At 70.8% G+C, this 112369-nt stretch carries 108 protein-coding genes, 1 pseudogene and 1 riboswitch (1 of these 110 cut by a window edge); of the genes and pseudogenes, 82 read left to right on the top strand and 27 right to left on the bottom strand.

From position 1 onward, the window contains the following. The 28 genes and pseudogenes from rplB to truA form a co-directional block, all read left to right on the top strand. Positions 1–402, top strand: the 3' portion of a protein-coding gene (gene rplB, locus ABZ893_RS24910; protein WP_116511060.1) for a 50S ribosomal protein L2. Its footprint begins 435 nt before the window's first position; 402 of the gene's 837 nt are visible here — the last part of the coding sequence; its start codon lies off the left edge, out of view; it ends in the stop codon at positions 400–402. 12 nt (positions 403–414) lie between these two features. Beyond that, complete coding sequence (gene rpsS / locus ABZ893_RS24905; protein WP_015035577.1) at positions 415–696, top strand: 30S ribosomal protein S19; 282 nt, start codon at positions 415–417, stop codon at positions 694–696. A 43-nt stretch (positions 697–739) separates the two neighbouring features. Then, positions 740–1087, top strand: a complete 348-nt coding sequence (gene rplV, locus ABZ893_RS24900) for a 50S ribosomal protein L22 (protein WP_004571827.1) — start codon at positions 740–742, stop codon at positions 1085–1087. Then, a complete protein-coding gene (rpsC, locus tag ABZ893_RS24895; protein WP_361407437.1) occupies positions 1087–1923 on the top strand; it encodes a 30S ribosomal protein S3 in 837 nt (278 codons plus the stop codon). Before rplV ends, rpsC begins: the two co-directional genes overlap by 1 nt. 5 nt (positions 1924–1928) lie before the next feature. Continuing rightward, positions 1929–2348 carry a 50S ribosomal protein L16 gene (gene rplP, locus ABZ893_RS24890; protein WP_127832084.1) on the top strand — a complete coding sequence of 140 codons (420 nt, stop codon included), beginning with the start codon at positions 1929–1931 and terminating at the stop codon, positions 2346–2348. After that, on the top strand, positions 2348–2572 hold the full coding sequence (gene rpmC / locus ABZ893_RS24885) for a 50S ribosomal protein L29 (RefSeq protein WP_059079052.1): 225 nt from the start codon (positions 2348–2350) through the stop codon (positions 2570–2572). The genes rplP and rpmC overlap by 1 nt, the downstream gene beginning before the upstream one ends. Then, a complete protein-coding gene (gene rpsQ, locus ABZ893_RS24880; protein ID WP_100594880.1) occupies positions 2572–2856 on the top strand; it encodes a 30S ribosomal protein S17 in 285 nt (94 codons plus the stop codon). Before rpmC ends, rpsQ begins: the two co-directional genes overlap by 1 nt. A 109-nt stretch (positions 2857–2965) precedes the next feature. Then, entirely contained in the window at positions 2966–3334 is a 369-nt protein-coding gene (gene rplN, locus ABZ893_RS24875) for a 50S ribosomal protein L14 (protein WP_003974257.1), read from the top strand. Between the two features lie 2 nt (positions 3335–3336). Then, entirely contained in the window at positions 3337–3660 is a 324-nt protein-coding gene (gene rplX / locus ABZ893_RS24870) for a 50S ribosomal protein L24 (protein WP_127832083.1), read from the top strand. Next, positions 3660–4217: a 50S ribosomal protein L5 gene (gene rplE, locus ABZ893_RS24865; protein WP_361407434.1), complete on the top strand. Its 558-nt coding sequence runs from the start codon at positions 3660–3662 to the stop codon at positions 4215–4217. Before rplX ends, rplE begins: the two co-directional genes overlap by 1 nt. Positions 4218–4222: 5 nt before the next feature. After that, positions 4223–4408, top strand: coding sequence for a type Z 30S ribosomal protein S14 (locus ABZ893_RS24860; protein ID WP_003948630.1), 186 nt, complete (start codon positions 4223–4225; stop codon positions 4406–4408). 209 nt (positions 4409–4617) lie between these two features. Then, positions 4618–5016: a 30S ribosomal protein S8 gene (gene rpsH, locus ABZ893_RS24855; protein ID WP_158989430.1), complete on the top strand. Its 399-nt coding sequence runs from the start codon at positions 4618–4620 to the stop codon at positions 5014–5016. Positions 5017–5037: 21 nt separating this feature from the next. Next, positions 5038–5577, top strand: coding sequence for a 50S ribosomal protein L6 (rplF, locus tag ABZ893_RS24850; RefSeq protein WP_361407432.1), 540 nt, complete (start codon positions 5038–5040; stop codon positions 5575–5577). 3 nt (positions 5578–5580) lie between these two features. Next, a complete protein-coding gene (gene rplR, locus ABZ893_RS24845; RefSeq protein WP_361407430.1) occupies positions 5581–5964 on the top strand; it encodes a 50S ribosomal protein L18 in 384 nt (127 codons plus the stop codon). Positions 5965–6028: 64 nt separating this feature from the next. Beyond that, a complete protein-coding gene (rpsE, locus tag ABZ893_RS24840; protein WP_005313527.1) occupies positions 6029–6634 on the top strand; it encodes a 30S ribosomal protein S5 in 606 nt (201 codons plus the stop codon). Beyond that, positions 6634–6816 (top strand): 50S ribosomal protein L30, encoded by a 183-nt coding sequence (gene rpmD, locus ABZ893_RS24835; RefSeq protein WP_041985698.1) that lies wholly within the window; start codon positions 6634–6636, stop codon positions 6814–6816. Before rpsE ends, rpmD begins: the two co-directional genes overlap by 1 nt. A gap of 2 nt (positions 6817–6818) precedes the next feature. Continuing rightward, the gene (gene rplO, locus ABZ893_RS24830) at positions 6819–7274 is read left to right on the top strand and encodes a 50S ribosomal protein L15 (protein WP_361407428.1); all 456 of its coding nucleotides are present in this window, start codon (positions 6819–6821) and stop codon (positions 7272–7274) included. Positions 7275–7561: 287 nt separating this feature from the next. After that, positions 7562–8875 (top strand): preprotein translocase subunit SecY, encoded by a 1314-nt coding sequence (secY, locus tag ABZ893_RS24825; protein ID WP_361407427.1) that lies wholly within the window; start codon positions 7562–7564, stop codon positions 8873–8875. After that, on the top strand, positions 8875–9528 hold the full coding sequence (locus ABZ893_RS24820) for an adenylate kinase (protein WP_361407425.1): 654 nt from the start codon (positions 8875–8877) through the stop codon (positions 9526–9528). Before secY ends, ABZ893_RS24820 begins: the two co-directional genes overlap by 1 nt. A 99-nt stretch (positions 9529–9627) precedes the next feature. After that, positions 9628–10470 carry a type I methionyl aminopeptidase gene (gene map / locus ABZ893_RS24815; protein ID WP_361407423.1) on the top strand — a complete coding sequence of 281 codons (843 nt, stop codon included), beginning with the start codon at positions 9628–9630 and terminating at the stop codon, positions 10468–10470. Positions 10471–10614: 144 nt separating this feature from the next. Further along, positions 10615–10749, top strand: a pseudogene (locus ABZ893_RS24810) (type I methionyl aminopeptidase); the annotation flags it as partial. 139 nt (positions 10750–10888) lie between these two features. Continuing rightward, positions 10889–11110 (top strand): translation initiation factor IF-1, encoded by a 222-nt coding sequence (gene infA, locus ABZ893_RS24805; RefSeq protein ID WP_003948620.1) that lies wholly within the window; start codon positions 10889–10891, stop codon positions 11108–11110. Between the two features lie 57 nt (positions 11111–11167). Further along, complete coding sequence (gene rpmJ, locus ABZ893_RS24800; protein ID WP_003974245.1) at positions 11168–11281, top strand: 50S ribosomal protein L36; 114 nt, start codon at positions 11168–11170, stop codon at positions 11279–11281. A 191-nt stretch (positions 11282–11472) separates the two neighbouring features. Next, a complete protein-coding gene (gene rpsM / locus ABZ893_RS24795; RefSeq protein ID WP_361407421.1) occupies positions 11473–11853 on the top strand; it encodes a 30S ribosomal protein S13 in 381 nt (126 codons plus the stop codon). Positions 11854–11918: 65 nt separating this feature from the next. Beyond that, positions 11919–12323, top strand: a complete 405-nt coding sequence (gene rpsK, locus ABZ893_RS24790) for a 30S ribosomal protein S11 (RefSeq protein ID WP_003948617.1) — start codon at positions 11919–11921, stop codon at positions 12321–12323. 150 nt (positions 12324–12473) lie between these two features. After that, positions 12474–13496 (top strand): DNA-directed RNA polymerase subunit alpha, encoded by a 1023-nt coding sequence (locus ABZ893_RS24785; protein ID WP_003966937.1) that lies wholly within the window; start codon positions 12474–12476, stop codon positions 13494–13496. A 196-nt stretch (positions 13497–13692) separates the two neighbouring features. Then, complete coding sequence (gene rplQ / locus ABZ893_RS24780; protein ID WP_127832072.1) at positions 13693–14157, top strand: 50S ribosomal protein L17; 465 nt, start codon at positions 13693–13695, stop codon at positions 14155–14157. A 110-nt stretch (positions 14158–14267) separates the two neighbouring features. Continuing rightward, complete coding sequence (gene truA, locus ABZ893_RS24775; protein ID WP_361407419.1) at positions 14268–15137, top strand: tRNA pseudouridine(38-40) synthase TruA; 870 nt, start codon at positions 14268–14270, stop codon at positions 15135–15137. 4 nt (positions 15138–15141) lie between these two features. Here truA and ABZ893_RS24770 read toward each other — a convergent pair whose 3' ends face one another. After that, positions 15142–15999 (bottom strand): hypothetical protein, encoded by an 858-nt coding sequence (locus ABZ893_RS24770; protein WP_361407417.1) that lies wholly within the window; start codon positions 15997–15999, stop codon positions 15142–15144. A 272-nt stretch (positions 16000–16271) separates the two neighbouring features. Between ABZ893_RS24770 and rplM the strand changes: the two genes are divergently transcribed. From rplM to glmM, 3 genes are all read left to right on the top strand, one after another. Beyond that, complete coding sequence (gene rplM / locus ABZ893_RS24765; protein WP_361407415.1) at positions 16272–16715, top strand: 50S ribosomal protein L13; 444 nt, start codon at positions 16272–16274, stop codon at positions 16713–16715. Between the two features lie 44 nt (positions 16716–16759). After that, positions 16760–17281, top strand: a complete 522-nt coding sequence (gene rpsI, locus ABZ893_RS24760) for a 30S ribosomal protein S9 (RefSeq protein WP_100594864.1) — start codon at positions 16760–16762, stop codon at positions 17279–17281. Between the two features lie 169 nt (positions 17282–17450). Next, positions 17451–18809 carry a phosphoglucosamine mutase gene (glmM, locus tag ABZ893_RS24755; RefSeq protein ID WP_361407413.1) on the top strand — a complete coding sequence of 453 codons (1359 nt, stop codon included), beginning with the start codon at positions 17451–17453 and terminating at the stop codon, positions 18807–18809. Here glmM and ABZ893_RS24750 read toward each other — a convergent pair. Then, entirely contained in the window at positions 18806–19756 is a 951-nt protein-coding gene (locus ABZ893_RS24750; protein WP_361407411.1) for a DUF389 domain-containing protein, read from the bottom strand. The two genes, glmM and ABZ893_RS24750, sit on opposite strands and share 4 nt — an antisense overlap. Positions 19757–19773: 17 nt before the next feature. Further along, a complete protein-coding gene (gene coaA, locus ABZ893_RS24745; protein ID WP_361407791.1) occupies positions 19774–20763 on the bottom strand; it encodes a type I pantothenate kinase in 990 nt (329 codons plus the stop codon). A 242-nt stretch (positions 20764–21005) separates the two neighbouring features. On the opposite strand from coaA, the gene ABZ893_RS24740 reads away from it, so the two are divergent. From ABZ893_RS24740 to ABZ893_RS24705, 8 genes are all read left to right on the top strand, one after another. Beyond that, positions 21006–21239, top strand: coding sequence for a hypothetical protein (locus tag ABZ893_RS24740; protein ID WP_361407409.1), 234 nt, complete (start codon positions 21006–21008; stop codon positions 21237–21239). Between the two features lie 151 nt (positions 21240–21390). Further along, a complete protein-coding gene (gene glmS / locus ABZ893_RS24735; protein WP_361407408.1) occupies positions 21391–23238 on the top strand; it encodes a glutamine--fructose-6-phosphate transaminase (isomerizing) in 1848 nt (615 codons plus the stop codon). Positions 23239–23250: 12 nt separating this feature from the next. After that, positions 23251–23619: a holo-ACP synthase gene (locus tag ABZ893_RS24730; RefSeq protein WP_361407406.1), complete on the top strand. Its 369-nt coding sequence runs from the start codon at positions 23251–23253 to the stop codon at positions 23617–23619. A 12-nt stretch (positions 23620–23631) separates the two neighbouring features. Then, a complete protein-coding gene (locus ABZ893_RS24725) occupies positions 23632–25125 on the top strand; it encodes an NAD(P)H-hydrate dehydratase (RefSeq protein ID WP_361407404.1) in 1494 nt (497 codons plus the stop codon). Between the two features lie 110 nt (positions 25126–25235). Next, positions 25236–26399: an alanine racemase gene (gene alr, locus ABZ893_RS24720; RefSeq protein ID WP_361407402.1), complete on the top strand. Its 1164-nt coding sequence runs from the start codon at positions 25236–25238 to the stop codon at positions 26397–26399. Next, complete coding sequence (locus ABZ893_RS24715) at positions 26392–27609, top strand: alpha/beta hydrolase (RefSeq protein WP_361407400.1); 1218 nt, start codon at positions 26392–26394, stop codon at positions 27607–27609. Before alr ends, ABZ893_RS24715 begins: the two co-directional genes overlap by 8 nt. Further along, on the top strand, positions 27581–28120 hold the full coding sequence (gene tsaE, locus ABZ893_RS24710; RefSeq protein WP_361407399.1) for a tRNA (adenosine(37)-N6)-threonylcarbamoyltransferase complex ATPase subunit type 1 TsaE: 540 nt from the start codon (positions 27581–27583) through the stop codon (positions 28118–28120). Before ABZ893_RS24715 ends, tsaE begins: the two co-directional genes overlap by 29 nt. Before the next feature lie 197 nt (positions 28121–28317). Further along, complete coding sequence (locus tag ABZ893_RS24705; RefSeq protein ID WP_361407397.1) at positions 28318–28530, top strand: hypothetical protein; 213 nt, start codon at positions 28318–28320, stop codon at positions 28528–28530. Positions 28531–28604: 74 nt separating this feature from the next. Here the strand turns inward: ABZ893_RS24705 and ABZ893_RS24700 are convergent, their stop codons facing one another. After that, positions 28605–29159 (bottom strand): hypothetical protein, encoded by a 555-nt coding sequence (locus ABZ893_RS24700; RefSeq protein WP_361407395.1) that lies wholly within the window; start codon positions 29157–29159, stop codon positions 28605–28607. Between the two features lie 134 nt (positions 29160–29293). Between ABZ893_RS24700 and tsaB the strand changes: the two genes are divergently transcribed. Genes tsaB through ABZ893_RS24680 form a run of 4 tightly spaced genes read left to right on the top strand, consistent with a single transcriptional unit; the run spans position 29294 to position 31812 of the window. Next, on the top strand, positions 29294–29947 hold the full coding sequence (tsaB, locus tag ABZ893_RS24695; protein ID WP_361407393.1) for a tRNA (adenosine(37)-N6)-threonylcarbamoyltransferase complex dimerization subunit type 1 TsaB: 654 nt from the start codon (positions 29294–29296) through the stop codon (positions 29945–29947). A gap of 20 nt (positions 29948–29967) precedes the next feature. Then, on the top strand, positions 29968–30471 hold the full coding sequence (rimI, locus tag ABZ893_RS24690; RefSeq protein ID WP_361407789.1) for a ribosomal protein S18-alanine N-acetyltransferase: 504 nt from the start codon (positions 29968–29970) through the stop codon (positions 30469–30471). Further along, complete coding sequence (tsaD, locus tag ABZ893_RS24685; RefSeq protein WP_361407391.1) at positions 30464–31561, top strand: tRNA (adenosine(37)-N6)-threonylcarbamoyltransferase complex transferase subunit TsaD; 1098 nt, start codon at positions 30464–30466, stop codon at positions 31559–31561. The genes rimI and tsaD overlap by 8 nt, the downstream gene beginning before the upstream one ends. Beyond that, positions 31558–31812 carry a hypothetical protein gene (locus ABZ893_RS24680; RefSeq protein ID WP_361407389.1) on the top strand — a complete coding sequence of 85 codons (255 nt, stop codon included), beginning with the start codon at positions 31558–31560 and terminating at the stop codon, positions 31810–31812. Before tsaD ends, ABZ893_RS24680 begins: the two co-directional genes overlap by 4 nt. Positions 31813–31818: 6 nt before the next feature. Here ABZ893_RS24680 and ABZ893_RS24675 read toward each other — a convergent pair whose 3' ends face one another. Next, on the bottom strand, positions 31819–33024 hold the full coding sequence (locus ABZ893_RS24675; protein ID WP_361407388.1) for a methyltransferase domain-containing protein: 1206 nt from the start codon (positions 33022–33024) through the stop codon (positions 31819–31821). Between the two features lie 82 nt (positions 33025–33106). Here ABZ893_RS24675 and ABZ893_RS24670 point away from each other — a divergent pair, with 82 nt between their 5' ends. The 4 genes from ABZ893_RS24670 (at position 33107) to groL (ending at position 37531) form a co-directional block, all read left to right on the top strand. After that, positions 33107–34144, top strand: a complete 1038-nt coding sequence (locus tag ABZ893_RS24670) for a polysaccharide deacetylase family protein (protein ID WP_361407386.1) — start codon at positions 33107–33109, stop codon at positions 34142–34144. Next, the gene (locus ABZ893_RS24665; RefSeq protein WP_361407384.1) at positions 34141–35229 is read left to right on the top strand and encodes a polysaccharide deacetylase family protein; all 1089 of its coding nucleotides are present in this window, start codon (positions 34141–34143) and stop codon (positions 35227–35229) included. Before ABZ893_RS24670 ends, ABZ893_RS24665 begins: the two co-directional genes overlap by 4 nt. Positions 35230–35486: 257 nt before the next feature. Continuing rightward, the gene (gene groES, locus ABZ893_RS24660; RefSeq protein ID WP_017239619.1) at positions 35487–35795 is read left to right on the top strand and encodes a co-chaperone GroES; all 309 of its coding nucleotides are present in this window, start codon (positions 35487–35489) and stop codon (positions 35793–35795) included. 110 nt (positions 35796–35905) lie between these two features. Beyond that, positions 35906–37531 carry a chaperonin GroEL gene (groL, locus tag ABZ893_RS24655; RefSeq protein ID WP_361407382.1) on the top strand — a complete coding sequence of 542 codons (1626 nt, stop codon included), beginning with the start codon at positions 35906–35908 and terminating at the stop codon, positions 37529–37531. Positions 37532–37870: 339 nt separating this feature from the next. Here the strand turns inward: groL and ABZ893_RS24650 are convergent, their stop codons facing one another. The 3 genes from ABZ893_RS24650 to ABZ893_RS24640 all read right to left on the bottom strand — a co-directional run bounded on the left by ABZ893_RS24650 (position 37871) and on the right by ABZ893_RS24640 (position 40580). Continuing rightward, complete coding sequence (locus ABZ893_RS24650; protein WP_361407380.1) at positions 37871–38578, bottom strand: ester cyclase; 708 nt, start codon at positions 38576–38578, stop codon at positions 37871–37873. Between the two features lie 132 nt (positions 38579–38710). Then, entirely contained in the window at positions 38711–39484 is a 774-nt protein-coding gene (locus tag ABZ893_RS24645) for an SDR family oxidoreductase (protein WP_361407378.1), read from the bottom strand. Positions 39485–39812: 328 nt separating this feature from the next. Continuing rightward, positions 39813–40580, bottom strand: a complete 768-nt coding sequence (locus ABZ893_RS24640; RefSeq protein WP_361407376.1) for an MOSC domain-containing protein — start codon at positions 40578–40580, stop codon at positions 39813–39815. 80 nt (positions 40581–40660) lie between these two features. Here ABZ893_RS24640 and ABZ893_RS24635 point away from each other — a divergent pair, with 80 nt between their 5' ends. Continuing rightward, positions 40661–41557 (top strand): LysR family transcriptional regulator, encoded by an 897-nt coding sequence (locus ABZ893_RS24635; protein WP_361407374.1) that lies wholly within the window; start codon positions 40661–40663, stop codon positions 41555–41557. Between the two features lie 133 nt (positions 41558–41690). Here the strand turns inward: ABZ893_RS24635 and ABZ893_RS24630 are convergent, their stop codons facing one another. Next, positions 41691–42029, bottom strand: coding sequence for a WhiB family transcriptional regulator (locus ABZ893_RS24630; protein WP_361407372.1), 339 nt, complete (start codon positions 42027–42029; stop codon positions 41691–41693). A gap of 382 nt (positions 42030–42411) precedes the next feature. On the opposite strand from ABZ893_RS24630, the gene ABZ893_RS24625 reads away from it, so the two are divergent. From ABZ893_RS24625 to ABZ893_RS24610, 4 genes are all read left to right on the top strand, one after another. Further along, on the top strand, positions 42412–43023 hold the full coding sequence (locus ABZ893_RS24625) for a response regulator transcription factor (RefSeq protein ID WP_003948568.1): 612 nt from the start codon (positions 42412–42414) through the stop codon (positions 43021–43023). Positions 43024–43275: 252 nt separating this feature from the next. Further along, complete coding sequence (locus ABZ893_RS24620; RefSeq protein ID WP_361407370.1) at positions 43276–43860, top strand: sigma-70 family RNA polymerase sigma factor; 585 nt, start codon at positions 43276–43278, stop codon at positions 43858–43860. Between the two features lie 160 nt (positions 43861–44020). Continuing rightward, positions 44021–45526 carry an IMP dehydrogenase gene (gene guaB / locus ABZ893_RS24615; RefSeq protein ID WP_361407368.1) on the top strand — a complete coding sequence of 502 codons (1506 nt, stop codon included), beginning with the start codon at positions 44021–44023 and terminating at the stop codon, positions 45524–45526. A gap of 104 nt (positions 45527–45630) precedes the next feature. Continuing rightward, complete coding sequence (locus tag ABZ893_RS24610; protein WP_361407366.1) at positions 45631–46755, top strand: GuaB3 family IMP dehydrogenase-related protein; 1125 nt, start codon at positions 45631–45633, stop codon at positions 46753–46755. Positions 46756–46819: 64 nt separating this feature from the next. Here the strand turns inward: ABZ893_RS24610 and ABZ893_RS24605 are convergent, their stop codons facing one another. After that, complete coding sequence (locus ABZ893_RS24605; RefSeq protein ID WP_361407364.1) at positions 46820–48073, bottom strand: nucleotide sugar dehydrogenase; 1254 nt, start codon at positions 48071–48073, stop codon at positions 46820–46822. A 294-nt stretch (positions 48074–48367) separates the two neighbouring features. On the opposite strand from ABZ893_RS24605, the gene ABZ893_RS24600 reads away from it, so the two are divergent. After that, positions 48368–50074, top strand: a complete 1707-nt coding sequence (locus tag ABZ893_RS24600) for a glycerol-3-phosphate dehydrogenase/oxidase (protein WP_361407362.1) — start codon at positions 48368–48370, stop codon at positions 50072–50074. Positions 50075–50283: 209 nt separating this feature from the next. Here ABZ893_RS24600 and ABZ893_RS24595 read toward each other — a convergent pair whose 3' ends face one another. Further along, positions 50284–51357, bottom strand: a complete 1074-nt coding sequence (locus tag ABZ893_RS24595) for a serine hydrolase domain-containing protein (protein ID WP_361407360.1) — start codon at positions 51355–51357, stop codon at positions 50284–50286. 114 nt (positions 51358–51471) lie between these two features. Here ABZ893_RS24595 and ABZ893_RS24590 point away from each other — a divergent pair, with 114 nt between their 5' ends. From ABZ893_RS24590 to ABZ893_RS24560, 7 genes are all read left to right on the top strand, one after another. After that, entirely contained in the window at positions 51472–53481 is a 2010-nt protein-coding gene (locus ABZ893_RS24590; protein WP_361407358.1) for a protein kinase, read from the top strand. A 133-nt stretch (positions 53482–53614) separates the two neighbouring features. Beyond that, positions 53615–56047, top strand: a complete 2433-nt coding sequence (locus tag ABZ893_RS24585; RefSeq protein WP_361407356.1) for a protein kinase — start codon at positions 53615–53617, stop codon at positions 56045–56047. Positions 56048–56296: 249 nt separating this feature from the next. Beyond that, on the top strand, positions 56297–57928 hold the full coding sequence (locus ABZ893_RS24580; protein WP_361407787.1) for a serine/threonine-protein kinase: 1632 nt from the start codon (positions 56297–56299) through the stop codon (positions 57926–57928). 214 nt (positions 57929–58142) lie between these two features. Next, positions 58143–59627: a serine/threonine-protein kinase gene (locus ABZ893_RS24575; protein ID WP_361407785.1), complete on the top strand. Its 1485-nt coding sequence runs from the start codon at positions 58143–58145 to the stop codon at positions 59625–59627. Between the two features lie 72 nt (positions 59628–59699). Further along, entirely contained in the window at positions 59700–61415 is a 1716-nt protein-coding gene (locus ABZ893_RS24570; protein ID WP_361407354.1) for a serine/threonine-protein kinase, read from the top strand. Between the two features lie 146 nt (positions 61416–61561). Next, the gene (locus ABZ893_RS24565) at positions 61562–63208 is read left to right on the top strand and encodes a succinic semialdehyde dehydrogenase (RefSeq protein WP_361407352.1); all 1647 of its coding nucleotides are present in this window, start codon (positions 61562–61564) and stop codon (positions 63206–63208) included. Between the two features lie 91 nt (positions 63209–63299). After that, entirely contained in the window at positions 63300–65096 is a 1797-nt protein-coding gene (locus ABZ893_RS24560; protein ID WP_361407350.1) for a GMC family oxidoreductase, read from the top strand. 73 nt (positions 65097–65169) lie between these two features. On the opposite strand, the gene ABZ893_RS24555 is transcribed toward ABZ893_RS24560, so the two are convergent. After that, complete coding sequence (locus ABZ893_RS24555) at positions 65170–66231, bottom strand: LAETG motif-containing sortase-dependent surface protein (RefSeq protein WP_361407348.1); 1062 nt, start codon at positions 66229–66231, stop codon at positions 65170–65172. Between the two features lie 298 nt (positions 66232–66529). Here ABZ893_RS24555 and ABZ893_RS24550 point away from each other — a divergent pair, with 298 nt between their 5' ends. Beyond that, entirely contained in the window at positions 66530–67249 is a 720-nt protein-coding gene (locus tag ABZ893_RS24550) for a hypothetical protein (RefSeq protein ID WP_361407346.1), read from the top strand. A gap of 467 nt (positions 67250–67716) precedes the next feature. On the opposite strand, the gene ABZ893_RS24545 is transcribed toward ABZ893_RS24550, so the two are convergent. Beyond that, a complete protein-coding gene (locus ABZ893_RS24545) occupies positions 67717–68043 on the bottom strand; it encodes a chorismate mutase (RefSeq protein WP_361407344.1) in 327 nt (108 codons plus the stop codon). Between the two features lie 368 nt (positions 68044–68411). On the opposite strand from ABZ893_RS24545, the gene guaA reads away from it, so the two are divergent. After that, a complete protein-coding gene (guaA, locus tag ABZ893_RS24540; protein ID WP_361407342.1) occupies positions 68412–70004 on the top strand; it encodes a glutamine-hydrolyzing GMP synthase in 1593 nt (530 codons plus the stop codon). 82 nt (positions 70005–70086) lie between these two features. Here the strand turns inward: guaA and ABZ893_RS24535 are convergent, their stop codons facing one another. After that, positions 70087–70566, bottom strand: coding sequence for a pyridoxamine 5'-phosphate oxidase family protein (locus tag ABZ893_RS24535; RefSeq protein ID WP_361407340.1), 480 nt, complete (start codon positions 70564–70566; stop codon positions 70087–70089). Positions 70567–70692: 126 nt separating this feature from the next. Between ABZ893_RS24535 and ABZ893_RS24530 the strand changes: the two genes are divergently transcribed. From ABZ893_RS24530 to ABZ893_RS24520, 3 genes are all read left to right on the top strand, one after another. Beyond that, positions 70693–71484, top strand: a complete 792-nt coding sequence (locus tag ABZ893_RS24530; protein WP_361407338.1) for a class II aldolase/adducin family protein — start codon at positions 70693–70695, stop codon at positions 71482–71484. Positions 71485–71908: 424 nt separating this feature from the next. After that, complete coding sequence (locus tag ABZ893_RS24525) at positions 71909–73174, top strand: hypothetical protein (protein WP_361407337.1); 1266 nt, start codon at positions 71909–71911, stop codon at positions 73172–73174. A 102-nt stretch (positions 73175–73276) separates the two neighbouring features. After that, positions 73277–73804, top strand: coding sequence for a DoxX family protein (locus tag ABZ893_RS24520; RefSeq protein ID WP_361407783.1), 528 nt, complete (start codon positions 73277–73279; stop codon positions 73802–73804). Positions 73805–73962: 158 nt separating this feature from the next. Here the strand turns inward: ABZ893_RS24520 and ABZ893_RS24515 are convergent, their stop codons facing one another. Continuing rightward, entirely contained in the window at positions 73963–74172 is a 210-nt protein-coding gene (locus tag ABZ893_RS24515; protein ID WP_361407335.1) for a hypothetical protein, read from the bottom strand. Beyond that, a complete protein-coding gene (locus tag ABZ893_RS24510; RefSeq protein WP_361407333.1) occupies positions 74159–75652 on the bottom strand; it encodes a PspC domain-containing protein in 1494 nt (497 codons plus the stop codon). The genes ABZ893_RS24515 and ABZ893_RS24510 overlap by 14 nt, the downstream gene beginning before the upstream one ends. A 264-nt stretch (positions 75653–75916) precedes the next feature. Here ABZ893_RS24510 and ABZ893_RS24505 point away from each other — a divergent pair, with 264 nt between their 5' ends. Together ABZ893_RS24505 and ABZ893_RS24500 are read left to right on the top strand one after the other, a co-directional pair. After that, positions 75917–77206: a PspC domain-containing protein gene (locus ABZ893_RS24505; protein WP_361407331.1), complete on the top strand. Its 1290-nt coding sequence runs from the start codon at positions 75917–75919 to the stop codon at positions 77204–77206. Continuing rightward, positions 77203–77925: a response regulator transcription factor gene (locus ABZ893_RS24500; protein WP_361407329.1), complete on the top strand. Its 723-nt coding sequence runs from the start codon at positions 77203–77205 to the stop codon at positions 77923–77925. The genes ABZ893_RS24505 and ABZ893_RS24500 overlap by 4 nt, the downstream gene beginning before the upstream one ends. A gap of 37 nt (positions 77926–77962) precedes the next feature. Here ABZ893_RS24500 and ABZ893_RS24495 read toward each other — a convergent pair whose 3' ends face one another. Both ABZ893_RS24495 and ABZ893_RS24490 read right to left on the bottom strand, forming a co-directional pair. After that, positions 77963–78601 (bottom strand): hypothetical protein, encoded by a 639-nt coding sequence (locus tag ABZ893_RS24495; protein ID WP_361407327.1) that lies wholly within the window; start codon positions 78599–78601, stop codon positions 77963–77965. Positions 78602–78634: 33 nt separating this feature from the next. Further along, the gene (locus ABZ893_RS24490) at positions 78635–79711 is read right to left on the bottom strand and encodes an NlpC/P60 family protein (RefSeq protein WP_361407325.1); all 1077 of its coding nucleotides are present in this window, start codon (positions 79709–79711) and stop codon (positions 78635–78637) included. A 364-nt stretch (positions 79712–80075) separates the two neighbouring features. On the opposite strand from ABZ893_RS24490, the gene ABZ893_RS24485 reads away from it, so the two are divergent. Continuing rightward, the gene (locus ABZ893_RS24485) at positions 80076–80429 is read left to right on the top strand and encodes a hypothetical protein (RefSeq protein WP_361407323.1); all 354 of its coding nucleotides are present in this window, start codon (positions 80076–80078) and stop codon (positions 80427–80429) included. On the opposite strand, the gene ABZ893_RS24480 is transcribed toward ABZ893_RS24485, so the two are convergent. Both ABZ893_RS24480 and ABZ893_RS24475 read right to left on the bottom strand, forming a co-directional pair. Then, the gene (locus ABZ893_RS24480) at positions 80407–81354 is read right to left on the bottom strand and encodes a tellurite resistance/C4-dicarboxylate transporter family protein (protein WP_361407321.1); all 948 of its coding nucleotides are present in this window, start codon (positions 81352–81354) and stop codon (positions 80407–80409) included. The genes ABZ893_RS24485 and ABZ893_RS24480 overlap by 23 nt on opposite strands. Before the next feature lie 27 nt (positions 81355–81381). Further along, complete coding sequence (locus ABZ893_RS24475; RefSeq protein WP_361407319.1) at positions 81382–82590, bottom strand: NlpC/P60 family protein; 1209 nt, start codon at positions 82588–82590, stop codon at positions 81382–81384. Positions 82591–82598: 8 nt separating this feature from the next. Beyond that, a riboswitch (cyclic di-AMP (ydaO/yuaA leader) is annotated at positions 82599–82762 on the bottom strand. Positions 82763–83015: 253 nt separating this feature from the next. Between ABZ893_RS24475 and pcrA the strand changes: the two genes are divergently transcribed. Further along, positions 83016–85556, top strand: coding sequence for a DNA helicase PcrA (pcrA, locus tag ABZ893_RS24470; RefSeq protein ID WP_361407318.1), 2541 nt, complete (start codon positions 83016–83018; stop codon positions 85554–85556). A 99-nt stretch (positions 85557–85655) separates the two neighbouring features. Here pcrA and ABZ893_RS24465 read toward each other — a convergent pair whose 3' ends face one another. Continuing rightward, the gene (locus ABZ893_RS24465; RefSeq protein ID WP_361407316.1) at positions 85656–87554 is read right to left on the bottom strand and encodes a M23 family metallopeptidase; all 1899 of its coding nucleotides are present in this window, start codon (positions 87552–87554) and stop codon (positions 85656–85658) included. Positions 87555–87764: 210 nt separating this feature from the next. Then, positions 87765–88811 carry an alpha/beta fold hydrolase gene (locus tag ABZ893_RS24460; RefSeq protein WP_361407314.1) on the bottom strand — a complete coding sequence of 349 codons (1047 nt, stop codon included), beginning with the start codon at positions 88809–88811 and terminating at the stop codon, positions 87765–87767. 436 nt (positions 88812–89247) lie between these two features. On the opposite strand from ABZ893_RS24460, the gene ABZ893_RS24455 reads away from it, so the two are divergent. Beyond that, positions 89248–89664 carry a cobalamin B12-binding domain-containing protein gene (locus ABZ893_RS24455; protein WP_361407781.1) on the top strand — a complete coding sequence of 139 codons (417 nt, stop codon included), beginning with the start codon at positions 89248–89250 and terminating at the stop codon, positions 89662–89664. A 126-nt stretch (positions 89665–89790) separates the two neighbouring features. On the opposite strand, the gene ABZ893_RS24450 is transcribed toward ABZ893_RS24455, so the two are convergent. Together ABZ893_RS24450 and ABZ893_RS24445 are read right to left on the bottom strand one after the other, a co-directional pair. After that, a complete protein-coding gene (locus ABZ893_RS24450; protein WP_361407779.1) occupies positions 89791–91362 on the bottom strand; it encodes a DUF5691 domain-containing protein in 1572 nt (523 codons plus the stop codon). A gap of 509 nt (positions 91363–91871) precedes the next feature. After that, entirely contained in the window at positions 91872–93257 is a 1386-nt protein-coding gene (locus ABZ893_RS24445; protein ID WP_361407312.1) for an SWIM zinc finger family protein, read from the bottom strand. A 180-nt stretch (positions 93258–93437) separates the two neighbouring features. Here ABZ893_RS24445 and ABZ893_RS24440 point away from each other — a divergent pair, with 180 nt between their 5' ends. The 7 genes from ABZ893_RS24440 (at position 93438) to sucD (ending at position 103645) form a co-directional block, all read left to right on the top strand. Beyond that, positions 93438–94580, top strand: coding sequence for an AAA family ATPase (locus ABZ893_RS24440; RefSeq protein ID WP_361407310.1), 1143 nt, complete (start codon positions 93438–93440; stop codon positions 94578–94580). Then, positions 94577–96907, top strand: a complete 2331-nt coding sequence (locus ABZ893_RS24435; RefSeq protein WP_361407308.1) for a DUF5682 family protein — start codon at positions 94577–94579, stop codon at positions 96905–96907. The genes ABZ893_RS24440 and ABZ893_RS24435 overlap by 4 nt, the downstream gene beginning before the upstream one ends. After that, positions 96907–98109 carry a VWA domain-containing protein gene (locus ABZ893_RS24430; RefSeq protein WP_361407306.1) on the top strand — a complete coding sequence of 401 codons (1203 nt, stop codon included), beginning with the start codon at positions 96907–96909 and terminating at the stop codon, positions 98107–98109. The genes ABZ893_RS24435 and ABZ893_RS24430 overlap by 1 nt, the downstream gene beginning before the upstream one ends. A gap of 155 nt (positions 98110–98264) precedes the next feature. Further along, the gene (locus tag ABZ893_RS24425; RefSeq protein ID WP_361407304.1) at positions 98265–99440 is read left to right on the top strand and encodes a hypothetical protein; all 1176 of its coding nucleotides are present in this window, start codon (positions 98265–98267) and stop codon (positions 99438–99440) included. A gap of 218 nt (positions 99441–99658) precedes the next feature. Further along, complete coding sequence (locus tag ABZ893_RS24420; RefSeq protein ID WP_361407303.1) at positions 99659–101197, top strand: hypothetical protein; 1539 nt, start codon at positions 99659–99661, stop codon at positions 101195–101197. Positions 101198–101560: 363 nt separating this feature from the next. After that, positions 101561–102739: an ADP-forming succinate--CoA ligase subunit beta gene (gene sucC / locus ABZ893_RS24415; RefSeq protein ID WP_361407301.1), complete on the top strand. Its 1179-nt coding sequence runs from the start codon at positions 101561–101563 to the stop codon at positions 102737–102739. Positions 102740–102760: 21 nt separating this feature from the next. Beyond that, complete coding sequence (gene sucD, locus ABZ893_RS24410) at positions 102761–103645, top strand: succinate--CoA ligase subunit alpha (protein ID WP_361407299.1); 885 nt, start codon at positions 102761–102763, stop codon at positions 103643–103645. A gap of 96 nt (positions 103646–103741) precedes the next feature. Here sucD and ABZ893_RS24405 read toward each other — a convergent pair whose 3' ends face one another. Next, a complete protein-coding gene (locus ABZ893_RS24405) occupies positions 103742–104893 on the bottom strand; it encodes a helix-turn-helix domain-containing protein (RefSeq protein WP_361407297.1) in 1152 nt (383 codons plus the stop codon). A gap of 113 nt (positions 104894–105006) precedes the next feature. On the opposite strand from ABZ893_RS24405, the gene ABZ893_RS24400 reads away from it, so the two are divergent. Then, positions 105007–106719: a DUF6350 family protein gene (locus ABZ893_RS24400; RefSeq protein ID WP_361407295.1), complete on the top strand. Its 1713-nt coding sequence runs from the start codon at positions 105007–105009 to the stop codon at positions 106717–106719. On the opposite strand, the gene ABZ893_RS24395 is transcribed toward ABZ893_RS24400, so the two are convergent. Continuing rightward, entirely contained in the window at positions 106716–107525 is an 810-nt protein-coding gene (locus tag ABZ893_RS24395) for a hypothetical protein (RefSeq protein WP_361407293.1), read from the bottom strand. The two genes, ABZ893_RS24400 and ABZ893_RS24395, sit on opposite strands and share 4 nt — an antisense overlap. 213 nt (positions 107526–107738) lie before the next feature. Between ABZ893_RS24395 and purN the strand changes: the two genes are divergently transcribed. Then, positions 107739–108404, top strand: coding sequence for a phosphoribosylglycinamide formyltransferase (gene purN, locus ABZ893_RS24390; RefSeq protein ID WP_361407291.1), 666 nt, complete (start codon positions 107739–107741; stop codon positions 108402–108404). Further along, positions 108401–109963 (top strand): bifunctional phosphoribosylaminoimidazolecarboxamide formyltransferase/IMP cyclohydrolase, encoded by a 1563-nt coding sequence (gene purH, locus ABZ893_RS24385; RefSeq protein WP_361407289.1) that lies wholly within the window; start codon positions 108401–108403, stop codon positions 109961–109963. Before purN ends, purH begins: the two co-directional genes overlap by 4 nt. Before the next feature lie 97 nt (positions 109964–110060). On the opposite strand, the gene ABZ893_RS24380 is transcribed toward purH, so the two are convergent. Beyond that, entirely contained in the window at positions 110061–110687 is a 627-nt protein-coding gene (locus ABZ893_RS24380) for a hypothetical protein (RefSeq protein ID WP_361407287.1), read from the bottom strand. Positions 110688–110923: 236 nt separating this feature from the next. On the opposite strand from ABZ893_RS24380, the gene ABZ893_RS24375 reads away from it, so the two are divergent. Both ABZ893_RS24375 and ABZ893_RS24370 read left to right on the top strand, forming a co-directional pair. Further along, complete coding sequence (locus ABZ893_RS24375; protein WP_361407286.1) at positions 110924–111787, top strand: bifunctional methylenetetrahydrofolate dehydrogenase/methenyltetrahydrofolate cyclohydrolase; 864 nt, start codon at positions 110924–110926, stop codon at positions 111785–111787. Between the two features lie 37 nt (positions 111788–111824). Then, complete coding sequence (locus ABZ893_RS24370; RefSeq protein ID WP_361407777.1) at positions 111825–112244, top strand: DUF3017 domain-containing protein; 420 nt, start codon at positions 111825–111827, stop codon at positions 112242–112244. The last annotated feature ends 125 nt before the right edge of the window (positions 112245–112369 follow it).

The raw sequence follows: 112369 nt of genomic DNA, 5'->3' as shown, positions 1-112369 counted from the left end.
GAGCTCCGTCCCGGTGGCGGCGCCAAGTTCGCCCGCTCCGCAGGTGCCTCCGTGCAGCTGCTGGCGAAGGAGGGCCAGATGGCCCACCTGCGTATGCCGTCCGGCGAGATCCGCCTGGTCGACGTTCGCTGCCGCGCCACCATCGGCGAGGTCGGCAACGCCGAGCAGTCGAACATCAACTGGGGCAAGGCCGGCCGCAAGCGCTGGCTCGGCGTTCGTCCGACCGTCCGCGGTGTGGCGATGAACCCGGTTGACCACCCGCACGGTGGTGGTGAGGGCAAGACCTCCGGTGGTCGCCACCCGGTCTCCCCGTGGGGTCAGAAGGAGGGTCGTACTCGTTCGCCGAAGAAGGCTTCGAACAAGTACATCGTCCGCCGCCGCAAGACGAACAAGAAGCGCTAGGAGCGGGTTTAGATGCCGCGCAGTCTCAAGAAGGGACCCTTCGTTGACGGCCACCTCGTAAAGAAGGTGGACGCTCAGAACGAAGCCGGTACCAAGAACGTCATCAAGACCTGGTCCCGTCGCTCGATGATCATCCCGGCCATGCTGGGCCACACGATCGCGGTGCACAACGGCAAGACCCACATCCCGGTGTTCGTCACCGAGTCGATGGTCGGCCACAAGCTCGGCGAGTTCTCGCCGACGCGCACCTTCCGGGGTCACGTCAAGGACGACCGGAAGTCGAAGCGCCGCTAAAGGCGGGGTGGAATCGACTATGACGAACACTGAAGGGACAACCATGGAAGCCAGGGCCCAGGCGCGGTACATCCGCGTCACGCCCATGAAGGCCCGCCGCGTGGTGGACCTCATCCGTGGCATGGATGCCACGGAGGCTCAGGCGGTCCTGCGTTTCGCCCCGCAGGCCGCGAGCGTGCCGGTTGGCAAGGTGCTGGACAGCGCCATCGCCAACGCTGCACACAACTACGACCACACCGACGCCTCTTCGCTGGTCATCAGCGAGGCGTACGTGGATGAGGGCCCGACCCTGAAGCGGTTCCGTCCGCGTGCTCAGGGCCGTGCCTACCGGATCCGTAAGCGGACCAGCCACATCACCGTGGTCGTCAGCAGCAAGGAAGGAACCCGGTAATGGGCCAGAAGGTAAACCCGCACGGGTTCCGGCTCGGTATCACCACGGACTTCAAGTCCCGTTGGTACGCCGACAAGCTGTACAAGGACTACGTCAAGGAAGACGTGTCCATCCGTCGCATGATGACCTCCGGCATGGAGCGCGCCGGCATCTCGAAGGTTGAGATCGAGCGCACCCGTGACCGCGTGCGTGTGGACATCCACACCGCTCGTCCGGGCATCGTCATCGGCCGCCGTGGCGCCGAGGCCGACCGCATCCGCGGTGACCTCGAGAAGCTCACGGGCAAGCAGGTCCAGCTGAACATCCTCGAGGTCAAGAACCCCGAGACCGACGCTCAGCTGGTTGCTCAGGCCGTTGCCGAGCAGCTGTCCTCCCGCGTCTCCTTCCGTCGCGCCATGCGTAAGAGCATGCAGACGGCCATGAAGGCCGGCGCCAAGGGCATCAAGATCCAGTGTGGTGGCCGTCTCGGCGGCGCCGAGATGTCCCGCTCGGAGTTCTACCGCGAGGGCCGTGTGCCCCTGCACACGCTCCGCGCGAACGTCGACTACGGCTTCTTCGAGGCCAAGACGACCTTCGGCCGTATCGGTGTGAAGGTCTGGATCTACAAGGGCGACGTCAAGAACATCGCCGAGGTCCGCGCCGAGAACGCCGCGGCCCGTGCGGGTAACCGCCCGGCCCGTGGTGGCAACGACCGTCCCGCCGGCCGTGGTGGCCGTGGTGGCGAGCGTGGCGGCCGCGGCCGCAAGCCGCAGCAGTCCGCGCCGGCAGCCGAGGCCCCCAAGGCCGACGCTCCCGCCGCCGCTGCTCCGGCTGAGAGCACCGGAACGGAGGCCTGACCGAAATGCTGATCCCCCGTAGGGTCAAGCACCGCAAGCAGCACCACCCCAAGCGCCGCGGTCAGGCCAAGGGTGGTACGACGGTTGCGTTCGGCGAGTACGGCATTCAGGCCCTCACGCCGGCGTACGTGACCAACCGCCAGATCGAGGCGGCTCGTATCGCGATGACCCGCCACATCAAGCGTGGCGGCAAGGTCTGGATCAACATCTACCCGGACCGTCCGCTCACGAAGAAGCCCGCCGAGACCCGCATGGGTTCCGGTAAGGGTTCCCCCGAGTGGTGGATCGCGAACGTTCACCCGGGACGGGTGATGTTCGAGCTGTCCTACCCGAACGAGAAGATTGCGCGTGAGGCGCTTACCCGCGCTGCTCACAAGCTTCCGATGAAGTGCCGGATTGTTCGGCGCGAGGCAGGTGAGTCGTGATGTCGGCCGGTACCAAGGCGTCCGAGCTGCGCGAACTGGGCAACGAGGAGCTCCTCAACAAGCTCCGCGAGGCCAAGGAAGAGCTGTTCAACCTCCGCTTCCAGGCGGCGACCGGTCAGCTCGAGAACCACGGTCGGCTCAAGGCCGTCCGCAAGGACATCGCGCGGATCTACACCCTCATGCGTGAGCGCGAGCTGGGCATCGAGACGGTGGAGAACGCCTGATGAGCGAGAGCAACGTGACTGAAGAGACTGCCGCCCGCGGCTTCCGCAAGACCCGTGAGGGTCTGGTCGTCAGCGACAAGATGGACAAGACCGTCGTCGTCGCCGTCGAGGACCGCGTCAAGCACGCCCTGTACGGCAAGGTCATCCGCCGTACGAACAAGCTCAAGGCGCACGACGAGCAGAACGCTGCCGGCGTCGGCGACCGCGTCCTCATCATGGAGACGCGTCCGCTGTCGGCGACCAAGCGCTGGCGCATCGTCGAGATCCTCGAGAAGGCCAAGTAATTACCTGAAGGGTTTCCTTCAGGTTCAGTTCCGCCAGGCTCGGCAGGGGCCGGACTCCCGTAAGGGATAAGGCCCCTGTCGGGAACCGGCAGACAAACAGGAGATAGACGTGATCCAGCAGGAGTCGCGACTTCGCGTCGCCGACAACACGGGTGCGAAGGAAATTCTCACCATCCGTGTTCTCGGTGGCTCGGGTCGCCGCTACGCGGGCATCGGTGACGTCATCGTCGCCACCGTCAAGGACGCGATCCCCGGTGGCAACGTGAAGAAGGGTGACGTCGTCAAGGCGGTCATCGTTCGCACCGTCAAGGAGCGCCGCCGTCCGGACGGCTCGTACATCCGCTTCGACGAGAACGCCGCCGTCATTCTGAAGAACGACGGCGACCCTCGTGGCACCCGTATCTTCGGCCCGGTGGGCCGTGAGCTGCGCGAGAAGAAGTTCATGAAGATCATCTCGCTCGCGCCGGAGGTGCTGTAAGCATGAAGATCAAGAAGGGCGACCTGGTACAGGTCATCACCGGTAAGGACAAGGGCAAGCAGGGCAAGGTCATCGCGGCCTTCCCCCGCGAGGACCGCGTCCTGGTCGAGGGTGTCAACCGGGTCAAGAAGCACACCAAGGCCGGCCCCACCGCCAGCGGTTCGCAGGCCGGTGGCATCGTCACGACCGAGGCCCCTGTCCACGTGAGCAACGTTCAGCTCGTCGTGGAGAAGGACGGCAACAAGGTCGTCACGCGTGTCGGTTACCGCTTCGACGACGAGGGCAACAAGATCCGCGTTGCCAAGCGGACGGGTGAGGACATCTGATGGCTACCACCACGAACCCGCGTCTCAAGACGAAGTACCGCGAGGAGATCGCGGGCAAGCTGCGTGAGGAGTTCTCCTACGAGAACGTCATGCAGATCCCCGGCCTCGTGAAGATCGTGGTCAACATGGGTGTCGGCGACGCCGCCCGTGACTCGAAGCTCATGGACGGTGCCGTCCGTGACCTCACCACGATCACCGGTCAGAAGCCGGCCATCACCAAGGCCCGCAAGTCCATCGCGCAGTTCAAGCTGCGTGAGGGCCAGCCGATCGGTGCCCACGTCACGCTCCGTGGCGACCGCATGTGGGAGTTCCTGGACCGCACCCTGTCGCTCGCGCTCCCGCGCATCCGCGACTTCCGTGGTCTGTCCCCCAAGCAGTTCGACGGCCGTGGCAACTACACCTTCGGTCTCACCGAGCAGGTCATGTTCCACGAGATCGACCAGGACAAGATCGACCGCGTCCGGGGTATGGACATCACCGTGGTCACCACGGCGACCAACGACGATGAGGGCCGCGCGCTCCTCCGTCACCTCGGCTTCCCCTTCAAGGAGGCGTAAGCGAGATGGCGAAGAAGGCTCTTATTGCCAAGGCTGCTCGTAAGCCGAAGTTCGGTGTGCGTGGCTACACCCGCTGCCAGCGCTGCGGCCGCCCGCACTCCGTGTACCGCAAGTTCGGCCTCTGCCGCGTGTGCCTTCGTGAGATGGCTCACCGTGGCGAGCTGCCGGGCGTGACCAAGAGCTCCTGGTAATCCCCTAGTTGGGATTGCCAAGAGACTCTCGGTAAGCACTGGGTCGGCGGAGGCCCTCCCCTACATGCCTTAGGCTTGTGGGGTTGGGCGTCCGCCGCCCGTACGACTTACTACGCCGTAGGTCCCCGCGCCGCACCCGTCCCGCCCCTGTGTGGGGAGAGGGATGGCGCATACAGGAAACCCCGGCGAGAGAGGCCGAAGGCCAATTCATGACCATGACTGATCCGATCGCGGACATGCTGACTCGTCTGCGTAACGCGAACTCGGCATACCACGACTCCGTGTCGATGCCGCACAGCAAGATCAAGTCTCACATCGCGGAGATCCTCCAGCAGGAGGGCTTCATCACGGGCTGGAAGGTCGAGGACGCCGAGGTCGGCAAGAACCTCGTTCTCGAGCTGAAGTTCGGCCCGAACCGTGAGCGCTCCATCGCGGGCATCAAGCGGATCTCCAAGCCCGGTCTCCGGGTTTACGCGAAGTCCACCAACCTGCCCAAGGTCCTCGGCGGCCTCGGCGTGGCGATCATCTCCACGTCGCACGGTCTTCTGACCGGCCAGCAGGCAGGCAAGAAGGGCGTAGGTGGGGAAGTCCTCGCCTACGTCTGGTAGTCGGGAACGGAGGAATAGCTAATGTCGCGTATTGGCAAGCTCCCCATCACGGTTCCCGCCGGCGTGGACGTCACCATCGACGGCCGCACGGTCACGGTCAAGGGCTCCAAGGGCACCCTGACCCACACCGTCGTGGCGCCGATCGAGATCGCTAAGGGCGAGGACGGCGTTCTCAACGTCACCCGTCCGAACGACGAGCGTCAGAACAAGGCCCTCCACGGCCTGTCCCGCACGCTGGTGGCGAACATGATCACCGGCGTGACCCAGGGTTACGTGAAGAAGCTCGAGATCAGCGGTGTCGGTTACCGCGTCCTGGCGAAGGGCTCCAACCTGGAGTTCTCGCTCGGCTACAGCCACCCGATCCTGATCGAGGCGCCCGAGGGCATCTCCTTCAAGGTCGAATCGGCGACCAAGTTCTCGGTCGAGGGCATCGACAAGCAGAAGGTCGGCGAGGTTGCGGCCAACATCCGCAAGCTGCGCAAGCCCGACCCGTACAAGGCCAAGGGCGTCAAGTACGAAGGCGAAGTCATCCGCCGCAAGGTCGGAAAGGCGGGTAAGTAAGCCATGGCATACGGTGTCAAGATTGCTAAGGGCGACGCTTACAAGCGTGCTGCCATCAAGCGCCGTCACATTCGTATCCGTAAGCACATCTCGGGTACGGCTGAGCGTCCGCGCCTGGTCGTGACGCGTTCGAACCGCCACATCGTGGCCCAGGTCATCGACGACGTTAAGGGTCACACCCTCGCGTCGGCGTCGACCCTGGACACCTCGATCCGTGGTGTCGAGGCCGACAAGTCCGCGCAGGCCGGCAAGGTCGGCGCCCTGGTCGCCGAGCGCGCCAAGGCCGCGGGCGTCGAGGCTGTCGTGTTCGACCGTGGTGGTAACCAGTACGCCGGGCGCATCGCCGCTCTGGCGGACGCCGCCCGCGAAGCCGGTCTGAAGTTCTAGGACCCCGTCGCGCAGCGACTTATGTGGCTGCGTAGCTAGCGGAAAACGAAGAGAGGTAATTCCAATGGCTGGACCCCAGCGCCGCGGCAGCGGTGCCGGTGGCGGCGAGCGGCGGGACCGGAAGGGTCGCGACGGTGGCGCTGCTGCCGCCGAGAAGACCGCGTACGTTGAGCGCGTTGTCGCGATCAACCGCGTCGCCAAGGTTGTGAAGGGTGGTCGTCGCTTCAGCTTCACCGCGCTGGTCGTGGTGGGCGATGGTGACGGCACGGTGGGTGTCGGTTACGGCAAGGCCAAGGAGGTGCCGGCCGCCATCGCCAAGGGTGTTGAGGAGGCCAAGAAGCACTTCTTCAAGGTCCCCCGTATCCAGGGCACCATCCCGCACCCGATCCAGGGCGAGAAGGCCGCGGGCGTCGTCCTGCTGAAGCCTGCTTCCCCCGGTACCGGTGTTATCGCCGGTGGCCCGGTGCGCGCCGTCCTGGAGTGCGCCGGCGTTCACGACATCCTGTCGAAGTCGCTCGGCTCCGACAACGCGATCAACATCGTGCACGCGACCGTGGCGGCCCTCAAGGGCCTGCAGCGTCCCGAGGAGATCGCGGCTCGCCGTGGTCTGCCCCTCGAGGACGTCGCCCCCGCGGCTCTGCTTCGTGCGCGTGCGGGAGCGGGTGCGTAATGGCTCGCCTCAAGATCACGCAGACGAAGTCGTACATCGGCAGCAAGCAGAACCACCGCGACACTCTGCGTTCGCTCGGGCTCAAGCGCCTGAACGACGTGGTCGTCAAGGAGGACCGCCCCGAGTTCCGCGGCATGGCTAACACCGTGCGGCACCTCGTGACGGTTGAGGAGGTCGACTGATCATGGCGGAGAACAACCCGCTCAAGATCCACAACCTCCGTCCCGCCCCGGGCGCCAAGACCGCCAAGACCCGTGTTGGTCGTGGTGAGGCGTCGAAGGGTAAGACGGCCGGTCGTGGCACCAAGGGCACCAAGGCCCGTTACCAGGTTCCGGAGCGCTTCGAGGGTGGCCAGATGCCCCTCCACATGCGTCTCCCGAAGCTCAAGGGCTTCAAGAACCCGTTCAAGACCGAGTTCCAGGTCGTGAACCTCGACAAGCTGGCGGCTCTGTACCCGGAAGGTGGCGAGGTCACCGTCGAGGGTCTCGTCGCCAAGGGCGCGGTTCGCAAGAACCAGCTCGTCAAGGTCCTGGGCCAGGGCGAGCTCTCCGTGGCGCTGCAGGTGACGGTCGACGCCGTCTCCGGCTCCGCCAAGGAGAAGATCACCGCCGCCGGCGGTACGGTCACCGAGCTCGTCTGACTCTTTCAGACGTCTTGATGACATGAGCGATTCCCGACCGGGGATGCCCCACAAAAGGGGCATCCCCGGTTGGTCGTTCCTAGGGGGGCCTGGTCGCCGGTATGGTGGCCAGCACTGTGCTGTATCGGTCGGTGCTCAGGCTCCGGTCACGGGGGAATTTCCTGACGACGATGAGTTGAGACGGAACTTCACCCGGCGCTCGACTGTTACGTATACGTATTCCTTCATTCATCGAACCTCAAGACCGTCACCTCTGACGCACGTGCGCGGGGGTCGCAGGAGGCACCGTGCTCACCGCGTTCGCCCGGGCGTTCAAGACGCCCGACCTGCGCAAGAAGCTGCTCTTCACGCTCGGCATCATCGTGATCTACCGAATCGGTACGCACGTACCGATTCCGGGTGTCAGTTACAAGAACGTCCAGACCTGCATGGACGCGGCCAGCAGCACGCAGGGGCTGTTCGGTCTCGTCAACATGTTCAGCGGTGGCGCGCTCCTGCAGATCACGATCTTCGCGCTCGGCATCATGCCGTACATCACCGCGAGCATCATTCTGCAGCTGCTGACCGTCGTGATCCCGAGGCTCGAGGCCCTGAAGAAGGAGGGTCAGGCGGGTACGGCGAAGATCACGCAGTACACCCGCTACCTGACCGTGGCGCTCGCCATCCTCCAGGGCACCGGCCTCGTCGCGACCGCGCGCAGCGGCGCCCTCTTCCAGGGGTGCCCCGTGGCGAACCAGATCGTCCCGGACCAGTCGATCTTCATCACCATCACGATGGTCATCACCATGACCGCCGGCACCGCCATCGTCATGTGGCTCGGTGAGCTCATCACCGACCGCGGCATCGGCAACGGCATGTCCATCCTGATGTTCATCTCGATCGCCGCCACGTTCCCCTCGGCCCTGTGGTCCATCAAGAAGACGGGCTCGCTGGCCGGCGGCTGGATCGAGTTCGGCACCGTGATCCTGGTGGGTCTCGTCATGGTCGCCCTGGTGGTCTTCGTGGAGCAGGCGCAGCGCCGGATCCCCGTCCAGTATGCGAAGCGCATGATCGGTCGTCGTTCTTACGGCGGTACGTCCACGTACATCCCGCTGAAGGTCAATCAGGCGGGTGTGATCCCTGTCATCTTCGCGTCGTCGCTGCTCTACATTCCGGCGCTCGTGGCGCAGTTCGCCGGTGGCAATTCCGGGTGGAAAACCTGGATCAACGACCACCTGACCAAGGGAAATCACCCCTATTACATCGTTTCGTACTTCCTCTTGATCGTTTTCTTCGCGTTCTTCTACGTGGCGATCTCGTTCAACCCCGAGGAAGTCGCGGACAACATGAAGAAGTATGGTGGGTTCATCCCGGGCATCCGGGCTGGCCGACCGACCGCTGAGTACCTCAGCTACGTGCTCAACCGGATCACCTGGCCGGGTTCGCTGTATCTGGGTCTGATCGCTCTCGTACCGACGATGGCGTTGGTTGGCTTCGGGGCAAGCCAGAACTTCCCGTTCGGTGGGACGAGCATCCTCATCATCGTGGGTGTCGGCCTCGAAACGGTGAAGCAGATCGAGAGCCAGCTTCAGCAGCGCAATTACGAAGGGTTCCTCCGCTGATGCGAATCGTCCTCGTCGGGCCGCCCGGTGCTGGCAAGGGAACGCAGGCCGCGTTCCTCGCCAAGAACCTGTCGATTCCGCACATCTCCACGGGCGACCTCTTCCGTGCCAACATCAGCAAGGGCACGGAGCTGGGCAAGAAGGCCAAGTCCTACATGGACGCCGGCCAGCTCGTCCCGGACGAGGTCACCATCGGGATGGCCAAGGACCGCATGGAGCAGCCGGACGCCGTGAACGGCTTCCTGCTCGACGGCTTCCCCCGGAACGTCTCGCAGGCCGAGGCGCTCGACGTCGCCCTCAAGGCCGACGACGTGAAGCTGGACGCGGTCCTGGACCTCGAGGTCCCCGAGGACGAGGTGGTCAAGCGCATCGCCGGCCGCCGCATCTGCCGCAAGGACTCGGCGCACGTCTTCCACGTGACGTACTCGCAGCCGAAGGTCGAGGGCGTCTGTGACGTCTGCGGCGGCGAGCTGTACCAGCGCGACGACGACACCGAGGACACGGTCCGCAAGCGCCTCGAGGTCTACCACACGCAGACCGAGCCGATCATCGACTACTACCGGGCCCAGGGCCTGGTCGTGACGATCTCGGCGCTCGGCAAGGTCGACGAGGTCACCGCGCGCTCCATGGAAGCCCTCAAGCGCGACAAGTAGTAGCTACGCAGCCACGGCCGCGGTGCCCGGACAGGGCGCCGCGGCCGTAGTGTTGTGTACGTAAACCGGTAGTACGGAAGACGGAGAGCGCAGGCCCCCATGGTGCAGATCAAGACCCCCGAGCAGATCGCCAAGATGCGTGAGGCGGGATTGGTCGTCGCCGCGATCCACGCCGCGACGCGTGAGGCCGCGGTGCCCGGTGCCACCACCCGGGATCTGGACCAGGTCGCCCGCAAGGTGATCGACGAGCACGGCGCCAAGTCGAACTTCCTCGGGTACGGGGGATTCCCCGCGACCATCTGCACCTCGGTCAACGAGGTCGTCGTCCACGGCATCCCGGACGACAAGACCGTCCTCAAGGACGGCGACATCATCTCCATCGACTGCGGCGCGATCATCGACGGCTGGCACGGCGACGCCGCGTACACCGCGTTCGTCGGCAGCGGTCACGCGCCGGAGCTCATCGAGCTGTCCCGGGTGACCGAGGAGTCGATGTGGGCCGGCATCGCCGCGATGAAGAACGGCAACAGGCTCGTCGACGTCTCCCGCGCCATCGAGACCTACATCCGCCGCCAGCCCAAGCCGGGCGGCGGCAAGTACGGCATCGTCGAGGACTACGGCGGCCACGGCATCGGCACCGAGATGCACATGGACCCGCACCTGCTGAACTACGTGGAGCGCCGCCGCGGCAAGGGCCCCAAGCTCGTCCCCGGTTTCTGCCTCGCGATCGAGCCGATGGTCTCCCTCGGCACCCCGCGCACCGAGGTCCTCGAGGACGACTGGACCGTCATCACCACGGACGGCACCTGGTCCTCGCACTGGGAGCACTCCGTCGCTCTTACGGAGGAAGGCCCGCTGGTGCTGACGGCGCCTGACGGTGGCAAGGCGAAGCTGGCGGAGCTGGGTGTCACTGCGGCTCCTGACCCCCTCGCGGGAGCCTGAGGCGAAGGGCGACCTCTTCGCCTGGCCTTGATGCGCCGGCGTCGACAGGTCACCCGGTCCGACGGACGGAGTCCGGCGCAGGCCCCCGAAGCTTGTGAGGCGCCCCGGCGCCGAGCCCGCGAGGAGGCCGTTGAGAATTGGCTCGGCACGTGGTCCTCCCACTGGGAGCACTCCGTCGCTCTTACGGAGGAAGGCCCGCTGGTGCTGACGGCGCCTGACGGTGGCAGGGCGAAGCTCGCTGAGCTGGGTGTCACGGCCGCGCCGGACCCCCTTGCGTAATGATCTTGCGGATGGGGCAGACTTCTCCGATTCGTCTTTCGCGGTGCCCTGACGTAGACTGACGCGTCGGCTCTCGTGCACACGCATGTCCTCATGTATGTGCAGAGTCGATCAAGGTAGTCGATTCGAAGGGCAAAGCGTGGCCAAGAAGCAAGGTGCCATCGAGATCGAAGGCACTGTCGTCGAGTCTCTCCCGAACGCCATGTTCAAGGTGGAGCTCCAGAACGGCCACCAGGTCCTGGCTCACATCAGCGGCAAGATGCGTATGCACTACATCCGCATCCTCCCTGACGACCGGGTCGTGGTGGAGCTGTCTCCGTACGACCTGACGCGTGGCCGGATCGTCTACCGGTACAAGTAGATCTTGCCCGCATCCCGCCTCGCGGGATGGTGGCACTGACCCGGAGAACCTCACCCAATGAAGGTCAAGCCGAGCGTCAAGAAGATCTGCGACAAGTGCAGGGTGATCCGCCGTCACGGCCGGGTCATGGTTATCTGCGACAACCCGCGCCACAAGCAGCGCCAGGGCTGACGCACGACTGCAGTTCGCAGATTTTCGCGCGACGCAAGTAGTAAGTGAATACGCAGGACCCGTCCCTCTTCAGAGCCATCGGTATATGGAGGGCGACACCCCCGGTCGGAGGCCGGGGACCCAGGATGTACCTCATACGGCCCCTGGGAACGGTCCTGCTGAAGACCTCCGAGTGACAACAGGAGCCTTGAATGGCACGCCTTGAAGGCGTTGACCTCCCGCGCGAAAAGCGCGTAGAGGTTGCCCTCACCTACGTGTTCGGCATTGGCCGCACGCTGTCCCAGCAGACGCTGGACGCCACCGGTGTGGACCGCAACATCCGCGTTCGCGATCTGTCCGAAGAGGACCTGATCAAGATCCGCGAGTACGTGGACCAGAACATCAAGACCGAGGGTGACCTCCGTCGCGAGATCCAGGCCGACATCCGCCGCAAGGTCGAGATCGGTTGCTACCAGGGTCTTCGCCACCGTCGTGGCCTGCCCGTCCGCGGTCAGCGCACCAGCACGAACGCTCGTACCCGCAAGGGCCCGCGTCGCGCCATCGCCGGTAAGAAGAAGCCGGGCAAGAAGTAGTCCTCGCTCAGCGGTCTATCGACAGCTGTCGCTGCAGGACCGACCACCTCCCGTAGGAGTAATAGATGCCCCCCAAGGGTCGTCAGGGCGCTGCCAAGAAGGTGCGCCGCAAGGAAAAGAAGAACGTCGCTCACGGGCACGCCCACATCAAGAGCACGTTCAACAACACGATCGTCTCGATCACCGACCCCACGGGCAACGTGATCTCCTGGGCCTCCGCCGGCCACGTCGGCTTCAAGGGCTCGCGCAAGTCGACTCCGTTCGCCGCGCAGATGGCCGCCGAGTCGGCCGCGCGTCGCGCCCAGGAGCACGGCATGCGCAAGGTCGACGTCTTCGTCAAGGGTCCGGGCTCCGGCCGCGAGACCGCGATCCGCTCCCTCCAGGCCACGGGCCTCGAGGTCGGTTCGATCCAGGACGTCACCCCCACGCCGCACAACGGCTGCCGTCCCCCCAAGCGCCGCCGCGTCTGACGCACGTCGCTTGACTTGAGGATTTCGGGCGGTACGGCTCTTACGGGCCGTATCGCCCGTACCCTTGTACTGCACAGCCGCCGCCGGGCCACCGCCCGGTGGCATCAGGGCATCAAATAGTGGGTGCCCCTGACTGAAGGATCGCCAAAAATGCTGATTGCTCAGCGTCCCTCGTTGACCGAAGAGGTCGTCGACGAGTTCCGCTCCCGGTTCGTGATCGAGCCGCTGGAGCCGGGCTTCGGTTACACCCTCGGCAACTCCCTGCGCCGGACGCTTCTCTCCTCGATTCCGGGTGCGGCGGTCACGTCCATCCGTATCGACGGTGTCCTGCACGAGTTCACCACCGTGCCGGGCGTCAAGGAAGACGTCACCGACCTGATCCTCAACATCAAGCAGCTGGTCGTCTCCTCGGAGCACGACGAGCCGGTCGTGATGTACCTGCGCAAGCAGGGCCCGGGTCTGGTCACCGCCGCCGACATCGCGCCCCCGGCCGGTGTCGAGGTGCACAACCCCGACCTCGTCCTCGCCACGCTCAACGGCAAGGGCAAGCTGGAGATGGAGCTGACCGTCGAGCGCGGTCGCGGCTACGTCTCCGCCGTTCAGAACAAGCAGGTCGGTCAGGAGATCGGGCGCATCCCGGTCGACTCGATCTACTCGCCGGTCCTGAAGGTCACGTACAAGGTCGAGGCCACGCGTGTCGAGCAGCGCACCGACTTCGACAAGCTGATCGTCGACGTCGAGACGAAGCAGGCCATGCGCCCGCGTGACGCCATGGCGTCCGCCGGTAAGACCCTGGTGGAGCTGTTCGGTCTCGCCCGCGAGCTGAACATCGACGCCGAGGGCATCGACATGGGTCCGTCCCCGACGGACGCTGCGCTCGCCGCCGATCTCGCCCTGCCGATCGAGGAGCTGGAGCTCACCGTTCGGTCGTACAACTGCCTCAAGCGTGAGGGCATCCACTCCGTGGGTGAGCTCGTCGCCCGCTCCGAGGCCGACCTGCTCGACATCCGCAACTTCGGTGCGAAGTCGATCGACGAGGTCAAGGCGAAGCTTGCCGGCATGGGCCTGGCCCTGAAGGACTCGCCTCCCGGGTTCGACCCGACCGCTGCCGCGGACGCCTTCGGCGCTGACGATGACGCGGACGCGGGCTTTGTCGAGACCGAGCAGTACTAAGAGCTACCGCTCTGCTGCTTGATCTTTGGCTGCGGGCCGGTTTCGGCTGGTCGCGCAGTTCCCCGCGCCCCTTACGGGGCGCGGACCTCCGGGGGCGTCCCTTACGGGGCTGCTCCCGGATCTCCGACAGACAGCCGTCTGCTCGGATACTGACCCTGGTACCTGATACGGCCGGGGCAGACACCTAGGAGAAACAATGCCGAAGCCTGCCAAGGGTGCCCGTCTGGGCGGCAGCGCCGCGCACGAGAAGCTGCTCCTCGCGAACCTCGCGAAGAGCCTCTTCGAGCACGGCAAGATCACGACGACCGAGGCCAAGGCCCGTCGTCTGCGTCCGTACGCGGAGCGTCTGGTCACCAAGGCGAAGAAGGGTGACCTTCACAACCGCCGTCAGGTGCTCACGGTCATCACGGACAAGAGCGTCGTCCACACGCTCTTCACCGAGATCGCCCCGCGCTACGAGAACCGTCCGGGTGGTTACACCCGTATCACCAAGATCGGTAACCGCCGTGGCGACAACGCGCCCATGGCTGTCATCGAGCTGGTCGAGGCCCTGACGGTCGCGCAGCAGGCCACCGGTGAGGCCGAGGCCGCCACCAAGCGTGCCGCCAAGGACGCCGAGGCTGCCGCTCCGGCCGCCGTCGAGGCGACCGAAGAGGCCTGAGGCTTCTGAGGCAGTTGCCTTGATGTGAGCGGGTCCGCCCTTAGGGGCGGGCCCGCTTTCGTGTGCGGCAGCCTTCGTGCGCGCCTGCTTTCGCTTGAGAGGATCTGTGTGTGAGTGACGAGGTAGAGCCCGGGTTCGTGCGGGTGCGGCTGGATGTGTCGTACGACGGCAAGGACTTCTCCGGGTGGGCGAAGCAGGCCAGTGGCCGGCGGACCGTGCAGGGCGAGATCGAGGACGCGCTGCGGACGGTGACCCGGTCGCAGCAGACGTACGAGCTGACCGTGGCCGGGCGGACCGATGCCGGGGTGCACGCGCGGGGGCAGGTCGCTCATGTCGATCTGCCGGAGGACGTGTGGGCCGAGCACCAGGACAAGCTGCTGCGCCGGCTCGCCGGGCGGCTGTCGCACGACGTACGGGTGTGGAAGGTGGCCGAGGCGCCCGCCGGGTTCAACGCGCGCTTCGCGGCCGTGTGGCGCCGGTACGTGTACCGGGTGACCGACAACCCCGGCGGCGTGGACCCTCTGCTGCGCAGTCATGTCCTGTGGCACGACTGGGAGTTGGACATGGACGCCATGAATCTGGCGGCCGAGAAGCTGATCGGGGAGCACGACTTCGCCGCGTACTGCAAGCGGCGTGAGGGTGCCACGACGATCCGTACGCTCCAGGAGCTGCGCTGGGAGCGGTCGCCGGACGGGATCCTCGAAGCGACCGTGCGGGCCGACGCGTTCTGCCACAACATGGTGCGCTCGCTCGTCGGCGCGATGCTGTTCGTGGGTGACGGGCACCGGCCGCCGGACTGGCCCGGGCAGGTGCTGGCCGCCGGTGTGCGCGACTCTGCGGTGCACGTGGTGCGCCCGCACGGGCTGACCCTTGAGGAAGTCGGTTACCCCGCCGATGAGTTGCTGGCCGCGCGCAGCAAGGAGGCCCGGAACAAGCGGACGCTGCCCGGGGCCCCGTTCGCGGACCCCGGGTGCTGCTGAGCCGCTACTGCGGTGCCTGGGCGGCGGCGGAGGCCTGCGCCTCGCCGCGCCGGGTGATCTGACGGAACGTGAACTCCGCGAGGTCGTCGCCGGTGGTGAAGACCCCGCGGTCCTTCGTGGTGACGTCGCGCTCGCCGCCGGTGAACCCGGCCGTCGTGAAGTACGCGTAGCGCCCGTACGAGTTGGAGGTCGAGCGGCAGACCGTCGTGCGGCAGAAGGCGGGGACGCCCGAGCCGGACAGGGAGTTCACGGTGCCCTTGCTGTACTGGTTCTTGGCCTTGGTGGCCTTGGCCTCCGTGTCGAAGACGGCGACGCCGACGGTGACCGCGACGCCGTCCTTGGCGTAGGTGACGCGGATCAGGCGGGTGCAGTCGTTGCTGGTCAGAACGTCGCCGAGCGCGCCGTGGGTGGCGCTCGCGCAGCTCTTGGTGTCGGCGGTGGCGCCCTTCTTGTAGACGCGGTCGCCGACGGTCAGCTTGGTGCCGGGGAAGAGGGTCTCGGGGCCGAGCGGCGCCTTGTCCTTCTTGGCGCTGGAGACGAAGTCCTTGGGGTCGAGCGGGGGCGGCGGCGTCGTCTCGGCGAACGAGGGATCCGCCGCGGCCGTGTCGCTCGGGATGTCCGCGGTCGTCGGCAGCTGGTCGGCGGGCTTGTTCGACGCCGAGTTCTTGCCGTTCGCGGAGACGATGGCGAACGCGACCGCCGAGCCGACCGCGAGCGTGGCCAGCGCGCCACCGCCGATCATCAGCCAGCGGCGGCGCCGGGCGCGTGCCTCGGACTCCTCGGCGAGTGCCGCCCAGTCCGGTCCCTGCGAGCCACCGTTTCCCCCGGGCCCCCACTGGGGTCCCCCCTGCCCAAAACTCATGGGGCGCATCTTAGAGGGCGGGCCGGAGCGGGCGCGGCGCCGGTGTCCGGAGCCGCGTTTTGACCCGTGCGGGGAGGCGCGGGTATCGTGCCTAGTCGTTATGTGTACTGGCTTGCTCGCTCTCGAGTGAGGGGCCGTGCACAGGTTCCCTGGAGCAGTTACCAGTGGGCGGCATACGGGCGCTGAACCCGGCACTGTCGTCCCCAGCTGCACGATCGCTTCAGTGATGCCACTTTCAGCACCCATCCACTGAAGAAGAAGAAGGCTGCTAAGTGCGTACGTACAGCCCTAAGCCCGGCGACATCACTCGCCAGTGGTACGTCATCGACGCCCGGGATGTCGTCCTGGGTCGTCTCGCGACCACTGCCGCGAACATCCTGCGGGGCAAGCACAAGCCGATCTACGCCCCCCACGTCGACGCTGGTGACTTCGTCATCATCATCAACGCGGACAAGGTGCACCTCTCCGGCAACAAGAAGACCCAGAAGCTGGCCTACCGCCACTCCGGGTACCCGGGCGGTCTGCGTTCCGTCCGTTACGACGACCTCCTGGCGAACAACCCGGAGAAGGCCGTCGAGAAGGCCATCAAGGGCATGATCCCCAAGAACTCCCTGGGCCGTCAGGTCATCTCGAAGCTCAAGGTGTACTCGGGCGACCAGCACCCGCACGCTGCCCAGCAGCCGGTGCCGTTCGAGATCACCCAGGTCGCGCAGTAGTTCCGGCCACACCCCCAAAGACAGAAAAGAATCTGAGGAGCATCGTGGCCGAGACCACCGTTGAGCAGCCGGTCGAAGAGACCGAGATTGTCGACGTCGAGCAGTACACCACCGAGTCCGAGGTCCCCGTCGAGGGCGAGTACACCTCGGAGTCGAACGCGGCGCGCTTCGGCGACCCGCAGCCGGCCGCCGGCCTGGGCCGCCGCAAGAACGCCATCGCGCGCGTTCGCATCGTGCCCGGCACCGGCAAGTGGAAGGTCAACGGGCGCACGCTCGAGGACTACTTCCCGAACAAGGTCCACCAGCAGGAAGTCAACGAGCCCTTCAAGGTGCTCGAGCTCGACAACCGCTACGACGTCATCGCCCGCATCTCGGGTGGCGGCGTCTCCGGTCAGGCCGGTGCGCTCCGTCTCGGTGTCGCCCGTGCGCTGAACGAGGCCGACGTCGACAACAACCGCGGCGCCCTCAAGAAGGCCGGTTACCTCAAGCGTGACGACCGTGCGGTCGAGCGCAAGAAGGCCGGTCTCAAGAAGGCCCGTAAGGCCCCGCAGTACAGCAAGCGCTAAATCGCTGCTGCTTGTTCGTTTCGTTCGCCCCGGCGGCACGCTGTGTGCCGCCGGGGCGTTCGTCTTTGGCGGCCCTGGGCGTATAACGGCACAAGGTGCGCAGAATTTTGCAGGCTCGGATGATTTCCGACGCTTCTCCTGAGGATTTTTGAAAGTTCGGAGGACACCAGTGGGACGACTGTTCGGTACGGACGGCGTACGAGGGGTCGCCAACGCGGATCTGACGGCCGAGCTCGCGCTCGGACTCTCCGTGGCGGCGGCGCATGTGCTCGGCGAGGCGGGGACCTTCGAGGGGCATCGTCCGGTGGCCGTGGTCGGCCGTGACCCGCGGGCGTCCGGCGAGTTCCTGGAGGCCGCGGTCGTCGCGGGCCTGGCGAGCGCGGGCGTCGACGTCCTGCGGGTCGGCGTGCTGCCCACCCCCGCGGTGGCGCATCTCACCGGCGCGCTGGGCGCCGACCTCGGCGTGATGCTCTCCGCCAGCCACAACGCGATGCCCGACAACGGCATCAAGTTCTTCGCGCGCGGCGGTCACAAGCTCGCCGACGAGCTGGAGGACCAGATCGAGCATGTCTACGAGCAGCACCGCACCGGTGCGCCGTGGGACCGCCCGACCGGCGCCGGCGTGGGCCGCGTGCACACGTACGACGCGGGGCTCGACCAGTACGTCGCCCACCTCATCAGCGTGCTGCCGAACCGGCTCGACGGGCTGCGGATCGTCCTGGACGAGGCGCACGGCGCCGCCGCCGCCGTGTCGCCCGAGGCGTTCCGGCAGGCGGGTGCGCAGATCGTCACGATCGGTGCCGAGCCGGACGGCCTGAACATCAACGACGGCTGCGGCTCCACCCACCTCGACCTCCTCAAGGCCGCCGTGGTCGAGCACGGCGCGGACCTCGGCATCGCCCACGACGGTGACGCCGACCGCTGCCTCGCCGTGGACCACACGGGTGCCGAGATCGACGGCGACCAGATCCTCGCGGTGCTGGCCCTGGCCATGCGTGAGCGGGGCGCGCTGCGCGAGGACACCGTCGTCGCGACCGTCATGTCGAACCTGGGCTTCAAGCTGGCCATGGAGCGCGAGGGCATCCACTTCGTGCAGACCTCCGTCGGCGACCGGTACGTCCTGGAGTCGATGAAGGAGCACGGCTACGCGCTGGGCGGCGAGCAGTCCGGGCACGTGATCATCCTCGACCACGCGACGACCGGCGACGGCACGCTCACCGGCCTGCTGCTCGCGGCCCGCCTCGCCGAGACCGGCCGCACCCTCCAGGATCTGGCCTCCGTGATGGAGCGCCTCCCGCAGGTCCTGGTGAACGTGCGTGACGTCGACAAGTCCCGCGTCAGCACCTCCGCCGAGCTGGCCGCCGCCGTCTCCGACGCCGAGCGCGAGCTGGGCGAGACGGGCCGCGTGCTGCTGCGCTCCTCCGGCACGGAGCCGCTGGTCCGCGTCATGGTCGAGGCCGCCGACATCGAGCAGGCCCGCTCGATCGCGGGCCGGCTGGCCGATGTCGTGAAGTCCGCGCTGGGCTAAGCCGGTTCGGCCACCGGAGTGGCACGCTTGCGCTGCTCGGCCCAGAACCATTTCTGGGCGAGCAGGGTGAGCGTGCCGGCCAGGACGATGCCTCCCATGTTGGCCAGGAGCTGTGCGACGGAGCCCCACATCTGGCTGTACTCCGCGTAGGCGAACGCCACCGCCGCGTTCGCCGCCGCCGGGACCGTCGTCACGGAGATCGCCACGCCGATCAGGGCGCCCGACTTGGCCGACGTCAGGGACAGCGTGCCGGCGACGCCCGCCAGGAACGCCACGACGAACGACATCCAGTCAGGCTTCCAGATGAACGCCGTGTTCGGCCGGGGCGCCTCCACCATCGAGCGCGTGAACAGGCCGAACACGTCCATCAGCCAGCTGAACCCGGCCGTCAGCGCCATCGCGACGGCGAAGCCCGCGAGCAGCGCCCACAGCGAGCGCAGGACCAGGCGCGGAGCGCGCTGCACCAGCGCCGTGGAGATCCCGGCGAGCGGCCCGAACTCGGGGCCGACAGCCATCGCGCCGACGATGAGGATCGCGTTGTCCAGCATCACACCGCAGGCCGCGAGCATCGTCGCGACGGCGAGGAACGCCACGTAGGTGACGGTGAGCGTCGACTCCTCGTGCGTCGCCTCGGTCAGCTGCTCCCACAGGACAGCGTCCGCGCCTTCGCCCGGCGCGTCCTCCTCCGCCTGGTCGGCCCGCGCGGACAGGGACAGGTCGATGTTCTCGACGGCGATCGACCCGGACGTGTCGATGCCGAGGTCGCGCAGACCCCCGATCAGCTCGTCGCCGGCCTCCCGGGCGACGTCGCACAGCACGACGTCGCCACTGGGGGTGCGGGCGGCGCCCGCCATCACCACGACGTGCGTGGTGCCGACCGTGTTCTCTATGAGGCTGACGACGGCGTCGGTCCGGTCGGCCGGTGTGATCAGGCGCAGGTGCAACATGCGCGAAGCGTAACTTCCTACAACTTGCGCAGGCTGAGCCGCTGCACCTTGTGATCGGGGCCCTTGCGCAGGACGAGCGTCGCGCGGCCGCGGGTGGGCGCCACGTTCTCGAGCAGGTTCGGCTTGTTGATGGTCCGCCAGGTCGTGCGCGCGTAGTCGAGCGCCTCCTCCTCGGAGACCTGGGTGTACTTGCGGAAGTACGACGACGGGTTCTGGAAGGCCGTCTGACGGAGTTTCCGGAACCGGCTGAGGTACCAGCTCTCGATGTCCTCGGCCCGCGCGTCGACGTACACGCTGAAGTCGAAGTAGTCGGCGAGGCCGACGCGGGTGCGGCCGTCCTTGCCGGGCATGGCGGGCTGGAGGACGTTGAGGCCCTCGACGATGAGGATGTCGGGGCGGCGGACCGTGAGCTTCTGGTCCGGCACGATGTCGTAGATCAGATGGGAGTAGACGGGGGCCGTCACCTCGTCCTTGCCGGCCTTGATGTCGGCGACGAAGCGGGTCAGGGCCCGGCGGTCGTACGACTCGGGGAAGCCCTTGCGGGACATCATGCCGCGCCGCTCCAGCTCCTTGGTCGGGAGCAGGAAGCCGTCCGTGGTGACCAGCTCCACGCGCGGGTGCTCGGGCCAGCGCGACAGGAGGGCCTGGAGGAGGCGGGCGACCGTCGACTTGCCCACGGCCACCGAGCCGGCGACCCCTATGACGAAGGGCGTGCCCGACTGGGACGCCTTCTCGCCGGTCTCGCCGAGGAAGGTGTTGAGGGCGCCGCGCAGGGTGTCGGTGGCGCCGACGTAGAGGTTGAGGAGGCGGGACAGCGGGAGGTAGATGTCCCGGACCTCGTCCAGGTCGATGACATCGCCGAGGCCGCGCAGTTTCTCCAGTTCATCGGCGGTGAGGGGGAGTGGCGTCTTGTTGCGGAGCGCACTCCACTCGGTGCGGGTGAGGTCGACGTAGGGAGTCGCCTCCGGCTTGTGCCGGTGGGCGCTCCGCGGTGCCGTCGGGGGCACGGAGACCGAAGAGATCACAGTCCATTGTTACGGCTGTGTGGACGGGGCGGGAGGTGGGGTGCGTCACCTTCGTGTCGAACAGGCGTCGCTTGCATGGTCATGTCGTGTGTTTTCGGTGGGTGAGGAGTGCCCGGTTCGTGCGCTTTCCTTGGTCACGGGTCTGGACCGGAGGGCGGAGAAGGGGCTACGTTCCGGGCATCCGGGGCCGACCGATCGAGGCCGCCGGATGGGAGGGAACCGTCATGGCCGTGCCCCATTTGCGTGACCTCGTCCGGCGCAGGACCGGTCCGGTCGACGACGACTTCGCCGGCCGGGTGCACAGCGAGCTCGCCCTCGATCTGCCCGACGAGGATCTGAGCGAGGACCTCGACGACTGCATCGACCTCTACCGGATGGGCAGCAAGCCGCGCTGCGAGGAAGTGGAGTACCTGGGGCTGCTGGAGGATGCGCGGGACCGGATCGTGCGGGGCGAGTGACCGTACGCCCATGGGGTGTCTGACCCGCGCGTGCCTCAGGGCTGCCCCTTGGAGTGCCTGACCCGCCCGTGCCTGAGGGGGCGCGCCTGGCTCACCTGGGCTTAGGGGTTGTTTGACGGGTCCCCGAGGGGTCGCCCCCTAGGCTGCCGACATGTGCGGAATCGTGGGATACGTCGGATCTCAGTCGGCGCTGGACATCGTGCTCGCCGGACTCAAGCGCCTCGAGTACCGGGGCTACGACTCGGCGGGCGTCGCGGTGCTCTCCGACGGCGGCCTCGCCTCGGCCAGGAAGGCCGGCAAGCTGGCCAACCTGGAGAAGGAGCTGGCCGAGCGCCCGCTGCCGTCCGGCGCCACCGGCATCGGCCACACGCGCTGGGCCACCCACGGCGGCCCCACCGACGCGAACGCGCATCCGCACCACGACAACGCCGGCCGTGTCGCCGTCGTCCACAACGGCATCATCGAGAACTTCGCCGAGCTGCGCGCCGAGCTGGCCGACCGCGGGCACACGCTGGCGTCCGAGACCGACACCGAGGTCGTCGCGCATCTGCTCGCCGAGGAGTTCTCGGGGTGCGCCGACCTCACGGAGGCCATGCGGCTCGTCTGCCGGCGCCTCGAAGGGGCGTTCACGCTGGTCGCCGTGCACTCCGACGAGCCGGACGTGGTCGTGGGAGCCCGGCGGAACTCGCCCCTGGTCGTCGGCGTGGGCGAGGGCGAGGCGTTCCTCGCCTCCGACGTCGCCGCCTTCATCGAGCACACGCGGTCCGCGATCGAGCTGGGCCAGGACCAGGTCGTCGAGCTGCGCCGGGACGGGGTGACCGTCACCGACTTCGACGGTCGGCCCGCCGACGTACGGACGTACCACGTCGACTGGGACGCGTCCGCCGCCGAGAAGGGCGGCTACGCCTCCTTCATGCTCAAGGAGATCGCCGAGCAGCCGAAGGCCGTCGCGGACACGCTGCTCGGGCGGATCGGCGTCGACGGGGCGCTGACCCTGGACGAACTCCGCATCCCCGCAGCCATGTTGAGGGCCGTGAACAAGGTGGTCATCGTGGCGTGCGGGACCGCGTTCCACGCCGGCCTGATCGCCAAGTACGCCATCGAGCACTGGACCCGTATCCCGTGCGAGGTGGAGCTCGCGAGCGAGTTCCGGTACCGGGACCCGATCCTGGGGACGCGGTCGCTCGTCATCGCCATCTCGCAGTCCGGCGAGACGATGGACACGCTGATGGCGCTGCGGCACGCCCGCGAGCAGGGCGCGACGGTGCTCGCCATCTGCAACACGAACGGCTCGACGATCCCGCGCGAGTCCGACGCCGTGCTCTACACGCACGCCGGTCCCGAGGTCGCGGTCGCGTCCACGAAGGCGTTCCTGACCCAGCTCGTGGCCTGCTATCTCGTGGCCCTGTACCTCGGGCAGGTGCGCGGCACGAAGTGGGGCGACGAGATCAGCTCGGTGATCCGGGACCTGGCCGACATCTCCGGCGAGGTCGAACGCGTCCTGGAGACCATGGAGCCCGTACGGGAGCTGGCCAGGTCGCTCTCCGACAAGCGGACGGTGCTGTTCCTGGGGCGGCACGTCGGCTATCCGGTCGCTCTGGAGGGCGCCCTGAAGCTGAAGGAGCTCGCCTACATGCACGCGGAGGGCTTCGCCGCCGGTGAACTCAAGCACGGGCCCATCGCGTTGGTCGAGGAGGACCTGCCCGTGGTCGTCGTCGTGCCCTCGCCCAGGGGGCGGTCCGTGCTCCACGACAAGATCGTGTCCAACATCCAGGAGATCCGGGCGCGCGGGGCACGCACCATCGTGATCGCCGAGGAGGGCGACGAGTCGGTCGTGCCCTACGCCGACCACCTTGTACGGATCCCCGCCACACCCACCCTGCTCCAGCCGCTCGTCGCGGCGGTCCCGCTCCAGGTGTTCGCCTGCGAACTCGCCACGGCCCGGGGGAACGAGGTGGATCAGCCGCGTAACCTGGCCAAATCCGTCACCGTGGAGTAAAGGGCTGGGGCTTTGATTATTGGTGTGGGGATCGACGTCGCCGAGATCGACCGGTTCGAGGCGGCCCTCGCGCGCACGCACGGGATGGCCGAACGGCTCTTCGTGGAGCGGGAGTTGACGCTGCCCAGCGGGGAGCAGCGCGGCATCGCCTCGCTCGCGGCCCGGTTCGCCGCCAAGGAGGCGCTGGCCAAGGCGCTCGGGGCGCCGCCCGGACTGCGCTGGACCGACGCCGAGGTGTGCGTCGAGGACAGCGGGCAGCCCCGGCTCGAAGTCTCCGGGACGGTCGCCGCGCGCGCCGAGGAGCTGGGCGTGCGGTCCTGGCACATCTCGCTCAGCCACGACGCCGGTGTCGCCTCGGCGGTCGTGATCGCCGAGGGGTAGATACTCGGCGTCATGCGTACCGCCTACAGCGTGGACACCGTACGGACCGCCGAGCGCGCCCTCATGGCGCGGCTGCCCGAAGGCGCCCTGATGAAGCGGGCCGCCGCCGGCCTCGCCACCGTCTGCGCCGAACTCCTCGGCAAGGTCTACGGGTCCCGGGTCGTCCTCGTCGTCGGTTCGGGGGACAACGGGGGTGACGCCCTGTACGCGGGAGCGCGGCTCGCGCGGCGCGGGGCGGGGGTCGTCGCCGTCCTGCTCGACCCGGAGCGCGCGCACGCTGCTGGGCTCGCCGCGTTGCTCGCCGCCGGGGGGCGTGTGGCCGGGGCGGGGGAGCGGGTGATGGACCGCGCGGACCTCGTGGTCGACGGGATCGTCGGGATCGGGGGGCGGGGCGGGCTCCGCGAGAGCGCGCTGCCGTTCGTGCGCGCGGCCTTGGAGTCCTCGGCCGTCGTCGTCTCCGTGGATCTGTCGAGTGGCGTCGACGCCGATACCGGGGAGGTCGCGGGGGAGGCGGTGCGGGCGGATGTGACGGTCACGTTCGGGGCGTACAAGCCGGGGTTGTTGATCGATCCTGCGCGGGAGTACGCGGGGGCTGTGCGGTTCGTGGACATCGGGCTGGATTTCGGAGGGGCTGCCGGGGGCGAACTCGGGGGTGAACCCGGAGACGGGTCCGGGGCTGAACTCGGCGGTGGCGCCAGCATGTTGGAGGCCCTTCAGCACGACGACGTGGCCCGGCTGCTGCCCGTGCCCACCGGTGAGAGCGACAAGTACCGGCGGGGTGTCGTGGGCATCGTCGCCGGGTCGGCCCGGTACCCCGGGGCAGCGGTGCTCGCCGTCGCCGGGGCGCTGCACGGAGGCGCAGGCGCCGTCCGTTACGTCGGGCCAGCCGCCGGCGCCGTCGTCTCCAGGTTCCCCGAGACGCTGGTCTCCGAGGGCGCGCCCGGCAAGGCGGGGCGGGTGCAGGCGTGGGTCGCCGGACCCGGCCTTGGCGATGACGCGTCACGTCTCGCGGACGTACTGGCCGCCGACGTACCCGTCCTGATCGACGCCGACGGTCTGCGGCTCGCCGACGCCGAGGCTGTGCGGGGGAGGGGCGCGCCGACGCTGCTCACCCCGCACGCGGGGGAGGCGGCCGCGCTGCTCGGTGTGCCGCGTGAGGAGGTGGAGGCGCAGCGGCTGGCCGCCGTACGGGAGTTGGCGGAGCGTTATCGCGCCACCGTGCTCCTTAAGGGATCCACCACATTGGTGGCCGGGCCCGGCGGCGGACCCGTACGGGTCAACCCCACCGGGACCGCCTGGCTGGCCACCGCAGGCAGTGGGGACGTGCTGTCCGGGCTCGCAGGGTCGCTGCTCGCGGCGGGGCTCGGCGCGCTCGACGCCGGGTCCGTGGCGGCGTATCTCCACGGGCTCGCCGCCCGGCGCGTGTCCCACGGAGCGCCCGTGGCGGCCCAGGACGTGGCCGGCGGGATCCCCGGCGCATGGGCGGACGTGCGGCGGGAGGCGTAAGGGCGAAGTGGGCCTCGGGGAGCGTCAGGGGGCCGGAAGTGGTGGCTGCGCGACGGGGCCGAGGACGGTCGCAAGGGCCTGTTAGGGGCCTCTGAGACACTGTGCCCACGATGACTGAGAGAGCACCTGCCAAGGCCCGCGCCCGAGCCGAGATCGACCTGGCCGCGCTGCGCGCCAACGTACGGACCCTGCGCGAACGCGCACCGGGCGCCGCGTTCATGGCCGTGGTCAAGGCCGACGCCTACGGCCACGGCATGATCCCCTGCGCGCGTGCCGCGGTGGAGGCAGGCGCCACGTGGATCGGCACGGCCACCCCTGAGGAGGCCCTCGCGGTGCGTGCCGCGGGCATCGGCGGGCGGGTCCTGTGCTGGCTCTGGACGCCGGGCGGCCCCTGGCGCGAGGCCATCGAGGCCGACCTCGACATGTCGGTGAGCGCCATGTGGGCGCTGGACGAGGTGGTCGCCGCCGCCCGGGAGGCCGGGCGCCCCGCCCGCATCCAGCTCAAGGCCGACACCGGGCTCGGCCGGGGCGGCAGCCTGGCGGACGACTGGCCCGAGCTGGTCCGCGCCGCCGTCGACGCCGAGCGCGAAGGCCTCGTCAAGGTCACCGGACTCTGGTCGCACTTCGCCTGCGCCGACGAGCCCGGCCACCCCTCCATCGCCGCCCAGCTCGACTCCTTCCGCGAGATGGTGGCCTTCGCCGAGATGTGCGGCGTCCGCCCCGAGGTCCGGCACATCGCCAACTCGCCCGGGACCCTGACGCTCCCCGAGACCCACTTCGACCTGGTACGCCCCGGGATCGCCATGTACGGGATCTCACCCAGCCCCGAACTCGGCACCCCCGAGGACTTCGGGCTGCGGCCCGTGATGACCCTTACGGCGTCGCTCGCCCTGGTGAAGCACGCGCCGGGCGGCCTCGGCGTGAGCTACGGGCATCACTACGTCACCCCGGGCGCCACCACCCTCGGCCTCGTCCCCGTCGGCTACGCGGACGGCATCCCCCGGCACGCCTCCGGGACCGGACCGGTGCTCATCGGCGGCAAGCGGCGGACCGTCGCCGGGCGGGTCGCCATGGACCAGTTCGTCGTCGACCTCGGCGGCGACGAGCCGGCGGCCGGCGACGAGGTCGTCCTGTTCGGGCCCGGTGACCGGGGCGAGCCGACGGCCGAGGACTGGGCCGTGGCCGCGGGCACCATCGCGTACGAGATCGTCACCCGGATCGGGGCGCGTGTTCCGCGCGTCCATGTGGACGACGGAGGAGCGGCACGTGAGTGACAGCAGCGCCGAGGCGACGTCGGCGGTCGCGAGCTGGCGGACGGCCGGACTCGCGGGCGCCGCGATAGGCGTCGTCGCGGCGGGCGCCGCCGCCGGTGTCGCCGTCGAGCGGCTCACCGTCGGCCGCGGAATGCGCCGCAAGGCGCGCCTCGCCCTCGACGCCTCCGGCCCCTACGGGTCCCTGCGCGGCACCCCCGGCAAGGCCTACGCCGACGACGGGACCGAGCTTTACTACGAGGTCGACGAGGTGGAAGGGGCGCAGGCCGGGGACGACGCGGCGGCTCCGCGCCGGCGCCGCCTCTTCGGTCGTAAGGAACCGGCGCCCGTCACCGTCGTCTTCAGCCACGGGTACTGCCTCAACCAGGACTCCTGGCACTTCCAGCGGGCCGCGCTGCGGGGCGTCGTGCGCTGCGTCTACTGGGACCAGCGCAGCCACGGGCGGTCAGGGCGGGGCGTCGAGCAGGCCGACGGCGGGCCCGCCGTCACCATCGACGAGCTGGGCCGCGACCTGAAGGCGGTCCTCGACGCCGCCGCGCCCGAGGGGCCGCTGGTCCTCGTCGGGCACTCCATGGGCGGCATGACCGCGATGGCGTTCGCCGACCTGTACCCCGAGGTGGTGGCGGAGCGCGTCGTCGGTGTCGCGCTCATCGGGACGTCGTCCGGGAAGCTCGGCGAGGTCAGCTACGGCCTCCCGGCGATCGGCGTGAACGCCGTGCGCCGGGTGCTGCCCGGCGTCCTCAAGGCCCTGGGCCAGCGGGCCGAGCTCGTGGAGAGGGGGCGGCGGGCCACCGCCGACCTGTTCGCCGGGGTCGTCAAGCGGTACTCGTTCGCCTCGCGTGACGTGGACCCGGCCGTCGCCCGCTTTGCCGAGCGCATGATCGAGGGCACGCCCATCGACGTCGTCGCCGAGTTCTATCCGGCGTTCCAGGAGATGGAGAAGTCCGACGCGCTCCAGCGGTTCGCGGACATGCCCGTCCTCGTCCTGGCCGGTGACCAGGATCTGGTGACGCCCAGCGAGCACAGCGAGGCCATCGCCGGGCTGCTGCCCGACGCCGAGCTGGTGCTCGTGCCGGACGCGGGGCATCTGGTGATGCTGGAGCACCCGGAGGCCGTCACCGACCGGCTCGCGGACCTGCTCGCCCGCACGGGGGCGGTGCCCGCAGGGGCTACCGTGGGAAGTTATGGAGACTCCGCACAGCCGGGCGGCTGACACCGCCGGCGCCCCGATCACCGCCGACGCCACCGTCTCGATCACCGTCGACTCGCCCGCCCGCATGGGGGAACTGGGCCGCCGCCTGGCCAAGCTGCTGCGCCCGGGCGACCTCGTGATGCTCACCGGCGAGCTGGGCGCGGGCAAGACCACGCTGACCCGCGGGCTCGGCGAGGGCATGGACGTACGCGGCGCCGTCACCTCTCCCACCTTCGTCATCGCCCGCGTGCACCCGCCGCTGGGTGACGGTCCGGCTCTCGTGCACGTGGACGCGTACCGGCTGGGCGGCGGGCTCGACGAGATGGAGGACCTGGACCTCGATGTGTCGCTGCCCGATTCCGTCGTGGTCGTCGAGTGGGGCGACGGCAAGGTCGAGGACCTGAGCGACGACCGGCTGCACGTCGTGATCCACCGGGCCACGGGCGACACGTCGGACGAGGTGCGGTCGGTGACGCTGCACGGCCTCGGCGCGCGCTGGGCGGGGGCGGGCCTGGAGAGCCTGGTGGCCTGAGCCGCGTTGCTGCCCGCTCTACGTCTGCCCGCCCTGTCCCCGTACGCCCGTCCGGCCTCGTCCTCGTACCTTCACCCGTACGTTCCGACACAGTGTCGGCAAAATGTTGCGCGGCGCGTCCTCGGCGTGGTCACATGGATACCAGTCCTGGTTAGGTCTACCTAACTTTGCTGCCCCCGGGAGCCCAGGAGGCGTCCATGCCGGCTTCAGAACGTGACGTGTCGCAGCAGTCCCGCGTGACCCCGGGGCAGGATGGCGTGCCGGGGGCCGGCGGTTCCGGGCTGTCGATGCGTGAGCTGCTCGCGTCCTGCGCGGCAGCGACGGCTGTATCTACTCCGCCCGCCGATGAGGCGGCGCCGGAGCGGGTCCGCGCGGCGGGTGGCGCGGGGGAGGAACTCGACGCCGCGTGATCGGGCGGACGGCGTGATCGGGCGGACGCCGCGTAAGTCAGGGAGATCCCCTCAGGTACCCCCTACGGGACCCCTTAAGGAACGACGACGACGCTCCGGCCGATCGTCGCGAAGTCCCACATCGCGGCGCCGTCCGCGCGCTTCTCTCGGATGCCGCCCGTCTTCTTCGTCGGGTCCGGCTGCGGCATCGAGCCGTCGACCGCCGAGCTGAAGCCGATCGCGATGCCCTCGACGCTCGCGAACCGCACCACGTGCTCGATCGGCACCCCGTCGCTGCCGGTGATCGAATTCGACCGCGAGGACACCATGTACTTGCCGGCCGGCGGGTCCACCGTGCTCGGCGCGACCTCGAACGTACGCGTCGGCTTGCCACTCCCCCCGACCAGCCACACCCGGTCGTCGCGCAGCGAGTAGACGACCCGCTCGCCGGTGCCGGACTGCGCGGGCAGCGCCGCCGGGTCGCGCTTCGGCTCGGGCTTGTGGGACGCGGCCGCCGAGGGCGACTTGCCGGCCTTCTTCGGGGCCAGACTGTCCGGCGCGTTCGCCGAGGCCTGGTAGGTGAGGAAGCCGACCACGGCCAGCGCCGCCGCGGTGAGCCCGGCCACGAATCCCGAGCTGCTCCGTGCCACCTGTGTGCCCACCTCTCGTGCCCGCAGGCATCGCCCGTAGGTATTGCCCGTACGTCTGTGTGGTGACGGTAGCAGCAGGTGTGCGCCTGACCGGTGCGGCCGTGGGCGGGGCGCCGGAGCCGTAGGCTGTTTGCGTGCTGTTGCTCGCGCTGGATACCGCCACCCCCGCCGTCACCGTCGCCCTGCACGACGGTTCGACCGTCGTCGCTGAGTCGAGCCAGGTCGACGCCCGCCGTCACGGGGAGCTGCTGCTGCCCGCCGTCGACCGGGTGCTCGCCGAGGCCGGCGTCAGACTCGACGCCGTCACCGGCATCGTCGTCGGTGTGGGCCCCGGCCCCTATACCGGCCTCCGCGTCGGCCTCATGACCGCCGACACCTTCGGCCTCGCCCTCGGCGTCCCTGTGCACGGCCTGTGCACGCTCGACGGCCTCGCCTACGCCGCCGAGGTGGACGGCCCCTTCGTCGTCGCCACCGACGCGCGGCGCAAGGAGGTCTACTGGGCCCGCTACGAGGACTCCCGCACCCGCGTCACCGAGCCCGCGGTCGACCGCCCGGCCGACATCGCCGAGCAGGTCGCGGGCCTGCCCGCGGTCGGCGCCGGCGCGCTGCTCTACCCGGACACGTTCCCCGACGCCCGCGCTCCCGAGCACGTGTCGGCGGGAGCGCTCGCCTCGCTCGCCGCGGCGAAGCTGGCCGCCGGCGAGGAGCTGGAGGCGCCGCGTCCGCTGTACCTGCGCCGCCCGGACGCGCAGGTGCCCAAGAACTACAAGGTGGTCACCCCCAAGTGAGCACGGCACTGCTGCGCGAGATGCGCTGGTGGGACATCGAGTCGGTGCACGAGCTGGAGAAGGACCTCTTCCCGGACGACGCCTGGTCCCGCGGCATGTTCTGGTCCGAGCTCGCGCACGCCCGCGGCGCCGGCTCGACCCGGCGCTACACCGTGGCCCACGACGGCGACCGCCTCGTCGGCTACGCGGGCCTCGCCTCCTCCGGCGACCTGGCCGACGTACAGACCATCGCCGTCGCCCGCGACCAGTGGGGCAGCGGGCTCGGCGCCCGGCTGCTCACCGACCTGCTCCGCCACGCCACCGCCTTCGAGTGCACCCAGGTCATGCTGGAGGTACGGGTCGACAACACGCGCGCGCAGAAGCTCTACGAGCGTTTCGGCTTCGAGCCCATCGGCTTCCGCCGCGGCTACTACCAGCCGGGCAACGTGGACGCCCTCGTGATGCGCCTGTCCGACCCGGACGCCCTGCGCCTGTCCGACCCCTCGACCACCGCCACACCCGTACAAGGAACCGAAAATGGCTGACGAACCGCTCGTCCTCGGCATCGAGACCTCCTGCGACGAGACCGGCGTCGGCATCGTCCGCGGCACCACGCTGCTCGCCGACGCGGTCGCCTCCAGCGTCGACGAGCACGCCCGCTTCGGCGGCGTCGTCCCCGAGGTCGCCTCGCGCGCGCACCTGGAAGCCATGGTGCCGACCATCCAGCGGGCCCTGAAGGACGCCGGGGTCGCCGCCTCCGACCTGGACGGGATCGCTGTCACGGCAGGTCCCGGCCTCGCGGGCGCGCTCCTCGTGGGCGTCTCGGCGGCCAAGGCGTACGCGTACGCGCTCGGCAAGCCGCTCTACGGCGTGAACCACCTCGCGTCGCACATCTGCGTGGACCAGCTGGAGCACGGGCCGCTGCCCGAGCCGACGATGGCGCTGCTCGTCTCCGGCGGGCACTCCTCCCTGCTGCTCTCCGCGGACATCACCTCCGACGTGCGCCCGCTCGGCGCGACCATCGACGACGCGGCGGGCGAGGCCTTCGACAAGATCGCCCGCGTCCTCAACCTCGGCTTCCCCGGCGGTCCCGTCATCGACCGCTACGCGAAGGAGGGCGACCCGTCCGCGATCGCGTTCCCGCGCGGCCTCACGGGCCCGCGCGACCCCGCGTACGACTTCTCCTTCTCCGGTCTGAAGACGTCCGTGGCCCGCTGGATCGAGGCGAAGCGCGCGGCCGGCGAGGACGTGCCGGTGCGTGACGTGTCGGCGTCGTTCCAGGAGGCGGTCGTCGACGTGCTGACCCGGAAGGCCGTGCGGGCCTGCAAGGACGAGGGCGTCGACCACCTCATGATCGGCGGCGGTGTGGCGGCCAACTCGCGGCTGCGGGCCCTTGCCCAGGAGCGCTGCGAGAAGGCCGGCATCCGGCTGCGCGTGCCGCGTCCGAAGCTGTGCACGGACAACGGCGCGATGGTCGCGGCCCTCGGCGCCGAGATGGTCGCCCGCAACCGGTCCGCGTCCGCGTGGGACCTGTCGGCCGACTCGTCCCTGCCGGTCACCGAGACGCACGTGCCGGGCCTCACGCACGACCACGACCACGTGCACGAGGTCGCGAAGGACAACCTGTACTCATGACGGTCGCCCTGATGTGGGAGGCCCGCGCGACGGAGGGCCGGGGCGAGGAACTCCTCGCCTGGGCCCGGTCCCAGTCCCTCCCCACCGCCCCCCTGCGCCGCGAACACTTCCGCGCTCCGCAGGACCGGGTCCTGGTCATCACGTGGTGGGACGCGGCGTACGACGCCGACCTTCCCGAACTGCCCGAGCCGGAGGGGGAGTTGGTGACTCGGGCGGTGCATCGGTGGCGGTTCGAGGCTGTGGCTGATTGAGGGGGCTTACGAGTCAGTGGGGTTGGCCGGGGCCGGGCCGCCGAGCAGCATCGTCGGGGCGCCCGCCACGCGGGTCAGGAACACCGTGAGGGACGCCGAGCCGTGGCGCTTCGGCAGTGCCTTGCGGCGCAGTTCCTCCGGGTCCACGGCGGATCCCCGCTTCTTCACCGTGAGGATGCCGACCTCGCGCTCCCTGAGCAGGGCCTTCAACTTCTTTACGTTGAAGGGGAGTTGGTCGGTGATCTCGTAGGCGGTGGCGTGCGGTGTCGCGCGCAGCGTGTCGGACGTGACGTACGCGATCGTCTCGTCGATCAGGCCGCCCTCGACCTCCTCGGCGACGTCGGCGACCAGGTGGGCGCGGATGACGGCGCCGTCGGGCTCGTACAAGTACCGCCCCACGGGCCGGACTTCGGGGTCGGGGAGGCCGCGGCCCGTCAGTGGGCGGGGGCCCGGCAGGAGTGTTGCCCGCATCCGGCCCGGCGCGGTGCCGAACCAGAGCACCGCCTCCTTCACGTCTCCCTCGTCCGAGATCCACTCGGCGTCGGCCGCGTCCGGGATCGCCTCGTGGGGGATGCCCGGCGCGATCTTCAGGGCCGCGTGCCGGGCCTTGAGCGCGGCCTCGATGGCCCAGGACAGGGGTGGCGAGTACGCCTCCGGGTCGAAGATGCGGCCACGCCCGCCGCGCCGCGCCGGGTCCACGAACACCGCGTCGTACGCCTCCGTTTCGACCTCCGTGACGTCGGCCTCGCGGACCTCGATCAGGTCGGCCAGGCCGAGCGCCTCGGCATTCGCCCGTGCGACGGCGCAGGTCAGCGGGTCGCGGTCGACGGCGAGTACGGAGATCCCGGCGCGGGCCAGCGCGATCGCGTCGCCGCCGATGCCGCAGCACAGATCGGCGACGGAGCGTACGCCGAGCGCCTTGAACTCCTGCGCGCGGTGGGTGGCGACGCTCGTGCGGGTCGCCTGTTCGACGCCGTTCGGCGTGAAGTACATGCGGCGCGCGTCCGCCTCGCCGAACTTCGCGGCGGCCCGCTGCCGGAGCCGGGCCTGCGCCACGGCGGCCGAGACGAGATCCGCCGGGTGGTCGCGGCGCAACCGGGTGGCGACGGCGAGTTCCTGGCCGGGGGTGATGTCCCGTACGGCGTCGAGGAGCGCCTGGCCCTCTTCGGAGAGCAGGGAGCTGAAGGAGGCGAGGTCGTTCACCGTTCCCATTGTGGGCCAGTCGGTTGACCGTGCGCGCCCGGCCGCGGTGTCGGGCCCTCGGCAGCGCTGTGAACTGGGAGGATCCGGCGCCATGGGACTTATGGGACTAAATGACAAAAAGGGTGTGAGGGGGAGGGTGGGGCGGGCGCGGGTGTGGGGGAGGGCGCGGGTGCGTGCGGGGCTGGCCGTGCTTGCGGCCTGTGCTGTGGCCTCGGGGTGCGCCTCGTCCGACGGCTCGGGGGGCTCTCGGGGCTCAAGCGATTCGGGCGGCTCCCACGCTTCAGGTGGCGGCGGTGGCTCCGCCGGCAGTCCCGCCGCCGGGCCCGCGGCAGTGCCCGGACAGCAGCCCCCTAAGGGGCCGCCCGCCCGTTCCCTGAACAGCTACGAGGGCAAGCTGCTCGCCGCGCAGGCCGCCCGGGCCGCCGCGGCCAAGAAATGGGGCCTCGACGCGCCCCCGCTCGCCGCTCCGCCCGCGCCTGCCGAGAAGCCCCTGATCAAGCCCCGTAAGGGTTTCGAGGTCCACGGCCAGGACGAACTCGACCTCCCGCCCGTCTTCACGACCGTCCCGACCAAGGACAAGGTCGTCTTCCTCACCATCGACGACGGCAGCAACAAGGATCCGGCGTTCCTCAGGATGATGAGCGACCTGAAGATCCCGTACACCGCGTTCCTCACCAACGAGTCGGTGGAGGACGACTACGGGTACTTCCGGAAGATGCAGGCCCGCGGCATCACCCTGAACAACCACACGCTGACCCACCCCTACCTGCCGGGCCTGTCCTACGAGGGGCAGAAGCGCGAGATCTGCGGAATGCAGGACATCATGGAGGAGCAGTTCGGCGAACGGCCCCTGCTCATGCGCCCGCCCTTCGGCAACTTCAACCAGGACACGCTGCGCGCCGCCAAGGCCTGCGGCATCGAGTACGCGCCGATCTGGAACGAGGAGGCCTTCGTCGACCACTTCGAATGGCGCGAGGAGGACAAGCAACTGCGCCCCGGCGACATCATCCTGACCCATTTCCGTGGCCCGGACGAATGGAAGGGCACGATGCCCGACATGGTCCGCCGGCTCATGAAGTACGTGACCAGTAAGGGATACGCCGTGGCCAAGCTGGAGGACTACCTGTGACATTGACGTCCGTACGGGCGCATCAGGCCCGTACGCGTTCCGGCCCCCGGCGGCTGCTCGCGACGGCGCTGGCCGCCGGGGTCCTGTCCTCCGCGTTGCTCACCGGGTGCGCCCAGTCCGTGAGCCCGATCGAACGGCTCGGCCGGAGGGCGGCGCAGGCCGCGCAGAAGGTACGGCACGGTCACGAGGCGCCGACGGTCCTGCCTGCCGGCGGCGTGGGGAGCGCGGGTGAGCGGGGGAGGGGGAAGTCGCCGGGGAGCCCGGGCGGGGGGTCGGCCTCGGCCACGGTGCTGAAGGCTCCGGCGCACCATTCGAAGTCACGCCGCCTGCTCCACCACCGTACGAACGGCTCCGCCCACGTGGGCGCGGGAGACCCCGCCCACACCGGCGCGCACGCCCCTGACACCGCACCCGTCGCGCCCCTTAAGGTCCCCGCCCGCGACGCCTACCGCCACTGGGGCCTCCGCGCGCCGCTCGCCGCGGCGCCCGAGCCCCCGGCGCACCCCGCGTCCCGCGCGGCCCGGAACGCGTACGCGCTCCCGCCCGTCGTGGACCACGTCCGCACCCGCGACCGGGTCGTCTTCCTGACCTTCGACGACGGTGCCGCCGGCGACCCGCGACTCGCCGGCCTGGTCCGCGATCTGCGGCTGCCCGTCACGGTGTTCCTCACGGACCGCGTCGCGGGCCCCGGCCGCGACCACGCCGGCGCGCTCCGCCGCCTCGGCGCCGGCGTGCAGAACCAGACCATCAACGGTCACTTCCTGCCCGCCCTCCCGTACGCCGAGCAGCACGCGGAGATCTGCGTCCAGCAGGACCGGCTCGCCGGACGCTTCGGCAGCAGCCCCCGCCTCCTGCGTCCGCCCTTCGGTAACTACGGCCAGGACACCCTGCGCGCGGCCGCGACCTGCGGGGTCGACGCCGTGGTCCTGTGGCGAGCCGAACGGAACGGTGACCGGCTGCGCCCCGGGGACATCGTCCTGGCCCAGGCCCCGGGCGGCGCGACGCTCGCCGACGCGACGGCGCGGATGGTGCGCCGTATCCAGGACGAGGGGTTCACGGTCGGGCGGCTGGAGGACTACGTGTGAGACGGCGGACCGGCCGCCGGGTGGGGCGAGCGGTGGGGCGGGGCGAGGAGCGGGTGGCGGGGCGGGGCGAGGACGCGCCGAGAGTGAATTGGCACTCCGCTTGACCGAGTGCTAATTGCAGTCATAGTCTCGGCCCTGGCACTCCCCACTGGAGAGTGCCAATAGCGACGGGCAGGTCCGGCACCCGCGACGACGGATCCACCTGGTCGCCACCTCAGACAGTTAACCCCGTGATCTCCGAAGGGGGAGGTCGGATCGTGACGACCACCAGCTCCAAGGTTGCCATCAAGCCGCTCGAGGACCGCATCGTGGTCCAGCCGCTCGACGCCGAGCAGACCACCGCCTCTGGCCTGGTCATCCCGGACACCGCGAAGGAGAAGCCCCAGGAGGGCGTCGTCCTCGCCGTCGGTCCGGGCCGCTTCGAGAACGGCGAGCGCCTGCCGCTCGACGTGAAGACCGGCGACATCGTGCTGTACAGCAAGTACGGCGGCACCGAGGTGAAGTACAACGGCGAGGAGTACCTCGTCCTCTCGGCTCGCGACGTGCTCGCGATCGTCGAGAAGTAATTCACCCATTGTTTTAGTTCTGCGCCCCTGGCTCCCCGTTACTCAGCTGCGAATCTTCACAGTGTGCCGGGTGTCGGGGGCGTAGTTCGTTCGAGAGGACAGACAGCTCCATGGCGAAGATCCTGAAGTTCGACGAGGACGCCCGTCGCGCCCTTGAGCGCGGCGTCAACAAGCTTGCCGACACGGTCAAGGTGACGATCGGCCCCAAGGGCCGCAACGTCGTCATCGACAAGAAGTTCGGCGCTCCCACCATCACCAACGACGGTGTCACCATCGCCCGTGAGGTCGAGGTCGACGACCCGTACGAGAACCTCGGCGCCCAGCTGGTGAAGGAGGTGGCGACCAAGACCAACGACATCGCGGGTGACGGCACCACCACCGCCACCGTGCTCGCCCAGGCCCTGGTCAAGGAAGGCCTGCGCAACGTCGCCGCCGGCGCCTCCCCGGCCGCCCTGAAGAAGGGCATCGACGCCGCGGTCAAGGCCGTGTCCGAGGAGCTCCTCGCGACCGCCCGCCCGATCGAGGACAAGTCCGACATCGCCGCCGTGGCCGCGCTCTCCGCGCAGGACCAGCAGGTCGGCGAGCTCATCGCCGAGGCGATGGACAAGGTCGGCAAGGACGGTGTCATCACCGTCGAGGAGTCCAACACCTTCGGTCTGGAGCTGGACTTCACCGAGGGCATGGCGTTCGACAAGGGCTACCTGTCTCCGTACTTCGTGACGGACCAGGAGCGCATGGAGGCCGTGCTCGAGGACCCCTACATCCTCATCAACCAGGGCAAGATCTCCTCCATCCAGGACATGCTGCCGCTGCTGGAGAAGGTCATCCAGGCCGGTGGCTCCAAGCCGCTCCTGATCATCGCCGAGGACGTCGAGGGCGAGGCCCTGTCGACCCTGGTCGTGAACAAGATCCGCGGCACGTTCAACGCCGTCGCCGTCAAGGCGCCCGGCTTCGGTGACCGCCGCAAGGCGATGCTCGGCGACATGGCCACCCTCACCGGTGCCACCGTCATCGCCGAAGAGGTCGGCCTCAAGCTGGACCAGGCCGGTCTGGACGTGCTCGGCAGCGCCCGTCGCGTGACCATCACCAAGGACGACACCACGATCGTCGACGGTGGCGGCAACTCCGACGAGGTCGCCGGCCGCGTCAACCAGATCAAGGCCGAGATCGAGAACACGGACTCCGACTGGGACCGCGAGAAGCTCCAGGAGCGCCTCGCGAAGCTCGCCGGCGGCGTGTGCGTGATCAAGGTCGGCGCCGCCACCGAGGTGGAGCTGAAGGAGAAGAAGCACCGTCTGGAGGACGCCATCTCCGCGACCCGCGCCGCGGTCGAGGAGGGCATCGTCTCCGGTGGTGGCTCCGCTCTGGTCCACGCCGTCAAGGTCCTCGAGGGCAACCTCGACAAGACCGGCGACGAGGCCACGGGTGTCTCGGTCGTCCGCCGCGCCGCCGTCGAGCCGCTGCGCTGGATCGCCGAGAACGCCGGCCTCGAGGGCTACGTCATCACCTCGAAGGTCGCCGAGCTCGACAAGGGCCAGGGCTTCAACGCCGCGACCGGCGAGTACGGCGACTTGGTCAAGGCCGGCGTCATCGACCCGGTCAAGGTCACCCGCTCCGCCCTGGAGAACGCCGCGTCCATCGCGTCCCTGCTCCTCACGACCGAGACCCTGGTCGTCGAGAAGCCGGCGGAGGACGAGCCCGAGGCCGCCGGCCACGGGCACGGCCACTCCCACTAGTGCCCCCCGGCGCACCGGACTCCGGTGCACCGACCCAGGCGCACTGACGCTGCACGTACGAAGCCCGGCCCCGCCCACCGCGAGGCCGGGCTTCGGCGTTCACCAGCCCGCTTCGCGAGCGGCGGTCAAGAACGGTGGCCGCGGGTGACGGTGCGCGCGGGCGCGGGCTAGGCCACCGTCACGCGCGCCGGCCAGCGCCAGCCGAACGTCACGCGCACCGGCCTGCGTCAGCCGAACGTCACACGCGCCGGCCTGCGTCAGCCGAACGTCACGCACGCGGGCCTGCGTCAGCCGAACGTCACACGCGCCGGCCAGCGTCAGCCGGAGGCCACTCGCACGTCACGTCTCCAGCTGATCGAGCGCCCCCAGCTGAGCCATCAGCCCGAGCCGGTCGTACTGCCACCAGCCCTCGACGATCTTCCCGTCGTCCTGGCAGCGGAAGATGGTCGACCCGGTCATGGAGACCTGCTTGCCGGTCGACGGCAGGCCCATGAAGTCGGCCTTCTGCGTGCCGTTCCACGTCCAGCGCGTGCAGACCCGGTCGCCCTCGCATATCTGGTCCTCGATGCTGAACGAGGAGTCGAACGCGGAGCGCCACATCTCTATCTGGCGCCGCATCGCGTCGAGCCCGAGGGCGTCCTGCTCATTGGCCGGATCATGGTCGTGATAGTGCTCGACCATCAGGTCGTTGAGCGCGGGCAGCTCACCGGGCGCCGCCATGGTCTGGAAGAGCGAGCGGATGTTCGTCGCGTACAGCTGCTCGTCCCGCACCACGTCCAGGTCCGTGAACGTCGGCATCTCGTCGCAGAGCGCCACCATCTCCTGGAAGACCCGGTCGGTCTCCGGGAGGTGCGAGTTCCGCATGGCCTCCTCGTACGACGGGAACTCCACTATCTCGATGAAGTGCGAGTCGTCGGACCGGTCCTTGCCGATGATGTTGTGCGTCGCGGTCCGCTTCCCCCTGGTCTGGACGACCCATGTGTCCATGAGCCGGTTCATCTCGTCGAATCGGCTGGTCCTGCAGTCGATGACCTGCACAAACGTCATGACGAATCCTCCGATCTCCCTGAATCCCCCTGGATCAGAACCGGACATGTCCCATTTTCCCACCGACTCGGTGACCCGGCCGGGTCACCGCGGCACCCCGGCGGCCCGGCCTCGTCGGAGCGGCGGCCGGCCTCAGCGCGGCCCGTACTTGCGCCCCGTCTTCGCCGTGACCCCGCCGAGCAGCCCCCGCGGCGCGAGCTTCACGACCCCCATCAGCGTCTTGTACCGAGGGTCCGGGATCGACAGCGACTTGCCGCGCGACAGATCGGCGAGCGCCGCCGCCACCAGCTTGTCGGCGTCGAGCCACATCCACTTGGGGATGTTGTCCGTGCCCATCTCCGCCCGCTGGTGGAACTCCGTACGGACGAAGCCCGGGCACAGCGCCATCAGCCGCACCCCGCTCCCGGCCAGGTCCTTCGCCGCGCCCTGCGTGAACTGCACGACCCACGCCTTCGAAGCCCCGTAGGTCCCGCGCGGGACGAAGGCCGCGACCGACGCCACGTTCACCACGCCGCCCCTGCCGCGCTCCCGCATCGGCACCACCGCGGCGGAGGTGAGTCGCAGGACCGCCTCGCAGTGCACCTTGAGCATGGTCAGCTCGTCGGCGATCGGGACTTCCAGGTACTGGCCCTTGTTGCCGAAGCCCGCGTTGTTGATCAGCAGGTCCACCGGCCGCTTCCGGTCGGAGAGCCGTGCCTCGACCGCGCCGATGCCCTCGTCGGTGGCGAGGTCCGCCGTGAGCACCTCGGCCTCGATGCCGTGCGCGTCGTGGAGCTCGGTGGCCTGTTCCCGGAGCCGCTTGGTGTCACGCGCCACCAGAACCAGGTCGTGCCCGTCCGCGGCGAGCCGGCGTGCGAACGCGGCACCAATTCCCGCGGTGGATCCCGTAATCAGAGCGGTAGTCATGGGGCAAGGCTAATGACCGTCGTGGGCATGACCGCCCCGGGGCGCCCCCGCGCGTTCTCCCTGGTCCGGGCGGGATATCTCCAACTCACCTCTTCTCATTGCGGGTTCGGACATCGGCGGCTCGACCGCCCATAGTGCGCGGAACGGGGACTCGGACCGGGGCGGGGAATCGGATACGGACCGGGATTTGGGTTGAGACTCGGGCAGGGGTCTGGGCTGAGACTCGGTCAGGGGCGGCAGCTGGAAGCGGGACATGCTTCGAGCTTGCCGCCCGCCGCACCCCGCGACCATCGGGGATGACCCCCAACCGCCCCTGCCTCAACCCCCGTTACAGCGTCCGGGTTTTCCCCGAGCCCGGATCACCGACCCCGCCTCCGGTCCCACTCCCGGACCCACCTCCGCTCCCGCCCCCGGACCCGTCTCCTGCCCCGTCCCCCAGCTGGTCCACATACTTCCGCGCAACCCTGACCGCCTCAGGGTCAAGCGCATCCGCCGCCGCAAGCAGCCGCGGCAGCAACTCCCGTTCGGTCGTCACGGCCCGGAACTGGAAGGCGACCGTCACCTCATGCTCGGGCTGGTGCACGATCTCGACCGTGTCGCCGCCCCTGATCTCACCCGGCTCGACCACCCGCAGATACGCACCCGGCGCCCCCTGTGCCGTGAAGCGCTTGACCCACCCCTTCTCACCGATGTGGCCCTGGAACGTGCGGCAGGGAATCCGGCCGGAGGCGACTTCGAGGACCAGGTCGGAGCCCACGCGCCAGCGCTCCCCGATCTTCGCGCCCGACACGTCCACACCCTCGGTCGTCAGGTTCTCGCCGAACGAGCCGTTGCGCAGAGCGCGGCCCAGGGTGCGCTCCCACACGTCCAGGTCCTCGCGCGCGAACGCGTAGACGGCCTGATGCTCGCCGCCGTGATGCCGCGTGTCGCACACGGCGTCCCCTTCGAGACCACCCGCGCCGAAGCCCCCGGGCCCGGGCGCCGCCACCCGAACGGCGCCCTCCACCGGACGCTTGTCGATACCGGTCACGCCCTCGGCCTGGTCGGTGTGCTCACTGGCCTCGGGGCGACCCACATTCACAGACAGAAGCTTCATGGCGGCACGCTAGGCGACGTGCGGCCAAAGCGTCGACGCAATATTTCCCGTTGCATCCAAGGCGCGCTTATGCTTGAGGAATGATCGAGGCCCGTCATCTCCGTGTCCTGCGCGCCGTGGCCGCCACCGGCTCCTTCTCGGCGGCCGCACGCGAACTCGGCTGCACCCAGCCCGCGGTGAGCCAGCAGATGAAGGCCCTCGAAACGTCGACGGGCACCCCCCTGCTCATCCGCACCGGCCGCGAGATGCGCCTCACCCAGGCCGGTGAGGCCCTGGTGCGGCACGCGGCGGGAATCCTCGCGGGCCTGACCGCGGCGGAGGAGGAGGTCGCCGCCATCGCGGGCCTGCGCGCAGGCCGCGTACGTCTGGTGTCCTTCCCCAGTGGCAGTTCCACGCTCGTCCCCACCGCCCTCGCCGCCCTGCGCGCCGCGCACCCCGGCACCCGCGTCTCCCTCGTGGAAGCGGAGCCGCCGCGTTCGGTCGAGATGCTGCGCGAAGGCGACTGCGACGTGGCCCTGGCCTTCCGCTACGAAGGCGCCCAGGCCGCGGAGGAATGGGACGACCTCGTCGTACGCCCCCTGCTCACCGACCGTCTCGTCGGTCTCGTCCCGGAGGGGCACCACCTCGCCGGGGCGGACGCGGTCCCCATCGCCGAGCTGGCCGACGACCCGTGGATCGCCGGCTGCCCGCGCTGCCGCCGGCAGCTGGTCGACGTCTGCGAGGGCGCGGGCTTCACCCCCCGTATCGACTTCGCGACCGACGACTACCCGGCGGTGATCGGTCTGGTCGGTGCCGGGCTCGGCGTGGCGGTCCTGCCCGAGCTCGCCATCGAGTCCGTACGCCCCAAGGGTGCACGGACCGTGACGGTGGAGCCTGCCGTGCAGCGCGAGATCGTCGCCCTCACGCTGCCCGACCTGGCACAGGTGCCGGCGGTGGCGGCCACACTCGACCACCTGGCGCGGGCCGCGGCCCGCTGAACGGACCCCTATAGGCCCGCGGGCACGCCTACGCGCGCCCCCTTTCTCTGAGGGAACTTCTTCGAGGAAACGTTCCTTCAGTTACCGTCTCGCTCACTCGCCACCAATTCGGTTGCTCCGGCTCGCCTGCTCGTCAGTTGCCGGCTGACGACGGTCCGCCTCCTGACGACGCCGGTGCGGCGCCGACGAGTCTGTTGCGCGCCCTTCCCATGAGCTCCTCGCGCTCGTCCTCGGTCAGCCCGCCCCACACGCCGTACGGCTCGCGTACCTGGAGCGCGTGAGCAGCGCACTCCGCGCGCACCGGGCACCTCATGCAGACCTCTTTGGCCGAGTTCTCACGGGCGCTGCGCGCCGCTCCCCGCTCGCCTTCCGGGTGGAAGAAGAGCGAGCTGTCGACCCCGCGGCAGGCCGCGAGGAGCTGCCAGTCCCACAGATCAGCGTTCGGTCCGGGAAGGCGGGAGAAATCTGCCATTGCGTTGTCCCCTTGTAGCCGTTGTGACGCGGATACGGTGCCCACGACCGTACATCTACTGTCTAAGGAGATGAAAATATGACCCATTGCGAATCTAGCCTCAGACACCACTGGAAGTGAAGAAAAAGGACCGAATGGGGCATGGCTTGTGGGGAAACCTTGCGAGTCGCTCGCGTCGTCGGCTCTGTATCCGCCCCCTCACGTAGAGTGCCGAAGCAGACCGTCGGACCCGTAACTCTTTCGGGTGACCGTCGTTGAGAGTGCGGAGGCGGTTGAAGGAAAAAGCGCTCGGGCATCTGTCCGAGAGCGTCGACCGCACAGGTGACGATTTCGTACCAGCCTGGAGGCCCAAGGTGACGCGCATCAGCTGCGGAGGACGGTCATGACATCCGTCCTCGTCTGCGACGACTCCCCGCTTGCCCGAGAAGCGCTCCGCCGTGCGGTCGCTACCGTCCCCGGCGTCGAGCGTGTGACGACCGCCGCCAATGGTGAGGAAGTCCTCCGCCGCTGGGGCGCCGACCGCTCGGACCTGATTCTGATGGACGTACGTATGCCCGGTCTGGGCGGCGTCGAGACAGTCCGTCGGCTTCTGTCCGCCGACCCCGGTGCGCGCATCATCATGCTCACCGTCGCCGAGGACCTGGACGGTGTGGCGCTCGCCGTCGCCGCCGGTGCCCGCGGCTATCTGCACAAGGACGCCTCGCGCGCCGAACTGCGTGCCACCGTCACGCAGGCGCTCGCGGACCCGACCTGGCGGCTCGCCCCGCGCAGACTGCGGTCGGCCGAGATGGGCGCGGCGCCGACACTCACCGCGCGTGAGATCCAGGTCCTCGAGGGCATGAGTCACGGCCGTTCCAACGCGGAGATCGGGCGCGAGCTCTTCCTCTCCGAGGACACGGTCAAGACGCACGCACGCCGCCTCTTCAAGAAGCTCGGCGCCTCGGACCGCGCGCACGCCGTGGCGCTCGGCTTCCGCTGGGGCCTGGTCCGCTAAGGCGCACGATGCGCCGCCGCGGGGCACAGCGATCCCCGTCCGCCGCAGGGCGGACGGGGCTGCGCAAGCCCGCCGGTCCTCGTTTCGCGCGGGATGCCGCATCCTTGAGGTGTGGAGTTCCTCAGGGACGAGTCGGCCGAGCGGAAGGGGAGGGCGCGCGAGATGACTTCCGGCGCACCTGCTCATAACGCTTCAGTGCACAACGACGGACGCGGTGCCACAGATCGGACGGCATCAAGGCACCATGGACCGATGCGCGACGACGAGGCAGCCGGCCCGGGGGCCATCGGTGCACTGGTCCACAGCGCCGTCGAGGGGGACGAGCAGGCCACGCACGACCTGCTCGCGCACGTCCATCCCCTGGCGATCCGCTACTGCCGCAGCCGTCTGACCCGGCTGCCGGGTGACGCGCGGCACTTCGTGGAGGATCTCGCGCAGGAAGTCTGCGTCGCGGTCCTCCTCGCGCTTCCTCGCTACAAGGACACCGGACGCCCCTTCGAGGCGTTCGTCTTCGCGATCGCCGCGCACAAGGTCGCCGATCTGCAGCGCGCCGCGATGCGGCATCCCGGTTCCACCGCCGTGCCCTCCGACGAGATGCCGGAGCGGCCCGACGACTCGCTCGGGCCGGAGGAGCGGGCCCTGCTCAGCAGCGATGCGGCGTGGGCGAAGAAGCTCCTCGCCAACCTCCCGGAGAACCAGCGCGAGCTGCTGCTGCTCAGGATCGCCGTCGGCCTCACCGCCGAGGAGACCGGACAGATGCTCGGCATGTCGCCGGGTGCCGTCCGCGTCGCCCAGCACCGCGCGCTCAGCCGGCTGCGGGCGCTCGCCGAGCAGTGAGTCTCGCCACGCGCGCGTGACGTGCGCGCCGCGTACGTGCGGGTGCCGCGGACGTGTGAACGTACAAATCTTCTAGGTGATCTTGATCGTGGAATGAGACACCTCCGAATCCCGTTAGCATGGACATCCGCACCGATCAAGGCCATTTGGGGAAGGTGTCATGACTGCAAACGTCGACGGAGTGCCCGAGAAATTCGCGACACTCGGGCTGACCTACGACGACGTGCTGCTGCTGCCGGGCGCATCGGAGGTGCTCCCCAACGCGGTCGACACCTCGTCCCGGATCTCCCGCAACGTGCGCGTGAACATTCCGCTGCTCTCCGCGGCGATGGACAAGGTCACCGAGTCCCGCATGGCGATCGCCATGGCCCGGCAGGGTGGCGTCGGTGTCCTGCACCGCAACCTGTCGATCGAGGACCAGGTCAACCAGGTCGACCTCGTGAAGCGCTCCGAGTCCGGCATGGTGACCGACCCGATCACCGTGCACCCGGATGCCACGCTCGCCGAGGCCGACGCGCTGTGCGCCAAGTTCCGCATCAGCGGCGTCCCGGTGACCGACCCCGCGGGCAAGCTCCTCGGCATCGTCACCAACCGCGACATGGCGTTCGAGAGTGACCGCAGCCGTCAGGTACGCGAGGTCATGACGCCGATGCCGCTCGTGACCGGCAAGGTCGGCATCTCCGGCGTCGACGCCATGGAGCTGCTGCGCCGCCACAAGATCGAGAAGCTTCCGCTGGTCGACGGCTCGGGCGTCCTCAAGGGCCTCATCACCGTCAAGGACTTCGTCAAGGCCGAGAAGTACCCGCTCGCCGCGAAGGACGCCGAGGGCCGTCTCCTCGTCGGTGCCGCGGTCGGCGCGAGCCCCGAGGCCTTGGAGCGCGCGCAGGGTCTGGCCGCGGCGGGCGTCGACTTCCTCATCGTCGACACCTCGCACGGGCACAACAGCAACGCCCTGAGCTGGATGTCGAAGATCAAGTCCAGCGTCGGCATCGACGTCATCGGCGGCAACGTCGCGACGCGTGACGGCGCGCAGGCCCTGATCGACGCCGGTGTCGACGGCGTCAAGGTCGGCGTCGGCCCCGGCTCCATCTGCACCACGCGCGTGGTCGCCGGTATCGGCGTCCCCCAGGTCACCGCGATCTACGAGGCGGCGCTCGCCGCCCGTGCGGCCGGCGTCCCGGTCATCGGTGACGGCGGTCTGCAGTACTCCGGCGACATCGGCAAGGCGCTCGCCGCCGGTGCCGACACGGTGATGCTGGGCAGCCTCCTCGCCGGCTGTGAGGAGTCCCCGGGCGAGCTGCAGTTCATCAACGGCAAGCAGTTCAAGTCGTACCGCGGCATGGGCTCGCTCGGCGCGATGCAGTCGCGTGGCCAGGGCCGGTCGTACTCCAAGGACCGTTACTTCCAGGCCGAGGTCGCGTCCGACGACAAGCTCGTGCCCGAGGGCATCGAGGGCCAGGTGCCCTACCGCGGCCCCCTGGCCAACGTGCTGCACCAGCTCGTCGGTGGTCTCCGCCAGACGATGGGCTATGTGGGTGCCGCCTCCATCGACGAGATGGAGACCAAGGGCCGCTTCGTCCGGATCACCGCCGCGGGCCTCAAGGAGAGCCACCCGCACGACATCCAGATGACCGTCGAAGCACCGAACTACAGCCGCAGCAAGTAGTCGCCGGCCACACAAGAGGCGGCTCCGGGGTTCCCGGGGCCGCCTGTGGCATGTATGTCGGGGATACTGGAAGGCGCTGAAACGCAGAGGGAAAGGCCACACACGTGACTGAGATCGAGATCGGGCGCGGCAAGCGCGGCCGCCGGGCGTACGCCTTCGACGACATCGCCGTCGTACCGAGCCGGCGTACGCGCGACCCGAAGGAGGTCTCGATCGCCTGGCAGATCGACGCCTACCGCTTTGAACTGCCGTTCCTGGCCGCCCCCATGGACTCGGTCGTCTCGCCGGCCACCGCCATCCGGATCGGCGAGATGGGCGGCCTCGGCGTCCTGAACCTCGAGGGCCTGTGGACCCGCTACGAGGACCCGCAGCCGCTGCTCGACGAGATCGCGGAGCTGGACTCGGAGACCGCCACGCGCCGCCTCCAGGAGATCTACGCGGCTCCCATCAAGGAGGAGCTGATCGGGCAGCGCATCAAGGAGGTGCGCGACTCCGGTGTCGTCACCGCCGCCGCGCTCTCCCCGCAGCGCACCGCCGAGTTCTCCAAGGCCGTCGTGGACGCCGGCGTCGACATCTTCGTGATCCGCGGCACCACGGTGTCCGCCGAGCACGTCTCCGGTGCCGCCGAGCCGCTGAACCTGAAGCAGTTCATCTACGAGCTGGACGTGCCGGTCATCGTGGGCGGCTGCGCCACGTACACCGCCGCGCTGCACCTGATGCGTACCGGTGCGGCCGGTGTGCTCGTCGGCTTCGGCGGCGGCGCCGCGCACACCACGCGCAACGTGCTGGGCATCCAGGTGCCGATGGCGACCGCCGTGGCCGATGTCGCGGCCGCCCGCCGTGACTACATGGACGAGTCCGGCGGCCGGTACGTGCACGTGATCGCCGACGGTGGCGTGGGCTGGTCGGGTGACCTGCCGAAGGCCATCGCCTGCGGCGCCGACGCCGTGATGATGGGCTCCCCGCTGGCGCGCGCCACGGACGCGCCCGGCCGTGGTCACCACTGGGGCATGGAGGCCGTCCACGAGGACGTGCCGCGCGGCAAGAAGGTCGACCTCGGCACCGTCGGTACGACGGAGGAGGTCCTGACCGGTCCGTCGCACACTCCGGACGGTTCGATGAACTTCTTCGGCGCCCTCAAGCGCGCGATGGCGACGACCGGCTACAGCGAGCTCAAGGAGTTCCAGCGGGTCGAGGTCACGGTGGCGGACTCGCAGCACCGCCGCTGACATAGTTCTACGTAGAGGGGGCCCGCACCGTTTTCGGTGCGGGCCCCCTCTACGTAGACGGTGGTCACAGGCGATGCGCCGCGCCTGTCGGGGTGGCGCCTCGGGTGTCGAGGAGGAGCTGGGCCTTCACGGACAGGCCCTGGAGGTCGTACGTGCGGTGCTGCTGGAGCAGGATCGTCAGGTCGGCGTCGGCCGCGGCCTCGTAGAGGGAGTCCGCGCGGGGGACGGGGTGGCCGAGGACGTTCCACGACCCGATGTGCGGGTCGTGGTAGCTGACGGCCGCGCCGAGCTGCATCAGGCGGGTGGCGATCTCCTCGGCGGGGGTGCCCTGGAGGTCGGCGACGTCGGGCTTGTACGTGATGCCGAGGAGCAGGACGCGGGCTCCGCGGGCCGACTTGCCGTGCTCGTTGAGGAGGGTCGCGGCGCGCTGGATGACGTACTGCGGCATGTGGTGGTTGACCTGCCGGGCCAGTTCGACCATGCGCAGGGGGCGGACGGCGAGGGGCGGGGCGGAGAGGTCCTGGGGGACGGCGTGGCCGCCGACGCCGGGGCCGGGGCGGAACGCCTGGAAGCCGAAGGGCTTGGTCTCCGCGCAGCGGATGACGTCCCACAGGTCGACGCCCAGGTCGTGGCAGAGGACGGCCATCTCGTTGACGAGGGCCATGTTGACGTGCCGGTAGTTGGTCTCCAGGAGCTGGACGGTTTCTGCCTCGCGCGGGCCACGCGCGCGTACGACCTTGTCGCAGAGGCGGCCGTAGAAGGTGGCGGCCGATTCGGTGCAGGCGGGGGTGAGGCCGCCGATCACCTTGGGGGTCGTGGCGTACGCGTGCGTGCGGCTGCCCGGGTCGAGCCGGGCGGGGGAGTAGGCGAGGTGGAAGTCGCGTCCGGCGCGCAGTCCGGAGCCGTCCTCCAGGAGGGGGCGCAGGACTCCTTCGGTGGTGCCGGGGGCCACCGGGGTCTCGATGATCACCGTGGTGTGGGGGCGCAGCCGGGCGGCGAGGGCGCGGGTGGCGTCGGTCAGCGGGGTGAGGTCGAGGGAGCGGTCCGCGCCGAGTGGTGCGGGGGCGCAGATGACAGCGGTGCGGACGCGGCCGAGCTCGACGGGGTCGCCGGTCGGCCGGAATCCCCCCGAGAGCATCCGGCGGATGTCGGCGGCGGTCAGGTTTCCCACGGCGCCGTCGCCGGGGAGCCGGCCCGCCGCGAGGTCGGTGGCGCGTGCGGGGTCGTAGCCGACGGTCGCGATGCCGGTGGCGACGGCGGCCTGGGCGAGGGGCAGGCCGAGGTGGCCGAGTCCGACGACGGCGAGATCTGCGGGCATGGCGGTGGGCCGTCCTTCCCAATAGCCGGAGCGGGAGGAGAGCGCAAGCCCTGTGGACAATGCGGACCAGCGCAATGTCAGGTTAGGAGTAAATATGACCGTTCTGCGGTATTGCGTGATCGGCAATCCGGGAGTGTTGTCCACAGGCCGGGGAGGTGTGGTGGCTGAAGTCGGGCACGGCGGTCAGGATGGGGGCATGGATGAGGAGAGTCGGGGCACACCGGACCGCTGACGCGGGTGGGCCGACCGGACCGACCAGGCCGACGCCGACTGGACCGACATTGGGAGGTAGCAGTGAGGACAGCGACACTGGGACCGGTGGAGCGTGCCGAGGCGCTCGCGGGGATGGCCGAGCGCGAGCTGGACATTCTGGTCGTGGGCGCGGGAGTGGTGGGGGCGGGGACCGCGCTCGACGCCGCGACCAGAGGTCTGTCCATCGGCCTGGTCGAGGCGCGCGACTGGGCCTCCGGCACGTCCAGCCGGTCCAGCAAGCTGATCCACGGCGGCCTCCGCTACCTCGAAATGCTCGACTTCGCGCTCGTGCGCGAGGCGTTGAAGGAGCGCGGGCTGCTCCTGTCGCGGCTCGCCCCGCACCTCGTGCGGCCGGTCCCGTTCCTGTACCCCCTCCAGCACAAGGGCTGGGAGCGGCTGTACGCGGGCTCGGGTGTCGCCCTGTACGACGCGATGTCCATGGCGCGCGGGCACGGGCGTGGCCTGCCCCTGCACCGCCACCTGAGCCGGCGTCACGCGCTGCGCGTCGCCCCCGCGCTGCGCAAGGACGCCCTCGTGGGCGCGCTGCAGTACTACGACGCGCAGATGGACGACGCGCGCTTTGTGGCGACGCTGGTGCGCACGGCTGCGATGTACGGGGCGAAGGTCGCCAACCGGGCGCGTGTGACGGGATTTCTGCGGGAGGGTGAGCGCGTCGTCGGCGCCCGTGTCGTGGACGTGGAGAGCGGCGGGGAGTACGAGATCCGGGCCCGCCAGGTCGTGAACGCGACGGGCGTGTGGACCGACGACACGCAGGCGATGGTCGGCGAGCGGGGGCAGTTCCACGTACGGGCGTCCAAGGGCATCCACCTCGTCGTGCCGAAGGACCGGATCCACTCGTCGACCGGGCTCATCCTGCGGACCGAGAAGAGCGTCCTGTTCGTGATCCCGTGGGGCCGGCACTGGATCGTGGGCACCACGGACACGGACTGGGACCTCGACAAGGCGCACCCCGCGGCCTCCAGCGCCGACATCGACTACCTGCTGGAACATGTGAACGCGGTGCTTGCCGTGCCGCTCACGCGTGACGACGTGGAGGGGGTCTACGCGGGCCTGCGGCCCCTGCTCGCCGGGGAGTCGGACGCCACGAGCAAGCTGTCGCGCGAGCACACGGTCGCGCACCCCGTGCCCGGGCTCGTGGTCGTCGCGGGCGGCAAGTACACGACGTACCGGGTGATGGCCAAGGACGCCGTGGACGAGGCGGTGCACGGGCTCGACCAGCGGGTCGCCGAGTGCGTGACCGAGGATGTGCCGCTGGTCGGGGCCGAGGGGTATCACGCGCTGTGGAACGCGCGGGCGCGGATCGCTGCGCGGACCGGGATCCATGTGGTGCGGGTGGAGCATCTGCTCAACCGGTACGGGTCGTTGGCGGAGGAAGTGCTTGATCTGGTGACGGCCGATTCGGGGCTCGGGGCGCCGCTTACCGGCGCGGACGACTATCTGCGGGCCGAGGTCGTGTACGCCGCTTCGCACGAGGGGGCGCGGCATCTCGACGACGTGCTGACGCGGCGGACCCGGATCTCGATCGAGACGTTCGACCGGGGGACGCGGTGTGCGCGGGAGGCGGCGGAGCTGATGGCGCCGGTGCTGGGGTGGGACCAGGATCAGATTGATCGGGAGGTCGAGCATTACGAGAAGAGGGTGGAGGCTGAGCGGGAGTCTCAGCTTCAGCCGGATGACCTCTCGGCCGATGCGGCTCGGTTGGGGGCGCCGGAAATCTTGCCCCGGTAAGTATGTGCAGGTGAGTGTGGGTGGGCCGGGGTTGCGTTCGGGGGCTGTGCCCCCGGGCCCCCCTCTCGCCTTAAGGGCTCGTCCTCAAGCGCCGGACGGGCTGAATTGTGGGCTCGGGCCAGATGTCGGGTGGGAGGCGGGGTGTCCTCAAGCGCCGGACGGGCTGGGAGGGGTGCTTGGCCCGGATGTCGGGTGGGAGGTGGGTGTCCTCAAGCGCCGGACCGGCTGGAATGCGCGCCCGGTCGGACGGGGTGGTCGCAGAACTCCGTTGTCAGGATGCGGCGTTCCAGTGTTGCCATGTGAGCGATCTTGTCCGTGTTCGTGTGGAACGTCAGGACGTGGGTGCCCGGCAGGGTTGCCGCTGTGCGGACGTAGCTGCCTGCTATGCGGCCGTCGTGGCCCCAGACCGTGGTGCCGCAGGGGAGTTTCGTGGGGTAGAGGCCCATGCCGTAGCGGCCCTGTGTCGCCTGGGTGTTGAGCATTGTGCGGAGTTGGGTTCGGGGGAGGAGGCGGCCTGCCAGGAGGGCCGTGTAGAAGCGGTTCAGGTCGGCCAGGGTGGAGACCAGTTCGCCCGCCGCGCCGGCCACGTGCGGGTCCAGGGTCGTCACGTCCCGGCCCGAGGCGTCGTACGCGCGGCCGTGCGGGGCCGGCAGCTTCGCGTCCGAGCCGGGGAAAGACGTGCCGGTCAGGGCGAGCGGTTCGATGATGCGGCGGCGCGCCTCGGTCGCGTAGGAGTGGCCCGTCACCTGACGGATGATCATGCCGAGTACGACGTAGTTGGTGTTGGAGTACTGCCAGTGGCCGGGGCGCTTCGACGGGCTCGTCTGGGCCACGCGTACCGCGGTCCTCGCGGTCAGCGGGATCGTGCCGTGGGTGCGGGCCGTGAAGTCCGGCAGGCCGCTCGTGTGGGTGAGGAGTGAGCGGAGGGAGACGGAGGGGCGGCGGAGCAGTCCGGGGAGGTGCTGGTTCACCGTGTCGGAGAGGTGGAGGCGGTGCTCGGCGGCGAGTTGGAGGACGACGGTCGCGATGAACGTCTTCGTGATGCTGCCCGCCCGGAAACGGTCGGCGCGGCGCACAGTGGGGCCCGTGCGCCGGAAGCGTGTCCGGGTGCCGTCGCGGGCCAGCAGTGCGGCGGCGGGGGCCTTGCCCTCGGTCACGAGCAACGGAAGAGTGGCGTTCGTGGAGAGGGCGGGCGAGGCCGTGAGCGACGCGGAAGTGCCCGGAAACATGCAGAACAATGCCGCTGCCAGGGGTATCGCCAACAGTGTCCGAAGTGCGGGCATCGTGTGTCCTCCATGTGTGCGGTCAATCATGCGGGACGGCCGACCCTGGGCGTGGAGCCGTCCTCGCGTGAGGGACAATGAAGGCTCTGTCGGGGCGGGTTGCAGAGGGGACGCATGTCGGACGCGGAGCAGACGGGCACGGCTCGTCAGGACAAGAGTGGCCGTCTTCTCGCCGGTCGTTACCGGCTGGGAGAGGTCCTCGGCCGCGGCGGCATGGGCACCGTGTGGCGGGCGAAGGACGAGACCCTCGGCCGGACGGTCGCCGTCAAGGAACTGCGGTTCCCGTCGAGCATCGACGACGAGGAGAAGCGGCGCCTGATCACGCGTACGTTGCGTGAGGCGAAGGCGATCGCGCGGATCCGGAACAACAGCGCCGTCACCGTCTACGACGTCGTCGACGAGGACGACCGGCCGTGGATCGTGATGGAGCTCGTCGAGGGCAAGTCCCTCGCGGAGCAGATCCGGGAGGACGGTCTCCTCGAACCGCGGCGCGCCGCCGAGGTCGGGCTCGCGATCCTCGACGTGCTGCGGGCCGCGCACCGTGAGGGCATCCTGCACCGCGACGTGAAGCCGTCGAACGTGCTGATCGCCGAGGACGGGCGCGTCGTCCTCACGGACTTCGGCATCGCCCAGGTCGAGGGCGACCCCTCGATCACGTCCACCGGAATGCTCGTGGGCGCGCCCTCGTACATCTCGCCGGAGCGCGCGCGTGGGCACAAGCCCGGCCCCGCCGCCGACCTCTGGTCCCTCGGCGGACTGCTGTACGCGTCCGTGGAGGGCGTGCCTCCGTACGACAAGGGGTCCGCCATCGCGACCCTGACGGCCGTCATGACCGAGCCCGTCGACCCGCCCAAGAACGCGGGTCCGCTGGAGGCGGTCATCTACGGGCTGCTCGCCAAGGACCCGGAGCAGCGGCTCGACGACGCGGGCGCGCGGGCGCTCCTCAACGACGTGCTGCACGCGCCCGAGCCGAAGAAGCCCGAGCCCGAGCCGGCCGAGGCGACCAAGGTCGTGCCGCTGCCGCCCGTTCCTCCGTCGGCGCCCAAGGGGCGTTTCGCCAAGGCGGGTTCGGCGGCTGTATCGGAATCGGACGGTGCTGACGCCCCGTCCGAAGGTACGGGCAAGAAGGGCGAGGAGGCCGCCGAGCGGCTGAAGGGCGCGCTGCGTTCCGTACGGAAGGCGGCTGCCGCGGCGACGGCGGCCAGCGCGAGTGGTGGGACCGGTGACGGTGCCGCGTCCGGCGACCAGGCCGACGGGAAGACCGTGGTCACCGGGGCCGGAGCGGCCGGCGTTCCGGCGCAGCCCGCAGGGCCTGCGCGTACGCCCGGGTCGCGGGCCTCGCTCACCGACGTGGTGCCGCGCCGCACCCAGGCGATCCTGGCAGTGATCGTCGCGCTCATCGTGATCGGCACCGTCCTCGGCGTCGCGCTCAGTGGCAAGGGCGACGGCGGCTCCTCCAAGGGCGGCGACAAGTCCACCTCCGCGGGAACAACCGGCGGAAGCGGCAGCAAGGACAAGGGCAAGGACACCGGCAAGGGGGCCGGCGGCGGCGCGTCCGAGGACGGCGGCAAGGGCGCCGACAAGGGCCAGAGCCCCAGCGCCAGTGCCAGCGCCGACAACAGCGACGACCCCGGCCAGGGCGCCTCCCCCGGCGGACCCGGTGGCAACGACGGCATACCCGGCGGCAACGGCGCCGACTCGACGTACAAGCACGACCAGGGTTTCTCCATAGGCCTCCCGAAGGGCTGGAAGTACAGCTCGACCGACAGCGCGGGGGCCCGCTTCACCGGCCCGGACGGGCAGAAGCTGCTCGTCGGCTGGACGACGACGCCCAAGTCGGACCCGGTCCAGGACTGGCGTAACCAGGAGGCGTGGTACATGCGCCGCGCCCAGTACAACCGGATACGCATAGCGGCCGTCGACTACCGAGGCTGGAACACCGCCGACTGGGAGTTCACCTACGTCGAGGGCGGCACCAAGTACCGCTCGGTGGACCGCGGATTCGTGGTGAACGACAGCCTCGGCTACGGCCTGATGTACACGGCGAAGGCGTCCGACTGGGGCAGTGCGCAGCGCAAGGACGCGTGGCAGACGTTCACCAAGACGTTCAAGCCCAAGTCCTGAGCCGGAGGTCGGTCCGGCACGTATCGTGAGTGCTTGCGGACCGTGCGCAGCCGCATGGCGACAGCGCACCGCGCACAACACGGCACAGAACGAACGGAATTGACCACCGGGCGGACGAACAGGGGGAGGCGTCGTGGACGACTACGCGGGGCGAGTGCTCGCCGACCGCTACCGCCTGCCGCTGCTGCCCGCCGGCGCGGACGATTTCGCTCAGACGCGCGCGTTCGACACGTACTCCGGCCAGGAAGTCCTGGTCCGGCAGGTGCCGTTACCCGAGGTCGTCGAGGCTGAGGTGCTCGACGCCGAGGGGCTGCCGGACGGGTTCGTGCCGCGTGAGTCGCGCGGCCGGTACGGGCGGGGAGACGCGGCGCGCAGGCCCGCCGACCCCGCGGTGCGCCGCGCCGTCGAGGCGGCCCAGGCCGCCGCGCAGATACCTGACCATCCCCGGCTCGACCAGGTCTTCGACGTGTTCGCCGAGGGCGGTTCGCTGTGGATCGTCAGCGAGGTCGTCCCCGCCCGGCCGCTCGCCGCACTGCTCGCCGAGCAGCCGCTGTCCCCGTACCGCGCGGCGGAGGTCGCCTCCGACGTCCTCACCGCCCTGCGCGCGCTGCACGCCCACGGCTGGGTCCACCGCAACATCACCGCCGACACGGTCCTCGTCTGCGACGACGGCCGGATCGTACTGACCGGACTCGCCGCCGGCGCGGCGGAGGAGGCGCTGTGCGGGTACGACCCGATTCCGGCGCCGTCGTCGTCTCCGGGCGCCACGTCGTCTCCGGGCGCCACGTCGTCTCCGGGCGCCACGTCGTCTACGGGCGCGGCGGAGGCCGGGGCCCGGACGCCGGCGCTCCCGCATCAGCAGTCACAGCCCTCGCAGCCTTCGCAGCCGCGCCCCTCACAGCCCTCCGCCTTCGCGCCCGCGCAGCCCCGGCCCGCCGCTCTCGACGCGGCCGGTGACCCGCGGGCCGCGCGCGCGGGGGCGATCGCCGCGTACCGGGCGGGCGCGCGGGCGGCGGCGCGGGGCGCGGTGGGCACGGACGGGAACCCGGCGGGACCGCCGGCTCAGCGCGGGCAGACGTCTGGTCCGGCTACCGGCACCGGCACCGGCACCGGCACCGGCGCGCCCGGCCGGATCGACGACCCCTACGGCGTACGCGGATCAGCCGAGGCGCCCTGGCACGGAGCGGTCCCACGCCCCGGCGCACTCCCCGCGCCCCGCGCACAGGAACCCAACCCCGCACCGACGAGCGGCAGTTGGGATGAAACGGCCCCCGCGCAGCAAGCGGCCCCGACCTTCGGCCCCGCCACCGCCCTCGCCGCCGACCGGGCCCGCCAGGCCCGCATGACCCTCGTCGGACCCGTCACCGAGCGCTGGGCGCCCGAGCAGGCGGGATCCGTCCACGAGAACTGGCAGCTGGCCGCCCCGATCGGCCCCGCCACCGACTTGTGGGCCCTCGGCGCGCTCCTCTTCCGCGCGGTCCAGGGGCACGCCCCCTACCCGGAGGAGAGCACGGCCGAGCTGGTGCAGATGGTGTGCGCCGAGCCGCCCGCGTTCGCCGAGGAGTGCGGGCCGCTGCGCCCGGTCGTCGAGTCGTTGCTGCGTCAGGACCCCACCGAACGCCTCGACTTCGAGGAGCTGAGGGGCTGGCTCAGGTCCCTGGTGCGGTCCGCGCCGGAACCCGAGGCCGGCACATACGTGGTGGCCTCGCCGCCCTTCGACGCCACCCGGCTGCCCGTCGTACGCCGCCGGGGCGAGCTCGTGCGCCGTCGCCGTAACCGCTCCACGGCCCCCGCCATGAGCGCGCCCGCGCGCCACAAAAGGGCCAGGGCGCAGCGCCGGCCGGAGCCCCGCAACAGACAGCCGCACTCGCTCGGCCGCACCCTGCTCGTCCTCGTACTGCTCGGCCTGGCCGCCGCGGTCGCGTACGCGGTGATGTTCATGCCGAAGGCCGAGCCGAGCGCGGGCACACCGGGCGACAGCGGGAAGACCCATGCGTCAGGGGGCGGCCGACCGGCGCCCGAGGGAGGCCGGTCCACGCCCGCGTCGGACGGCGCGAGCGCGTCCACTCCGCCCGCCACCGACCCGCAGACCGACTCCGCCCAGCCCGGCGTCGCGCAGGGCTTCACGCTGCGCAAGGACCCCGAAGGGTTCAGCGTCGCCGTGGCCAAGGGCTGGACCCGGCAGGGCAAGAACGGCCAGGGCCAGGTCCTTTACACACACGGCGACTTCGAGCTCCTCGTCGTCCCGGGCCGCGACACCACAGCCGCGTACGGGAGTGACCCGCTGGCCTACCAGCGGGAGAAGGAACGGGAGTTGCAGCCGTACCGGGACTCGACATGGGCGACGGGCGGCGGGTTCCGCCAGATCGAAGTGGGCGGACGGGTCATGGCCGAGGGGCAGTTCACCTGGACGGACGCGGCCGGCCGCGACCTGTTTGTACGCAACCTCGCGATGGTCGCGGGCGGGCGCTATCACGTGGTGCAGGTCCGTGGCCCCGAGGCCGAGCGTGACGAGGTGTCGCGGCTGTACGAGCAGGCGCAGGCGACGTACCGGGTGACGTCTTAGCACCAGGGCGCTCGAGCCGGACGCGCGGCTCTTAGCACCAGGGCGGGCGAGCCGGACTCACAGCCTCCGTAAGGCTGCTGACGGTCAGTCGGCCCGCTAACGGCACCCGTTCGAACCGGAGGTAACCGTTACAGTGCGGTCTCCGTGACCCCCCGCCGGTTCCCTGCGCCTGGGGCGCTCCCTAATCTGGCTCTGTCAAGGCCATGACCGGTCGTGGCAGTCAATGCGCTGCGGGGGAACGTGAATCAGATACAGGGCCTGCTCCTCGCGGGCCGCTATCGACTCGGTGACTCGATCGGGCGTGGCGGCATGGGCCGGGTGTGGCGCGCCCACGACGAGGTACTGCACCGGACCGTTGCCGTAAAGGAACTGACGGCGGCCCAGTACGTGCAGGAGGCCGACCGGGCCGTACTGCTGACGCGGACTCAGACCGAGGCGCGGGCCGCCGCGCGCATCAACCACCCGGCCGTCGTCACCGTCCACGACGTGCTGGAGCACGACGACCGGCCCTGGATCGTGATGGAGCTCGTCGAGGGCCCCTCGCTCGCGGACGCCCTCAAGGACCATGGCCGGATCCAGCCCCGCGAAGCCGCCCGAATAGGCCTGTGGACGCTCCGCGCGCTGCGCGCCGCCCACGCCGCCGGAGTGCTGCACCGTGACGTGAAGCCGGGCAACGTCCTGCTCGCCCGCGACGGGCGCGTGCTGCTCACCGACTTCGGGATCGCGCAGGTCGAGGGCGACTCGACGATCACGCGCACCGGCGAGATCGTCGGCTCGGTCGACTATCTGGCGCCCGAGCGGGTCAGCGGCGCGGCTCCCGGACCGGCGTCCGACCTGTGGGCGCTCGGCGCCACGCTGTACACGGCCGTCGAGGGGAAGTCCCCGTTCCGGCGCACGTCGCCGATCAGCACGATGCAGGCCGTCGTCGAGGAGGAGCCGGGCGACCTCACGTCCGCGGACGTCCTCGAGCCCGTGATTCAGGCGCTGCTGCGCAAGGATCCGGCCGCGCGTCCCTCCGCCGACGAGGCGGAGGCGATGCTCTGCGAGGCGGCGGAGGGCCGGCGTCCGCACGCGGCTCAGGCCTATGTGCCGACGCAGGTGCACGTCGCGACGGCGACGGTCCGGCCGGACCGGGCCACGGCGGTCGGAGTGCCTCAGCCGATGACGCCCGGGTCGATGACTCCCGCCGCGCCGTACGCCCCGGCCGCCCCCGCTGCCCGGCGCTCCCGTTGGCCGCGCGTCGTCGCCGTGTGCCTGGCGGCGGCTCTCGTCGGGGGTGCCGCGGCCTTCGCCGCGAACCACTATCTGAACGACGGGTCCCCGTCGAAGGGGAGCGCCGCCCCGGGCCCGAGCCCGGACCCGAGCCCGGACCCGACCCCGGGCTCGTCGAAGGGGTCCGGCCACACGAGCGCGAGTCCCAAGTCCGGGAACATTCCCGACGGCTGGGTCCGCCGGGACGACCCCGAGGGCTTCAGCCTCATGCTGCCGGCGGACTGGACGCGGCGGCAGGACGGCTCCCAGATCGACTACACCCCGGACGGCGGCAAGCACTTCGTCCGTATCGCCGTCGACAAGTCCCCCGACTGGCCCGACTCCTACCAGCACCAACTCGACCTGGAGCGGCAGGTGAGGACGAAGCTGCCCGGGTACGCGCGGGTCAGCCTGCAGGCAAATAATTTCCGGGACCGCGAGGGATCCCTCTGGGAGTTCACCTGGACCGCGGGCGACCAGGACTCGACTTCGGGCCCGCGCCGCGCGATCGAGCAGACCTACGTCGACAACGACGGCACGGAGTACGCGATCTACCTCTCCGTCCCGGCCGCCGACTGGACCGAGGCGCGGAGTCAGTTCGACGCGATCCTGCGGGGTTGGCAGCCTTAGGCCACGATCGGCGTCCCAGAGCGGCCCGAACCTGCCAATCGCCGCCTCACAGCTGCCCGACCGGCGCGTTTTGTTGATCCGTTTACCGTGTGGAGTGGGTCGGTGCGGGGCGCGGGTCTTGGGGCATGATGGGGCGTATGGGCAGCGAGGGGAGAGCAACGCCCGTGTGATCGCCGGGCGTTACCGTCTTGAGGCGCGGATCGGGCGGGGCGGGATGGGCGTCGTGTGGCGCGCGTCGGACCAGCTCCTCGGCCGTCACGTCGCGGTGAAAGAACTCGTGCTCGACGAGAGCCTCTCCGAGGGTGAGGCCCGGCGCCGCCGCGAGCGCACCCTGCGCGAGGCCCGCGCGATCGCCCAGCTCAGCCACCCGAACGTGATCGTGGTCCACGACGTCGTCGAGGACGGTGAACGCCCTTATATCGTCATGGAGTTGATCGAGGGCGGCTCCCTCGCCGACCGGCTCGCGCGCAGCGGCCCCGTCGGCGCCCCTGAGGCGGCCCGGATCGGGCTCGCGCTCCTCGGGGCGCTGCGCGTGGCGCACGCGGCCGGCGTACTGCACCGCGACCTGAAGCCCGCGAACGTACTCGTCGAGGCGACCGGTGAGCGCGTGGTCCTCACCGATTTCGGGATCGCGCAGGTGAACGGCGCGTCCACGCTCACGGAGACGGGCTCCTTCGTCGGGTCGCCCGAGTACACGGCGCCGGAGCGGATTTCGGGGGAGCGGGCCGGTCCCGCGTCCGACCTGTGGTCGCTCGGCGCGCTGCTGTGCGCCGCCGTGACCGGGGAGTCGCCGTTCCGGCGCGACTCGCTGGGCGGGATCCTGCACGCTGTCGTCTCCGCCGAGATCCGCCCGCCGTCCGCCGCCGAGCCCCTCCTCCCCGTCGTACGCGGCCTGCTCGAGCGGGACCCGGCGCGCAGGCTCGGCGTCGACGAGGCGGACCGACTGCTGCGCGCGTACGTGGCCACGGGGACGACGCCGTTCGACGTGGCAGCGCACACGGCCCGGCCGGCGCTCGCGCTTCCGCAGAACCGTTCGGCCAGGGCCGCTCTCGTGGCGGCGACACTCGTCGCGGCGATGGTCGGCGCGGGTATTTCGGCCGCCGCGCTCCTGATGAACGGAGGCGAGGGCGGCGGCCCGGCGCGCCCCACGGAGTCCGCGCCGGACGGGCCGGGTGGCACGGAGGCTTCGTCGGGCTCGGCCACGGCGCCCCGTCCCACGGTCACCGTCACCGAGCCCGGGCCGGGCGGCACGTCGCCCGCCGGTTTCCGCACCGCCGTCGACCCGGAGGGCTTCACGCTGGCCGTGCCGCACGGGTTCAGCCGCAAGCCCGAAGGCCCGCGCATCTTCTACACGTCGCCGGACGACACGTTCCGGATCGGCATCACGCAGGCGTCTCCCGACCCGGGCGGACCCGGCGCCGTACAGCGCCGCTCCGACGCGACGGGCCCCCGCGACAACCCGGGCTACCGCGACGCCTCGGTCACCGACACGACCCACGGCGGCCGGCCCGCCGCGCTCCGCCGGTTCACGTGGAACGGCTTCAGCACGGCCGAAGGCGCCCGGCACACGTACGAACTCTGCTGGGAGCAGGGCGGGCGGATGTACGACGTGTGGGTGTCGGCGCCGGTTGGGCGGCTCGCGGAGGCGAAGCGGTACTTCGACACTGCGGTCGGCACGTTTGTGCCGTCCGGGGCCTGATCAGGCATCGGGCCGGTCACAAGTCCGTGACCCGGGTGGATCGGAGGCGCCCGCCACGGTAGGCATGGGGGCATGAGTGACAACGGGGGAGCCTCTTACGGCCCGAACGATCCGACGAGCTTCGGACTGCAGCCGCCGCGGCCGCCGCACACGCCCCACCAGGGCAACCCGTACGCGCAGGACCCGGCTCCGCAGCAGCCCCCCGCCCCGTACGTCCAGCAGCACCAGCCCACGCAGGTCGTGCCCCCACAGGCGCCGCAGCCCGCCCAGCCCGACCCCGGCGCGGGCCGGCTCATCGGTGGGCGTTACCGCCTCCTCGGCAAGCTCGGGCACGGTGGCATGGGCACCGTGTGGCGGGCCAAGGACGAGACCGTCGACCGTGAGGTGGCCGTCAAGGAGCCGCGCGTCCCGGATCACCTGCCCGAGCGCGAGCGGGCCACCGTCTTCGAGCGGATGCGGCGCGAGGCGCGTGCCGCGGCCCGGCTCGACCACCCGGCCGTCGTCAACGTGCACGACGTCGCCGTCGAGGACGGCCAGCCGTGGATCGTCATGGAGTTCGTGCAGGGGCGCACGCTGGGCGCCGTACTTCAGGAGGGCACGCTCGGCGCGCGTGAGGCGGCTCGGATCGGCCTCGAAGTGCTCGGCGCGCTGGAGGCCGCGCACGCCGCCGGGGTCCTGCACCGTGACGTGAAGCCGGACAACGTGATGCTCGGCCGGCACGACCGAGTGGTCCTCACCGACTTCGGCATCGCCCAGATCGAGGGCGAGACCAACCTGACGGACACCGGCGGCTTCGTCGGCTCGCCCGAGTTCATCGCCCCCGAGCGCGTCCTCGGCCAGCGTCCGGGCCCCGCGTCCGACCTGTGGTCGCTCGGCGTCGTCCTGTACGCGGCCACGGAGGGCGTCTCGCCGTTCCGCCGCAACAACACGCCCGCGACGCTCCAGTCCGTGCTCAACGCGACCCCGGCGGCGCCGGCCGCCGCCCAGGGACCGCTCGCCGAGGCCATCAACGGCCTGCTCGCCAAGGACCCGGCGCACCGCCCGAACGCGGCGCGCGTCCGTGACCTCCTGGAGCGCGCGGCCAACCCGCCGCAGCAGCTGCCCACCCAGCCCGTCCAGCTCACAGCCCCCGGCGGCAACGGCGGCAACGGCGTCCGCGTCGGCCGCAAGACCTTGTTCGGCCTGGGCGCGGCGGTCGTCGCGGCGGCCGTGGTGGCGTACCTGGTGATCGCGGACCCGTTCGCGGGACCGCTGCCGGACGACTGGAAGAAGCACCCGGAGAAGATGGTGGCGGCCACGTTCTCGGCGCCGCCGCAGTACGTGCGGGCCCAGGTGGACAACACGTACGACAAGACCAAGCACTGGGTGTCGTGGCAGGACCCGAGCTACGCGGTCTCGATCACCCTGAACCTCGAGAAGAAGTCCGAGGACAAGGTGAACGGGATCGCGAGCTCCGCGTCCGCGCAGGCGTACAAGGACTCCGACGAGATCAACAAGGGCAGCACCATGATCGTCCCGGGCATGGCGGACAAGCCCGCGCCGCACAGCCGGACCGCCAAGACCACGTACCGCGACGGTGAGGCGGCCGAGAACACGATCACGTACACGAACGACTCGGCCTCCGACGCGCTCAAGCCGCGCGAGGCGAAGGTCTTCTACTACAAGTCGAAGAAGACGGGCGACATGTACCGGCTCTGGATCGACTATCCGGGCAAGGGCGACTTCGTCGAGCGGGGCCGTGAGGTCGCGAAGACGGCGATTGCGAATCTGGCCATCGACAATCTCTGAAATTGGCGGGTTTCGACGGTCAGGGCGGCGACAACGCCCTGATCAGGCCGTTTGTTGCCAGCGATCGCTGGCGTCGTGTGAGTGCTTGGTGAAAGCTCGTTACCCACGGGTACCCAAAACGTGGACGTGCGCATACGCTTCCCGCCATGACGGACTCGCAGGCCATCTCCCACGACCGTACGGACCAGGCCGATCAGTTTGGCCACACCGGTACGAACCCGGTCGCCCCCGCGCCGCAGGGCGCGCGCACCGCTGCCGACGTGGTGACACCCGAGCTGATCGCCCAGCTCACCAAGGGAGTGGTCGGCTCCGGCCGCACCGCCAACCACACGCCGCTCACCGGTGAGAAGCTCGCGGAGCTGCCCGAGTCCACGCCCGAGGACGTCGAGACGGCGTTCGAGCGGGCCCGCGCCGCGCAGGCCGTCTGGGCGAAGGTCCCCGTGAAGCGGCGCGCCGCCGTCCTGCTCCGCTTCCACGACCTGGTGCTCGCCCGTCAGGCCGAGGTCCTCGACCTGATCCAGCTGGAGACCGGCAAGGCGCGCCTGCACGCGCACGAGGAGATCCAGGCCGTCGCCGTCGCGGCCCGGCACTACGGCCGCAAGGCCCCCGCCTACCTGAAGCCGAAGCGCCACACGGGCGTCGTCCCGACCCTCACCAAGGTCACCGAACTGCGCCAGCCGCGCGGTGTCGTGGGCCAGATCGCGCCCTGGAACTACCCGTTCGAGCTGTCGGTCGGTGACGCGCTTCCGGCCTTCGTGTCCGGCAACGCCGTCGTCATGAAGCCCGACACGGAGACCTGCCTGACCGCCCTGTGGGCGCGCGACCTGCTCATCGAGGCGGGGCTTCCCGCCGAGGTCTTCCAGGTCGTCCTCGGTGAAGGCCCGGTCGTGGGGCCGGAGTTGGTCAAGCACGCCGACTACGTCTCGTTCACCGGCTCCACCCGCACGGGCCGCGAGGTCGCCCAGGGCGCCGCCGCGCGCCTCGTCGGCGTCTCCCTCGAACTCGGCGGCAAGAACGCCATGTTGGTCCTCCAGGACGCCGACATCGAGAAGGCGGCGGCCGGCGCCGTCCGCGCCTGCTTCTCGTCCGCGGGCCAGCTCTGCATCTCCATCGAGCGGCTCTACGTCCACGAGTCGGTCGCCGACGCGTTCGTCGAGCGGTTCGCCGCGCGTACGAAGGCAATGCGACTCGGTACGTCGCTCGCGTACGGCGCCGACATGGGCTCGCTGGTCGGCGAGCGGCAGCTCACGACGGTGACGCGGCATGTCGAGGAGGCCGTCGCCAAGGGCGCCACGCTCGTCGCCGGCGGCGTCGCGCGGCCGGACATCGGCCCGTACTTCTTCGAGCCGACGATCCTCGACGGCGTCGAGGCCCCGATGGCGGTGTGCAACGAGGAGACCTTCGGCCCGGTCGTCTCCATCTACCGCTTCAGCGACGAGGACGAGGTCATCGCGCTGGCCAACGGCACGCCGTACGGCCTGAACTCGTCGGTCTGGACGAAGGACGCCAAGCGCGGCCACCAGGTCGCGTCCCGGCTGCGCACCGGCACTGTGAACATCAACGAGGGCTACGCGCCCGCGTACGGCAGCGTCCAGTCGCCGATGGGCGGCATGAAGGACTCGGGCCTCGGCCGCCGCCACGGCTCCGAGGGCATCCTCAAGTACACCGAGGCACAGACCGTCGCGCACCAGCGCATCATGCCGCTGGCGCCGTCGTTCGGGATGGACGACGAGAAGTACGCGGCGTTCATGAGCCTCAGCCTCAAGGCGATGAAGGCCATCCGCCTGAAGTAGCCAGCCGCTCCTGAAGGCGCACTGCGTGCGCCTTCAGGAGCGCGGGAACTGCGCGACCAGCCACGACGAGAGCCGCACGAGGAGATCACGCATGGCGCAGGCCGAGAACGACGCCGCGTACGACTACGACGTTCTGGTCGTCGGATCCGGGTTCGGCGGATCCGTTTCCGCGCTGCGCCTGACCGAGAAGGGCTACAGCGTCGGCGTCCTGGAAGCGGGCCGCCGCTTCACGCGCGACACGCTGCCCAAGAACTCGTGGGACCTGAAGAACTACCTCTGGGCGCCCAAGCTCGGCATGTACGGCATCCAGCGCATCCACCTGCTGGGCAACGTGATGGTGCTCGCGGGCGCCGGCGTCGGCGGCGGTTCGCTGAACTACGCCAACACCCTCTACGTGCCCCCGAAGCCGTTCTTCGAGGACCCGCAGTGGAAGGACATCACCGACTGGCAGGCCGAGCTGAAGCCGTACTACGACCAGGCGCAGCGGATGCTGGGCGTGCGGCTCAACCCGACCATGACGCCCGCCGACGTCCACCTCAAGGCGGCCGCCGAGGACATGGGCATCGGCGACACCTTCCACATGGCGCCGGTCGGTGTGTTCTTCGGCGACGGTGACGACGCCGACGGCTCGGACGCGGTGAAGGCCGAGCCCGGACAGCAGGTGCCGGACCCCTACTTCGGGGGCGCGGGCCCGGCCCGCAAGGCGTGCACCGAGTGCGGCGAGTGCATGACGGGCTGCCGCCACGGCGCGAAGAACACCCTGAACGAGAACTACCTGTACCTCGCCGAGAAGGCGGGCGCGGTCGTCCACCCGATGACGACGGTCGTCTCCGTCACCGACGACTCGCAGGGCGGCTACGCGGTCGCGACCCTCCCGACGGACGACAAGAAGAAGGGCGCCGGCCGTACGTTCAAGGCGCGGCGCGTCATCATCGCGGCGGGCACGTACGGCACGCAGACCCTGCTGCACCGCATGAAGGCCGGCGGCCAGCTCCCGTACCTGTCGGCCCGCCTCGGTGAGCTGACGCGGACCAACTCCGAGGCCCTGGTGGGCGCCCAGACCACCGACCGCCGCTACAAGAAGCGCCACGGTCAGCCCAAGGTCGACTTCACCAAGGGCGTCGCCATCACGTCGTCGATCCACCCGGACGACAACACGCACATCGAGCCGGTCCGTTACGGCAAGGGCTCGAACGCGATGGGCGGCATGACGATCCTTCAGGTGCCGTACGCGCAGGGCTCGTCGCGCGTCGCGGGCTGGCTCGCCAACGTGGCCAAGCATCCGACGCTGCTGGCCCGTTCGCTGTCCAACCACCGCTGGTCCGAGCGCACCATCATCGGCCTGGTCATGCAGTCCCTGGACAACTCGCTGACGACGTACCTGAAGCCGGACGGCGTCGGCAAGGGCCTCCTCACGGCCAAGCAGGGCCACGGCGCGCCGAACCCGAAGCAGATCAAGGCCGCGGTGGACGCCGCGTCCACGATCGCCTCCGAGATCAACGGCTTCGCGGGCTCGAACGTCGGCGAACTCATGGGCACCCCGCTGACCGCGCACTTCCTCGGCGGCTGCCCGATCGGCGACTCCGCTCAGACGGGCGTCATCGACCCGTACCACCGCCTCTACGGGCACGCGGGCATCTCGGTCGTCGACGGCGCCGCCGTCACGGCGAACCTGGGCGTGAACCCGTCCCTGACGATCACCGCCCAGGCCGAGCGCGCGATGTCGTACTGGCCCAACAAGGGCGAGGAGGACCCGCGTCCGGCACAGGGCGCCGCGTACGCCCGGCTCTCCGCCGTCCCGCCGAAGAACCCGGCCGTCCCGGAAGAGGCGTTCGGCGCGCTGAAGCTCCCGTTCCTGGGAATGCCGGCGGTCCCGCCGAAGAAGTAGCCCTCTTACAGAAACGAGAAGGACCTGCGCCCCCCTCCGAGCGCAGGTCCTTCTGGCTTTTCCCTACCGGGTGTTACGCGGTGACGTCCGACTTGCGGCGGCGCACGGCGTACACGACACCGGCACCGGCGACGACGGCGACGCCGCTCACCAGGCCGATGGTCGGGACCATGGAGGACGAACCGGTCTCGGCGAGGCTGCCGGTCGGGTTCTGCGTGTTGTTGTGGTTCGGCTTCTCGGACGGCATCGGGACCTTGCCGCCTTCCTGCGGCTTGGTGCCGTCGGTGGGCGTGCCGGACTTCACGATCTGGATGACGTAGCTGGCGGTGCTGGCGCTGAAGCAGTCCAGCTCGTCGTCGTTGTAGAAGCCGCCGCCGATGGTCAGACCGGCGCCGATGGGGGCGTTGGCCTTCACGTTCAGGCGGAGCTGATAGTTGATGGACTGGCCGGCCTTGACGCCCGCGAGGTCGAGGAAGCCGGCGGAGTGGCCCTCACCGTCGTTGATGTCGACCCAGGTGCCGTCGACCTTGGCCTGGAGCTGGACCTGGCTGGCCTTGAACGCGTCGACCGCGTTCTCGTCGTTCGGGCCCACACCCGCGTAGAAGATGGCCTCGTCGAGGTCGGACTTCGTCGGGTTCTTCACGTTGAGCGTGAAGGGGTGCCAGCCGCTGCCGGCCGCGATCTTGCCGGGCAGCCCGTTGAGAGAGATGGCCAGCTTGGACTTGTAGTCCTTGTTGTCCTCCTCGCAGACGCCGGTGGGCTCGGTGGGCTCGTCGGAGGGGGTGGGGGAGGCGGAGGCGGAGGCGGAGGCCGAGGCCGAGGCCGAGGGCGAGGCGGGCGTGGAGTCGCCCGGCTTGGCCGTCTCGGTGTCCCCGGCGGCCGGGGTGGTCTCTTGCGCGGCGGGGGTGGTGGTCTCCTCCGCGGGGGTGGTGGTCTCGGTCTCCGACGGGGTCGATTCCTCGGCGGACGGCGAGCTGCTCTCGGTCTCGGTGGCCGGAGAGCTCGACTCGTCGGACGCCGCTGCGGGAGCGGCGGGCGCGTCCGTGTCCGCGAACGCGGCGGGCGCCGACAGAAGCGCGATCGGAGCTATGGCAGCCGTCGCGGCCGCGGCGGCCAGTGCACGGCGAAGCTTCATGAAGACCTCGGAAAGTCCGGCGTACTGCTGCGGCGCAGTACGAGCTGGGAGGCCTCCGCGTCGTGGGGTCGCGGGTGTGGCCGTTGGTTCCGCACATGTGACCGGCGGCCCGGGTAAAAGGTTGTCCCTCAACTCACAGAATTTTTATGTGAGCTGGTTCACCGGGGGTCCGTACAACCTTTGCGGTGATCTCTGATCGTTACGCCGGGCCCTGGCAGAGCGACATGACGGCGGGCTTGGATGTCGCCTCGGTACGGCCGACGCGTGGCGCCGTACCGCGGATGACGAAGGTGGGAATGTGAAGTCAGGTGTGAGGCGCGCCGTTTCGGCAGCGGCCGTGGTCGCGGCCCTCGGTGGGACGACGGGGTGCTGGGCGATCTCGGGCGGCGGCGACGCCGGGAAGCCGGCGAAGTCCGCGACGCCCGCCGCTTCGGCGAAGAGCGCGGCGCCGAAGGCTCTCACGGCCGCCGAGCTGGACAAGGCCGTCCTCGCGGCCGGTGACGTCAGGGGCTACAAGGTGGAGAAGCCGGCAAAGGCCGACCTGCCGCCCGCCCTGAGCGTCCCCGCGAACCCGGCCTCGTGCCAGCCGCTCGCCGACATGTTCATGTTCTCGACCCAGCCGGCGGCGAAGGCCCGCGTCGTCCGCACCCTCTTGGGGACGGACCAGTTCGACCCCAGGGTGACCTCGCTCGCGCTCCTCGCGCACGACGCCGCCGACGCGGCGAAGGTCATGCGGGACGTGCGTACGGCCTCGCAGAACTGCACCGCGTACGAGCACGCCGACTACAAGTACAGCGGCGTCAAGGCGCGGCCCGCGCCGGACGCGGGCGACGAGGCGGTGTCGTACGACGTGAGGGGTGTCATCGACGGCGACAGGATCCCGATGACGTTCACCGTGGTGCGCAGCGGCTCGACGGTCGTGGCCTTCTACACGATGAACATGCTCGACCCGAAGAAGACGGATGTGCCGGCGGCGATCGTCGACGCGCAGATCGCGAAGCTGGAGAAGACCGGCTGACGGCATCGGCTGTGAGCACGACCGAGGGCCCCGCGGACGACTCCGCGGGGCCCTCAGACTTCGGCACCGATGTCAGGGCGGCATCGGTGCCGGGAAGCGGCGCCGGGGGGTGCGCCGCTGACACGAAACTGGCGGCGATGCGCATGTGAAGCCCGGGACTTGAGGCTTTGTGGGGGGTGTGGGGGGTCTGTCGGGAGGCCGGCCGGCCCCGGGCGTCCCCGGGACCGGCCGTTCTCTTGGGTGACCGGGCTGCTGTCCCCTGCCGTCCGGTCACAAACGCTGAAGCGAGGTCCCACGACGTACGGCACGAAGCCCTACGTCTCATCGCTCCAACGGAGCCACGCGTGGATTGAGCGGGCCCGCCCCTGGCTGGCACGGACATCGGGACCAACGAAGGGCGCCGCGCACCGGTCACGCGCCGTACGGGTGAGAACGGATCCGAACGTGGGTGCGCCGCGTAAGGCCCCTCAGACGCGGCCGCGGCACAGCTCCAGGAGCGTCATGGCGAGGCCGGTGCCGGGCTTGCCGAGGGCGTCCCTGTAGTGGGCGAGAACCTCCAGCTCGCGGGCGAGGTTCACGCGGCGCCCGCCCGAGGTGATCCGCGCCTCCTGGATGACGGCCGAGACGGCCATCCGTTCCTGGATCAGGCCGATGATCCGGTCGTCGAGCGTGTCGATGCGCTCCCGGGCGCCGGTGATCACGTCGGCGGCCTCGGGGGTGCGGGCGCCGGTCTTGTCAGCCTGGGTGGCGGTGGCGGTGGCGGTGGCGGTGGCGGTGGCCGTGGTGGCGGTCATGTCGTCAGGGCTCCTGTTTCGGGTTTCGGGTGAGGTGCCCCGGATCGGCAAGGTCCGGAAAACGGCAGGCGCCCCGGGCCTTGTCGGCCCGGGGCGCCTGGGAAGTCGCTTGTCAGTAGCTCAAGCAGCACGACCATGGCAGCCGGTGGGCCGGTTGCCATAGGTAAAGACGAACGTCGTGAGCTTGCGCATACGCACAGTATGGACCCGGGCCCGTGCGGCCGGGCAACCGGGATTCGGATGGTGAGACGAAAAGCTCCACCGGCGCGCCGGTAGAATCGACAGATAGAACCCACTCTGGGCTCGAACCCGCCTCCGGGCCTCGAACCCAACTCTGGGACCCGCTCCTCCGCCGGAAGGCCGCCGTAGTGTCATCAGCGACAACCGCTGCCGCGCCCGACGTCTCCAACCCGGACGTAGTCCTCGTTGTCGACTTCGGCGCCCAGTACGCCCAGCTCATCGCCCGTCGCGTCCGTGAGGCGCGGGTCTACAGCGAGATCGTCCCGTCCACCATGCCGGTGGCCGAGATGCTGGCCAAGAACCCGAAGGCGATCATCCTCTCCGGCGGCCCGTCCTCCGTGTACGCGGAAGGCGCCCCCAGCCTGGACAAGGCCATCTTCGAAGCCGGCGTCCCCGTCTTCGGCATGTGCTACGGCTTCCAGCTCATGGCCATGGCGCTCGGCGGCACCGTCGACGACAACGGCGCGCGTGAGTACGGCCGCACCCCGCTCACCGTCTCCAAGGCGAGCTCCACCCTCTTCGAGGGCACCCCCACCGAGCAGTCGGTGTGGATGTCGCACGGCGACGCCTGCTCCGCCGCCCCCGAGGGCTTCACCGTCACCGCGTCCACGGACGTCGTCCCGGTCGCCGCCTTCGAGAACGACGAGAAGAAGCTGTACGGGGTCCAGTACCACCCCGAGGTCATGCACTCGACGCACGGCCAGCTGGTCCTCGAGCACTTCCTGTACCGCGGCGCCGGCATCGAGCCGAGCTGGACCACGGGCAACGTCATCGAGGAGCAGGTCGCCGCGATCCGCGCCCAGGTCGGCGACAAGCGCGCGATCTGCGGTCTGTCCGGCGGCGTCGACTCCGCCGTGGCCGCGGCCCTCGTCCAGAAGGCCATCGGCTCCCAGCTGACCTGCGTCTACGTCGACCACGGCCTGATGCGCAAGGGCGAGACCGAGCAGGTCGAGAAGGACTTCGTCGCCGCGACCGGCGCGAACCTCAAGGTCGTCGACGCCTCCGAGCGCTTCCTGAACGCGCTGGCCGGCGTCTCCGACCCGGAGACCAAGCGGAAGATCATCGGCCGCGAGTTCATCCGCGTCTTCGAGCAGGCCCAGCTGGAGATCCTCCAGGAGGACGGCCCCGAGGTCGCGTTCCTCGTGCAGGGCACCCTGTACCCGGACATCGTCGAGTCCGGCGGCGGCACCGGCACGGCGAACATCAAGTCGCACCACAACGTCGGCGGCCTGCCCGACGACATCGAGTTCGAACTCGTCGAGCCGCTGCGCCAGCTCTTCAAGGACGAGGTCCGCATGGTCGGCGCCGAGCTCGGCCTGCCTGACGAGATCGTCCAGCGCCAGCCGTTCCCGGGCCCCGGCCTCGGTATCCGCATCGTCGGCGAGGTCACCAAGGACCGCCTCGACCTGCTGCGCGAGGCCGACGCCATCGCCCGCGAGGAGCTGACGGCGGCCGGTCTCGACCGCGAGATCTGGCAGTGCCCGGTCGTCCTGCTCGCGGACGTCCGCTCGGTCGGCGTCCAGGGCGACGGCCGCACCTACGGCCACCCGATCGTGCTCCGTCCGGTCTCCTCCGAGGACGCCATGACGGCGGACTGGACCCGGATGCCGTACGAGGTCCTCGCGAAGATCTCGACCCGCATCACGAACGAGGTCGCGGACGTCAACCGCGTCGTGCTCGACGTGACGAGCAAGCCGCCGGGCACCATCGAGTGGGAGTAATTCCTCCCCGTGTCTGTGTGTGAAGGCGCCGCCCCTCTTGTACGAGGGCGGCGCCTTCGCCGTGTGCGCGTGCCTGGGTTCCTCAGGTCCGCCTGAGTGTGCGCAGCTCCTCGCCCGGCTTCCACACCTGGAGGACCAGGTACTTGTCGTCCTCGATGTACGTCCGCGTGACCTCCGTCAGCTCGGCGCGGAACAGGTGGAAGTCGTTCGGGTCCGGGACCTCGATCGTCTGCGTGTACGCGGTGATGGCCTCGGGGTCCTCGACGAGCAGCGCGCGGCCCGAGATCCGTACGTCCCCTCCGCCCATGCCGGTGCCGGCGCCCGGATTGGCCTGGACGGCGAAGCGCGGGTCCCGCTGCAGGTCACGGGCCTTGAGCGAGCCCGGCATCATGCCGAGCCAGAACTCGCCGTTCAGAAACCGCACCTCGAGACCGCTCGTGCGGGGCGAACCGTCCTTGCGGAGCGTCGCGAGGACATGGTGGGTGAACTGGCCGAAGCGCTCCTCGATCGTCTCGGCGAGGTCCGGTTCGGCCGCGGTGAAAGTGCCCCAGTTCGACGTCATACGCCGAGTCTCACGCCGAAACCCGACATCCGCTGACCGGTATGGGCCGGGGTGTCGGCCGGTCGGCGCACTCTCTTCACAGCTCGCCTCTGTCCTCCTGAGCTCCTCGCGGGTAACTTCCGGACCATGTCGACGCAGGCGCCCTCACCGATCCCCACCGAACAGCTCCAGTTCGCGATGCCCCCGGTCCACGACTCCCCGGCCGACGACCGCCGCTACCGCAAGGAGCGCCTCGCGGGCGCCCTGCGCATCTTCGGCCGCCTCGGCTACGAGGACGGGGTGTCGGGGCACATCACGGTGCGGGACCCCGAGTACGACGACTGCTACTGGGTGAACCCCTTCGGGATGCCGTTCAAGCACGTCACCGTCTCCGACCTCGTCCTCGCCAACGGGGACGGGCAGGTCGTCGAGGGCCGCCGCCATGTGAACCAGGCCGCGTTCACCGTCCACGCGCAGGTCCACCGCGCGCGGCCCGACGTGGTCGCCGTCGCCCACTGCCACTCGCTGCACGGGCGCGCCCTGTCCACATTGGGCGAGCTGATCGACCCCATCACCCAGGAGGCGTGCGCCTTCTACGAGGACCACGCGCTGCTCGACGAGTACACCGGCGTGGCGGTGGACGCGGAGGAGGGGGCTCGGATCGCGGCCGCCCTCGGCTCGTACAAGGCACTCATCCTGCGCAACCACGGTCTGCTCACCGTGGGCGACTCGGTCGACGCGGCGGCGTGGTGGTTCCTCTCGATGGAACGCTCCGCCCAGGTGCAGCTCGCCGCGCGAGCGGCGGGCCGCCCGGTGCTGATCGATCACCGCAAGGCGCTCGCGACGCGCGACCAGCTGGGCGGCGACCTCGTCGCCTGGATCAACCACCAGCCCCTGTGGCAGGACATCAGCAGCGCGGAGCCGGATCTGCTGTCTTGACGGCGGCTCTGCCGGGTGACGTGATTTGGGGCGCCGTCGGGTGGCGTGACGGGTGGCTTCGGCGGGTGGGGTGGCGGGCGGGCTTCGCCGGGTGAGGAGGCGGGCGGGCTCCGCCGGGTGACGTGGCGTGGGGCGCGCGCGGCCGAGTCGTGGTGGCGTGGGCGCTGTCGGTCGTTGTGGCGCCGGTGGTGCTCCCGGCTTGCGTGACGTGCGGCTCCGCGGGGGCGGGCCGCGTCGGACCGTGACGTCGGGGTGTCGGTTCACGGGCGTGGGTCAACACGGGTGTTCGCCGTTCACTCTCGCCTGGCCGCAGAGGGCCGCCCCGTACGGGCTCATGTGCGGCACAATTCGCAGTCATTGCACGGAAGTTGACGCGCGGTCGTTCGGGTCGCGCGGGCTCTGACTGGGAAGGCGGGCGTTCCGGGTGGCGGTCCAGGAGGCGCGAGAAGGAACGCACGGCGGGAGCTGCACCTGTGGCGACTGCCCGCACGGAGCGCGCGAAGGGCACCGCTTGGCCGTGGCCGCGTTCCTCGCCAAGCGGGACGAACTGGCGGCCGGACAAGGGCTGCCCGCCGCCGTCGCCCGGTCGGCGGGTGCCTCCCGGCAGTGGGTCTCGGACGAACTGACCCAGTCCGCACGGGACATGGCCGACCGGGGGCGCGCCGAGGGCGAGGCGTGGCTCGCGGGCCTTTGGCCGCGCACGGTCGCGGTGGTGTGGGGCGGGTGCGCGCTGCTTCTCATCGTGCAGGCGGTCACGGCGATCGGCGTCGGCTGGACCACGGCCCGCACGGCGGGGCTGCTCGCCGCGGTCGTCGTCGGCGGTCTCCTGACCGGCGCGGCCCACGTCCACCGCTCGGCCGGCGGCATCCTTGCCCCGCTCGTCGGCGAGGACAACCGGCTGTCCACCTCCCGCGCCGTCGCCGCCGCCTGGGTCCTCGTCCTCGTCTACGCGGCACTCGTCCTGGCCGGCGAACTGGCCGGGGCGACAAGCCCTCGCGCACGGCACACCCTGATCGCCGGGCTCGAACTCGCCCGGGGCGCCGGTGTGCTGACCGTCCTCGCCGTCATCTGCGGCATCGCCGTCCTGGTGCGCCGCGTCGTGGGGCTGCGCGTCCTGGGCCAGCGCCTGCAGAAGGTGCGCGCGGACCGCCCACGCGCCGCCGACCTGCTCACGGACGACTCCGGCCGCGGCTCCTTCGCCGACATCCAGTACGTCCTGATCTCGGCCGTCGCCCTGGTCTTCGTGGCGGTGCGCCTCGCCCGCAACCCCGCCCAACTGCCCGACCTGCCCTGGGGACTCGCCCTGCTCACCCTCGTCTCGGCGGCCACCTACCTCGCGGCCAAGTACGCCGAGGGCGGCCGGCCCGTGATCCTTTCCGTCGTGCGGTCCCGCGAGGCCGGCGACCTGGACGCGCCGATCCGTACGGGCGACGACATCGAGATCCGCGGGGCCGGATTCGTACCGCCCGGCGCCGCCACCGCTGACCGCCTCGCCCGCATGGTCGTCCGCATCGGCCCCGTGTACGTCCATGTGCCCCTCGTCCCGGTGCCGGGCGGCTTCACCAACCCGACCGACACGACCCTGACCGTCCCGGTCCCGGTCGACGTCGAACCCGGCCGCGTCGAGGTACGGGTCGTCACCGCCGCCGGCGTCGAGACGAACCCGTGCGCGATCGACGTGTCGGACTGACACCCCGTCGCAAGCCCCGCACGTTACTGAGCAGTCACGCCGCCGTGTACGTATGGTCTGGTGACGGGCACCGAGGCGGGCGCGAGAGGCGGCGGACGGACGATGGCTCACGGTATGCGGACGGACAACCCCACCAGTTACCTGGGCGGCGGGGGCACCTGGCGGGACAACGCTCAACGGTTCGCACTCCTCCCTCTACGTGTCTTTCTCGGCGTCACCTTCATCTACGCGGGGCTCGACAAGCTGACCACCCCCGCGTTCTTCCACGCCTCCGGACCGGGCTCGATCGGCGAGCAGATGCACGGAGTACGCAACATCTCCGCCATCCCCGCCATGGTCGACCTGGCGCTCAAGGCCCCGGCCGGCTTCGGCTACGCCATCGCCTTCGGTGAACTCGCCGTCGGCATCGGCACCCTGATCGGTCTGTTCGCCCGCGTCGCCGCGGTCGGCGGGATGCTCATCTCGCTGAGCCTGTGGCTGACGGTGAGCTGGGCGACCCAGCCGTACTACCTCGGCAACGACCTGGCCTACCTGATGGCGTGGCTGCCCATGGTCCTCGCGGGAGCGCCGGTGCTCTCGGCCGACGCGCTCCTCAAGTCCCGCCGCCGAGCCAGAAGCGGGCTCGGGTGAGGGAGGATCCCCGCGCCCCGAAAGGGGCGCGGGGAACTGCGCGCCCAGCCCCACACAAGCGGCACCCGCCCCCCACACACACAAGCAACACCCGAACAACTACCCAGCCCACAAGCGGCCGCCGAACAACTCACCCCGCACAAAAGGCCGTCGAAGCTCTAGCGCAGCGCCCCTCTTCGCCGCCGCCGGACGGCGTACGTCACCGTCCCCGTCGCCCCCGCCAGGCAGAGACCGCCGGCGACGAGGGGGAACACCACGTACCACGGCACCGCCCAGGCGCCGAGCGCGTCGCCCAGATAGAGCGCCCCGGTGACGGTGAGCACGATCCCGGCGACCAGCTTCCCCGGCTGGAACTCATGACGTGGCACGGGCCACCTCCACCTGTCCGACGCCCACTTCGAGCCGCAGTACGACGGTGCCGCCGTCTTTGCTGCCCGCCGGTGGCGTGAGGGTCACCTTCTGGTCCTGCCCCGGACGGACGTCCACGTCGCTCGTCCGCTCGTCCGGCAGCCGGATGTCACCGATTCCCGCCTCGGCCCGCAGCACGACCGTCGCGTCCTTCGGCACGACGGCCTTGAGCCGCCCCGCCCCGACCTCGACCCGCGTCGTCAGCGTCTTGCCCTTGCCGACGTCGACCCCGCTCAGGTCGAGCGTGCCGACACCGGTCCCCAGTGAGTACCTCGGCGCCACCTGGGTGACCGAGGCCGGAGTCCAGGAGGTGCGCACCCAGCTCGTGGTGATGTTCGACGGAAGCGTGGCCGCCGCGGCAAGGAGCCCCGCCGTGAGGACCGCGAAGATCACCGAGCCGGCACCCGTTCTGCCGAGGAACGCGCTGAGCCCGATGCCCAGGCCGAACACGACGAGCGCGCTCGCGAGACCGGCCTGCAGAGCATTCCCGAGCGGGTGCCCGTGCCACGTCGCCGCGGTGGCCGCGCACCCTGCCGCCAGGGCGAGCAGGAACGTCCACCCGCCGATCCAGCGCGGCCCGCGCTCCCTGGGAGCGCAACCGGGTCTGGACCCGGTTGCGGCGCGAGAGCCGGATCCGGAGTCAGGTCTGGAGCCGGACCCGGAGACCCCGGGGTCCCCGAGGTCGTCAGGGACGTAGTCCGAGACCCAAGCCGTAGCGTGCGGTCCGCGCGCCGTCGGCTCGTACCGGATGTCGAGCGCTCTGTCGGGTCCCCAGAAGTACCCGGTCCCTCCTACATGCGTGCCGTCCTTGACTATCGGGTCCCGCCACCACGAAGGCGCTCCGGTGACGGGCGGTGCCTGTGGCTCGGGCGGTGCGTCCGCCACTGACGGTGCCGCGAGGGGGTCGGGACCGGCAGCTCCGCGCTGCTGCGACCAGTAACCCGCGCCCGCGAGAAGCAAGGTGAGAACCGCGGCGAACGTGAGCACTCCGCCGTTGTTCAGCATCGAGAGGAAGAGCCCGCAGCCGACGAGCGCGAAGAGCACGGCCGTGAGCGCAGGGCCGTCCACGCGGCCGGAGAGGACCTTGCGCGCCTCGTTCTCCTCCTCGTCGTCGTAGGGGACGAAAAGCCAGGCGAAGCCATAGAAGATCAGACCGAGGCCGCCGGTCGCGGCGATCACCGCGAGCCCGATCCGGAAGATCACCGGATCCATGTCGCAGTGCCGGCCGAGGCCCGCGCACACGCCGCCCAGCATCCCGTTCCGCCGGTCGCGCCGGAACCTGGCCGGCGCCGAACCGGCGCCGGTCTCCTGTCCCTGCGCGGGCGGTGCGGACGTGCCCGCGGAGCCGCCTGCGGAAGCGCTCGCGGAACCGGGACCGGGCGAGCCGTCCTTCGGCTGCCCGGCCTCCGCTTCCGGCGAGGCGTGCTGGTGATCTGTCATGTGTCCATGGTGACGGCCGGAGGCCCGCCGCGGCAGCCGGGACAACCCTGGCCGAACCCTGAAATCGCCCCTTACACCGCTCGGGGGCGCACCCTCACGACCGTGGATACGCGGCGGGAAACGCGATGGGAAATCCGGCCGTGATGCTGCGGGGACGCGGCGCGGGACGGCCGCGGACGCGGCCGACGTCGGGGCAGGAGATCAGGGGCGTCTCCGGGCTGAACCCTGATGCCCGGGCCCGTCCCACGTGTGACGATCAGTGTCATGCCGGAAGCCGCAGCAGCACCCATCGACGAACCGCGGGCACCGCGCAAGCTCTACCGCAGCAGCGACGGTCGCATGTTGGGGGGAGTGGCGCGGGGACTCGCCGGACATCTCGGCCTGCCCGTGATCTGGGTGCGGCTCGTCTTCGTGGGCCTGTTCATGGCGGACGGACTCGGGGCTCTGCTCTACGCGGCGTTCTGGTTCTTCGTCCCGCTCGGCGTCGGTGGCGTCGGCGGCGAGCGGTCCTCGGCGTTCGTCACGGAAATAGCGCCGGACGGCCGGCGCCGGCTCGTCGCCCGCAAGCCCGACAAGGGGCAGATCCTCGCGCTGCTCCTCATGGTCGTCGTGGCGATGGTCTTCGTCAGCAATGTGAATCTGGCGGGGAACGCGAAGGCGTACCTGTGGCCGGCGCTCCTTGTCGGCGCCGGTGTGGCCCTGGTCTGGCGCCAGGCGGACAACGCGCGCCGGGCCCGCTGGATGGAGGTGGGCCGCAGCAGACGCACCCTGAATCTGGCGCGGGCCGCGGCCGGTGTCGTCCTCGTGGGAGCCGGGGTCACCGGGATCTTCGTCCTCCAGGGGTCGGCCCAGCACCTCGGCTCCGTCCTCCAGGCCGCCCTCGCCGTCATCGTCGGCATCGCCCTGCTCGCCGGCCCCTATCTCGTGCGCATGACCCAGGACCTGTCCGAGGAACGCCTCATGCGGATCCGCGCGCAGGAGCGGGCGGAGGTCGCGGCGCACGTCCACGACTCGGTGCTGCACACCCTGACGCTGATACAGCGGAACGCGGAGAGCCCGGGTGAGGTGCGGCGCCTGGCCCGCGCCCAGGAGCGCGACCTGCGGGCCTGGCTCTACAGACCGGAGGGCAACGGGAAGGACGAGGCCGACGAGCCGGCCACCGTGGCGGAGGCGGTCAAGCGCGACGCGGCCGAGGTCGAGGACCAGCACGGGGTGCCCCTCGAAGTCGTGGTGGTCGGCGACTGCCCGCTCGACGACGGTCTTTCCGCACAGATGCAGGCCGCGAGGGAAGCGATGGTGAATGCCGCGAAGTACGGTGGCGAGGGCGGTGCGGTGCAGGTCTATGCCGAGGTGGAGGAGGAGCGGGTGTTCGTGTCCGTACGGGACCGGGGGCCCGGCTTTGACCTCGACTCGATACCCGCGGACCGGATGGGCGTTAGAGAATCGATCATCGGCCGGATGGAGCGCAACGGCGGTTCGGCACGGCTGCGCGCGGTGCCGGACGGCGGTACGGAGGTCGAACTGACCATGAAGAGGGCGGAGATGACCCCATGAGTGACGAGCAGTCCAGGCCCGGGACGAGCGACGCGGCGGAGGCGGGCGAGCAGGTGGACCGGCACGTGCGCGTGGTCCTCGTCGACGACCACCGGATGTTCCGCACCGGGGTCCAGGCGGAGATCGGCCGCACCGGGACGACCGGCGTCGAGGTGGTCGGCGAGGCCGCTGACGTCGACCAGGCGGTCAAGGTCATCACGGCCACACGCCCCGAGGTCGTCCTGCTCGACGTACACCTTCCGGGCGGCGGTGGGGTCGAAGTCCTGCGCCGGTGTGCTCCGTTGATGTCGGCCGTCGACAACCCCGTGCGTTTCCTGGCGCTTTCGGTCTCGGATGCGGCGGAGGATGTCATCGGCGTCATCCGTGGCGGTGCCCGCGGTTATGTCACCAAGACGATCACCGGCACGGACCTGGTGGACTCCGTCTTCCGTGTCCAGGAAGGCGACGCGGTGTTCTCCCCGCGTCTCGCGGGCTTTGTGCTGGACGCGTTCGCGTCGACCGACGCTCCGCCCGTCGACGAGGACCTGGACCGCCTCACGCAGCGCGAGCGGGAGGTCCTGCGTCTGATCGCCCGTGGTTACGCGTACAAGGAGATCGCCAAGCAGCTGTTCATCTCGGTGAAGACGGTCGAGTCGCACGTCTCGGCGGTCCTCAGAAAGCTCCAGCTGTCGAACCGGCACGAGCTGACGAGATGGGCGACGGCGCGGCGCCTGGTCTGACGGTTCAGCCACGGCCAGGCACCCGGTCGCCGGGCCGTCAGCGGTGGGCGCCGCCGTTCGCGGCCGGCGCGCTCACCGTACGCAGGGCCCAGCGGTAGTGCCCCGCCGCCTTCACGATGCCGACGAGGCCCGTCACCCACATGATCAGGCCCGAACCCATCCCCCAGGCGACAGTCGCGTACACGTACCGCCCCGGCCCGGCCGAGGCGGCGGTTCCGAAGGAGGCCCACAGGCCGAGCACGCACAGCACCAGGGACGACAGGAGCCAGGTGAGGCTGAGACCGGGGGAGCGTAGGCGCGCTTCGGACGCCGGGTCGCTGTCCAACGCCAGCCAGGCGTTGGTGAGTTCACGTATCTTCCGGTCGCGGCGGATGGCGAGGACGATGCCGATGACCGACGGGACCAGCGCACCCAGGCCGAGAACGGCGAAGATGGGGCCCAGGACGAAGACCAGGGGATCTTTGTCCTCGAACTCCCCGACCACCAGGGTAATCAGGGCCCAGCCGATCAGGACGCCCGCGCCGAACAGCCACAGCAGCAGCAGCCGTCCCAGCCCGAGGTGCCTCTTCCGAAGTTCGTCGAGCGCCATGGCGCGGCCGGCGAGCAGCGCCTGACGGTCGGGCCAGGTGCTCAGATGCGGGGGCGGCGGGGGTGGTGGCAGGGGGCGTCGGGACATGTCCCCGACCCTACCGGCGGGCGGAACACCGGCTCACGCCACCCGAGTTGCCCCCGCGAACGGCATCAGGTCGACGGAGGCGATGCGCACGGGAGCGCTGGGGTTCGGCGCGTGGATCATCTTGCCGTCGCCGATGTAGAGACCGACGTGGCTGATGCCCGAGTAGAAGAACACCAGGTCGCCTGGCTGGAGTTGGGAGCGGGGGATGCGGGGGCCTGCGTTGATCTGGGAGTACGTGGTGCGCGGCAGGGAGACGCCGGCCGAGCGGTACGCGGCCTGGGTGAGGCCGGAGCAGTCGAAGGCGTTCGGGCCGGTGGCGCCCCACACGTAGGGGCTGCCGAGCGCCTTGTACGCGTAGGCGATGGCCGCCGCCGCGCGGGAGTCCGGCGCCTTCGGCAGGGCCCCGGACGGCAGGTCGCGGGACAGGTCGGAGCGCGAGGCACGGACGGTGCCGTCGGTTCCGGTGTCGCCCGCGCCCGCTCCGATGCTGGTGCGCTCGGCCGCCGGCAGCTGGTCGAGGAGACGCTTGGCCTCGGTCAGCTTCCCGGTGACCGTCTTCTTCTGCTTGCGCAGTTCGCCCTGGCGCTGCCGCAGTTCGGCGAGGCGGCCGTCCGCCTCGCCGCGCAGCTGGCCGATCTGCCGGAGTTCGCGCCGGACACGCTCGACGGCGGCGGCCTGACGGGTGCCGAGGCGGTCGGTCAGCGCGGCGTCGTCGAGGTAGTGCGCGGGGTCGGACGACAGGACGAGCTGGATGGTCGGGTCGAGGGCGCCGGTGCGGTACTGCGCGGCGGCGGCCGAACCGAGCGCCTCGCGGCGGGCGTTGAGCCGGTCCATGCGGCGGGCCGACTCGTCGCGCAGGGCGTCGAGCTGCCGCTCGGCCTTGGCAGCCTTCTCTTTGGCGCCGTTGTACTTCTCGGTGGCCTTCTCGGCTTCCTGGTAGAGCCGGTCGACCTTCGCCTTCACCTGGCCGGGGGTGAGCCGGGGCTCCGCGTGCGCCGCGCCGTCGAAGGCGGTGGCGGTCGCCGCGGAGGCGAGCGCGAGGGTCGCCGCGGTGCGGGCCGTAGGGCCGGTGAGCGAGCGCGGTCGGGGCTTACGGTGCGCTGCCGCCACGGGGGCACGTCCTTCCGGTACGTACTGCTTACGCGTCCGGCGGCGGCCCGGCACAGGGGGAGCGGGCCGCCGCCGGACCTTCTCGGCGGTAGGCGGCCGGCTACCGCCCCGGACGGAGCGGCGGTGGGGAGCCGGTCACCTGAGGAAGGACGCTAAACCTGACCGTCACGGGTTGGTGACGGATTGTCCACAACTGGCCCTTCTGTTCCGGGTGCGACCGCACCTGACCGATGGCCGACCGGAGTGGACCGTCACGGACCGGTACAGGTCGGTGACGGCCGGCGCTGCGCCGATGCCGGAGGCGGGTCCGGAGGAACATGGCCCGCCGCCGGACGGGAGTGAGGCTCCGGTTAGGCTCCGCCACATGGACGTACTCATCCACATCTTCGTCGGCCTGCACATCATCGGCATCGCCTCGCTGCTGGGCGGGTTCCTCACCCAGATGAAGGCGATGGGCAAGGGCACGGCCCGCTTCGTCCCCGCGATGCTGCACGGCGCGCTCACCATGCTGGTGACCGGCGCGATCCTGGTCGGCCTCAACCAGGCGAACGGCAGCACCGTCGACAACATCAAGATCGGCGTGAAGCTCGCCCTGCTGATCGTGATCCTCGGCCTCGTCTACGTGAAGCGCGACGAGGAGCAGATCGACAAGGGCCTGTTCGGCCTGGTCGGCGGCCTGACCATGACGAACATCTTCATCGCGGTGCTCTGGACCTGAGCGCTCCCACGAGGGTCGCGAGCCAAGCGGCCACCGCGACCCACAGCAGCACCTGCCCCGGGCCCCTGAGCCAGGGCGCGTCGGCGGCGGTCCCCACGGAGAGGATCGCCGCCGCCGTCATTCCCATCGGGAAGACGGTCGACCAGCGCCGGATGTCGTAGTCCCACCGGGGCCACCACACCTCGGCCACCGCCAGCACCACGTACCAGACGACGTCGAGGACGAGCACCAGGACGGCCGCGCTGCGCAGGGTGTCGGTGTCGTCGTCGTTCCACAGGCCCGTCGAGACGAGCTTCGCGCCCGCGAGCGCGGCGATGGCGAGCGCGCCGGCCGCGATCCACTGGTCACCCGCGCCGGTCGCGACCTGACGCAGGTCGAAGCGGAGCAGCGCGAAGACGTACAGGACGAGCCCGCCCCAGAAGAGCACCATCCCGGTGTACGCGAGCCAGTGCGCGCCGGTCGCGCTCGTGAGTGTCGCGGCCAGGACGACGAGGCCCTCCGTCGCAACGCAGCCGAGGAAGACGTTTCCCGGCATCCGCCGTTTCCAGTGCCGCACCACGTTGATCATCAGCACCGGCCAGACGAGCGCGGCGAGCGCGAGCAGCGCCTCGGCCGTGGTCTGCCAGCCGAACAGGGAGAACCGGGTGCCGAGGACCGTCGTGGCCGCGACCGCCGTGAGCGCGGGCGGGGTGTCGGCCTCGGACTCCCAGCGGGCGGGGTCGTTGACGAGGCGGTTCGCGAAGTTCGCCGCGAGGACGAGCCAGAGGGCGGCGGCGAGCACCAGGAAGATGCCGGACAGCACCGAGTGGCCGGTCAGGTGCAGGCCGACGGAGATGATGCCGGTGGCCATGACGGCGGCGCCGGCCGCCGGCGGGAGCTGGGACCACGTGGGTCCGGGACGTGGGGTTGCGTTCGGGCCGCGCACCGCCCGAACGTAACCCCACAAAGACGGTCAGGCCGGGCGCACCACGCTGTGGATCGGCATGTAGTAGATCGACTCGACGCGGACGCTCGCGCCCGGCTTCGGTGCGTGGATCATCTTGCCGCCGCCGATGTAGATGCCGACGTGGCTGATGTCGTTGTAGAAGAACACCAGGTCACCGGGCTGGGCGTCGGTCGTGCTGACCGTCTTGCCGACGTTGACCTGGTCCCAGGTGGTGCGCGGCAGCGAGATCCCGGCCGACCGCCACGCGGCCTGCGTGAGGCCCGAGCAGTCGTACGAGCCGGGGCCCGTGGCGCCCCACACGTACGGCTTGCCGATCTGGGCCTCGGCGAAGCTGATCACCTTCGCGGCCTTGGTCGCGTAGCCGGACCCGGTGCTTCCGGTGCTGCTGCCTCCGGAGCCGGTGCTCGTGCCCGAACCCGTGCTCGATCCGGAACCGGAACCGGAACCGGAACCGGAACCGGAGCCCGCGGCAGCCTTCTGCTTGGCCTCTTCCGCCGCCTTGCGCTTGGCCTCGGCCGCCGCCTGCTGGCGGGCGAGAGCCTCCTGCTTCTTGCGGGCCTCCTCCTGCTTCTGTTTCTCGATCGCCGCGAGCCGCGCCTTCTCCTCGGCGGTCAGCTTCGAGAGGAGGTCGCGCGCGTCACCGAGCTTCTGCTGGACTTCCTTCTTGGAGCTCCGGAGCGTGGCCTGCGAACTGGTCAGCGTCTCCAGGCTCTTGGTCGCCTCCGTGCGCTTCTTCGTGGTGGCGACCTGCTCCGCCTGGTAGTCGTCGACGGCCTTCTTCTGACGGCTGGTGAGCCTGCCCATCAGATGGTCCTGGTCGAAGTAGTCCTGCGGGTTGTCGGCGAGGAGCAGCGTCGCCGTGTCGGACACGGCGCCCGTGCGGTACTGGGCCGCGGCGAAGGTGCCGAGCTCCTGGCGGGCCTTGTTGAGCTTGTCGGTCCGCTTGGCGACGTCGTCGAGCAGGTGACCGACGCGCTGCTGCTGCGTGGCCGTGCGCTCCTTGGCGGCGTTGTACTTCTCCGTGGCCACGCCCGCCTGGTGGTAGAGCGTGTCGACCTTCTTCTGGACCTCTTCCAGGCTCGGCTTCGGCGGAGCGGAGGGCGCCGCGTTCGCCGTCTGCGAGAGCAGCGCTATCGAGGTGAGGGCGGCCGTCGTGATGCCGAGGACGGGGGCCGTACGGGGACTGGCTGTCCGCGGTTTGCGGTGCGACGCCAAGGGGTGGGACTCCTTCCCGTGACCGCTTACCGGGTTAGCTGACGGGTTCGGGCGAAGATTCGGAAGGCTGCCCTACGGCCGTGCCCTGACGGGTCGTCGGCCGATTCACCCCAAAAGTCCTGGGTCCCCGGTTCCATGCCTCTCGGCGTACTGAACTCAGCGGGGGCGACCCGCTCGCGGCGCGGTTGCCGGCGGGGGGACGGGCGGCCCGCGGAGCACCGTAGCCAACTCGTGTGGCTGCTGTGAAGGTTGATGTTCGATATGCCCGATACATTTTCGTGACCTTCGGAAATCTTCTTGGTGACCGGAGGTAACGGTCACGCAGGGTGATTCCCGCACTTCGTGGCGTGCCCGTCCCGGGAAGGCGGGGCCAAATTTCCGGGGCGGCCGTGGGTGTCAGTGGGGCGGCCTAGACTCGGAGAGCGATGAGCAGCCTCTTTGACGACAGCTTCCTGGCGGACCTCACGGCTTCGAAAGCCCACGAGGAGCATCCCCCGCCGCCGCCCGAGGACGACATGGCTCCGGAGCACGTTCCGGACGACCTGTTCGACGGGAAGTTCGACGCGCCTCCGGCCAGAGACGAGTACTACCGCGGCGGCGCCCCCCGCCCGGCGCTCGACCCGGCCGCGCTCCTCGACGGGCTGAACGAGAACCAGAGGGCGGCCGTCGTCCACGGCGGCTCCCCGCTGCTCATCGTGGCTGGCGCCGGCTCGGGCAAGACCCGCGTGCTCACGCACCGCATCGCCCACCTCCTCGCCGAGCGCGGTGTGCACCCCGGCCAGATCCTCGCGATCACGTTCACGAACAAGGCCGCGGGCGAGATGAAGGAGCGCGTCGAGGCCCTGGTCGGCCCGCGGGCGAACGCGATGTGGGTGTCCACGTTCCACAGCGCCTGCGTCCGCATCCTGCGCCGCGAGTCCAAGCGGCTGGGCTTCACGTCGTCGTTCTCGATCTACGACGCCGCCGACAGCAAGCGCCTGATGGCCCTCGTCTGCCGCGACCTGGACCTCGACCCGAAGAAGTTCCCGCCGAAGTCCTTCAGCGCCAAGATCTCAAATCTGAAGAACGAGCTGATCGACGAGGAGGACTTCGCCGCCCAGGCGGCGGACGGCTTCGAGAAGACGCTTGCCCAGGCCTACGCGATGTACCAGTCCCGCCTCCGCGAGGCGAACGCGCTGGACTTCGACGACCTGATCATGACGACGGTCAACCTGCTGCGTGCGTTCCCGGACGTCGCCGAGCACTACCACCGCCGCTTCCGCCACGTCCTGGTCGACGAGTACCAGGACACGAACCACGCGCAGTACTCCCTGGTGCGTGAGCTCGTCGGCACCGCCGCCGCCCACGACGAGGAGGTGGAGGCGGGTCTCGACGTGCCGCCGCGCGCGGACGACCTCGGCCCGGCCGAGCTGTGCGTCGTGGGTGACGCCGACCAGTCGATCTACGCCTTCCGCGGCGCCACCATCCGGAACATCCTCCAGTTCGAGGAGGACTACCCGGACGCGACGACGATCCTCCTGGAGCAGAACTACCGCTCGACGCAGACGATCCTCTCCGCGGCCAACGCGGTCATCGAGCGGAACGAGTCCCGCCGCCCCAAGAACCTGTGGACGAACGCGGGCGCAGGCGCGCAGATCACCGGCTATGTCGCCGACACCGAGCACGACGAGGCGCAGTTCGTCGCCGACGAGATCGACCGGCTCACGGACGCGGGCGACGCCAAGGCGGGCGACGTCGCCGTCTTCTACCGGACGAACGCGCAGTCCCGTGTCTTCGAAGAGATCTTCATCCGCGTCGGCCTGCCCTACAAGGTCGTCGGCGGAGTGCGCTTCTACGAGCGCAAGGAGGTCAGGGACGTCCTGGCCTACCTGCGGGTGCTCTCCAACCCGGAGGACTCCGTCCCGCTGCGCCGCATTCTCAACGTGCCGAAGCGCGGCATCGGTGACCGCGCCGAGGCCATGATCGACGCGCTCTCCCAGCGCGAGAAGATCTCTTTCCCGCAGGCGCTGCGCCGCGTCGACGAGGCGTACGGCATGGCGGCCCGCTCGACGAACGCGGTGAAGCGGTTCAACACGCTGATGGAGGACCTGCGCACCATCGTCGAGTCCGGCGCGGGCCCGGCCACGGTCCTGGAGGCCGTGCTCGAACGCACCGGGTATCTCGCCGAGCTCCAGTCGTCGACTGACCCGCAGGACGAGACGCGCATCGAGAACCTTCAGGAACTCGCGGCCGTGGCACTGGAGTTCGAGCAGGAGAGCGCGGCGGCGGAGGCCCCGACCGAGGCTCCGGCCGAGGGGGAGGGCGGCGCGGCGAGCCCCGGCACGCTCTCCGAGTTCCTGGAGCGGGTCGCACTCGTCGCCGACTCCGACCAGATCCCCGACGAGGAGGACGACGGCAGTGGCGTCATCACGCTGATGACCCTGCACACGGCCAAGGGCCTGGAGTTCCCCGTCGTCTTCCTGACCGGCATGGAGGACGGCGTCTTCCCGCACATGCGTTCCCTCGGCCAGGTCAAGGAGCTGGAGGAGGAGCGCCGTCTCGCCTACGTCGGCATCACGCGCGCGCGTGAGCGGCTGTATCTGACGCGCTCCACGCTGCGCAGCGCCTGGGGCCAGCCCTCGTACAACCCGCCGTCGCGCTTCCTCGAGGAGATTCCGGACGCGCATCTGGAATGGAAGCGGACGGGTGCGGTGGCGCCCGCGAAGTCGGCGGGGCCGACGAGTGGGATCGCGGCTTCGCTGTCGTCGTCGCGCTCGCGCACGACGCCCGCGTTCGCCACGCGCCGGGCGACCGAGAAGCCGGTGGTCGCGCTGTCCGTGGGAGACCGCGTCACGCACGACCAGTTCGGCCTCGGCACGGTAGTCGGCGTCAAGGGCACGGGGTCGAACGCGGAGGCGACGGTCGACTTCGGCGACCCGAAGCCGAAGCGGCTGCTGCTGCGGTATGCGCCGGTGGAGAAGCTTTAGCGCTGCGCTTTGCTTGCGGGGGGCTCGGCTCTCGGGGTCGAGCCCGCGGGGCGGCGGTTCTTGGGGGCGAGCCCATGGCCCGCGAGACCGCCGGTCGGCTTACGTCGGGTCGAGGCCGTGGCTGCGGAGCCAGGGGAGCGGGTCGACGGCCGAGCCGCCGCCGGGGCGCACCTCGAAGTGCAGGTGCGGGCCGGTGGAGTTGCCGGAGTTCCCGGAGTGCGCGATGACGTCCCCGGCCTTGACCGGCCCGCTCGACACGGTGCGGCTGGAGAGGTGGCAGTACCAGGTCTCCGTGCCGTCCTTCGCCGTCAGGATCGTCATGTTCCCGTACGCGCTGTTCCACTGGCTGCGGATGGTGCCGTCGGTCGCGGCCATCACCGGAGTGCCGTAGGAGACGGGGAAGTCGATGCCGGTGTGGATGGACATCCAGTTGATGCCGGCCTGTCCGAAGTACGCGCTCAGCCCGTGCTGCGAGACCGGCAGGGCGAACTTGGGCCGCAGCCGTTCCTTGCGGGCCGCTTCCTCCGCCGCCTGCTTGCGCTCGGCCTCCTGCTTGGCCCTGAGGTCGATACGTTCCTGCGTGCGGCTCGCCCGGTCGGCGAAGTCACCCGCGTCGGCGGAGAGTTTCGCGAGCTGGGTGTCGAGCTTGTTGTTCGCGACGGACGGCTTCACTGCGGTGGCGTCGGGCGCCGACGCGGCCGTCGTCTCCTTTTTGTCGTCGCCGCCGACCCCGCCGATGGCTGCTGCGGCCGCTCCCGCGACGCCGATCGCACACACCGAGGGCACCGCGACGGTGAGCAGCGCGGAACGCTTGGCGGGGGTGCGGCGGCGGGAACTGGAACTCGAAGCGGAACGGGAGCCCGAAGCGGAACGGGAATTGGAGCGGGAGCGCGAGCGGGAACGCGGTGCGGACGCGGGGCGCTCGTCGGCGTCGCCATCACCGGAGTCAGCTTCGCTGTCAGTCTCGGCTTCGGCACCGGTGCTGTAGCCGTAAGGGTCTGTGGTGTGGCCGACGGCCGGGTCGGGGGCGCCCGCCCTGTGGCTCAACTCGGGCTCGTGTGCGTCGAGTTGACCGTAGCCGTGCTGGGCGTCGCCGTCGTGGCCCGTGAGGTGCGCGGCGTCCGCCGGGTCGACGTCCGGGCCCGCGGAGTTCCACGCCGTGGCGTCGTACGCGCCGCTGTCGTAGGCGGACGAGCCGGGGAACGTCTGTGGGGCGAACGTGTGTGTCTCGAAGGCCTGGGCCTCGAAAGTCTGCGTCTCGTAGGCCTGAGCGTGGGCGTTGGCGGCGTGAGCGTCGTGGGTGTGCGTAGCGAAGGCCGAAGCGTCGAACGTCTGCGTCTCGAAAGCCGGAGCCTCAAAGCCCTGCGTCTCAAAAGGCTGAGCGTCAAAGGTCTGCGCCTCGAAGGCCTGCGTCTCAAACGCCTGAGCCTCGAAGGTCTGAGTCTCGAACGTCTGGGTCTCGAAGGCGTTCGGGGTCTGGAAGGTCCCCGTCGCGAAAGCGTCCTGCGTCGCGAACGTGTCCTGCGTCGTGAACCCCTGCGCCTGCGCCCCGAAAGCGTTCGCGTCCCACTGCCCGCTCTGGTCGGCCCACGCGCCCGTGTCCCAATGGCCGGAATCGTGCGGCCCGGACTGCGCCGGAATGTCGGTGAGTTGCTGATGCGTGCCGGTCGCCCATGCGGCGGTGGTGTCGTAGGCGCCGGTGCCGTACGGGGAGTGCTGGTGCGCCGCGTACGGGTCGTGGTGCGTCGGCTCCGGTGTCGTCAGCGTCTGGTGCGCGCCGGTCGCCCACTGGCCTTCGGCGTACGAACCCGCCCCGTGCGCGCCGGAGTGGTCACCGAGGTGGGGGTCGGTGGCGTAGCCGTCGATGGCGTGGCCGTCGTAACCGGCGTAGCCCCCGCACTGAGCGTTCTGCTGGTCATACGGAGCGTAGGGCGCGTAGTCGGCGTCCTGTGCCGGGGCCGGGGTGGTCTGAATCCCCGACGGGTGACGGTCGTTCACCAACTTCTCTTTCGCCTCGACAACAGGGGCTGCCAGAGCAGTGCGGCGACTGTACCCGGCGGTACGCGGGCACGACAATCTTCGTCAGGTTTCCCGCCCGCAGGAAACGGGCATTCGGCTGCCTTTCGGGGGACTGTGGGCAGAGCTTTGGCTCTGCGTTCGAGGATCGTTCGACATTTGACCAGTTGGGAGACGGTTCTGGGGCGCGAATCAGGCCACGGTCAGCCCGCCGACGGAGTCCGGCGTGTGCGCCTCCCGCCCCTCCGGCGCGTCGATGTCGAGTGCCTCCCGGATGCCGGCCGCGACCGCCGGGTGCACGGGGAGCGCGAGGTGGCCGACGCCGGTCACTCGGACGTTGTGCGCGAGCAGGTCGGGGTGGTCGATCCGGGCCGTCTCCAGCGGAACCATGATCTGGTCGAGATCGCTCCAGAAACTCACGAAGTGGGTGCGGCAGCCGGGCGCGGGCCGCGCCAGCTCCTCGATGACGGTCGAGCCGGGGCGCATCTGCCGGACGATCGGGTGCGCGTCCATCAGGGGCGCGATGGTCGTCCCCTTGTGCGGGGTGCCGAGCGACACGAGCGTGCGCACGCGCAGATCGCCGCCCAGGCACTGCACGTAATAACGGGCGATGAGCCCGCCGAGGCTGTGGCCCACGATGTCGACCCGGTCCTGGCCCGTGCGTTCGCAGATCTCCTCGACGTGCCGGCCGAGCAGGGCGGCGGCGGTGCGGATGTCGCACGTCAGCGGCGAGTAGTTGAGCGATTCGACGTGGTGCCGGCCGTGCTGGGCGAGCGAGCGGCGCAGCAGGACGAACACGGAACGGTTGTCGATGAAGCCGTGCAGGAGGAGGACGGGGGGCTTGCTCTCGGCCGCGGGCAGGTGGGCCGTGACGGTGTCGCGCGTTCCGCGCTCCGGCGATCCGTGCTCCGCTGTTCCGCGTTCCGGTGTTCCGTGCTCCGGCTTTCCGTGCTCCGGCAGGCTGCCGGAGCACCCGTTCAGGCTCCTCAGCTCCACCGTGGTGCCGTTCGTGTGATCGGCGGCGTAGGTGCGCAGGTAGTCGGGGGAGTGGCGGAGCGGGGGGATCTCGGGGGCGGCGCGACGCTCCGGGATGAGCCCGGACGGGTAGAGCAGCAGGTGTCCGGCGAGGATCGCGAGCTCGAGGGCGGTGGCCTTGAGCAGGGCCATGGAGGTTCCGGTCAGCCGCTCGGGGATCAGGTCGTAGAGCGGGCGTAGGGGCAGGATGCTGTTGACCTTCATGGCCGACCTCCCGTCGACACCCGGAGGAAACTTCGCCGTAACCCCGAGTGCCCTCATGGGAAGCATGCGCCGAGTTGACGGACGGCGCGCGTCGTGCACGGACGGTGATTGACTGGTGCCCGTGCGTGACCGTCGCTGTTGCGGTACGGACTTTCCGTGCTTACCGCGGTGCCGATCCCCCGTGCCGCCCGCCGCTCGGCGGCGGTGTCCTGCGGCTGTTTTTCTTCGCGGCTTCCCTGCGTCACGCCCCCGGAAAAGCGGCTTCGGAGCCGCCCGCGGCGACCTGGCGCGCGGTTGTACGTGTCCCAACGTGTGATTTCCCCCTCCCTCCGCACCGCGAAACGGTCGGCTGCGGGATGCTGTCGATAACGTTCGTTCACTCGCCGGGTACGCATCAGCTCAGGTATCGGGTGGAAGTCGCTTCATGGAGGCAGTGATGGGTGTGGCAGCCGGTCCGATCCGCGTGGTGGTCGCCAAGCCGGGGCTCGACGGTCACGATCGCGGGGCCAAGGTGATCGCGCGGGCGCTGCGCGACGCCGGTATGGAGGTCATCTACACGGGCCTGCACCAGACGCCGGAGCAGATCGTCGACACGGCGATCCAGGAGGACGCCGACGCGATCGGTCTCTCGATCCTTTCCGGAGCGCACAACACGCTCTTCGCGCGCGTCATCGAGCTTCTTGCCGAGCGCGACGCCGCGGACATCAAGGTGTTCGGCGGCGGCATCATCCCGGAGGCGGACATCGCTCCGCTCAAGGAGAAGGGTGTGGCGGAGATCTTCACTCCGGGCGCGACGACGGCGTCGATCGTGGACTGGGTCCGGGCGAACGTCCGGCAGCCGGCCGAGGCGTGATCCCTCCGGGGGGCCCGGGATTCTTCTCCCGCTAGATCTAGATGGTGGTGCAGGGTGCTCAACCTGCCGGTGATTCCGGCAGGTTGAGCACTTTGCGTTACGGGGGTGTGGTGGGGGCCAGTCCACCTACGCCGCCACCCCCCTCAACTCGTCCCGCATGGCCTGCCGCAGGCGCAGCGTGCTGACGAGGCGCTGGAACGCCTCCGACCAGTAGCCCCCGGCTCCGGGAGCCGCGTCCTCCGGTTCGTCCGGGGTCGCCGTGAGACCTTCCAGGCGGGACGCCTCCGCCGGGTCGAGGCAGCGCTCGGCCAGGCCCATGACCCCGCTGAAACTCCACGGGTAACTGCCCGCGTCACGCGCGATGTTCAGCGCGTCGACGACGGCCCGCCCGAGCGGCCCGGCCCAGGGCTGCGCGCAGACCCCGAGCAGCTGGAACGCCTCCGACAGCCCGTGCGCCGCGATGAAACCGGCCACCCACTCGGCCCGTTCGTCCCCGGGCAGCGCGCAGAGCAACTTCGCCCGCTCCGACAGCGATACGGCGCCGGGGCCCCCGGCGTCGGGCGACGCGGGTGTCCCCAGGAGGGCCCGGGACCACACGACATTCCGCTGGCGCACCGCCGCCCGGCACCAGGCCGCGTGCAGTTCGCCCTGCCAGTCGTCGGCCACGGGCAGCGCGACGATCTCCTCCGGAGTGCGCCCGCCGAGCTTCGGGGTCCAGTGGTCGAGCGGTGTCGCCTCGACCAACTGGCCCAGCCACCACGACCGTTCACCCCGCCCCGTCGGCGGATTCGCCACGACCCCGTCCCGCTCCATGCTCGCGTCGCACTCGTGCGGAGCCTCGACGGCGATCGTCGGCGTGCTCTGCGTGCGGTCGACGGCTACGCAGGTGCCCGCGCGCGATGCCATTCGGGCCGCGAGTGCCGAGCCGGGGAGCGCGGACAGGAGCTCGGCGGCGGTCGCTCTGACGTTGCGGCTGCGGTCCGACAGCGCCTGTTCCAGGAACGGCTCGTCGGCGTCGGCCAGGCCCGTGCGCAGCGAGTCGAGGAACATCAGCCGGTCCTCGGCCCGCTCGGTGGACCAGGTACCGGCGAGCAGCTCGCGCGCCGCGATCGGGTTGTGCGCGCGTACGGCGGACAGGAGCGCGACCCGCTCCGCGAACAGACCCTCCTCCCATAGGTGGTGTACGTCGGCGGTGGCCTCGGGGTCCGGGAGGGTCGTGGCGCCGCCGGGCGTGGAGCGCAGGGCGAACTTCCAGTCCGGGTTGAGCCGCGCCAGCCACAGGGCGCGCGGGCCGGCGAATGTGAGTGCCTGCGGCCGCAGGTCGGTGCGCCCGCGCGCCGCGTCGAGGAGCGCGGGCAGCAGCTCGGGAGGCGCGGCGTAGCCGTGTTCGTTGGCCCCGGCGAGCCACTGGGGGAGCAGTTCCATCAGGTCGGGCGCCGTCCCGCGACGGCCACCGCCGGTACCGGGCCGGTCGGTGAGCAACATGGCGAGCCGACGCCGGGCGGGGGCCGGGAGAGCGGGCCGCGCATCGTGCGCGGCCCGCTCCGGAGGCGCGGCCGCGACCGCCGGACGCAGCCCCGCACGCCGCCGCACGGTCTGAACGGCGGCGGCGTCGAGCAGGGAGCGGGGCGCGTCGGAGCCGGACGAGTGGCCGGGCGGCGTCCGCCGGTCAGTCCCCAGCAGGGCTACGGTGACCAGCTCTTCCCAGGCGTCGGGGGCGGCGTCGGGGTTGTCCGGGCCTGTGGCGGTGACGGCTCCAGTGCTGGTCGTCGAGCTGGAGCGGGCCGGCGTTCCCGTGCGTGCCGACGTGCCGATATTGGGGGTCGCCGCGCTCCGGAGGCTGTCCGTGCGTTTGTCGGTTGCCGGCCGGGTGCCGGTCGTCGAGCTGGTGCGGGGTGGCGTGCCGGCGGGTGCTGCTGCGCCGGTGTCGGGCGACGTGCCGTTGCCCATGCCGGTGGCGGTCGCCGCACCGATGCTGCCCACGGCGCCGGTGCGGGCGGGCGTTCCCGTGCGTGCCGGCGCGCTGAGGTCGGTCGCTCCACCTGTGCGGATTCCCGCGCCGATGCCGTTCGCCGCCCCCGGCGCTGGCGCCACGTCCATACCCGTCGCCGCCCCCGCATAGGGCCACGAGCCGATTCCTCCCGAGCGGTCGTCGTCGGGGGAAGGTGCGTTCATGTTGCTCCTCTCCAGGGTTCGGGGTCGGTTCGTCAGCACAGCGTCACCGGATCTCCCGGGCCTTCCGGCCAGGCCGTTAGTGGGGTGAAGCCTCGGTGGCCGCATTCGCCGAAGACCGTGACCGGGGCGCCGCCCGACAGGGCCGCCAGTCGCCACAGGCCGGGGCCGGACGTGGCCTTCGGGGTGAGTGGAAGTGCTAGGCGCTGCGTCAAGTCGTCGTCTGAGTCGGCTAGTTGCCAGCCGTTGGCGCGCTCCCCCTCTCCGCCCGGCCCCGGTATGACCCGGCTCAGCGTCACCGGCCATGACTCCAGCCATGGGTCCTGCGTCAGCGCGTCGCCGTACCGTGCGGCGGCCTCCGCGACGCCGACTCCCTTGGGGCGTGCGGAACTTGGGGCGGGCGCCGCGAACTGTTCGCCCAGGTCAGCGCGGAGCTGCCCGTCACCCGCGTACGCGGACAGCTCGGCGTCCAGGGCCAGGCCGACCGGCAGGGAGAGGGCGGGTGCGCGGCCCGCCGCCCCGTAGGACAGGAGGAGCGCCGTGCGGCCGGACTCCGTTCCGTACAGCCATATTCGGCGTGTGGTGAGCCGGGTGTCGGCCGTGTCGTGCTGGGACAGGACGAGCCACCGGTCGCGCGTGGGCTGTCCGTCCGCCGAGGCCGGCAGTCCGACGCGGGAGCGGACTGTCGCCGCCAGCCCGGCCGGAAGGCCGTCGCGGCGGAGCCAGCCCTGGTCGAGGAGGTGCAGCAGAGCGCACTCCTCCAGGAGGCGTACGGGCCAGCCCGGCCCCGACGCCGGTATCGCCCCCAACTCCCGTACCCGCGCAGCGAGTCCGGGTGCCTGCGCGTCCACCATGCGGGCAGCCGTCTCCTCCCACATCCCGTACCCGGCCTGCTCCGCCGAGGCGAGGCCGCCGCGCAGCAGGTCCGTGAGCCGCTGTTCCAGTTCGCCCGCGCCCGCGGTGACCCGCTCGGCCCGTCGATCGGCTCTGCGGCGCGCCGCCTCGGGATCGGCGGAAGGCCTGCCGCCGGAATCCGAATCCGCGGCCCGCTTGGCCTGCGCCCGCTTCCTGCGCCCCTCGGCCCACTCCTCCGCCCAGTCCGGCGGCGTCCCCGCGTCCGGCACCGAACCGTCCTGCCCGGCCCACAGGAGCAGCAGCCCGAGCGCGTGCTTGCACGGGAACTTACGGCTCGGACAACTGCACTTGTATGCCGGACCCGCGACGTCCGCGACATCCACGACCGTTTGGTACGGCTTGCTGCCACTGCCCTTGCACAGTCCCCACACCATCCCCTCCCCCGAACCGCCCGCCTCGGACCATGGCCCGGCGACGCCGAGTTTGCTTCCCGCCTTGCGTGACGGGGCGTCAGGCGCCAGTGCCAGCACCTGGTCCGCCGTCCAGCGCACCCCCTGCTGAGTCATGTTCTCGAAGGTAGGTCCCGCCACTGACAATCGACCGTGAGCGAGGCATCTGCCCAGGTCAGAGGCGTACGGCCGGTGATTGTCAGTGGCGTGGTGCACCGTGGAAACACATCCCGGCCGAGCGCTCGGGATGTGCCGAGACGTGCCGGCCGAGCCCGGCCGATATCGAGGGGGATCGCCATGACCGTTTCCGTCGAAACGACCGAGAAGAGCGCCGCGCCCGCGGGGGAGCAAGAGGGCGCCGCGCAGGCGCTGCGGCCGCACGCGGAGGACGCCTTCGCCGCCGAACTCGCGGCGCTGGCCGCCCAGGACGACCGGCCGCGCCCCGCCCGCTGGCGCCTCTCACCATGGGCCGTCGCCACATATCTGCTCGGCGGGACGCTGCCCGACGGCACCGTCATCACGCCGAAGTACGTGGGGCCACGCCGCATCGTCGAGGTCGCCGTCACGACGCTCGCCACCGACCGCGCCCTGCTGCTGCTCGGCGTCCCCGGCACGGCGAAGACGTGGGTCTCCGAGCATCTCGCGGCCGCTGTCAGCGGTGACTCGACGCTGCTGGTGCAGGGCACCGCGGGCACGCCCGAAGAGGCGATCCGCTACGGATGGAACTACGCACGCCTGCTCGCCCACGGGCCGAGCCGGGACGCACTCGTGCCCAGCCCCGTCATGCGCGCCATGTCCGAGGGCATGACAGCGCGGGTCGAGGAGCTGACCCGTATCCCGGCCGACGTGCAGGACACCTTGATCACGATCCTGTCGGAGAAGACCCTGCCGATACCGGAGTTGGGCCAGGAGGTGCAGGCCGTCCGGGGCTTCAACCTGATCGCGACGGCCAACGACCGGGACCGCGGGGTCAACGACCTGTCGAGCGCACTGCGCCGCCGTTTCAACACGGTCGTGCTGCCGCTGCCCGAGAGCGCGGAGGCCGAGGTCGACATCGTCTCGCGCCGCGTCGACCAGATCGGCCGCTCCCTCGATCTGCCGGCCGCGCCCGAGGGGACGGACGAGATCCGCCGCATCGTCACGGTCTTCCGCGAGCTGCGCGCCGGCGTCACCGAGGACGGGCGTACGAAGCTGAAGTCGCCGAGCGGCACGCTGTCCACGGCCGAGGCGATCTCCGTCGTGACGAGCGGGCTCGCGCTGTCCGCGCACTTCGGGGACGGGGTGCTGCGGCCGTCGGACGTCGCGGCGGGCATCCTCGGCGCGGTCGTGCGGGACCCGGCCGCGGACCGGGTGATCTGGCAGGAGTACCTGGAGGCCGTGGTGCGCGAGCGCGACGGCTGGAAGGACTTCTACCGCGCGTGCCGGGAGGTGAGCGCGTGAGTGCTGTGAAGGGGCGGGGGCCGCTCCTGCTCGGGGTGCGGCACCACGGGCCGGGGTCGGCCAGGGCGGTGCGGGCGGCGCTCGACGCGGCCGGGCCGGTGGTGGTCCTGGTGGAGGGGCCGCCTGAGGCCGACGCCCTGGTGGCACTCGCCGCCGACGAGGGCATGGTGCCGCCGGTCGCGCTGCTCGCGCACGTCGTGGACGAGCCGGGGCGCTCCGCGTTCTGGCCGCTGGCCGAGTTCTCCCCGGAGTGGGTCGCGATCCGGTGGGCACTGGAGCGGGACGTGCCGGTCCGCTTCATCGACCTGCCCGCCGCACACAGCCTCGCCCTGCGTGAGGAGGCCGAATCCACGGAGGAGCCCACGGAGGAGCCCGCGGCCGGGGACGCGGACGGCGAGAGCGTCAGGGAAGCCGTCCGCATCGATCCGCTCGCCGTGCTCGCCGACACGGCGGGATACGACGACCCGGAGCGCTGGTGGGAGGACGTCGTCGAGCACCGGGGCGCCTCGGGGGACGCGTTCGCCCCGTTCGAGGCGCTCGGCGAGGCGATGGGGGCGCTGCGGGAGGAGTACGGCGACGGCGGGCACGGGCGGGACCTCGTGCGGGAGGCGTATATGCGCCTTCAAATCCGGGCGGCGCAGAAGGAGTTCGCGGACGGAGTCGCGGTGGTGTGCGGGGCGTGGCACGTGCCGGCGCTGCGCACGAAGACCACGGTCACTGCCGACCGGGCCCTCCTCAAGGGGCTGCCCAAGGCCAAGGTCGACATGACCTGGGTGCCCTGGACGCACCGCCGCCTCGCCCGGTCCAGCGGTTACGGGGCCGGTATCGACTCGCCCGGTTGGTACGGGCACCTGTTCGGCGCCCCGGACCGGCCGGTCGAACGCTGGATGACCAAGGTCGCCGGGCTGTTCAGGGACGAGGACCGGATGGTGTCCTCGGCCCACGTCATCGAGGCCGTGCGGCTCGCGGAGACGCTGGCCGCGATGCGGGGCCGCCCGCTGGCCGGGCTTACCGAGACGACGGACGCGATCCGTGCCGTCATGTGCGAGGGATCGGACGTTCCGCTGTCCCTCGTCCACGACAAGCTCGTCGTCGGGGAAGTGCTCGGCGAGGTCCCGGACGCGGCCCCCGCCGTGCCGCTGCAACGCGACCTCACCCGGCTCCAGCGCTCCCTAAGGCTCAAACCAGAGGCGCTGGAGCGGGAGTTGGAGCTCGACCTGCGCAAGCCGACGGACGCGGAGCGCAGCCGGCTTCTGCACCGCCTCCGTCTCCTCGGCATCGCGTGGGGCGAGCCGGCGCGGTCGGCACGCGGCACGACCGGCACGTTCCGCGAGACCTGGCGCCTGCGCTGGGAACCCGAGCTGTCCGTACGGGTCGCCGAGGCCGGGGTCTGGGGCACGACGGTCCTCGCGGCCGCCACCGCCAGAGCCGAGGTGGACGCGATCGGCGCGCCCGCCCTCGCCGACGTCACCGCCCTCGCCGAGCGCTGCCTCCTCGCCGAACTGCCGGACGCCCTCCCGGTGGTGATGCAGGTGCTGGCCGACCGCGCCGCCCTGGACTCCGACGTCGGGCACCTCGCCCAGGCGCTGCCCGCACTCGTCCGCTCCCTGCGCTACGGAGACGTACGCGGCACGGACACGCGGGCGCTGAGCGAGGTCGCGGCGGGACTCGCCGAGCGCGTCTTCGTCGGCCTGCCGCCCGCCTGCACCGGGCTCGACGCGGACGCGGCGGCCGAGATGCGCGGACACGTGGACGCGGTGCACGCGGCGGTCGGACTCCTGGACGGCGACGGACCGGCCGGTCACCGGGACCGCTGGCACTCCGTACTCGGGGTGCTCGCCGGACGCGACAGCGTGGCCGGGGTGATCCGGGGGAGATGCGCGCGACTGCTGCTCGACGAAGGGCAGTTGGCCGACGGTGAGGCCGCGCGGCTGATGGGGCTCGCCCTGTCGCCCGGCACCGGGCCGGGGGAGGCGGCCGCGTGGATCGAGGGGTTCGTGGGCGGCGGATCCGGCGGCGGCCTGCTCCTCGTACACGACGAGCGGTTGCTCGGGCTTGTGGACGCGTGGCTGACGGGGGTTCCGGCGGACGCGTTCACGGATGTGCTGCCGCTGCTGCGCCGCACGTTCTCCGCGTACGAGCCCGGGGTGCGGCGGACACTCGGCGAGCTGGTGCGGCGGGGGCCCGCGGCGGCGGGGACGGGGGCCCTGGGAGCGGCGCCGCCCGGGTTCGGGGAGGGCCTCGACCCGGAGCGTGCTGACGCGGTGCTGCCCGTGCTGCGGCTGCTGCTCGGGAGCGACGACAACGACCTTGTGGGGGTGGCCTGATGGAGACCGAGCAGAGGGACCGGGCCGGCGAGCAGGCCCGCGACGAGCGGATGCGGCGCTGGCGGCTCGTGCTCGGCGGGGACGCGGCCGACGGCACGGGCTGCACGCTCGGCGGGCAGGACGCGGCGATGGACGGCGCCCTGACCGCGCTCTACGGCAGAGGGGACGGGAAAGAGGGGCGCGGACGGGAGCGTTCCGCGGGGCTCGGAGCGTCCGCGCCGTCCGTGGCCCGCTGGCTCGGCGACATCCGTACGTACTTCCCGTCCTCCGTCGTCCAGGTCATGCAGCGCGACGCCATCGACCGGCTCGGCCTGTCCGCGCTGCTGCTCGAACCCGAGATGCTGGAGGCCGTCGACGCCGACGTGCATCTCGTCGGCACGCTCCTCTCGCTCAACAAGGCGATGCCGGAGACGACGAAGGAGACCGCGCGCGCCGTTGTGCGCAAGGTCGTCGAGGACCTCGAGAAGCGCCTCGCCACCCGCACCCGCGCCACACTCACCGGCGCGCTCGACCGCAGCGCCCGCATCAACAGGCCCCGCCACCACGACATCGACTGGAACCGCACGATCGCGGCCAACCTCAAGAACTACCTGCCGGAGTACCGCACGGTCGTCCCCGAGCGCCTGATCGGATACGGCCGCGCGTCCCAGTCGGTGAAGAAGGAGGTCATCCTCTGCATCGACCAGTCCGGTTCGATGGCGGCCTCCGTCGTGTACGCCTCCGTGTTCGGTGCCGTGCTGGCCTCGATGCGGTCCATCAACACGCGGCTCGTCGTGTTCGACACCGCGGTCGTCGACCTCACCGACCAGCTCGACGACCCGGTCGACGTCCTGTTCGGCACCCAGCTCGGCGGCGGCACCGACATCAACAGGGCGCTCGCGTACTGCCAGTCCCAGATCACCCGGCCCGCCGAGACCGTGGTCGTCCTCATCAGCGACCTCTACGAAGGGGGCATCCGGAACGAGATGCTGAAGCGGGTCGCCGCGATGAAAGCCTCCGGAGTCCAGTTCGTCACGCTGCTCGCGCTCTCCGACGAGGGGGCTCCCGCGTACGACCGGGAGCACGCGGCGGCGCTCGCGGGCCTTGGGGCACCGGCGTTCGCGTGCACGCCCGATCTCTTCCCGGAGGTGATGGCCGCGGCGATCGAGAAGAGGCCGTTGCCGATACCCGACGAGGGCGGTCCGGGCACCGGTGCGGCGTAAATCCGGACATGACTACCCATCGGTAACAGGGGGCTTGCGCAACCTCGGGAGTCCCGTGCAAGGATCGACGCGGCTTCGTGGATCCGGCATTCGGGTCCATGAGCCCAAGCACTCACGCATCCACGCGTCCCTCGTACCGGAGGGTTCACCCGGCCTTGACTTCCTCGGTCGCTCTGCCTGCTGCCGCTCTGCGCTTCGTGCGCGAAGCGGCCGGTCGGCGTGCGCTGGACGTCGCGCTCCGGGTGACGTTGCTGGTCGGCGGCCTGATCGCCCTCGGCCTGCTCTGCGGAGGAAAGGCGCACGCGGCGGAGGGAGTGCTGCCGCCGCAGGACGGTGTGGGCGACCACGCCGTTCACGCGCCGGCCGCCACGGACGTTGAACCCGGCTCGGCCACATCGGCTGCGCCCGGCTCGACCGGTGTGACCGAGCCCGCCTCGGCTCGTGCGGCCCAGCCGGCCTCGGCGCACGTGGCCCGGCCGGAGCCTCAGGTTTCCCGGTCGGCCGGCCCGCGCTCGGCCCAGCTGACCGGTACCCAGGCCGCTACCCGGCCCGGCACCCAGCCGGACACGCAGGCCGACCCCCGGCCTGCCGTAAAGCCTCACACCGAGCCCCACTCCGGCCTCCGCACCGACCTCCCCGCCAAGCCCGCCGCCGGCGTCCCGGCAGCCCGGTCCGCCGCCGACCTCTCCGCCGCGCTCCGCACCCCCGTCACGACCGTCGTGCACCCCCTCGTACAGGAAGTGCGGGACGTGCGGGACGGGCGAGGAGCGCAGGCGGCCCAGGTCGTACAGGTGGTCCGGGAGGTCGTCCGGCCCGTCGGCGAGCTCGCGCTGAATGTCGTCAGTGGGCTCACGGCCGAGACCCCGCCCCCGTTCCTCACCTTCCCGCCGTCGCTGCCGGGGCTGCCGGGGCTGCCCGGCATCCCGGGTCAGCCGGGCACGTCACCAGGCACACCCGGCCCCTCCGGGGACGGCACGCACCCGGCGCCGGGCACCCTGCCGCACACGGCCACCGCCCACAGCGGTGACCAAGCGCGTCCCGAGGCCCGCGAAGAAGCCGCCCCCGGCTTCGTCCTCGCCCCCGCCCACGGCGTGACCGCACACGCGACGGCCGCCGAGGCAGGCCGTACGTCCACGCCCGCGCCCGCCTTCCCGAGCGGCAGCACCGCCGGGCAGTCGGCGGGCGACGGCAGCGGCTCGCGGCACAGCGATCTCGCCGCGGCCGCGTTCGGCAGCGACGCGACGGCCCGGCTGCTGCCCGGGGCCACGGCCCCGGCCCACACCGCGCCCACCCGCGACAGATACCGAGACATCCCCGAATTCCCCGGCTAGGGCAGCCCTTCCCCGCACGTGACCTGCCGCGCGGGGGCGGAACAGGTCTGCCCGCCGACCGGACGACTCCGGCCGTACGCCACCGGCCCACCCGTGGACACCTCCAGCACCTGGACACCTCCAGTACTTGGACACCTCCAGCACCTGGACATCGCCAGCGCCTGGACGTCTCTCCAGCACGGGGCCGGAATCCAGAATTCGAAGGATCTGACGCAAGCATGAACAAGAACATCCGCCGCTCGATCGTCATAGCCGCCGGTGTCTCGAGTGCCTGGGCACTCGGTTCCGCCGTGGCCAGCGCCGACGAGCTGCCCGCCCACTCGCTGGCCGCCCCGGACGTGGCCGCCGACCTCCAGGGCACCGTCTCGCACGTCGAGGGCACGGTCTCGCACGTCACGGGCACCGTCGACGGCGTCACCCACGGCACCGTCGGCGCCGTCACCGGCAAGGCCGAGGGCGTTGTCACGGGCGCGACCGGCAAGGTCCAGAGCACCGTGGCCGGCGCGACCGGCAAGGCTCGGACGACGGCGTCCGGCGCCGCCGCCACCGCCCAGGGCGCCACCGCCCAGGGCACCGCCGCCCAGGCGACCCACAAGGCCGGCGTGGACCAGGGCATCGCCCAGCACGCCGACACCCGGGTCGCGGACGCCGCCGCGCACGCCAAGGAGCAGGCCCGCAACTACGTCGAGGGCATCGCGGGCATCGCCGACACGGCGCGCAACGCCGCCGCCCAGGCCGCGGCCCACGGCACGACCGCCGCCCACGGCACCGCCGTACAGAACGCCACCGCCTACGCCGGCGCCCACGCCGCCGACGCGCAGCACGGCGCCACGCAGGACATCGACTACCTGTTCGGCCCCCTGTCGGCCTTCGTCCCCGGCGTCGGGCAGACCGCCGAGCAGACCCTCGCCGGCGCGCAGAGCCAGGTCCGCGGCCAGGTGCAGAACCAGGTGCAGAACCAGGTCCAGACCCACGTCACCCACGCCCAGGGCATCGCCGCCCAGGCGTACGGCACCGCCACCCAGGCGCCCGGCTACGCGCAGGCCGCCCCGGCCGCCGTCTCCGGCATCGCCGCCGGTGCGACGACCGCAGCCGGCCCCGTCGTCGACGAGACCGCCGCCTCGGTCCTGCCCCCCATCGCCGCGACCGCCGTGCACGGCGTCGTCCCGGTCGCCGGTCAGGCCGTCGGTGACGTCGGCACGCTCGCCGGCGGAGTGGTCGGCGACGCGACGCCGTTCGCGGGCGGTGTCGTCAGCCACGTCACGCCGTTCGCCCAGGCCGTCACCGGTGAGGACGTGCAGCCGTTCGCCCAGTCGGTCGTCGGCAACGACGCCCAGCCCTTCGCGCAGTCCCTCGTCACGAACGACGTGCAGCCCTTCGCGCACGGTGTCGTCGACGCGGTCCAGCCGCTCGTCCAGACCGTCGTGGACCACGTGCAGCCGGTCGTGCAGGGCGTCGGCGGCAGCGCCACGTACCTGGCGCAGGGCGTCACGCACGACGTGCAGCCGTTCGCGGGCGGTGTGGTCGGCGACGTGACGCCGTTCGCCGGTGGCGTGGTCGGTGACGTGACGCCGTTCGCCGGTGGTGTCGTCGGCGAGGTCTCGCCGTTCGCGCAGGGCCTGACCGGCACCGTCACCGCCGACGTGCAGCCGCTCGCCGGGAACGCCGTCAGCGGCGTCCAGGGCGTGGCCACCTCGGTCGCCCCCGGCTACGTCTCGGACGCCACGCACACCGCCACCGGCGGCTTCGGCATCTGACATGGACGCGGGCGGCCCATGACAGGGCGAGGGCCGCCCGCCCAGGACCCTCACCGGTTCGGCGGCAGGGCACGCCATGTCTTCGCGCCGTTCCTCCGAGAGCACATCAGGGGCCTCACCGGCCTTGCCCCAGGCCGGTGGGGCCCCTTTCTGTGACCGTTATCACCGCCCAGGTGTGAGATGTGATTTAGGGACCCCGGGTGAGCGGCGATAACCTGCGAGACGGACATGCCGCGTACCGGACTCCGTCCTACGCCCTCCTTGTGACAGCGCAGTCACGTTGCCCTCCGCGGCACGCCCACGCAGACAGCTGACCGCAATGCAGCAGATCGCAGCGAGATCACGGAAAAGGGACGGACGCGCGTGGACCTGTTCGAGTACCAGGCGAGGGACCTCTTCGCCAAGCACGGTGTACCGGTGCTGGCCGGTGAAGTCATCGACACGCCTGAGGCGGCGCGCGAGGCCACCGAGAAGCTGGGCGGCAAGTCGGTCGTCAAGGCTCAGGTGAAGGTCGGCGGCCGCGGCAAGGCCGGCGGCGTCAAGCTGGCCGCCTCCACCGACGAGGCCGTGCAGCACGCCACCAACATCCTCGGTATGGACATCAAGGGCCACACGGTCCACAAGGTGATGATCGCCGAGACGGCCCCGGAGATCGTGGAGGAGTACTACGTCTCCTTCCTCCTGGACCGCACCAACCGCACCTTCCTCTCCATCGCCTCGGTCGAGGGCGGCATGGAGATCGAGGAGGTGGCGGCCACCCGTCCGGAGGCCGTCGCCAAGACCCCGATCGACGCCAACGAGGGTGTGACCCCCGAGGTCGCCCGTCAGATCGTCGCGGACGCGAAGTTCCCGGCCGAGGTCGCCGACCAGATCGCCGAGATCCTCCAGACCCTGTGGAAGACCTTCGTCGCCGAGGACGCCCTCCTCGTCGAGGTCAACCCGCTCGCGAAGGTGAAGTCCGGCAAGGTCATCGCCCTCGACGGCAAGGTCTCGCTCGACGAGAACGCCGACTTCCGCCAGCCCGAGCACGAGGCGCTCGAGGACAAGGCCGCAGCCAACCCGCTCGAGGCTGCCGCCAAGGCCAAGAACCTCAACTACGTCAAGCTCGACGGCGAGGTCGGCATCATCGGTAACGGTGCCGGTCTGGTCATGTCGACCCTGGACGTCGTCGCGTACGCCGGTGAGAACCACGGCGGCGTGAAGCCGGCCAACTTCCTCGACATCGGTGGCGGCGCGTCCGCCCAGGTGATGGCGAACGGCCTGGAGATCATCCTCGGCGACCCGGACGTCAAGTCCGTGTTCGTCAACGTCTTCGGTGGCATCACCGCTTGTGACGAGGTCGCCAACGGCATCGTCCAGGCCCTCGCCCTCCTCGCCGAGAAGGGTGACGAGGTCACCAAGCCGCTGGTCGTGCGACTGGACGGCAACAACGCGGAGCTGGGTCGCAAGATCCTCAGCGACGCCAACCACCCGCTCGTCCAGCGTGTGGACACCATGGATGGCGCGGCCGACAAGGCCGCCGAGCTCGCAGCTGCGAAGTAAGGAAGAGGGACTCAGACCACCATGGCTATCTTCCTCACCAAGGACAGCAAGGTCATCGTCCAGGGCATGACCGGTGCCACGGGCATGAAGCACACCAAGCTCATGCTGGGCGACGGCACGAACATCGTCGGCGGCGTGAACCCGCGCAAGGCCGGCACGTCCGTCGACTTCGACGGCACCGAGGTCCCGGTCTTCGGCTCCGTCGCCGAGGCGATGGAGAAGACGGGCGCCAACGTGTCCGTGCTCTTCGTCCCGCCGGCCTTCTCCAAGGCCGCCGTCGTCGAGGCGATCGACGCCGAGATCCCCCTCGCCGTCGTCATCACCGAGGGCATCGCCGTCCACGACTCCGCCGCCTTCTGGGCGTACGCGAAGTCGAAGGGCAACAAGACCCGCATCATCGGCCCGAACTGCCCCGGTCTCATCACCCCGGGCCAGTCGAACGCCGGCATCATCCCGGGCGACATCACGAAGCCGGGCCGCATCGGCCTGGTCTCGAAGTCCGGCACGCTGACGTACCAGATGATGTACGAGCTCCGTGACCTCGGCTTCTCGTCCGCCGTCGGCATCGGTGGCGACCCGGTCATCGGTACGACGCACATCGACGCGCTCGCCGCGTTCGAGGCCGACCCCGACACCGACCTGATCGTCATGATCGGTGAGATCGGCGGCGACGCCGAGGAGCGCGCGGCCGACTACATCAAGGCCAACGTCACCAAGCCGGTCGTCGGTTACGTCGCGGGCTTCACCGCCCCCGAGGGCAAGACGATGGGTCACGCGGGCGCGATCGTGTCCGGTTCTTCTGGCACCGCACAGGCCAAGAAGGAGGCCCTCGAGGCTGCCGGCGTGAAGGTCGGCAAGACGCCGACCGAGACGGCCAAGCTGGCGCGCGAGCTGCTCACCAAGTAGTTCCGTCCGCGGCTTTCGGTTCCCGATCGCCGTGACATCAGTCGGGCCCGCACCCCTTTGGGGGTGCGGGCCCGCTGTCGTTCCCGGGCGCGCGTTTCAGCCGGCCTCGGGCGCCAGGCGGTGCGGGCCGCCGCGGCCCGAACCGCGCAGCGTCGCGCGCAGCTTCTTGTCCGCCTGCGAGAGCGGGCCGGGCCCCATCTGCGGCGGCACCCCGCTGATCACGGCGCCGGGTGCTGGCACCGGCTCGTATCGGGTCGGCGCGGTGCGCAGGGTCAGGGCCGTCGTGCCGATGATCAGGACCGTGAAGGCGATGGCCGAACGCGTCCAGAAGCGGGTCCGCCGCTCGCCGTCCGTGCGGACCAGCGTGGACTTGGGGGCCTGGAGCTTCTCGGCGCCCGCGAGTTCGGCCAGTCGCTCGTGCAGCCGCTCTGGCTTGGCGAGGACGGGCAGCTTCTCGGCGACGGCCTCGCGCGCGTGCAGCAGCCGGTTCGCCGCCGCGGGCGTCGTGGCCTCGGTCTCCGCAGCCGTCTCGGGCAGGCCGAGCCCGATCCCGTCGTACAGGAGCAGGGTGCGTCTGTAGGCGGGCGGCAGGCTCAGGAGTACGTCGAGCAGCGCGCGGTCGGCGGCGTCGGCGGGCGGTGCCTCGGGGCGGCGGTGGCTCGGGCGGAGGCGGTGCCAGGGCGACATGGCGTACTCGTGCGCGGCGGCCCTGACCCAGCCGGCCGGGTCGCGGTCCACGGCGACCTCCGGCCAGCGCTGCCACGCGAGTTGGAACGCTCGCTCGACGGATTCCCTGGCGAGGGTGCGGCGGCCGGTGAGGAGGTACGTCTGGCGGACGAGGGCGGGGGCCGTGTGGGTGTAGAGCCGGTCGAACGCCTCGGCGGCGGTCTTCGGGGGCCGCGTGGGGTGCGGACAGTTGACGGGTTCGGCGGTCCGGACGGGCGGCTGCACGAACTCCACGCTGCGAGTCAGTGGTGCGGAACCGTGACGTCCGGCGGAACGGCTGTTCAGCGACGGGGGCGCCACGGTGCCGGCCGGCGCGTGCTCCGCCTCGACGCTCGCCAGGAACGTCGCGTACGCCGTTCGCTTGCGGCCTTTCGGGGTGGAGCGGCCGGCTTCCCAGGAGCGGACCGTTTCGCGGGTGACGCCCACCCGCTCGGCGACCTGAGCCTGGGACAGCGACTTGGATTCGCGGAGCCTGCGACGCTCCCTGGGGGGCGGCAGAGGGGTGGCGGGGGGCTGCGTCATAGGGAACTCGACACACCCTTTCGCGCGAAAAAGTACATAAGCGTATCTTGAGCGACACATCCGGGGTTCGCCTGTTACGCCACTTAAGCGCGTGTCGTTGGGAGCATGGCCGGGTGACCCGAACGACTGACCGCGGCCCGACGCTGCCGCTCCTGCTCGCCCACGTGCGCGAACGCTCCCCGGGCCCCGTCGGCTGCCTGCTCGGCGGCGCCCTCGCGGCCGGTCTCGGGCTCGGCGCGTCGGCCGTGCTCGTCATGGTGCTGTGGATCAGCTCGCCGTACCCGGACAGCGGACCCGGCGGGGCGCTGCACGCCGCCGCCGCGCTGTGGCTGCTCGCGCACGGCGCCGAGGTCGTCCGGACGGACACGCTCTCCGGGACGCCCGCGCCGATCGGCGTCGCGCCACTGCTCCTTCTGGTGCTTCCGGTGTGGCTGCTGCACCGCGCGGCGCGGGACGCGGTGGAGGGCGAGGACGAGGGGGACGCGCCGCGGGTGCCGGTGCGGGTCGCATGGTGCGGGGTCGTCATCGGGTATCTCGCGGTCGGCGGCGCCGCCTCGTACTACGCGTCCGGCGGTGAGCTGCGGCCGTCCTGGCCGAGCGTCGCCGCCCATCTGACAGGCGTCGCCGTGGCCGCCGCGGGCGCCGGGATCTGGACGGCGCACGGCCGCCCCCGCACCCCGCTCCCCGCACCGCTCCAGCACCGCCTCGACGCCCTCCCCGACGGCCTGCGCGACACGTTGGTACGCCGTCTGCTGCCCGTCGGCGCGCGGGCGGCGGCCGCCGGGGTGCTCGTGCTCGTGGCGGGCGGGGCGCTGGTCGTGGCGGGGTCGCTCGTGTGGCACCAAGGGCTTGTGCGGCACTCGTTCGAGCAGCTCACGGCCGTGTGGTCGGGGCGTCTCGCGGTGCTTCTCCTCGCCGCCGCGCTGGTCCCGAACGCGGTGCTGTGGGGCGCCGCGTACGCGCTGGGGCCCGGGGTCGCGCTCGGCGGGGGGAGCGTGGCGGGGCCGCTCGGGGTGACGGCGGGGCCGATGCTCCCCGAGTTCCCGCTCCTGGAGGCGGTGCCGGCGCCGGGGCCCGGAACGCCGCTGACCTGGTCGGTGGCGGCGGTTCCGGTCCTGGCCGGGTGCACGGTGGCGTGGTTCGTGACGGGGGCGGCGGCGCCCCGGCACGGTGAGCGGGACGAGGCGTGGTCGCGGGGGGACACGGCGCTCGCGGCCGTCGTCGCGGCGGTGCTGTGCGGGCTGGCCTTCGCGGGGCTCGCGGCGGCTGCGGGCGGGCCGATGGGCGTCGCGGGGCTCGCGTCGTTCGGGCCGGTCGGCTGGCTGACGGGGCTCGCGGCGGCGGGGTGGACGGCGCTGGTGGGCGTACCGATGGCGCTGGGCCTGCGCGCCTGGAGGCTCCGGACGCCGCGCGCCGAGAAGGTCCAAGAGGCCGGTGACGTGTACGAGGTAACCGGCGATCAGGCGCCCGCGGCGGACGAGGAGCAGGGGAGTGCGGGCCGGGGAATGTCCTGGCTGCGGCGCCCCCGGATCCCCCTCCCGAAGGGCCTGCTGCCGAGGCGGCGCGGGGCGGCGGGGCCGGACGCGCAGACCGAGCCGGACGACGACGCGGCCTTCGAGCCGTACGACTTCTTCCCGGCGGACCCGTTCACCGCGGACCCGTTCGGGGCGACGACCTTCGCCACGGACCCGTTCCCCGCGGAGCCCTTCGCAACGGACCCGTTCCCCGCCGAGCCCTTCGCCGCCGACCCGGTGAGGACGGCGGCGAAGGCGGAGCCGGCGGCGGAAGCGGAGCCCGTAAAAACAGACCCGCCGGAGACGAACTAGCTGCGCGCCCCGATCAGCACGCGCAGTTCCTTCGGCAGCTTCTTGTCGCAGGCCTGCCTGGACGTGTTCGTCAGCGCGTCGTTCACGCACGTGAAGTAGTCGCTGTAGACGAACTGCGCCGTGAACATCGCGGCGACCAGGGCCAGCGCGAGCGACCCCGTCACGAGGCCGCTGACCGCCGCCGTGGTCTGCGGCTTCGGGCCCGGCGCGGCGGCGGGCGCCGGCTTGTCCGGGTCCGGCGTACGGGGCTTGGCGCGCAGCGCGACGATGCCCCAGTACAGGGCGAGCGCGCCGAGCAGCAGGGCCACGTAAGGCCAGCTGAACAGGGCGAAGAAGAAGCCCCACATGCCGCAGAGCAGGGCGTAGCGCGCGTGGCGCTGGGCGGGGTCCGACGGGTCCCAGCGCATACCGGGGCCGGGGCCCTGGGGGCCTTCGGGGCCGCTCTGGCCGCCGTGCTGTCCGGGGCGGTCACCGAAGCGGCCGCCGCCCTGGGCGCGGCCCGGCTGCCGGTCGCTCCACTGACCCCACGGCGACTGTCCGCCGTTCGACGAGTCGCCGTTGTCGTCGTCCTGGCCGCTCTCGGGGCTGCGCGGCTGCCAGGGGCGGTCGGGGGAGCCCTCGGGCGGCGGTGCGAACGGGTTGTCGTCCTGGGAGGACCGCGCGCGTGACTTGCGCGATTTCGCGGACGACCGGGAGGGTTCGGCGGATTCGGGCGGCGCGTCCTGGGGCGGGGGAGGCGTGGGACGGCCTTCGCGCAACAGGATGGAGCCGGCGGGCAGCGGCAGGCGGAGGCTTCGGTCCGGCATCAGGTGTGCGTCTTCCCCTAGGTCGATCGTGGCGCGGCTGCGTACGAGCCCGTCCTCAGATGAACGTCCCGCGGGCGGGCGGCGTTCCTTCGGTCGGCGAATCCGTCACAGACGCTACCTGTCGGCCGTGCCCCCGTCCCGTGGGGGCCGTGCCATGTGCCGGTATCGTTGCTGACGGTCGCCCGCTTCGTAGGGTTCCCCGTATCGGGAACCATGAAGCTTTCGTACGACCGCACAAACGCAACCCCGAGAAAGGCCCTCGCTGTGGCCAAGCGGCTCGTCGTGCTGGTCTCCGGATCAGGCACGAATCTGCAGGCTCTGCTCGACGCCCTCGCGGCGCAGGGCGCGGAGGCCTACGGCGCCGAGATCGTGGCCGTCGGCGCCGACCGTGACGACATCGCCGGCCTCGAGCGCGCCGAGCGCGCCGGGCTCCCCACCTTCGTGTGCCGGGTGAAGGACTTCGCCACCCGCGAGGAGTGGGACAAGGCGCTCGCCGAGGCCACCGCAGCCTACGAGCCGGACCTCGTGGTCTCGGCCGGGTTCATGAAGATCGTGGGCAAGGAGTTCCTCGCCCGCTTCGGCGGGCGGGTCGTGAACACGCACCCCGCCCTGCTGCCCAGTTTTCCCGGAGCCCACGGTGTGCGCGACGCCCTCGCGTACGGCGCCAAGGTCACCGGATGCACCGTCCACTTCGTCGACGACGGCGTCGACACCGGCCCGATCATCGCCCAGGGCGTGGTCGAGGTCAGGGACGGGGAGACCGAGAGCGCTCTGCACGAGCGCATCAAGGAAGTCGAGCGCACGCTGCTCGTCGATGTCGTGGGGCGCCTGGCCCGCAACGGCTATCGCATTGAGGGACGAAAGGTAGTTATCCAGTGACCGCCGAGAGCAACAAGCGGCCCATTCGCAGGGCGCTCGTCAGCGTCTACGACAAGACCGGTCTCGAAGACCTCGCGCGCGGGCTGCACGAGGCGGGCGTCGAGCTGGTGTCGACCGGCTCGACCGCTGCGAAGATCGCCGCCACCGGGGTTCCCGTCACCAAGGTCGAGGAGCTCACGGGTTTCCCCGAGTGCCTCGACGGACGCGTCAAGACCCTGCACCCGAAGATCCACGCGGGCATCCTCGCGGACCTGCGCCTCGAGGACCACCAGCGTCAGCTGGCCGAGCTCGGCGTCGAGCCGTTCCAGCTCGTGATCGTGAACCTCTACCCGTTCCGGGAGACCGTCGCCTCCGGCGCGACCCCCGACGAGTGCGTCGAGCAGATCGACATCGGCGGCCCCTCGATGGTGCGCGCCGCGGCCAAGAACCACCCGTCGGTCGCCGTCGTCACGAGCCCGGCCCGCTACGCCGACGTCCTCGCGGCCGTCCGCGACGGCGGCTTCGACCTGACGGCCCGCAAGCGCCTCGCCGGCGAGGCCTTCCAGCACACCGCGGCCTACGACGTCGCCGTGGCGAGCTGGTTCGCGGACGACTACGCGGCCGCCGACGAGTCGGGCTTCCCCGAGTTCCTGGGCGCCACGTACACGCGCAAGAACGTCCTGCGCTACGGCGAGAACCCGCACCAGGGCGCCGCGCTCTACGTCGACGGCACCGGTGGTCTCGCCGAGGCCGAGCAGCTGCACGGCAAGGAGATGTCGTACAACAACTTCACGGACACGGACGCCGCGCGCCGTGCCGCGTACGACCACGAGGACCCCTGCGTCGCGATCATCAAGCACGCCAACCCGTGCGGCATCGCGATCGGCGCGAACGTCGCCGAGGCGCACCGCAAGGCGCACGCGTGTGACCCGGTCTCCGCGTACGGCGGCGTCATCGCCGTGAACCGTCCGGTCACCAAGGAGATGGCGGAGCAGGTCGCCGACATCTTCACCGAGGTCATCGTCGCGCCCGAGTACGAGGACGGCGCGCTCGAGGCCCTCACCAAGAAGAAGAACATCCGCGTGCTGCGCGCCCACCAGGGCCCGACGGCTCCCGTCGAGACGAAGCAGATCGACGGCGGCGCGCTCCTCCAGGCCGCCGACCGCCTCCAGGCGGACGGCGACAACCCGGCGACGTGGACCCTCGCCACGGGCGACGCGCTGACCCCGGGCGAGCTCGACGAGCTGGCGTTCGCCTGGAAGGCGTGCCGCGCGGTGAAGTCCAACGCGATCCTGCTCGCCAAGGACGGCGCCTCGGTCGGCGTCGGCATGGGCCAGGTCAACCGCGTCGACTCCTGCAAGCTGGCCGTCGAGCGGGCCGGCGAGGAGCGGGCGCGCGGCTCGTTCGCCGCGTCGGACGCGTTCTTCCCGTTCCCGGACGGGCCGCAGATCCTGATCGACGCCGGCGTGAAGGCGATCGTCCAGCCCGGCGGTTCCATCCGTGACGAGCAGGTCGTCGAGGCCGCCAAGAAGGCGGGCGTGACGATGTACTTCACGGGGACGCGGCACTTCTTCCACTGAGCCGCACCGATCGAAAACGGCCGCGGGCCATGCCTTCCTGCAAGGAGGGCACGGCCCGCGGCCGTTTTTCAAGCGATGCTCGAACTGCCGAACTCGCTCAGTAGCGCGGGCGGTTGAACCACGCAGAGGCCTGCGAGTTCACCATGGAGCCGAGGATGATGCCGGCGATGGCGAGCGAGATGAGGCCGCCGAAGGTGCCCGAACCGCCGCCGCCGTTCACGGTGTTGACGAGGCCGCCGAGGATCATCAGCGACGCGTACACGATCGTCGTGACGCGGATGCCGCTGCCGCCGGACTTGAACTTGACGCCCAGGAAGATCGACAGGGCGCCGAGAGCCACCATGAGGGCGGCGACGAGGAACCCGAGCCCGGCAAGGGCGTTGGTGTTGCCGCCCGAGCCGACGCCGTTCGAGATGTCCTGGGCGGCGCCGACGGCGATGCCGGCGACGATGCCGATCAGGAGCTGGAGGCCGGACATGATGAAGAGGAGCACGCGGGCGGTCTTCATGAGACCGGGCATCTCCATCGGCATCGCATTGCCGCCCGGGAAGCCGGGGTACGCGGGCTGGCCGGCCGGCGCGCCCTGCGGGTAGCCGTAACCGGGCTGCTGCGGCTGGCCCTGGGGGTAGCCGTAGCCGGGCTGCTGCGGGGGCTGCTGGGGCGGGTAGCCGGGCTGCTGACCCTGCGGCGCACCGTAGGGGTTGTTCGGGTCGCCGAAGCTCATGGGCTGTTTCCTCCGTTGCATGATGCGGGCGCGACGTGCGGCACCAAGCGGAGGGGATTTCTACAGAGCGGTCGTCCCCCCGGTACTGCCCGCGGCACTGTTGCCGCTCATCGTTCTTTAGCCAGACCTTATTTGTCCAGCCGCATTCCCTATGCGTTGTGGAAGTGCAACAACGGTGATCAAGCTGAGACGACCGGATTGGAACCGGGACGGTGCCATCCGCGAAGATGGGGCCCATGACTGCCCAGATTCTCGATGGCAAGGCCACCGCAGCCGCGATCAAGTCCGATCTGTCCGCCCGCGTGGCGGCCCTGAGGGAGAGGGGCGTCACGCCCGGTCTCGGTACCGTTCTGGTCGGTGAGGACCCGGGCAGCCAGAAGTACGTCGCGGGCAAGCACCGTGACTGCGCCCAGGTCGGCATCGCCTCCATCCAGCGCCACCTGCCCGCCACCGCCACGCAGGAGGAGATCGAGGCGGTCGTCCGCGAACTGAACGACGACCCCGCCTGCACCGGCTACATCGTCCAGCTGCCCCTCCCCAAGGGCATCGACGAGAACCGCATCCTGGAGCTGATGGACCCGGCCAAGGACGCGGACGGCCTGCACCCGATGAACCTCGGCCGCCTCGTCCTGAACGAGCCGGCCCCGCTGCCCTGCACCCCCTTCGGCATCATCACGCTGCTGCGCGAGCACGGCGTCGAGATCAACGGCGCGGAGGTCGTGGTCGTCGGCCGCGGCGTCACCATCGGCCGCCCGATGCCGCTGCTGCTCACCCGCCGCTCCGAGAACGCCACCGTCACCCAGTGCCACACCGGCACCCGTGACCTCGCCGCGCACCTGAAGCGGGCCGACATCATCGTCGCCGCCGCCGGTGTGCCGCACCTGATCAAGCCCGAGGACGTGAAGCAGGGCGCCGCCGTGCTCGACGTCGGCGTCTCGCGCGACGAGAGCGGCAAGATCGTGGGCGATGTGCACCCGGGCGTCGCCGAGGTCGCCGGCTGGATCTCCCCGAACCCGGGCGGCGTCGGCCCGATGACCCGCGCCCAGCTCCTCGTGAACGTCGTCGAGGCGGCCGAACGGAACGCGAACGGTGTCGCCTGACGCCGGCACGGGCACCCCGGAAGGGGCCGGGGACGCGGTGGGCGCCCCCGGCGCCGACGGGGAGCCCGCGCGTACCTCGCGCCGGTTCCCGCTCGTCACCCACGACACCGCGCGCCCCGAGGGCGGCGGCCGCGCGGCCCCGGGCGACGCCCCGGCACCGGCCCGGCAGTGGCCGATCATCGCGGTGATCTCGCTGGTGGCGCTCGGGCTGCTGCTCACCGCGTTCGACGCGTTCCGCGTGGGGACGCTGCTGGTCGGCATCGCCCTGATCGCCGGTGCGGTGCTGCGCTGGACGCTCCCGTCCGTCGGAATGCTCGCCGTCCGCTCCCGCTTCACGGACATGGTCACGTACGGGTTCCTGGGCGTCGTCATCGCGATGCTCGCGCTGATGGTGCAGCCGAACCCGTGGCTGGTCATCCCGTTCCTGAACGACACGCTGCACTTCACGATCAGCTGACCGCACACGCGCGGTACGCGACGAAGACAGGCGGCCTCGGCGCGTGCGGCCCGGCGTCGATGATCGGGTTCGACTTCGCGCGTCCGGCGAACCCGCCGGAGCGGCAGGGCACGGCGTCGGGGATC

It is taken from the genome of Streptomyces sp. NPDC046821 (assembly GCF_040645335.1).
Lineage (GTDB): Bacteria > Actinomycetota > Actinomycetes > Streptomycetales > Streptomycetaceae > Streptomyces.
The sequence above is the reverse complement of the archived record's forward strand: the minus strand, read 5'-3'. Positions and strand labels throughout refer to the sequence as shown.

Excerpts from the sequence above, each read along its gene's own strand:
- rpsS (WP_015035577.1), top strand. The coding sequence starts at position 415 with ATGCCGCGCAGTCTCAAGAAGGGACCCTTCGTTGACGGCCACCTCGTA.
- rplV (WP_004571827.1), top strand. The coding sequence starts at position 740 with ATGGAAGCCAGGGCCCAGGCGCGGTACATCCGCGTCACGCCCATGAAG.
- rpsC (WP_361407437.1), top strand. The coding sequence starts at position 1,087 with ATGGGCCAGAAGGTAAACCCGCACGGGTTCCGGCTCGGTATCACCACG.
- rplP (WP_127832084.1), top strand. The coding sequence starts at position 1,929 with ATGCTGATCCCCCGTAGGGTCAAGCACCGCAAGCAGCACCACCCCAAG.
- rpmC (WP_059079052.1), top strand. The coding sequence starts at position 2,348 with ATGTCGGCCGGTACCAAGGCGTCCGAGCTGCGCGAACTGGGCAACGAG.
- rpsQ (WP_100594880.1), top strand. The coding sequence starts at position 2,572 with ATGAGCGAGAGCAACGTGACTGAAGAGACTGCCGCCCGCGGCTTCCGC.
- rplX (WP_127832083.1), top strand. The coding sequence starts at position 3,337 with ATGAAGATCAAGAAGGGCGACCTGGTACAGGTCATCACCGGTAAGGAC.
- rplE (WP_361407434.1), top strand. The coding sequence starts at position 3,660 with ATGGCTACCACCACGAACCCGCGTCTCAAGACGAAGTACCGCGAGGAG.
- ABZ893_RS24860 (WP_003948630.1), top strand. The coding sequence starts at position 4,223 with ATGGCGAAGAAGGCTCTTATTGCCAAGGCTGCTCGTAAGCCGAAGTTC.
- rpsH (WP_158989430.1), top strand. The coding sequence starts at position 4,618 with ATGACCATGACTGATCCGATCGCGGACATGCTGACTCGTCTGCGTAAC.
- rplF (WP_361407432.1), top strand. The coding sequence starts at position 5,038 with ATGTCGCGTATTGGCAAGCTCCCCATCACGGTTCCCGCCGGCGTGGAC.
- rplR (WP_361407430.1), top strand. The coding sequence starts at position 5,581 with ATGGCATACGGTGTCAAGATTGCTAAGGGCGACGCTTACAAGCGTGCT.
- rpsE (WP_005313527.1), top strand. The coding sequence starts at position 6,029 with ATGGCTGGACCCCAGCGCCGCGGCAGCGGTGCCGGTGGCGGCGAGCGG.
- rpmD (WP_041985698.1), top strand. The coding sequence starts at position 6,634 with ATGGCTCGCCTCAAGATCACGCAGACGAAGTCGTACATCGGCAGCAAG.
- rplO (WP_361407428.1), top strand. The coding sequence starts at position 6,819 with ATGGCGGAGAACAACCCGCTCAAGATCCACAACCTCCGTCCCGCCCCG.
- ABZ893_RS24820 (WP_361407425.1), top strand. The coding sequence starts at position 8,875 with ATGCGAATCGTCCTCGTCGGGCCGCCCGGTGCTGGCAAGGGAACGCAG.
- map (WP_361407423.1), top strand. The coding sequence starts at position 9,628 with ATGGTGCAGATCAAGACCCCCGAGCAGATCGCCAAGATGCGTGAGGCG.
- rpmJ (WP_003974245.1), top strand. The coding sequence starts at position 11,168 with ATGAAGGTCAAGCCGAGCGTCAAGAAGATCTGCGACAAGTGCAGGGTG.
- rpsM (WP_361407421.1), top strand. The coding sequence starts at position 11,473 with ATGGCACGCCTTGAAGGCGTTGACCTCCCGCGCGAAAAGCGCGTAGAG.
- rpsK (WP_003948617.1), top strand. The coding sequence starts at position 11,919 with ATGCCCCCCAAGGGTCGTCAGGGCGCTGCCAAGAAGGTGCGCCGCAAG.
- ABZ893_RS24785 (WP_003966937.1), top strand. The coding sequence starts at position 12,474 with ATGCTGATTGCTCAGCGTCCCTCGTTGACCGAAGAGGTCGTCGACGAG.
- rplQ (WP_127832072.1), top strand. The coding sequence starts at position 13,693 with ATGCCGAAGCCTGCCAAGGGTGCCCGTCTGGGCGGCAGCGCCGCGCAC.
- ABZ893_RS24770 (WP_361407417.1), bottom strand. The coding sequence starts at position 15,999 with ATGAGTTTTGGGCAGGGGGGACCCCAGTGGGGGCCCGGGGGAAACGGT.
- ABZ893_RS24750 (WP_361407411.1), bottom strand. The coding sequence starts at position 19,756 with ATGTTGCACCTGCGCCTGATCACACCGGCCGACCGGACCGACGCCGTC.
- ABZ893_RS24740 (WP_361407409.1), top strand. The coding sequence starts at position 21,006 with ATGGCCGTGCCCCATTTGCGTGACCTCGTCCGGCGCAGGACCGGTCCG.
- glmS (WP_361407408.1), top strand. The coding sequence starts at position 21,391 with ATGTGCGGAATCGTGGGATACGTCGGATCTCAGTCGGCGCTGGACATC.
- ABZ893_RS24725 (WP_361407404.1), top strand. The coding sequence starts at position 23,632 with ATGCGTACCGCCTACAGCGTGGACACCGTACGGACCGCCGAGCGCGCC.
- alr (WP_361407402.1), top strand. The coding sequence starts at position 25,236 with ATGACTGAGAGAGCACCTGCCAAGGCCCGCGCCCGAGCCGAGATCGAC.
- tsaE (WP_361407399.1), top strand. The coding sequence starts at position 27,581 with ATGGAGACTCCGCACAGCCGGGCGGCTGACACCGCCGGCGCCCCGATC.
- ABZ893_RS24705 (WP_361407397.1), top strand. The coding sequence starts at position 28,318 with ATGCCGGCTTCAGAACGTGACGTGTCGCAGCAGTCCCGCGTGACCCCG.
- rimI (WP_361407789.1), top strand. The coding sequence starts at position 29,968 with ATGCGCTGGTGGGACATCGAGTCGGTGCACGAGCTGGAGAAGGACCTC.
- tsaD (WP_361407391.1), top strand. The coding sequence starts at position 30,464 with ATGGCTGACGAACCGCTCGTCCTCGGCATCGAGACCTCCTGCGACGAG.
- ABZ893_RS24680 (WP_361407389.1), top strand. The coding sequence starts at position 31,558 with ATGACGGTCGCCCTGATGTGGGAGGCCCGCGCGACGGAGGGCCGGGGC.
- ABZ893_RS24675 (WP_361407388.1), bottom strand. The coding sequence starts at position 33,024 with ATGGGAACGGTGAACGACCTCGCCTCCTTCAGCTCCCTGCTCTCCGAA.
- ABZ893_RS24670 (WP_361407386.1), top strand. The coding sequence starts at position 33,107 with ATGGGACTTATGGGACTAAATGACAAAAAGGGTGTGAGGGGGAGGGTG.
- groL (WP_361407382.1), top strand. The coding sequence starts at position 35,906 with ATGGCGAAGATCCTGAAGTTCGACGAGGACGCCCGTCGCGCCCTTGAG.
- ABZ893_RS24650 (WP_361407380.1), bottom strand. The coding sequence starts at position 38,578 with ATGACGTTTGTGCAGGTCATCGACTGCAGGACCAGCCGATTCGACGAG.
- ABZ893_RS24645 (WP_361407378.1), bottom strand. The coding sequence starts at position 39,484 with ATGACTACCGCTCTGATTACGGGATCCACCGCGGGAATTGGTGCCGCG.
- ABZ893_RS24640 (WP_361407376.1), bottom strand. The coding sequence starts at position 40,580 with ATGAAGCTTCTGTCTGTGAATGTGGGTCGCCCCGAGGCCAGTGAGCAC.
- ABZ893_RS24635 (WP_361407374.1), top strand. The coding sequence starts at position 40,661 with ATGATCGAGGCCCGTCATCTCCGTGTCCTGCGCGCCGTGGCCGCCACC.
- ABZ893_RS24630 (WP_361407372.1), bottom strand. The coding sequence starts at position 42,029 with ATGGCAGATTTCTCCCGCCTTCCCGGACCGAACGCTGATCTGTGGGAC.
- ABZ893_RS24625 (WP_003948568.1), top strand. The coding sequence starts at position 42,412 with ATGACATCCGTCCTCGTCTGCGACGACTCCCCGCTTGCCCGAGAAGCG.
- ABZ893_RS24620 (WP_361407370.1), top strand. The coding sequence starts at position 43,276 with ATGCGCGACGACGAGGCAGCCGGCCCGGGGGCCATCGGTGCACTGGTC.
- guaB (WP_361407368.1), top strand. The coding sequence starts at position 44,021 with ATGACTGCAAACGTCGACGGAGTGCCCGAGAAATTCGCGACACTCGGG.
- ABZ893_RS24605 (WP_361407364.1), bottom strand. The coding sequence starts at position 48,073 with ATGCCCGCAGATCTCGCCGTCGTCGGACTCGGCCACCTCGGCCTGCCC.
- ABZ893_RS24595 (WP_361407360.1), bottom strand. The coding sequence starts at position 51,357 with ATGCCCGCACTTCGGACACTGTTGGCGATACCCCTGGCAGCGGCATTG.
- ABZ893_RS24590 (WP_361407358.1), top strand. The coding sequence starts at position 51,472 with ATGTCGGACGCGGAGCAGACGGGCACGGCTCGTCAGGACAAGAGTGGC.
- ABZ893_RS24575 (WP_361407785.1), top strand. The coding sequence starts at position 58,143 with ATGGGCGTCGTGTGGCGCGCGTCGGACCAGCTCCTCGGCCGTCACGTC.
- ABZ893_RS24570 (WP_361407354.1), top strand. The coding sequence starts at position 59,700 with ATGAGTGACAACGGGGGAGCCTCTTACGGCCCGAACGATCCGACGAGC.
- ABZ893_RS24565 (WP_361407352.1), top strand. The coding sequence starts at position 61,562 with ATGACGGACTCGCAGGCCATCTCCCACGACCGTACGGACCAGGCCGAT.
- ABZ893_RS24560 (WP_361407350.1), top strand. The coding sequence starts at position 63,300 with ATGGCGCAGGCCGAGAACGACGCCGCGTACGACTACGACGTTCTGGTC.
- ABZ893_RS24555 (WP_361407348.1), bottom strand. The coding sequence starts at position 66,231 with ATGAAGCTTCGCCGTGCACTGGCCGCCGCGGCCGCGACGGCTGCCATA.
- ABZ893_RS24545 (WP_361407344.1), bottom strand. The coding sequence starts at position 68,043 with ATGACCGCCACCACGGCCACCGCCACCGCCACCGCCACCGCCACCGCC.
- ABZ893_RS24535 (WP_361407340.1), bottom strand. The coding sequence starts at position 70,566 with ATGACGTCGAACTGGGGCACTTTCACCGCGGCCGAACCGGACCTCGCC.
- ABZ893_RS24530 (WP_361407338.1), top strand. The coding sequence starts at position 70,693 with ATGTCGACGCAGGCGCCCTCACCGATCCCCACCGAACAGCTCCAGTTC.
- ABZ893_RS24520 (WP_361407783.1), top strand. The coding sequence starts at position 73,277 with ATGGCTCACGGTATGCGGACGGACAACCCCACCAGTTACCTGGGCGGC.
- ABZ893_RS24510 (WP_361407333.1), bottom strand. The coding sequence starts at position 75,652 with ATGACAGATCACCAGCACGCCTCGCCGGAAGCGGAGGCCGGGCAGCCG.
- ABZ893_RS24505 (WP_361407331.1), top strand. The coding sequence starts at position 75,917 with ATGCCGGAAGCCGCAGCAGCACCCATCGACGAACCGCGGGCACCGCGC.
- ABZ893_RS24500 (WP_361407329.1), top strand. The coding sequence starts at position 77,203 with ATGAGTGACGAGCAGTCCAGGCCCGGGACGAGCGACGCGGCGGAGGCG.
- ABZ893_RS24495 (WP_361407327.1), bottom strand. The coding sequence starts at position 78,601 with ATGTCCCGACGCCCCCTGCCACCACCCCCGCCGCCCCCGCATCTGAGC.
- ABZ893_RS24485 (WP_361407323.1), top strand. The coding sequence starts at position 80,076 with ATGGACGTACTCATCCACATCTTCGTCGGCCTGCACATCATCGGCATC.
- pcrA (WP_361407318.1), top strand. The coding sequence starts at position 83,016 with ATGAGCAGCCTCTTTGACGACAGCTTCCTGGCGGACCTCACGGCTTCG.
- ABZ893_RS24460 (WP_361407314.1), bottom strand. The coding sequence starts at position 88,811 with ATGAAGGTCAACAGCATCCTGCCCCTACGCCCGCTCTACGACCTGATC.
- ABZ893_RS24455 (WP_361407781.1), top strand. The coding sequence starts at position 89,248 with ATGGGTGTGGCAGCCGGTCCGATCCGCGTGGTGGTCGCCAAGCCGGGG.
- ABZ893_RS24445 (WP_361407312.1), bottom strand. The coding sequence starts at position 93,257 with ATGACTCAGCAGGGGGTGCGCTGGACGGCGGACCAGGTGCTGGCACTG.
- ABZ893_RS24440 (WP_361407310.1), top strand. The coding sequence starts at position 93,438 with ATGACCGTTTCCGTCGAAACGACCGAGAAGAGCGCCGCGCCCGCGGGG.
- ABZ893_RS24430 (WP_361407306.1), top strand. The coding sequence starts at position 96,907 with ATGGAGACCGAGCAGAGGGACCGGGCCGGCGAGCAGGCCCGCGACGAG.
- ABZ893_RS24420 (WP_361407303.1), top strand. The coding sequence starts at position 99,659 with ATGAACAAGAACATCCGCCGCTCGATCGTCATAGCCGCCGGTGTCTCG.
- sucD (WP_361407299.1), top strand. The coding sequence starts at position 102,761 with ATGGCTATCTTCCTCACCAAGGACAGCAAGGTCATCGTCCAGGGCATG.
- ABZ893_RS24405 (WP_361407297.1), bottom strand. The coding sequence starts at position 104,893 with ATGACGCAGCCCCCCGCCACCCCTCTGCCGCCCCCCAGGGAGCGTCGC.
- ABZ893_RS24395 (WP_361407293.1), bottom strand. The coding sequence starts at position 107,525 with ATGCCGGACCGAAGCCTCCGCCTGCCGCTGCCCGCCGGCTCCATCCTG.
- purN (WP_361407291.1), top strand. The coding sequence starts at position 107,739 with ATGAAGCTTTCGTACGACCGCACAAACGCAACCCCGAGAAAGGCCCTC.
- ABZ893_RS24380 (WP_361407287.1), bottom strand. The coding sequence starts at position 110,687 with ATGAGCTTCGGCGACCCGAACAACCCCTACGGTGCGCCGCAGGGTCAG.
- ABZ893_RS24375 (WP_361407286.1), top strand. The coding sequence starts at position 110,924 with ATGACTGCCCAGATTCTCGATGGCAAGGCCACCGCAGCCGCGATCAAG.